At 53.8% G+C, this 113,696-nt stretch carries 106 protein-coding genes, 3 tRNA genes and 2 riboswitches; of the genes, 76 read left to right on the top strand and 33 right to left on the bottom strand.

All coding sequences use genetic code 11. The annotated features are described in order from the left end of the window. Positions 1–53: 53 nt before the first annotated feature. The 18 genes from J7J49_RS08455 to J7J49_RS08370 all read left to right on the top strand — a co-directional run bounded on the left by J7J49_RS08455 (position 54) and on the right by J7J49_RS08370 (position 18,969). Positions 54–527, top strand: coding sequence for an RpiB/LacA/LacB family sugar-phosphate isomerase (locus J7J49_RS08455; RefSeq protein ID WP_215091756.1), 474 nt, complete (start codon positions 54–56; stop codon positions 525–527). A 93-nt stretch (positions 528–620) separates the two neighbouring features. Continuing rightward, entirely contained in the window at positions 621–2,351 is a 1,731-nt protein-coding gene (locus J7J49_RS08450) for a dihydroxyacetone kinase family protein (RefSeq protein ID WP_215091754.1), read from the top strand. Between the two features lie 38 nt (positions 2,352–2,389). After that, on the top strand, positions 2,390–3,370 hold the full coding sequence (locus J7J49_RS08445; protein WP_251048214.1) for a sugar-binding transcriptional regulator: 981 nt from the start codon (positions 2,390–2,392) through the stop codon (positions 3,368–3,370). 421 nt (positions 3,371–3,791) lie between these two features. Beyond that, positions 3,792–4,895 (top strand): MDR/zinc-dependent alcohol dehydrogenase-like family protein, encoded by a 1,104-nt coding sequence (locus J7J49_RS08440; RefSeq protein ID WP_215091750.1) that lies wholly within the window; start codon positions 3,792–3,794, stop codon positions 4,893–4,895. 50 nt (positions 4,896–4,945) lie between these two features. Next, positions 4,946–5,590 (top strand): DUF2291 family protein, encoded by a 645-nt coding sequence (locus J7J49_RS08435; protein WP_251048213.1) that lies wholly within the window; start codon positions 4,946–4,948, stop codon positions 5,588–5,590. 9 nt (positions 5,591–5,599) lie between these two features. Next, positions 5,600–7,141: a sugar ABC transporter ATP-binding protein gene (locus tag J7J49_RS08430; protein WP_215091746.1), complete on the top strand. Its 1,542-nt coding sequence runs from the start codon at positions 5,600–5,602 to the stop codon at positions 7,139–7,141. Between the two features lie 25 nt (positions 7,142–7,166). Then, positions 7,167–8,282 carry an ABC transporter permease gene (locus tag J7J49_RS08425; protein WP_251048212.1) on the top strand — a complete coding sequence of 372 codons (1,116 nt, stop codon included), beginning with the start codon at positions 7,167–7,169 and terminating at the stop codon, positions 8,280–8,282. A 78-nt stretch (positions 8,283–8,360) separates the two neighbouring features. Continuing rightward, entirely contained in the window at positions 8,361–9,317 is a 957-nt protein-coding gene (locus tag J7J49_RS08420) for a D-ribose ABC transporter substrate-binding protein (protein ID WP_215091745.1), read from the top strand. A 117-nt stretch (positions 9,318–9,434) separates the two neighbouring features. Continuing rightward, the gene (locus J7J49_RS08415; RefSeq protein ID WP_064232487.1) at positions 9,435–10,331 is read left to right on the top strand and encodes a ribokinase; all 897 of its coding nucleotides are present in this window, start codon (positions 9,435–9,437) and stop codon (positions 10,329–10,331) included. Between the two features lie 564 nt (positions 10,332–10,895). Beyond that, complete coding sequence (locus J7J49_RS08410; protein WP_064232488.1) at positions 10,896–11,756, top strand: transketolase; 861 nt, start codon at positions 10,896–10,898, stop codon at positions 11,754–11,756. Positions 11,757–11,768: 12 nt separating this feature from the next. Beyond that, entirely contained in the window at positions 11,769–12,764 is a 996-nt protein-coding gene (locus J7J49_RS08405) for a transketolase family protein (RefSeq protein WP_215091743.1), read from the top strand. A gap of 89 nt (positions 12,765–12,853) precedes the next feature. Further along, positions 12,854–13,834 carry a TRAP transporter substrate-binding protein gene (locus J7J49_RS08400; protein WP_064232490.1) on the top strand — a complete coding sequence of 327 codons (981 nt, stop codon included), beginning with the start codon at positions 12,854–12,856 and terminating at the stop codon, positions 13,832–13,834. A gap of 15 nt (positions 13,835–13,849) precedes the next feature. Continuing rightward, entirely contained in the window at positions 13,850–14,419 is a 570-nt protein-coding gene (locus J7J49_RS08395) for a TRAP transporter small permease (RefSeq protein ID WP_215091741.1), read from the top strand. Further along, on the top strand, positions 14,416–15,675 hold the full coding sequence (locus tag J7J49_RS08390; RefSeq protein ID WP_215091739.1) for a TRAP transporter large permease: 1,260 nt from the start codon (positions 14,416–14,418) through the stop codon (positions 15,673–15,675). The genes J7J49_RS08395 and J7J49_RS08390 overlap by 4 nt, the downstream gene beginning before the upstream one ends. 7 nt (positions 15,676–15,682) lie before the next feature. Then, positions 15,683–16,564: an NAD(P)-dependent oxidoreductase gene (locus J7J49_RS08385; protein ID WP_215091737.1), complete on the top strand. Its 882-nt coding sequence runs from the start codon at positions 15,683–15,685 to the stop codon at positions 16,562–16,564. A 9-nt stretch (positions 16,565–16,573) separates the two neighbouring features. After that, positions 16,574–17,425: a sugar phosphate isomerase/epimerase family protein gene (locus J7J49_RS08380; RefSeq protein WP_215091735.1), complete on the top strand. Its 852-nt coding sequence runs from the start codon at positions 16,574–16,576 to the stop codon at positions 17,423–17,425. Between the two features lie 12 nt (positions 17,426–17,437). Next, positions 17,438–18,190, top strand: coding sequence for an SDR family NAD(P)-dependent oxidoreductase (locus J7J49_RS08375; protein WP_064232495.1), 753 nt, complete (start codon positions 17,438–17,440; stop codon positions 18,188–18,190). Between the two features lie 59 nt (positions 18,191–18,249). After that, on the top strand, positions 18,250–18,969 hold the full coding sequence (locus J7J49_RS08370; protein WP_064232496.1) for a FadR/GntR family transcriptional regulator: 720 nt from the start codon (positions 18,250–18,252) through the stop codon (positions 18,967–18,969). A gap of 125 nt (positions 18,970–19,094) precedes the next feature. Here J7J49_RS08370 and J7J49_RS08365 read toward each other — a convergent pair whose 3' ends face one another. Beyond that, complete coding sequence (locus J7J49_RS08365; protein ID WP_064232497.1) at positions 19,095–19,571, bottom strand: 6,7-dimethyl-8-ribityllumazine synthase; 477 nt, start codon at positions 19,569–19,571, stop codon at positions 19,095–19,097. A 99-nt stretch (positions 19,572–19,670) separates the two neighbouring features. Continuing rightward, a riboswitch (FMN riboswitch) is annotated at positions 19,671–19,835 on the bottom strand. Positions 19,836–20,065: 230 nt separating this feature from the next. Between J7J49_RS08365 and J7J49_RS08360 the strand changes: the two genes are divergently transcribed. The 4 genes from J7J49_RS08360 (at position 20,066) to J7J49_RS08345 (ending at position 24,772) form a co-directional block, all read left to right on the top strand. After that, complete coding sequence (locus J7J49_RS08360) at positions 20,066–21,076, top strand: AbrB family transcriptional regulator (RefSeq protein WP_251048211.1); 1,011 nt, start codon at positions 20,066–20,068, stop codon at positions 21,074–21,076. Positions 21,077–21,156: 80 nt separating this feature from the next. Continuing rightward, entirely contained in the window at positions 21,157–23,052 is a 1,896-nt protein-coding gene (locus J7J49_RS08355; RefSeq protein WP_215091733.1) for an ABC transporter ATP-binding protein, read from the top strand. Between the two features lie 44 nt (positions 23,053–23,096). Then, the gene (locus J7J49_RS08350) at positions 23,097–24,104 is read left to right on the top strand and encodes a zinc-dependent alcohol dehydrogenase family protein (RefSeq protein WP_215091732.1); all 1,008 of its coding nucleotides are present in this window, start codon (positions 23,097–23,099) and stop codon (positions 24,102–24,104) included. A gap of 116 nt (positions 24,105–24,220) precedes the next feature. Then, complete coding sequence (locus J7J49_RS08345; RefSeq protein ID WP_215091729.1) at positions 24,221–24,772, top strand: NUDIX hydrolase; 552 nt, start codon at positions 24,221–24,223, stop codon at positions 24,770–24,772. Positions 24,773–24,821: 49 nt separating this feature from the next. Here the strand turns inward: J7J49_RS08345 and J7J49_RS08340 are convergent, their stop codons facing one another. Next, a complete protein-coding gene (locus J7J49_RS08340) occupies positions 24,822–25,088 on the bottom strand; it encodes a hypothetical protein (protein ID WP_064232501.1) in 267 nt (88 codons plus the stop codon). 213 nt (positions 25,089–25,301) lie between these two features. Between J7J49_RS08340 and J7J49_RS08335 the strand changes: the two genes are divergently transcribed. Further along, positions 25,302–26,468 carry a hypothetical protein gene (locus J7J49_RS08335; protein ID WP_215091727.1) on the top strand — a complete coding sequence of 389 codons (1,167 nt, stop codon included), beginning with the start codon at positions 25,302–25,304 and terminating at the stop codon, positions 26,466–26,468. A gap of 42 nt (positions 26,469–26,510) precedes the next feature. Then, complete coding sequence (locus tag J7J49_RS08330; protein ID WP_215091725.1) at positions 26,511–27,347, top strand: mechanosensitive ion channel family protein; 837 nt, start codon at positions 26,511–26,513, stop codon at positions 27,345–27,347. A gap of 6 nt (positions 27,348–27,353) precedes the next feature. Here J7J49_RS08330 and J7J49_RS08325 read toward each other — a convergent pair whose 3' ends face one another. Continuing rightward, positions 27,354–28,088: a YebC/PmpR family DNA-binding transcriptional regulator gene (locus J7J49_RS08325; protein ID WP_215091724.1), complete on the bottom strand. Its 735-nt coding sequence runs from the start codon at positions 28,086–28,088 to the stop codon at positions 27,354–27,356. A gap of 223 nt (positions 28,089–28,311) precedes the next feature. Here J7J49_RS08325 and J7J49_RS08320 point away from each other — a divergent pair, with 223 nt between their 5' ends. Both J7J49_RS08320 and J7J49_RS08315 read left to right on the top strand, forming a co-directional pair. Next, positions 28,312–28,929: a LysE family translocator gene (locus J7J49_RS08320; protein WP_205634122.1), complete on the top strand. Its 618-nt coding sequence runs from the start codon at positions 28,312–28,314 to the stop codon at positions 28,927–28,929. A gap of 58 nt (positions 28,930–28,987) precedes the next feature. Continuing rightward, positions 28,988–29,479, top strand: a complete 492-nt coding sequence (locus tag J7J49_RS08315) for a glutathione peroxidase (RefSeq protein ID WP_064232506.1) — start codon at positions 28,988–28,990, stop codon at positions 29,477–29,479. A gap of 6 nt (positions 29,480–29,485) precedes the next feature. On the opposite strand, the gene J7J49_RS08310 is transcribed toward J7J49_RS08315, so the two are convergent. Further along, positions 29,486–29,872 (bottom strand): DUF7079 family protein, encoded by a 387-nt coding sequence (locus J7J49_RS08310; protein WP_064232507.1) that lies wholly within the window; start codon positions 29,870–29,872, stop codon positions 29,486–29,488. A gap of 323 nt (positions 29,873–30,195) precedes the next feature. Here J7J49_RS08310 and fabV point away from each other — a divergent pair, with 323 nt between their 5' ends. The 8 genes from fabV (at position 30,196) to astB (ending at position 39,159) form a co-directional block, all read left to right on the top strand. Continuing rightward, positions 30,196–31,407 (top strand): enoyl-ACP reductase FabV, encoded by a 1,212-nt coding sequence (gene fabV, locus J7J49_RS08305; protein WP_064232508.1) that lies wholly within the window; start codon positions 30,196–30,198, stop codon positions 31,405–31,407. 57 nt (positions 31,408–31,464) lie between these two features. After that, on the top strand, positions 31,465–31,680 hold the full coding sequence (locus J7J49_RS08300) for a hypothetical protein (protein ID WP_040480793.1): 216 nt from the start codon (positions 31,465–31,467) through the stop codon (positions 31,678–31,680). Between the two features lie 187 nt (positions 31,681–31,867). After that, positions 31,868–32,845 carry a GlxA family transcriptional regulator gene (locus J7J49_RS08295; RefSeq protein ID WP_215091722.1) on the top strand — a complete coding sequence of 326 codons (978 nt, stop codon included), beginning with the start codon at positions 31,868–31,870 and terminating at the stop codon, positions 32,843–32,845. A 101-nt stretch (positions 32,846–32,946) separates the two neighbouring features. After that, positions 32,947–34,161: an aspartate aminotransferase family protein gene (locus J7J49_RS08290; RefSeq protein WP_215091719.1), complete on the top strand. Its 1,215-nt coding sequence runs from the start codon at positions 32,947–32,949 to the stop codon at positions 34,159–34,161. Positions 34,162–34,211: 50 nt separating this feature from the next. Further along, on the top strand, positions 34,212–35,276 hold the full coding sequence (locus tag J7J49_RS08285; protein ID WP_215091717.1) for an arginine N-succinyltransferase: 1,065 nt from the start codon (positions 34,212–34,214) through the stop codon (positions 35,274–35,276). Continuing rightward, positions 35,276–36,307 carry an arginine N-succinyltransferase gene (gene astA, locus J7J49_RS08280; RefSeq protein WP_215091715.1) on the top strand — a complete coding sequence of 344 codons (1,032 nt, stop codon included), beginning with the start codon at positions 35,276–35,278 and terminating at the stop codon, positions 36,305–36,307. Before J7J49_RS08285 ends, astA begins: the two co-directional genes overlap by 1 nt. A gap of 24 nt (positions 36,308–36,331) precedes the next feature. Continuing rightward, positions 36,332–37,804: a succinylglutamate-semialdehyde dehydrogenase gene (gene astD, locus J7J49_RS08275; protein ID WP_215091714.1), complete on the top strand. Its 1,473-nt coding sequence runs from the start codon at positions 36,332–36,334 to the stop codon at positions 37,802–37,804. Beyond that, the gene (gene astB / locus J7J49_RS08270) at positions 37,801–39,159 is read left to right on the top strand and encodes an N-succinylarginine dihydrolase (protein WP_215091712.1); all 1,359 of its coding nucleotides are present in this window, start codon (positions 37,801–37,803) and stop codon (positions 39,157–39,159) included. The genes astD and astB overlap by 4 nt, the downstream gene beginning before the upstream one ends. 116 nt (positions 39,160–39,275) lie before the next feature. Here the strand turns inward: astB and J7J49_RS08265 are convergent, their stop codons facing one another. Continuing rightward, complete coding sequence (locus tag J7J49_RS08265) at positions 39,276–39,545, bottom strand: hypothetical protein (RefSeq protein WP_215091710.1); 270 nt, start codon at positions 39,543–39,545, stop codon at positions 39,276–39,278. A 239-nt stretch (positions 39,546–39,784) separates the two neighbouring features. Here J7J49_RS08265 and J7J49_RS08260 point away from each other — a divergent pair, with 239 nt between their 5' ends. The 3 genes from J7J49_RS08260 to J7J49_RS08250 all read left to right on the top strand — a co-directional run bounded on the left by J7J49_RS08260 (position 39,785) and on the right by J7J49_RS08250 (position 41,753). Next, entirely contained in the window at positions 39,785–40,684 is a 900-nt protein-coding gene (locus J7J49_RS08260) for an alpha/beta hydrolase (RefSeq protein ID WP_215091708.1), read from the top strand. A 114-nt stretch (positions 40,685–40,798) separates the two neighbouring features. Further along, positions 40,799–41,305 (top strand): 2-thiouracil desulfurase family protein, encoded by a 507-nt coding sequence (locus J7J49_RS08255; RefSeq protein WP_502793511.1) that lies wholly within the window; start codon positions 40,799–40,801, stop codon positions 41,303–41,305. 22 nt (positions 41,306–41,327) lie between these two features. Continuing rightward, entirely contained in the window at positions 41,328–41,753 is a 426-nt protein-coding gene (locus J7J49_RS08250) for a GNAT family N-acetyltransferase (protein WP_251048210.1), read from the top strand. A gap of 111 nt (positions 41,754–41,864) precedes the next feature. On the opposite strand, the gene J7J49_RS08245 is transcribed toward J7J49_RS08250, so the two are convergent. After that, positions 41,865–42,788 (bottom strand): DMT family transporter, encoded by a 924-nt coding sequence (locus tag J7J49_RS08245; protein ID WP_215091704.1) that lies wholly within the window; start codon positions 42,786–42,788, stop codon positions 41,865–41,867. A 99-nt stretch (positions 42,789–42,887) separates the two neighbouring features. Between J7J49_RS08245 and J7J49_RS08240 the strand changes: the two genes are divergently transcribed. Both J7J49_RS08240 and J7J49_RS08235 read left to right on the top strand, forming a co-directional pair. Beyond that, a complete protein-coding gene (locus J7J49_RS08240; RefSeq protein ID WP_215091702.1) occupies positions 42,888–43,370 on the top strand; it encodes a MarR family winged helix-turn-helix transcriptional regulator in 483 nt (160 codons plus the stop codon). Further along, the gene (locus tag J7J49_RS08235; RefSeq protein WP_215091700.1) at positions 43,367–43,960 is read left to right on the top strand and encodes a class I SAM-dependent methyltransferase; all 594 of its coding nucleotides are present in this window, start codon (positions 43,367–43,369) and stop codon (positions 43,958–43,960) included. The genes J7J49_RS08240 and J7J49_RS08235 overlap by 4 nt, the downstream gene beginning before the upstream one ends. Before the next feature lie 50 nt (positions 43,961–44,010). On the opposite strand, the gene J7J49_RS08230 is transcribed toward J7J49_RS08235, so the two are convergent. After that, positions 44,011–44,847 carry a PhzF family phenazine biosynthesis protein gene (locus J7J49_RS08230; protein ID WP_215091698.1) on the bottom strand — a complete coding sequence of 279 codons (837 nt, stop codon included), beginning with the start codon at positions 44,845–44,847 and terminating at the stop codon, positions 44,011–44,013. A 107-nt stretch (positions 44,848–44,954) separates the two neighbouring features. Between J7J49_RS08230 and J7J49_RS08225 the strand changes: the two genes are divergently transcribed. Beyond that, the gene (locus tag J7J49_RS08225; protein WP_215091696.1) at positions 44,955–45,869 is read left to right on the top strand and encodes a LysR substrate-binding domain-containing protein; all 915 of its coding nucleotides are present in this window, start codon (positions 44,955–44,957) and stop codon (positions 45,867–45,869) included. Positions 45,870–45,946: 77 nt separating this feature from the next. On the opposite strand, the gene J7J49_RS08220 is transcribed toward J7J49_RS08225, so the two are convergent. Then, positions 45,947–46,825, bottom strand: coding sequence for a LysR family transcriptional regulator (locus J7J49_RS08220; RefSeq protein ID WP_215091694.1), 879 nt, complete (start codon positions 46,823–46,825; stop codon positions 45,947–45,949). An 88-nt stretch (positions 46,826–46,913) separates the two neighbouring features. Here J7J49_RS08220 and J7J49_RS08215 point away from each other — a divergent pair, with 88 nt between their 5' ends. Together J7J49_RS08215 and bluB are read left to right on the top strand one after the other, a co-directional pair. Then, positions 46,914–47,669: an NAD(P)H-dependent oxidoreductase gene (locus J7J49_RS08215; protein WP_215091692.1), complete on the top strand. Its 756-nt coding sequence runs from the start codon at positions 46,914–46,916 to the stop codon at positions 47,667–47,669. Positions 47,670–47,727: 58 nt separating this feature from the next. Next, complete coding sequence (bluB, locus tag J7J49_RS08210) at positions 47,728–48,405, top strand: 5,6-dimethylbenzimidazole synthase (protein ID WP_215091691.1); 678 nt, start codon at positions 47,728–47,730, stop codon at positions 48,403–48,405. A gap of 8 nt (positions 48,406–48,413) precedes the next feature. On the opposite strand, the gene J7J49_RS08205 is transcribed toward bluB, so the two are convergent. Continuing rightward, positions 48,414–49,934 (bottom strand): sensor domain-containing diguanylate cyclase, encoded by a 1,521-nt coding sequence (locus J7J49_RS08205; RefSeq protein WP_215091689.1) that lies wholly within the window; start codon positions 49,932–49,934, stop codon positions 48,414–48,416. A 115-nt stretch (positions 49,935–50,049) separates the two neighbouring features. Continuing rightward, a complete protein-coding gene (locus J7J49_RS08200) occupies positions 50,050–51,033 on the bottom strand; it encodes a helix-turn-helix transcriptional regulator (RefSeq protein ID WP_215091687.1) in 984 nt (327 codons plus the stop codon). Between the two features lie 149 nt (positions 51,034–51,182). Here J7J49_RS08200 and J7J49_RS08195 point away from each other — a divergent pair, with 149 nt between their 5' ends. Further along, positions 51,183–51,818 carry a glutathione S-transferase family protein gene (locus J7J49_RS08195; protein ID WP_215091684.1) on the top strand — a complete coding sequence of 212 codons (636 nt, stop codon included), beginning with the start codon at positions 51,183–51,185 and terminating at the stop codon, positions 51,816–51,818. 89 nt (positions 51,819–51,907) lie between these two features. Here J7J49_RS08195 and J7J49_RS08190 read toward each other — a convergent pair whose 3' ends face one another. Next, positions 51,908–52,975: a class I SAM-dependent methyltransferase gene (locus J7J49_RS08190; RefSeq protein ID WP_215091682.1), complete on the bottom strand. Its 1,068-nt coding sequence runs from the start codon at positions 52,973–52,975 to the stop codon at positions 51,908–51,910. Between the two features lie 157 nt (positions 52,976–53,132). On the opposite strand from J7J49_RS08190, the gene J7J49_RS08185 reads away from it, so the two are divergent. The 7 genes from J7J49_RS08185 (at position 53,133) to J7J49_RS08155 (ending at position 60,587) form a co-directional block, all read left to right on the top strand. After that, positions 53,133–54,164 (top strand): GlxA family transcriptional regulator, encoded by a 1,032-nt coding sequence (locus J7J49_RS08185; RefSeq protein ID WP_215091681.1) that lies wholly within the window; start codon positions 53,133–53,135, stop codon positions 54,162–54,164. Positions 54,165–54,350: 186 nt separating this feature from the next. Then, positions 54,351–54,836 carry a GNAT family N-acetyltransferase gene (locus tag J7J49_RS08180; RefSeq protein ID WP_215091679.1) on the top strand — a complete coding sequence of 162 codons (486 nt, stop codon included), beginning with the start codon at positions 54,351–54,353 and terminating at the stop codon, positions 54,834–54,836. A gap of 9 nt (positions 54,837–54,845) precedes the next feature. Then, a complete protein-coding gene (locus tag J7J49_RS08175) occupies positions 54,846–55,757 on the top strand; it encodes a LysR family transcriptional regulator (RefSeq protein WP_215091677.1) in 912 nt (303 codons plus the stop codon). Positions 55,758–55,910: 153 nt separating this feature from the next. Next, entirely contained in the window at positions 55,911–57,320 is a 1,410-nt protein-coding gene (locus tag J7J49_RS08170) for an amidase (RefSeq protein WP_215091675.1), read from the top strand. A gap of 124 nt (positions 57,321–57,444) precedes the next feature. Then, positions 57,445–57,672: a hypothetical protein gene (locus J7J49_RS08165; RefSeq protein ID WP_215091673.1), complete on the top strand. Its 228-nt coding sequence runs from the start codon at positions 57,445–57,447 to the stop codon at positions 57,670–57,672. Further along, complete coding sequence (locus tag J7J49_RS08160) at positions 57,665–59,146, top strand: sodium:solute symporter family protein (protein WP_064234857.1); 1,482 nt, start codon at positions 57,665–57,667, stop codon at positions 59,144–59,146. The genes J7J49_RS08165 and J7J49_RS08160 overlap by 8 nt, the downstream gene beginning before the upstream one ends. A 103-nt stretch (positions 59,147–59,249) precedes the next feature. Continuing rightward, the gene (locus J7J49_RS08155; RefSeq protein WP_215091671.1) at positions 59,250–60,587 is read left to right on the top strand and encodes a DUF2252 domain-containing protein; all 1,338 of its coding nucleotides are present in this window, start codon (positions 59,250–59,252) and stop codon (positions 60,585–60,587) included. A 4-nt stretch (positions 60,588–60,591) separates the two neighbouring features. Here the strand turns inward: J7J49_RS08155 and J7J49_RS08150 are convergent, their stop codons facing one another. The 3 genes from J7J49_RS08150 to J7J49_RS08140 all read right to left on the bottom strand — a co-directional run bounded on the left by J7J49_RS08150 (position 60,592) and on the right by J7J49_RS08140 (position 64,177). Next, positions 60,592–62,391 carry a GGDEF domain-containing protein gene (locus J7J49_RS08150; RefSeq protein ID WP_215091669.1) on the bottom strand — a complete coding sequence of 600 codons (1,800 nt, stop codon included), beginning with the start codon at positions 62,389–62,391 and terminating at the stop codon, positions 60,592–60,594. 242 nt (positions 62,392–62,633) lie between these two features. Further along, positions 62,634–63,680 carry an SPFH domain-containing protein gene (locus J7J49_RS08145; RefSeq protein ID WP_064234854.1) on the bottom strand — a complete coding sequence of 349 codons (1,047 nt, stop codon included), beginning with the start codon at positions 63,678–63,680 and terminating at the stop codon, positions 62,634–62,636. 2 nt (positions 63,681–63,682) lie between these two features. Continuing rightward, positions 63,683–64,177 carry a nodulation efficiency, NfeD-like protein gene (locus J7J49_RS08140; RefSeq protein WP_215091667.1) on the bottom strand — a complete coding sequence of 165 codons (495 nt, stop codon included), beginning with the start codon at positions 64,175–64,177 and terminating at the stop codon, positions 63,683–63,685. A 120-nt stretch (positions 64,178–64,297) separates the two neighbouring features. Here J7J49_RS08140 and copM point away from each other — a divergent pair, with 120 nt between their 5' ends. Further along, a complete protein-coding gene (gene copM / locus J7J49_RS08135; protein ID WP_215091665.1) occupies positions 64,298–64,732 on the top strand; it encodes a CopM family metallochaperone in 435 nt (144 codons plus the stop codon). A gap of 89 nt (positions 64,733–64,821) precedes the next feature. Next, on the top strand, positions 64,822–65,538 hold the full coding sequence (locus tag J7J49_RS08130) for a trimeric intracellular cation channel family protein (RefSeq protein ID WP_064234852.1): 717 nt from the start codon (positions 64,822–64,824) through the stop codon (positions 65,536–65,538). On the opposite strand, the gene J7J49_RS08125 is transcribed toward J7J49_RS08130, so the two are convergent. Further along, complete coding sequence (locus J7J49_RS08125; RefSeq protein ID WP_215091663.1) at positions 65,535–68,525, bottom strand: translocation/assembly module TamB domain-containing protein; 2,991 nt, start codon at positions 68,523–68,525, stop codon at positions 65,535–65,537. The genes J7J49_RS08130 and J7J49_RS08125 overlap by 4 nt on opposite strands. Before the next feature lie 109 nt (positions 68,526–68,634). Here J7J49_RS08125 and J7J49_RS08120 point away from each other — a divergent pair, with 109 nt between their 5' ends. Further along, entirely contained in the window at positions 68,635–69,342 is a 708-nt protein-coding gene (locus J7J49_RS08120; protein WP_064234850.1) for a DUF3581 family protein, read from the top strand. On the opposite strand, the gene J7J49_RS08115 is transcribed toward J7J49_RS08120, so the two are convergent. The 3 genes from J7J49_RS08115 to J7J49_RS08105 all read right to left on the bottom strand — a co-directional run bounded on the left by J7J49_RS08115 (position 69,339) and on the right by J7J49_RS08105 (position 76,088). Further along, on the bottom strand, positions 69,339–70,232 hold the full coding sequence (locus tag J7J49_RS08115) for a transglutaminase family protein (protein WP_064234849.1): 894 nt from the start codon (positions 70,230–70,232) through the stop codon (positions 69,339–69,341). The two genes, J7J49_RS08120 and J7J49_RS08115, sit on opposite strands and share 4 nt — an antisense overlap. After that, a complete protein-coding gene (locus J7J49_RS08110; protein WP_064234848.1) occupies positions 70,229–72,655 on the bottom strand; it encodes a circularly permuted type 2 ATP-grasp protein in 2,427 nt (808 codons plus the stop codon). The genes J7J49_RS08115 and J7J49_RS08110 overlap by 4 nt, the downstream gene beginning before the upstream one ends. Positions 72,656–72,737: 82 nt before the next feature. Continuing rightward, entirely contained in the window at positions 72,738–76,088 is a 3,351-nt protein-coding gene (locus J7J49_RS08105; protein WP_215091661.1) for a transglutaminase family protein, read from the bottom strand. Between the two features lie 364 nt (positions 76,089–76,452). Between J7J49_RS08105 and J7J49_RS08100 the strand changes: the two genes are divergently transcribed. Continuing rightward, positions 76,453–77,934 carry a circularly permuted type 2 ATP-grasp protein gene (locus J7J49_RS08100; RefSeq protein WP_064234846.1) on the top strand — a complete coding sequence of 494 codons (1,482 nt, stop codon included), beginning with the start codon at positions 76,453–76,455 and terminating at the stop codon, positions 77,932–77,934. 4 nt (positions 77,935–77,938) lie between these two features. Continuing rightward, a complete protein-coding gene (locus tag J7J49_RS08095; protein ID WP_215091659.1) occupies positions 77,939–78,949 on the top strand; it encodes an alpha-E domain-containing protein in 1,011 nt (336 codons plus the stop codon). A gap of 7 nt (positions 78,950–78,956) precedes the next feature. Here the strand turns inward: J7J49_RS08095 and J7J49_RS08090 are convergent, their stop codons facing one another. After that, positions 78,957–80,015 carry a zinc-binding metallopeptidase family protein gene (locus J7J49_RS08090; protein ID WP_215091656.1) on the bottom strand — a complete coding sequence of 353 codons (1,059 nt, stop codon included), beginning with the start codon at positions 80,013–80,015 and terminating at the stop codon, positions 78,957–78,959. Positions 80,016–80,368: 353 nt separating this feature from the next. Here J7J49_RS08090 and J7J49_RS08085 point away from each other — a divergent pair, with 353 nt between their 5' ends. After that, on the top strand, positions 80,369–81,868 hold the full coding sequence (locus tag J7J49_RS08085) for a CoA-acylating methylmalonate-semialdehyde dehydrogenase (RefSeq protein WP_215091654.1): 1,500 nt from the start codon (positions 80,369–80,371) through the stop codon (positions 81,866–81,868). A 78-nt stretch (positions 81,869–81,946) separates the two neighbouring features. Here J7J49_RS08085 and J7J49_RS08080 read toward each other — a convergent pair whose 3' ends face one another. Continuing rightward, positions 81,947–82,639 carry a hypothetical protein gene (locus J7J49_RS08080; protein ID WP_064234842.1) on the bottom strand — a complete coding sequence of 231 codons (693 nt, stop codon included), beginning with the start codon at positions 82,637–82,639 and terminating at the stop codon, positions 81,947–81,949. A gap of 179 nt (positions 82,640–82,818) precedes the next feature. On the opposite strand from J7J49_RS08080, the gene J7J49_RS08075 reads away from it, so the two are divergent. The 7 genes from J7J49_RS08075 (at position 82,819) to J7J49_RS08045 (ending at position 90,573) form a co-directional block, all read left to right on the top strand. After that, positions 82,819–83,421 carry a peroxidase-related enzyme gene (locus J7J49_RS08075; RefSeq protein ID WP_215091652.1) on the top strand — a complete coding sequence of 201 codons (603 nt, stop codon included), beginning with the start codon at positions 82,819–82,821 and terminating at the stop codon, positions 83,419–83,421. Positions 83,422–83,535: 114 nt separating this feature from the next. Then, positions 83,536–83,643, top strand: a riboswitch (TPP riboswitch). After that, a complete protein-coding gene (locus J7J49_RS08070) occupies positions 83,633–85,006 on the top strand; it encodes a sodium:solute symporter family transporter (RefSeq protein WP_215091650.1) in 1,374 nt (457 codons plus the stop codon). (Overlaps the previous riboswitch by 11 nt.) Before the next feature lie 80 nt (positions 85,007–85,086). Beyond that, entirely contained in the window at positions 85,087–86,511 is a 1,425-nt protein-coding gene (locus J7J49_RS08065; RefSeq protein WP_064234839.1) for a diguanylate cyclase domain-containing protein, read from the top strand. Between the two features lie 37 nt (positions 86,512–86,548). Further along, a complete protein-coding gene (gene corA, locus J7J49_RS08060; protein WP_215091648.1) occupies positions 86,549–87,517 on the top strand; it encodes a magnesium/cobalt transporter CorA in 969 nt (322 codons plus the stop codon). A 178-nt stretch (positions 87,518–87,695) separates the two neighbouring features. Continuing rightward, positions 87,696–88,274 (top strand): NnrU family protein, encoded by a 579-nt coding sequence (locus J7J49_RS08055; protein WP_215091646.1) that lies wholly within the window; start codon positions 87,696–87,698, stop codon positions 88,272–88,274. Positions 88,275–88,318: 44 nt separating this feature from the next. Then, the gene (locus tag J7J49_RS08050) at positions 88,319–89,509 is read left to right on the top strand and encodes a zinc-binding dehydrogenase (RefSeq protein WP_215091644.1); all 1,191 of its coding nucleotides are present in this window, start codon (positions 88,319–88,321) and stop codon (positions 89,507–89,509) included. After that, positions 89,509–90,573, top strand: coding sequence for a proline racemase family protein (locus J7J49_RS08045; protein ID WP_215091641.1), 1,065 nt, complete (start codon positions 89,509–89,511; stop codon positions 90,571–90,573). The genes J7J49_RS08050 and J7J49_RS08045 overlap by 1 nt, the downstream gene beginning before the upstream one ends. Here J7J49_RS08045 and J7J49_RS08040 read toward each other — a convergent pair. The 3 genes from J7J49_RS08040 to J7J49_RS08030 form a co-directional block, all read right to left on the bottom strand. Next, entirely contained in the window at positions 90,540–90,785 is a 246-nt protein-coding gene (locus J7J49_RS08040) for a DUF1289 domain-containing protein (RefSeq protein WP_215091639.1), read from the bottom strand. The two genes, J7J49_RS08045 and J7J49_RS08040, sit on opposite strands and share 34 nt — an antisense overlap. Further along, positions 90,785–91,201, bottom strand: coding sequence for an alternative ribosome rescue aminoacyl-tRNA hydrolase ArfB (gene arfB, locus J7J49_RS08035; protein ID WP_215091637.1), 417 nt, complete (start codon positions 91,199–91,201; stop codon positions 90,785–90,787). Before arfB ends, J7J49_RS08040 begins: the two co-directional genes overlap by 1 nt. An 86-nt stretch (positions 91,202–91,287) precedes the next feature. Then, positions 91,288–92,235, bottom strand: a complete 948-nt coding sequence (locus tag J7J49_RS08030) for a D-2-hydroxyacid dehydrogenase family protein (RefSeq protein WP_215091635.1) — start codon at positions 92,233–92,235, stop codon at positions 91,288–91,290. A gap of 108 nt (positions 92,236–92,343) precedes the next feature. On the opposite strand from J7J49_RS08030, the gene J7J49_RS08025 reads away from it, so the two are divergent. The 5 genes from J7J49_RS08025 to J7J49_RS08005 all read left to right on the top strand — a co-directional run bounded on the left by J7J49_RS08025 (position 92,344) and on the right by J7J49_RS08005 (position 97,758). Further along, a complete protein-coding gene (locus J7J49_RS08025) occupies positions 92,344–92,958 on the top strand; it encodes a flavin reductase family protein (RefSeq protein ID WP_064234832.1) in 615 nt (204 codons plus the stop codon). A 253-nt stretch (positions 92,959–93,211) separates the two neighbouring features. Beyond that, complete coding sequence (locus J7J49_RS08020) at positions 93,212–94,426, top strand: ABC transporter substrate-binding protein (RefSeq protein WP_064234831.1); 1,215 nt, start codon at positions 93,212–93,214, stop codon at positions 94,424–94,426. Between the two features lie 59 nt (positions 94,427–94,485). Continuing rightward, positions 94,486–96,585, top strand: a complete 2,100-nt coding sequence (locus tag J7J49_RS08015) for a methyl-accepting chemotaxis protein (protein ID WP_215091632.1) — start codon at positions 94,486–94,488, stop codon at positions 96,583–96,585. 115 nt (positions 96,586–96,700) lie between these two features. Continuing rightward, positions 96,701–97,270, top strand: a complete 570-nt coding sequence (locus tag J7J49_RS08010; RefSeq protein ID WP_215091630.1) for a DJ-1/PfpI family protein — start codon at positions 96,701–96,703, stop codon at positions 97,268–97,270. 125 nt (positions 97,271–97,395) lie between these two features. Beyond that, positions 97,396–97,758 (top strand): ribbon-helix-helix domain-containing protein, encoded by a 363-nt coding sequence (locus tag J7J49_RS08005; RefSeq protein WP_064234828.1) that lies wholly within the window; start codon positions 97,396–97,398, stop codon positions 97,756–97,758. A gap of 21 nt (positions 97,759–97,779) precedes the next feature. On the opposite strand, the gene J7J49_RS08000 is transcribed toward J7J49_RS08005, so the two are convergent. Next, a complete protein-coding gene (locus tag J7J49_RS08000) occupies positions 97,780–98,547 on the bottom strand; it encodes a DUF1499 domain-containing protein (protein ID WP_215091629.1) in 768 nt (255 codons plus the stop codon). A 176-nt stretch (positions 98,548–98,723) separates the two neighbouring features. Here J7J49_RS08000 and J7J49_RS07995 point away from each other — a divergent pair, with 176 nt between their 5' ends. Further along, positions 98,724–99,083 carry a hypothetical protein gene (locus J7J49_RS07995; protein WP_215091628.1) on the top strand — a complete coding sequence of 120 codons (360 nt, stop codon included), beginning with the start codon at positions 98,724–98,726 and terminating at the stop codon, positions 99,081–99,083. On the opposite strand, the gene J7J49_RS07990 is transcribed toward J7J49_RS07995, so the two are convergent. After that, positions 99,080–99,313 carry a DUF3820 family protein gene (locus tag J7J49_RS07990; protein WP_064234825.1) on the bottom strand — a complete coding sequence of 78 codons (234 nt, stop codon included), beginning with the start codon at positions 99,311–99,313 and terminating at the stop codon, positions 99,080–99,082. The two genes, J7J49_RS07995 and J7J49_RS07990, sit on opposite strands and share 4 nt — an antisense overlap. Before the next feature lie 47 nt (positions 99,314–99,360). Next, on the bottom strand, positions 99,361–100,245 hold the full coding sequence (locus J7J49_RS07985; RefSeq protein ID WP_215091627.1) for a LysR family transcriptional regulator: 885 nt from the start codon (positions 100,243–100,245) through the stop codon (positions 99,361–99,363). A 133-nt stretch (positions 100,246–100,378) separates the two neighbouring features. Between J7J49_RS07985 and J7J49_RS07980 the strand changes: the two genes are divergently transcribed. Then, complete coding sequence (locus J7J49_RS07980) at positions 100,379–100,804, top strand: VOC family protein (protein WP_064234823.1); 426 nt, start codon at positions 100,379–100,381, stop codon at positions 100,802–100,804. A 4-nt stretch (positions 100,805–100,808) separates the two neighbouring features. On the opposite strand, the gene J7J49_RS07975 is transcribed toward J7J49_RS07980, so the two are convergent. Continuing rightward, entirely contained in the window at positions 100,809–101,702 is an 894-nt protein-coding gene (locus tag J7J49_RS07975; RefSeq protein ID WP_064234822.1) for an AraC family transcriptional regulator, read from the bottom strand. 247 nt (positions 101,703–101,949) lie between these two features. On the opposite strand from J7J49_RS07975, the gene J7J49_RS07970 reads away from it, so the two are divergent. Further along, entirely contained in the window at positions 101,950–103,011 is a 1,062-nt protein-coding gene (locus J7J49_RS07970) for an NAD(P)-dependent alcohol dehydrogenase (RefSeq protein ID WP_215091626.1), read from the top strand. 155 nt (positions 103,012–103,166) lie between these two features. Here the strand turns inward: J7J49_RS07970 and lnt are convergent, their stop codons facing one another. From lnt to miaB, 5 genes are all read right to left on the bottom strand, one after another. Continuing rightward, the gene (gene lnt, locus J7J49_RS07965) at positions 103,167–104,648 is read right to left on the bottom strand and encodes an apolipoprotein N-acyltransferase (protein ID WP_215091625.1); all 1,482 of its coding nucleotides are present in this window, start codon (positions 104,646–104,648) and stop codon (positions 103,167–103,169) included. A gap of 64 nt (positions 104,649–104,712) precedes the next feature. Beyond that, positions 104,713–105,612, bottom strand: coding sequence for a CorC family transporter (locus J7J49_RS07960; RefSeq protein WP_064234819.1), 900 nt, complete (start codon positions 105,610–105,612; stop codon positions 104,713–104,715). Between the two features lie 122 nt (positions 105,613–105,734). Next, positions 105,735–106,262, bottom strand: coding sequence for an rRNA maturation RNase YbeY (gene ybeY, locus J7J49_RS07955; protein WP_215091624.1), 528 nt, complete (start codon positions 106,260–106,262; stop codon positions 105,735–105,737). Then, positions 106,259–107,344 (bottom strand): PhoH family protein, encoded by a 1,086-nt coding sequence (locus J7J49_RS07950; RefSeq protein ID WP_215091621.1) that lies wholly within the window; start codon positions 107,342–107,344, stop codon positions 106,259–106,261. The genes ybeY and J7J49_RS07950 overlap by 4 nt, the downstream gene beginning before the upstream one ends. A gap of 99 nt (positions 107,345–107,443) precedes the next feature. Further along, a complete protein-coding gene (gene miaB, locus J7J49_RS07945; RefSeq protein ID WP_064234816.1) occupies positions 107,444–108,787 on the bottom strand; it encodes a tRNA (N6-isopentenyl adenosine(37)-C2)-methylthiotransferase MiaB in 1,344 nt (447 codons plus the stop codon). 198 nt (positions 108,788–108,985) lie between these two features. Here miaB and J7J49_RS07940 point away from each other — a divergent pair. From J7J49_RS07940 to J7J49_RS07925, 4 genes are all read left to right on the top strand, one after another. Then, positions 108,986–109,061: transfer RNA gene (locus J7J49_RS07940), tRNA-Asn, on the top strand. A gap of 53 nt (positions 109,062–109,114) precedes the next feature. Next, positions 109,115–109,190: transfer RNA gene (locus tag J7J49_RS07935), tRNA-Asn, on the top strand. Between the two features lie 151 nt (positions 109,191–109,341). Next, a tRNA-Asn gene (locus J7J49_RS07930) sits at positions 109,342–109,417 on the top strand. 193 nt (positions 109,418–109,610) lie between these two features. Continuing rightward, a complete protein-coding gene (locus J7J49_RS07925; RefSeq protein WP_215091619.1) occupies positions 109,611–109,976 on the top strand; it encodes a metalloregulator ArsR/SmtB family transcription factor in 366 nt (121 codons plus the stop codon). 88 nt (positions 109,977–110,064) lie between these two features. Here the strand turns inward: J7J49_RS07925 and J7J49_RS07920 are convergent, their stop codons facing one another. Continuing rightward, positions 110,065–112,152: a carboxy terminal-processing peptidase gene (locus J7J49_RS07920; RefSeq protein ID WP_215091617.1), complete on the bottom strand. Its 2,088-nt coding sequence runs from the start codon at positions 112,150–112,152 to the stop codon at positions 110,065–110,067. A 138-nt stretch (positions 112,153–112,290) separates the two neighbouring features. Between J7J49_RS07920 and J7J49_RS07915 the strand changes: the two genes are divergently transcribed. Next, positions 112,291–113,616, top strand: coding sequence for a M18 family aminopeptidase (locus J7J49_RS07915; protein ID WP_215091615.1), 1,326 nt, complete (start codon positions 112,291–112,293; stop codon positions 113,614–113,616). Positions 113,617–113,696 lie beyond the last annotated feature (80 nt).

Here is a 113,696-nt window from a genome sequence, read left to right as displayed (position 1 = left end):
ATTCCTCGTTGTCAGTCGTCCATGTGTCTATTTTTTGGAAAGGGAGAGCATGAATGTCTAATGCGACGCCTCCTCTCAGAGTCGCTATTGGCGGTGATGAAGCCGCTTACGACTTGAAAGAGATTCTCATTGGTTATATCCGGGAGTTGGGCTACGTAGTCGAAGATTTTGGCACTTTCAATGCGCAGCCCGTGCTGTACCCCGATATTGCCTTTGAGGTGGCTACGGCTATTAAGGAGGGGCGCTTCGATCGTGCTGTACTGGTTTGTGGTACGGGAATCGGAGTGGCTATTTCTGCCAATAAAGTGCCTGGAATCCGCGCTGCGCAGGCCCACGATACATACTCAGCGGCAAAGGCGCGCACCAGTAATAATGCCCAAATTGTCGCGCTGGGGGCCCGAGTGATTGGGCCAGAGTTGGCGAAATCAATAGTGGCCACCTTTTTGGGTAGTAACTTTGCGGGTGGTAATTCCGAATTAAAAATAGCAAAAATTGACGAATATGAGTCCCGGCAGAATACTCAGTAATCGTGGGATCGCTTATATTCGTCGACGCTGATTAATAACAACAGCATGCAAACTGTGATCACGCAGTTAGGCCTCACTCCAGAGGATATAATAATGACACGCCTATTTAATGACCCCAGTGATTTTCCAGAAGAAGCCCGTTTAGGCTTAGTAGCCGCGCATCGCGATAAGTTGATGGCTGTGCCAGGAGGTGTTGTGCGCAGTACTCGCAGCCAGCCAGGCACTGTTGCGGTCGTGGTTGGCGGCGGTAGCGGCCATTACCCCACCTTTGCGGGACTGGTTGGGCAGGGCTTAGCCCATGGGGCGGTCATGGGGAATCTGTTTTGTTCGCCCTCTGCGCAACAAGTCTACTCCGTTGCCAAAGCCGCTAACAACGGCGGTGGTGTGCTGCTCTCTTTTGGCAATTATGCCGGGGATGTTCTGCATTTTGGCGAGGCGCGCGAGCGTTTGATCGCGGACGGTATTGCTTGTGAAATCGTGTTGGTCACTGATGATGTCGCCAGTGCACCCTTGGCGGAGCTTGATAAGCGCCGGGGCATCGCCGGCGATTTAACCGTTTTCAAAGCTGCTGCCGCTGCCGCAGAGAATGGATTGTCACTGGAAGAAGTAGTTCAAGTGGCGAAAGAAGCCAATCGCTGCACGCGCTCTTTTGGGGTGGCGTTCGAGGGATGCACGTTACCGGGCGCAGCTGATTCGCTCTTTCATGTGCCCGAAGGCAGGATGGCCATCGGGTTGGGGATTCACGGTGAGCCGGGCATTAGCGAGACGGATATCCCTTCCGCAGACGGCTTGGCCAAGATTCTCGTCGACCGATTATTGGAAGAAGTACCTGAAGGTATCAGTATCAAAGGGGCTCGCGTGGCACCGATACTCAATGGTTTGGGTACCGTTAAGTATGAAGAGCTGTTCGTTATTTATCGCAAGGTTGACGAATTGCTGCAGGAGGCTGGGGTTACCATCATAGAGCCGGATGTGGGCGAGCTGGTAACCAGTCTGGATATGGCCGGGGTTTCACTGACGCTATTCTGGCTTGATAAACACATGGAGTCGTTGTGGACTGCGGCGGCGGATGCGCCGGGCTATCGAAAAGGCAGTGTGACGCCAGCACAGGCGCTGGATCCGGCCGAAGTCGAGGTGGTAACTCAAGATGAGATTCCCGAGGCTAGCGATGCCTCGCGGCAATTAGCGCTCGGCGTTGTCGAGGCGCTCGAAGTACTGGCAGATACAGTCAATGCAAACTGCGAGATGCTGGGCCAGATTGATGCGGTGGCTGGCGATGGTGATCACGGCATTGGCATGCAACGGGGCAGCAAGGCTGCGCTTGAGGCGGCCAAAGAGGCTTGCGATAGAGGGGCGGGCGCGGAGACCGTGCTGCAGTGGGCTGGACAGCGCTGGTCCGATAAAGCGGGCGGCACCTCTGGCGCTATCTGGCGGGTTATCTTAAAAGCGATGGGTGAGTCGCTTGGTAATCAGCAGCCGCTCTCAGGGCAGCGGCTTGCTGCTGGTGTAGTCAATGCTCGCCAGCAAGTGATGGCATTTGGAAAGGCCGAGTTGGGCGATAAAACGCTTGTCGATGTGCTGGTGCCTTTTGCCGACGCCCTCTCTTTGCAGGCTGAGAAAGGCCAGGGAGCTGTGGCTTGCTGGGAGTCGGCCGCACCCATAGCGAGTGAGGCGGCTGAGGCTACCAGGCAGTTAATTCCCCGAGTGGGCCGCGCACGCCCATTGGCTGAGAAAAGCGTGGGTACACCCGATGCTGGGTCGGTTTCATTGGCACTGATTGTTCAGGCGCTGATTCCTGTGTTGAAAAAGTGTCAAGCAAGCTGACATGATACATGCCCTTCAACAACTCCTGGATGCCGAGGATGAATGGTCAAGACGCTGCAGATATAGACTTAATGACAGAGATTTCAACGCTCTACTATGTGCAGGGGGAGACGCAGGAGGCGATCGCTAATAGGCTCGGGCATTCGCGTGTGCGCATAGGGCGGCTGCTCAAGCGAGCACAGGCAGAAGGGATAGTGGATGTTCGCGTGCGCCTGCATCCCGCCGTTAGTATCGAGATTGAGCAGGAGCTCAAGCGGCGCTTTGGCCTGAAGCGAGCATTGATTGCTCTGGATAATTCCGACCCCGATGTGCAGCGCTCGTCGGTCGCGAGTCTAGTGGCCGACCATCTGTCGCGTAGTTTGACCGATGGCCAGATCGTGGCCGTTGGCATGGGGCGTAACGTCGCCGCAGTGGCGGATAATGTTTTTCTCTCCGAGTCGTTAAAGGTTTCATTTGTGTGCGCAATCGGCGGTTCGCTGCGCGCAGGCGAGCATATGAATCCTGACCATATTTGTCGGCGCCTGGCGAGTCGGTTTGGCGGTGACAGCGAGACGCTTTATGCCCCTGCGCTGGTACAAAACGGCGAGCTTAGGGATGCGCTGTATGAAAATTCCACCGTGCGCCAGACGCTGGATCGTGCTCGACGCGCAGATACCGCTTTGATTGGTGTTGGTGACGTGAGTGAGGACAGTAATATGGTGCGTATGGGGTGGTTTTCCGCCCAGGAGATTGCTGAGGCGCGGCTCTCTGGGACGGTGGGCGATATGATGGGCTACGACTTTATTGATATCCATGGGCAGCCTTCTGCGTCGCAGATGCAGGGGCGTGTGGTTGGGCTCAATATCCAGGATCTCTCCCGTATTCCAGACGTTATCGCTATCGCCAGTGAGAATACTAAAGCGGTCGGCATACTGGGGGCGCTGCGTACCGGGGTCATCGATACGTTGGCCACTAGTGTCACAAATGCCCACACCATTCTGCGTCTTGATGAGGCGACTCAAGGAGAGGCGCGTGCTTAATTTGTATCCAAGCTTCGCTGCCTTTTAAGGACCCTTGGGCGCATTGCGCCCAATCGCTCCCAGCCGCCCCCTGCCATGCTCCTTGAGGTGTGTGCCCCTTTTGGCATGCCTGGCTTGCCCCTCCTCTTGCTACGATGCCAGTAACGACTGTCTGTAAAATGTACATTTGAACGATGTAAGAACATATAGCATGGCTTAAAGAGTCATTGCTACATGGCTGAAATAACAAACAGTTTCCATTTTTTAAATTTAAATATAAAAATCAATGAATTGAATTATTGGCCTAAAGTATAAGATCAGAAAATTCCATTATGGATTGACTGGGCTACGCTTAAGGCAGTTAATTCATATGTACACAATAAGATCTTTTGTAATGAGAGCATCGCTAGCTAGGCCCTACAAGACACATTAGGAGTGAGTAATGCATAACGCCGATAACAACAATCAAGCCGAACTGCCATTGACCATGCAAGCCGTCGTTGCCTACGCGCCTGGTGATTATCGCCTTGAAGAGGTGGACGTGCCTAAGGCGGGAGAAGGTGAAGTTCTGATTAAGGTCGAAGCATGCGGAATCTGCGCAGGCGATCTCAAAGCCTATGAAGGCGCCCCTAGTTTCTGGGGAGATGAAACCCAGCCCGCTTATATCAAAGCACCGATGATTCCAGGTCATGAGTTTATTGGTCACGTGATGGCCTTAGGGGAAGGCGTTAAAAACCTGGAGATCGGTGACCGCGTTATTTCTGAGCAAATTGTGCCTTGTTGGGAGTGTCGCTTCTGTAAACGTGGGCAGTATTGGATGTGCGAAAAGCACGATGTCTACGGGTTTCAGCATAACGTGAATGGCGGTATGGCCGAATATATGGTCTTTCCCAAAGAAGCCATTAATCACAAGTTGCCCGATGAGATTCCGATGGAAAAAGCGGTTCTTATTGAACCCTATGCCTGTTCATTGCATGCCGTTAAGCGTGCGCAGATTGAACTGGGGGATGTGGTTGTACTCTCCGGTGCGGGAACCTTAGGGCTAGGGATGATAGGCGCGATCAAAAAGTCCGGCCCTGCCAAGCTGGTCGTGCTGGATCTCAATAACAAGCGGTTAGATCTGGCCAAACAGTTTGGTGCCGACATTGTCCTAAATCCTGCTGAAGTCGATGTTGTTGACTACGTGAAAAGTATAACGGAAGGCTATGGCTGCGATATCTATATTGAGGCCACCGGCGCCGTTAAGTCGGTAGAGCAAGGCCTTTATATGATTCGTAAACTGGGCCGTTTTGTCGAGTTCAGCGTATTCAAAGAGCCTGTTACGGTTGATTGGAGCATTATTAGCGATCGTAAAGAGCTCGATATCCTGGGGGCGCATCTAGGCCCTTATTGCTACCCACTTGTTATCGAAGGCATCGGTAATGGTGATTTTCCAACGGACAATGTAGTGACTCACAAGCTGCCATTGGCAGAATTCCATCAAGGGCTAGATTTAATGCGTAATGACCCTGACGCGTTAAAGGTTGTGTTAATACCTGGTTCGTAGGGAATAGCCGAAGCTTTTTATTTATAACTACAATGATAACCGGAGTGATTATGTCGGCGACATTAAATTCGGTGCCCGGTGATAAGCGTATAAAAGTCTATGTAGCAGCGGCTTGTGGTTTAGTGCTAGTTGCACTCATGGCGTTTGATACCAAAGTCATTAGCCTTACTGAACTTGAGAGTGAGGTAGGGTTTTCACCCCAGCAATTTGCTCAGGACACATTTCCCGAGATCCAGGCATATGTCGAGAATAACGCCGTAGAGGCAGCGGTATTAGCGCCAGAAGTGCTTCAAGATGCCGGCGCGGCAGGTGAGAAATACGGTGTCGCTGCTGGCATTGGTCATATCGTGCCAGTCTCTTTCTCAGGTGTTGTTGTAGAAGGGCGAGGGGGTGTTTACACCCTAGATGTTGCCGATGTGCCTTCAGATATCGTTATTCGCCTGCAAACGGGCCCAGCCATTAATGGCACTACGCTAAGAGATACAACCGGCAGTATCCAATTTGGTGACTTCACCAATCAGATCGAATACCAAGACGTTGGCGCAGCACTTAATGACGAAATGAAGCGTCAAGTGCTTGTCGATATTTCCGGACAAGACTTAGCCGGTAAGACGCTAGAAGTCGTCGGCTCCTTTACCATGATAAATCCCAAAAACTGGCTAATTACTCCCGTGAGTATGGCGATCATTGAGTGAGGGGCGGCTATGAGTATCGATAGATCAACAGGGGAAGTGGCGCCGGTGATTCTTTCTGCACGCAATATCGAAAAACGTTTCGGTGCCGTGCAAGCCCTTAAAGAGGTGAACTTCGATATATATCGAGGTCAAGTGACAACACTCTTTGGTGAAAATGGAGCGGGTAAATCCACGCTGATGAAAATCCTGTCTGGCGTCATTACCCAGACGGCTGGCGAGATTGTGTTGGAAGGCGAGAGTGTTAGCTTTTCTTCGCCGTCGGATGCCGAAGCGTTGGGGATTACCATTATTCATCAGGAGTTGAGCTTGGCCTCTAACCTGAACGTGCGCGACAACATTTTTATGGGCCGTGAACTGACTAAAGGGAGGGGCAGCGTCGATTATAAAGCGGAAGCGCGTCAGGCGGAATTATTAATGGAGGAGCTTGGCGAACCGATTCATCCTCTCACCCTAGTCGAAGATCTACGTGTGGGGCAGCAGCAAATCGTTGAAATCGCTAGAGCGTTGTCCAAGAACTCACGCATTTTGATTATGGATGAACCGACCTCCGCATTGAGTGCAACGGAGGTCGAGACGTTATTCAGTGTCGTCGAGGATCTCAAAAACAAGGGTGTGTCGATCGTTTATATTTCTCACCATTTGGAGGAGGCGCTACAGATTACCGATCATGCCGTTGTTCTACGTGATGGCGTTATGACGGCTTATGCCCCGCGTTGCGACATCGATCTGCAGTGGATTGTTAGGCACATGGTGGGGGAGAGCTTCGATCTAGGTTCACCGCCAACAGGGTATGAGCAGGGCGACACCGCGCTCTCTATCCAGAACCTTTATGTAAGCGACGATAAAGTGGCAGGTCGTTATGTGGTTGAGAACCTTTCGCTGGATGTGCGCGCAGGTGAGATTGTTTGCATTTATGGGCTGATGGGGGCTGGCAGAACTGAGTTATTGGAGTGTGTGGCAGGGCGAACCCGGCAATCCAAGGGAGATATCCTGCTCAATTCAACTGGTGTATCGCATTACAACATTGCGCAGCGAATCGAGAGAGGTTTGGTGTTAGTACCTGAGGATCGCCAGCGGGATGGTTTAGTACCCACCCTGTCAGTTGGTAGAAATCTGTCGCTGGCCAGTATCCAGGCGTTTACCCGCAAGGGGCTTACTTCATCCCGCCTGGAGGCAGAAATGATTAATTCAGCTATTGGCAATGTGCATATCAAAACAGACGGTGGCGAGGCTAGCATTGGTTCATTGTCTGGCGGTAACCAGCAGAAGGTGGTGATCGGTAAGATGTTGGCGACTAATCCCGACGTCATCATGCTCGATGAGCCGAGCCGTGGCATTGATGTGGGTGCGAAGGCCGAAGTGTTCAAGTTGTTAAGCCAAGGGGCCCGGCGGGGGTTGGCGGTTGTCTTTACCACGTCTGAAGTAAGCGAGTGCTTAAGTATCCCGCACAGAGTGGTGGTGATGAGCAAGGGGCGGATTTCTGCTGAATTCAAACCGGGTGTTACGAAAGATGAAATTATGGCTGCTTCGGGCGAATCAGTTGCTGCGTGATTATTCAATCGGATAGGTAATGACCATGTCTTATCAAAAAATGTCTCATCATAACAATAACGCGTTACAGGTTGATAAAGACAGTATCGATATCGTCAAGGTTTTGCTGGAAGGTCGGGCTTTCTTCGCATTAATCGGGATCATTATTGTCTTTTCCATACTCTCGCCTGTTTATTTCTCCACGGGTAATTTTTTAACCATGTCTTCGCATGTGGCTGTTTTTGGCTTGCTAGGCATCGGTATGCTGTTTGTTATTCTGACCGGCGGCATAGATCTGTCAGTTGGCTCTACGCTGGCACTTTGCGGGGTGTTCGCGGGTATGCTGCTAGAAGGGATAGAAATTGAGGCACTTGATTTAGCCTTCTTCCCTTCAGTGTGGGTTGTCGTGGTACTTACCTGCTTACTAGGCGGGCTAGTGGGAGCTATCAATGGTGTATTAGTTGCCTACTTCAAAGTGCCTGCTTTTGTGGCCACGCTTGGAATGCTGTATGTCGCCCGCGGAGCCGCTTTGCTACTCACAGATGGTTTAACTTTTAATAGCTTAAGTGGCGATCCTGCGCTAGGTAACACCGGGTTTGAATGGCTTGGGTTTAATAAGCTATTGGGTATTCCGGTAGGGGTTTTAATTCTCTTTTGTGTCGCTATTGTTTGCATGCTGGCTCTTGGCCGCACGCCTTTTGGCCGGTGGATTTACTCTACGGGTGGCAATGCGCGCGCAGCAGAGCTGTCCGGGGTGCCGGTCAATAGAGTTAAGCTCTCTGTCTATATCATTTCCGGCGTGTGCGCTGCCATGGCGGGGATTGTGCTGGCCTCACAGTTGACATCTGCGGGGCCTACGGCAGGCACTACGTATGAGCTGACAGCGATTGCTGCAGTCGTTATTGGTGGTGCCTCGCTTATGGGAGGACGTGGCACTATTCGCAATACTTTATTGGGTGCATTTGTGATTGGTTTTCTCGCCGATGGTCTTGTCATCATCGGTGTGTCTGCCTACTGGCAGATGGTATTCACGGGCAGTGTTATCGTCTTCGCTGTCATGTTAAATAATGTCCAATACAGTGCTAAAAACAAGTCCTCGAAAAAAGCCGATAAAAAAACCACTGAAGTTAAGCGCGAAGATTCTAGAGCAAAAGCTACTTAACGTAGCATTGCTTAGAAGTGTGACCTGATAAGGTCTATTGAACCAAGAGATAACAATCATAACTATGAGGTAATAATCATGCTTCCAAAAAGTAAAAAAATGCTTTTTACAGCACTCGCCAGTGTCTCGATGCTCTTTAGCGGCTCTATAGCTGCTCAGGATAAGGGGCTGATCTCAATTATTGTTAATGATATGTCAAATCCCTATTGGCAAACGGAAGGAAAAATTGCTGAACGCACAGCAAAAGAGTTGGGCTATGAAGCAAATGTCAGTTCCCATGTGGGGGATACCAACACGGAAAGCAATCAGGTCGATACGGCGATTACCAATGGGGCTAAAGCGATCATTCTGGATCCTGCGAATGTGGACGGCTCCATTGGTGCCGTGAGACGTGCCGTAGAGGCAGATATTCCTGTATTCATTATTAACGCCGAAATTAACCAGCAAGGGTTGGCTAAGGTGCAGCTGGTTTCCAATAATGCGCAAGGTGCCGCGTTAGGGGCCCAGGAGTGGGCGACGCAGCTGGGTGGAGAAGGTTCTTATATAGAATTAGAGGGGCCGCCATCTGATAACAATGCCGCGACAAGATCCAATGGCTACGAGACAGTGCTGAGCCAGTATCCCGACCTTAATCTGGTGGCATCAGATATCGCCAATTGGAGCCGGACTGAAGGGCGCAATAAGATGCAGAGCATGCTCCGTTCTCATCCTGATATTCGAGGCGTAATAAGCGGTAATGATGAAATGGCCTTAGGCGCTATTGTTGCTCTAAAGCAGGAGGGGCGGTTAGACGATGTGCTGGTCGGTGGGTTTGACGGTTCACCCGATGCCGTTGATGCGGTTCGCTCGGGGGAATTGGCTTATACCGTTCTGCAGCCGGTGGCCGTTTTTGCAGAAGATGCTGTAAAAATCGCTGATCATTACATCAATACTGGAGAAACGGGGCTGGATAGTGAAAAGCAGCTTTATGACTGTATCCTTATCACCCCAGATAATGTAGATAACTATACTTCTCCCTTTGTTTTGGAAGAATAGGTTTTGGAAGAATAGGTTTTTGAAGAGTAAGTATTAGAAGGGTGAGTGTTAGATAATCTTTCTTAGAGACCAGCCAGCTTTATAGTTGGCTGGTTTTTTGAATAAGAGGGCGTGTCAATGATATTTAACTTTGGTTCCATCAATATTGATCATACTTACCGCGTTCCCTATTTTGTTCGCCCTGGCGAAACGCTGGAAAGCAATCAATACAGTGTCGGCTTGGGTGGGAAGGGAGTTAATCAATCGCTGGCGATAGCGCGTGCCAAAGGATCGGTGAGCCACTGGGGACGAGTGTCATCGATAGATGCCTGGGTGGCCCGCGAGCTTGAGGCTGCGGGTGTTGGTGTGAAAGATGTTGAATTGACCACAGGGCCTAGTGGGCATGCGGTTATTCAAATTGATTCACTGGGTGAAAACGCTATTCTTTTATTCGCTGGCGCCAATCATGGTTTTACGCAGGAGAGGATTGCGGCACTGATTGCGCAAACCGCGCCTGGCGACACAATACTTCTTCAGAACGAATGTAATGGGCTTGATCAGCTTATTCCACTGGCAGTGAGTCATGGCTGCAAGGTGATATTTAACCCTGCGCCAATGACCTCGAAGGTAGCATCACTACCCCTCGACCAATGTGACCTGCTTTTTTTTAACCGGACAGAGGCCGCCGCTTTATTAGATATGCCAGTAGAGTCGAGTGCTGCAGATTTGCTAAGGCGTTGTAAAGAAGCCCTTGGCGATGTCGAAGTAGTGCTTACCCTAGGTAGCGAGGGCGCTTGGTATCAGCGTAGCAGCGAAACCCTTTTCCAAGAGGCGTTAAAAGTAAAGGCCATTGATACAACGGCCGCAGGCGATACCTTTGTGGGTTACTTCCTTGCCGCTAGGCAAGCTGGCCTAACGCCCTCACAGAGCTTGCAACGGGCGACAGCTGCAGCTGCCCTAGCGGTTCAAAAACACGGTGCTGCCAATAGCATTCCAATGGCTGAGGAGGTTGATAGGTTTATGTGTCACCAATAGCAAGAGCTGTAAAGCTGGTTTTTTGTAGCTTGTATGATGCATTGATGGCTACCGCTCCCAATGGCTGACATCGCATGGTCAGCATCTGACGGAGTCCGTGTTGTTCGTATGTGGATATATGCCTTTCCCTTTCATTTAAGCCCCCTCCTTTCAAATAGCAGTGATTGACCGCCCAGTTTGGCCTTTCTCCTCGTTCGCTGCCTCACATCCTGACCAGTCTGCATTATTCCCTAGGTCTACGCCGTTATCGCTGCATGGTGGATAGGTACGCTATTTATTCTGAAAAATCTTAAATTGGTCAACCATTGTGTCTTTTGAAGAACTTTTAGTACCAGATTTTCCTGAATATAGATTCTTGAAATGTTATTTATTGATCTTTGATTCGTGTGCCTTGTGTTTTATAAGTATTTGTAATTTATCGATTATTTATTAATTTTTGTGTGTTCTTAGATTTGTACATATGCCGTTTTGAAGCCGATCATTTTTCCTTTAGACTAAAGTCACGTTTATAAAATAGAAAATTATCTCTATCTTAAAATGGTCAACCATTTGGAGGTGACTGAAATGTGTCAAACAGCTACCGCAGCGAAGGCTAGTGATATCGAGGCACTTCGGCAGCGGGCTTACAAAATTCGTCGCCACGCCCTGCGGATGGGCGAAGTGCAAGGGCAGGGCTACGTTGGTCAGGCCTTAGGGGTTGCCGATGTTCTAGCAGTTGCTTACTTCCGAGCGCTAAAACTGGATCCCAAAAATCCTGAATGGGAAGAACGGGATCGTTTTCTGCTGTCCATTGGGCACTACGCCATCGCTCTCTATGCTGCCCTAATTGAGGCGGGTGTCATCGCCGAAGAAGAGATCGAAGACTACGGTAGCGATGACAGCATCCTGCCTATGTCGGGTATGGCAGATTACACCCCGGGTATGGAGATCACCGGTGGTTCTTTGGGTCACGGTTTGGGTATCGGCGTAGGTATGGCGCTGGGCCTCAAGCGCAAAGAGAGTGCTTCACGTATTTTCAACCTGCTTTCGGATGGCGAGCTAAATGAAGGCTCGACCTGGGAAGCCGCAGCCTCGGCGGCACATTGGAAGCTGGATAACCTGATTGCCATCGTCGATGTTAACGATCAGCAAGCTGACGATAAATCCTCCACTGTACTCAACTATGAACCGATCGCTGATAAGTGGGTTGCGTTTGGGTGGGAAACCTACCGTGTCGATGGCAATGACCTCGACGCGCTAGTCGAAGCCTTCGACAGTGCGCTAGCCAGTGACTCTAACAAGCCCCGAGTGATTATCTGCGACACCCTGATGGGGCGCGGTGTGCCTTTCCTCGAGGAACGTGACAAAAACCACTTTATTCGTGTTGATGAGAATGAGTGGAGTGTGGCGCTCAAACAGCTCGATGAAGTTTACGGTGTCCAGTAAGGAGGAGATGAAATGAGCGCCAAGAAGAAGCTAAAGACCTCGGCAATGATTGCGTCCATCGCCGGCGAAGACCAGCCCACAACCGCCGCGCCCTTCGGCCATGCGTTGGTAGAGGCTGCTGCGAAAAACCCCAAAATTTTGGGTATGACGGCAGATTTGGGCAAATATACCGACCTACACATCTTCGCTCAGGCCTACCCGGAGCGCTACTACCAGATGGGCATGGCTGAGCAGTTGCTGATGATGGCCAGCGCAGGGATGGCCCGTGAAGGCTTTATCCCTTTCGTGACGACCTATAGCGTCTTCGCCTCACGTCGCGCTTACGACTTTATCTGCCTGGCGATTGCTGAAGAGAAGCTGAACGTCAAGATAGTCTGCGCGCTTCCTGGGTTAACCACAGGCTATGGGCCGAGCCACCAAGCGACTGAAGATATTGCAATTTTCCGTGGCATGCCGAACCTGACCATCATCGACCCCTGTGATGCGGTTGATATTGAGCAGTCAGTTCAGGCGATGGTCGATTTTGATGGTCCGGTCTACCTACGCCTACTGCGTGGCAAGGTGCCTCGCGTTCTGGATCGTTTCGAAGGCTATAAATTCGAGATCGGCAAAGCCAAGCGTTTGCTGGATGGAGAGGATGCTCTGATCATCTCCTCTGGACTTATGACCATGCGCGCGATTGAGGCTGCCGATGAGCTAAGAGATAAAGGCACCAACGTGGCGGTTTTACACTGCGCCACAATTAAGCCGCTCGATACCGATACCATTCTGAAGGAGGTTCGTCGCTATCCTGAACGTCCCGTCTTCGTGGCCGAAAACCACTCAATCATTGGTGGTCTGGGCGAAAGCATCGCATCGCTGCTGATGAAAGAGGGTGTGTCCGTCAAATTTAATCAGATCGGCCTTCCCGATGAGTTTCTGGATGCCGGTGCTTTACCTACCCTGCATGATCGTTACGGTATTTCAACCAAGGAGGTGATCAAAACACTAAAGCAGCACGTTGCCTGAAAGTACTAAGTAGATCATCACGCTAAGACTCCAGCTACGTTAAGTAGCCGCTATTTCTAACAACAAATATTTTAATAGAGAGAAACGTCATGAAAAAAACAGTCCTTGCTTCTGTCATTGCCAGTGCCTTTTTCATTAGTGGTAATGCCGCCGCTCAGCAAACCCTGCAACTCGCCCACAATGCGGCGGAAGGTAACCCCAAGTGGGATGCTTCCGAGCTCTTCGCAGAGCTCGTCGAAGAAGGAACCAATGGGGAATTAATAGTAGATGTGGGTGGTAATGCGCAGTATGGCGACGATATGGAAGCCATCACCCAGATGAGAATGGGAACCTTGGCTTTTAGCACCAATAGTCAGGGCTCGACATCCAGCGTTGTGCCGCAGTTCTCGGTTCTGGGGCTACCGTTTCTGTTTAACTCTCTCCCCAGTGCATGGAAGGTCATGGACGGCGAAGTCGGTGATGAGCTGAAAAGGCTTTCGGAAGAAAAGGGACTTGTTCTTTTGGCGCTGTGGGATAACGGCATTCGTCACGTTAGCAACAATGTTCGCCCTATCGAGACCCCTGCTGACCTGGAAGGTCTTAAGATTCGAACCCCTCCCGATGAGATGACGGTTGATATTTTTGAGGCGCTAAGCGCAAACCCTACCCCAATGAACTTCTCTGAGCTTTATATCGCCCTTGAGCAGGGAGTCGTTGATGGTCAGGAAAATCCATTAATGAATATTTACTCATCCAAGCTTCACGAGGTGCAGGACTATATTTCCTTAACCGGCCACAAGTATGAGTCAACCCCTCTGCTTATGAGCAAGATGGTCTGGGATACGCTTTCTCCCGAATATCAAGAAGTAATTCAGCAAGCGGCCATTGAGGCGGGCGAATTTAATCGCCAAGCATCACTTGAAGCCGACGATGAGCTGAGAAGCAAAATGGAAGAGGCAGGTGTCGCTTTTAACGAAGTGAATCCTGAGCCTTTCATTGAAGCCACTTCATCCGTTTATGACCAGTGGGCAGAAGAGTACCCCGAACTGGTCGATATGGTCGTCAATGCGGCTCAGCGCGAGTCGCAATAACGGAAGGGGCTTTTCATGTCGCTCTCAATGGAGAGCCGCGGCGGTGAAGTGGGCGGGCCCACTTCACTGTTAGCGAGCTCAAAACGTTTGATTTATCACACCTTCAAATGGGTATCCATCGTCGCCGTTGTGACTATCTTTGTGTCGCTATTGCTGGGTGTGGTGGTTCGGTACCTGTTTTCTACCAATTTGGGCTGGGTGTCGGAAGTGCCTAACCTGGTTTTCCCCTGGTTAACGATGTGCGCCATCGTCGCTGCGGCGGCAAGGAACGAGCACATTGGCGTCGAGCTGGTAGTCGAAAAGCTGCCAAGACTACCCAAGAAGGTAGTGGTGTTGGCCGTTAACCTAATAGCAATGATCGCTTTTAGCTTTATGGCAGTCCACGGGTTGGATGTCGTCGAAATTGCAGGCTCCCAGCGATTGCCGATCACCCGGATTGGAATGTCTTGGGCTTATTGGTCAGTCGTCGTTGGTTTTATGGGGTTAGCTGTTATTTCGTTCATCAACATCGCAATGGTGCTCAGCGGAGGAGATCTGAATCAATCCTCTGAACCTCAAGTCGCGCACGGGGAGGAAGGGATATGACGGCCCAGATGCTCATTGGCTTTGTCTTGTTGCTATTAATGGCGATGCCGGTTGGTTACTCGCTGGTTATAAGCGGTTGGGCGGCGCTATCCGTTTTTGGCCCTATGCCATCCAGTATGGCGGTTATGAAGATCTTTCAGCCGACACAAAGTTTTCCTTTGCTGGCGATACCCTTCTTCATTCTTTCTGGTGGGCTGATGATGTCCGGCAAGCTAGGACAGAAGTTAGTGGCTTTAGCCTCCATGTTGGTGGGTAAATATCACGGCGGGCTAGGTCAGGTCACCGTGGTGGGTTCAACGGTCTTCGGTGGGGTCTCAGGGTCTTCGGTAGCAGAGGCGTCCGCACTCGGTTCCATGCTTATCCCTTGGCAAAAGAGGGAGGGTTACCCTGGCGCTTTCGGCGCTGCCGTTACCTCAGCCTCCTCTGTGATTGCTGGCCTGATGCCGCCTTCTATCCCACTTATCCTGTTTGCTACTGTCTCGAACACTTCCATAGCCTCACTGTTCATTGCCGCAGTGATACCGGCACTGATGCTCGCGGGTGGCATGATGCTGGCCTGCAATATCATTGGCAGACGTCGTGGTTTCCCTCGTCTTACGCTCAAGTATACGGGCGCCGAAATAAGAAACACGCTGTTCACCGCGCTACCCGCGTTGCTGATGCCGGTATTTATCGTCGTGCTGCTGCGCGCGGGGATTGCCACACCCACAGAGGTAAGTGTCATCGCCGTTGCCTATGCCCTGGTAGTCAGTAGTGTTATCTACCGTGACCTGACGGCTGATCGTGTCATGAGTGCACTGGTAAACACAGTGATCACCACAGGCATTGTGATGTTAATTATCGCGGCGGCAAACATCATTGCTTACATTCTGACGTCTGGCGGTGTCCCGCAGGCCGTCGCTCAATGGGCTGTCGAGTATCTAAAACACCCTATCTTGATCATTTTGGCGATCAACTTGCTGATGCTATTTATCGGTATGTTCCTCGATTTGCCCGCTGCCATCTTGCTGTTAGGGCCAACGCTGGTCTCCATCGCCAACGCGATTGGGCTAGATCTGGTGCAACTCGGCATCATCATGTGCGTGAACCTAAGCATTGGCCTGTTCACGCCCCCCATCGGCACCACTCTGTTTGTCTCTTCTGCCATTGCCCGTGAACGTATTGGCGCCGTGGTAAAGGAGCTGGGGCCTTTCTATTTGGTGGCCATTGTCGTGTTGTTGCTGGTGTCCTACGTGCCAGCTCTGATTATTTACTGAGGTGGTTATGCAAACTATCGCATTTGCAGGGCTGGGCGCCATGGGGTGGCCTATGGCAACCCGGCTGAAAGAAGGTGGTTTCCAGGTGCTGGGTATGGATGCCGTTGAGTCAACGGAAACGGCTTTCAACGACCAGGTGATGTCACCAGAGCAAAAACAGCGCGGGCTGACCCGTTGCGAAGCACTTTTTATCATGGTGGTAAATGCTGATCAGGTGCGTTCTGTGCTGTTTGGTATCAACGGTATCGAGTCGCTTAGGCAAGGTGCTTGTGTTGTCCAAATGTCGACCATTGCCCCCGACGATGCGGCGGCTATCTCACAAGAAGTCGAGGCGATTAGGCCAGACCTGCACTTCATTGATGCTCCGGTGTCAGGCGGAGTGGTGGGTGCCGAGACGGGTGAACTCACGATTATGGCAGCAGGTACCCAAGATGCTTTGTCGAAATGCCGTCAAGCGTTTGAAATATTAAGCAAAGTTGTCTTTGAAGCCGGGGAACGGCCGGGGCAGGGCGCGGCGATGAAAGCGGTTAATCAACTGCTATGTGGCGTGCACATTGCCGCTGCTGCAGAAGCGCTAGCGCTTGCAGAGAAGAGCGGTATTGATGCCTCAACAATGCTGTCGCTGTTGCAGGGTTCGGCAGCGTCAAGCTGGATGCTGAAAGATCGTGGCCCCAGGATGATCGCTGAGCCAAACGAGATTACCAGTGTGATCGATATTTTCTGCAAAGATATGGGCATCGTCTGTGATTCAGCCAAGGCCTCCAAGGCGTTTACGCCACTGGCAGAAACCGCGCGTCAGCTTTTTATAGCCAGTGCTGAGCGTGGGGAGGGCAAGTTAGATGACAGCCAGCTGATTCGTACCTACCGAATGCTCAACGGAACGGCCTAAGGAGACACAATGCCGAGTTTTATATCTGTCAGCACGGCGGCTTACGACGGCTACGGGTTTGATGTGATTCTGCCATCGCTAGCGCGGTGTGGTGTAAAAAATGTGGAAATTGCCTTTATCGATGGCTATGTAGAAGCCTTTACCGACAGCGACTTTACTGAAGCTTTCGCCAGCGAGCTGAAAAGTGAAATGCAGCGCCATGGCCAGCAGTGCCGCTATTTTTCCGGCCATATTGATTTGGGCATTGAAAACGCCGCTGCCAGGCTTGAAGCACGCTGTCGTTTTGCTGCGTCTTTAGGGGCCACCTGTGTAATTACTAACGCCGCTACGCGTGATCGTGCAGGTACTTTCTTTGCACAGGCCGATACCCTGGCTGCGATTGCTCACCACTACGGTGTGCGCATTCTGCTTGAGAATCCCGGCAATGGCGTTCCTAACTTACTCGACTACGCCGGTGACGCAACGGGCTTGCTTAAACAGCTGGGCGCTCAGGCTTTCGGTATTAATTACGATATCGGCAACCTGTTAGCCCACTGCCCAGCTCGAGATCCGCTTGAAGATGCACGTACGGCAATGAATTTTGCCGACCATTTCCATCTTAAACCCTGCGTGCGCCGTGAAGGCGGCATCGATTTCGTTCCATTGGGAGCAGGGGATGTGAATGACACTGCGCTGGCGTCGCAGCTTCTTCGTCAAAATAAGCCGTTTTCACTCGAGCTTCCATTTCGCCTTCATCGTGATGCCAATGCTCAACCTTGGCGCGATGAACAACCACTGCCACTTGATGTAATCGAGTCGCACATTTCCCGCTCGCTTATGGAGCTGGAGTTACTTCAAAAACAATCGACTACAAATCAATAAAAGGAAAACGTTATGCTACTTAAAGACAAGGTATGTATCGTTACAGGCGCTGCAGGTGAGAAAGGCATTGGCTTGAGAACCGCTAAGCTCTTCTATGAGCATGGGGCTTCGGTCGTTATTTCTGATATCAATCAGCAGGCCTGCGATAAGGTGAGCAGCGAGTTTGACCCAGAGCGCTCGCTAGTAGTGGTTGGAAACGTAGCGAATCGTGATGATTGCTTCAATTTAGCGAAGGCGATCATGGATAAATTCGGCCGCATTGATGTGCTCATCAATAACGCTGGTATTACTCAGCCGGTGAAGTTCGAAGAGATCTTGCCCGAAGACTATGATCGCATTCTGGACGTTAACCTCCGGGGCATGCTGTATATGTCGCAGGCTGTTGTGCCACATATGAAAGCGGCGAAGTCAGGCTCAATTATTAATACCTCTTCGGTTTCTGCGCAGCGGGGTGGCGGTATCTTTGGGGGGCCGCACTACAGTGCCGCTAAGGCAGGCATGTTAGGGCTGGGTAAGGCCATGGCGCGCGAGCTTGGTGCTTTTGGTATTCGCATTAACTCCGTCACGCCGGGATTAATCGCTACCGATATTACCGCTGGCAAGCTGGACGATCAGATGAAAGCCAAGATTTTAGAGGGCATCCCGCTGGCACGAATGGGCACTCCTGAAGATGTAGCCAAGGCCTTCCTGTTCTTGGCCAGCGACCTTTCCAGCTACATTACAGGGGCCACCCTGGATGTTAACGGCGGTATGCACATTCATTGATTATGCTAAGCTGCCCCTATGCTTACGATACGGTATAGGGGTGGCGCTTGGATGATGTTATGAGTCAGATCGATCCGAATCTTTTGGATAGACTTAAGGAGTTTGTGTCGGTCTCCGAGCTGTCTAAAGATGGCCGGTTAAAGCTACCGGCAGAAAGAGCGTTGTGTGAGCATTTTGATATGCATCGTTCGTCGGTTAGGAACGTCCTTTCTTTATTGCAAAGTCTTGGCTTCATCGAACGCAAGCAGGGGAGTGGTACTTTTCTTAAGATGCCCGAACCTGTTTTTATCCAGCTCTATTTTGAGCTAGCGCTAAAGCTCAATTACGTCTCCGTCGATCATCTTGAGACGGCTAGGGAGATGTTTGAAAAAGAGATCGTGCAGGCCGCAGCGGTTAATCATCAGGCTCATGAGCTGAAAAGGCTAGAGTTACTTTGCGAAAAAATCGTGACGTCATCTGATGTTCTTGAGGGCATTCAGGCGGATTATGAATTCCATGAGCTGCTGGCCATTATGGCCAAAAACCCTGCCATATTGATTATTTTTCAAGGGCTATCATCGGTACTTAAAAAAGTACTTCACCAGCGCAGGATTTTGGCAAGGCAATCAAAAGAAGCACAAAAGAAAACTAACGAGACACATATAGCAATTGTCGCTGCCATTAAAACTCGTGACCGGGAGCTTGCGCGTCAAGCAATGCACGATCACTTTGAGACGTGGAATCAGCAGACGATGCGTAGTTTCCCAAAAGCAGAGGGTTTAGGCGTGTTTGCCGAGTAGATGCTGCTCCTCGGCAATAATCCTAAACGGCATTTAGGCTGTAAAAAACCTCTAGATTGACTAGGTTAGCGAGCAGAGATTCAGACTGCTCGCTACCTAAGCATATTCAGAGGGTTGGCAGTGGCCTATTTTAGCCCTTGAATCCTTTTATGGTTTTCCAGGGTCATGACCAACGCTTCTGCGGCTTCCTTGCCTTTGGCGCGGAAATGATCATGGAAAAACGCGTGGTGCGTGCTGTGTTCATGAAAATGATGAGGCGTCAGCACAACTGAAAGGATGGGGATTTCGGTGTCCAGTTGCGCTTGCATCATGCCTTCAATGACCGCTTGGGCAACGAATTCGTGCCGATAGATGCCGCCATCAATGACAAAGCCGGCCCCCACAATGGCGCTGTAACGGCCAGTTTTAGCGAGCAGTTTAGCCTGAAGCGGGATTTCGTAAGCTCCCGCGACTTGGAATATCTCTACTTGATCAGCAGAAAAGCCATGCTCGCTGGCAAGCTGAGCAATAAATGCCTCTCTGGCTTGAGTGACAATATCGTGATGCCAAGATGCTTCGATAAAGGCAACGCGCACTGATGAAGAGTGTTGGGTCTGATTCATGGTCATCCTATGGGGGGATTGTTTACCAGAACCAGGGCATGAGGCATCCAATAGCACAGCACCCGTATGCGTTGGAACGCTACGGGCAATATCACTAGGAAACCTTCTCTTTTATCCGGACTATTACCGTCGGCTCCGGGATCTCACCGAATCTGCTGTCCTCAACCGTCAAGCTTTAGCCATTGGTTGAGCGCTCGTGGGCTTGTCCGCATCGACTGCAGCATCACCACCGGTGGGGACTTGCACCCCGCCCTGAGAAAGTTCGCCATTAATGGCGAAGGCTATTATACGCTGGCTGGATAGTAGATGCAGACTTCGAAACAACTATTTTTGATCAGGAGCCATCGCTTGAAAAGACGCGACGTCAACCCTGAAAGACGACTAATAGTGATAAACTGGCCATGACGCTTAGCAGGATAAGTATCCTGGCGCTTAGCCAAAGGTTGATCATGGGGGGCAGTTTGAAGGGCTACCGTTTCAGTGCAGAGAGTTTAATGTCACTTGCGATTTCGCTGGGTCTAGGTGCCTTGGGCGGCACGTTGTTTCAACTGACCGGTTTGCCCCTTGCCTGGATGCTGGGCCCGCTGATTGCTAACCTGCTGGCTTCTTCACAAGGTGTTAAGGTGTCAGTGCCTGAGCCGCTGCGTAATATGTTTTTAGCGGTAATGGGTATGGTGCTGGGTAGCCAGGTCACCCCACAGTTGGCGCATCGCGTAGTGGATTGGCCTGTTTCCGCCGCACTACTGCTGTTGGGGGTGGCCGCTTCCACCGCCGTGGCCGCTGCCTGGTATCGTCGTTGCGGGTTTGACCCAGTCAGCGCCTGGTTCGGTGCCTCGCCTGGCGCGATGACGGCGATGATCCTGCTGGGTGAAAAGTGCGGTGGCGACCCGCAGCGTATTGCAGTGGCGCAGTCGCTGCGGATCATTTTAGTGATTCTTTTTTTACCGCCGCTATTTTGGGCCTACGAGGGTGGCGGTGAAGGCATTGATCCTGTTCATAGCGGTTTGGAACATGGCTGGATGCTGTTGCTGATTCCGCTGTTATTGCCGCTTGGCCGCTGGCTACGAATTCCCAGCCCCGCACTGCTGGCACCGCTGCTAGTCGCTGCTCTATTATCCGGTGTTGATATTGCTAGCCTTGCTCTACCGGAGTGGGGCATGAACCTTATGTTGTGGGTGCTGGGCAGTGCCATTGGTTCGCGTTTTCAGGGCATGACGCGACAGCTTTTTGGGCGCTATTTATGGCAGTCTGGCGTGGCGACACTGTTAGCGTTGCTGGTACTGGCGCTATTTGCCGAGCTGATTCACCAACTGCTCGGGGTAGGGCGCGATGTAGCGCTGCTGGCGCTGGCACCAGGTGGCATTGGCGAGATGGCAATTTTGGCTGTGGCGTTAAACATCGACCCGGTATTTGTCGCTTTTCATCACCTACTGCGTATGGTGACGCTGATGATTATTGCACCGTTCTGGGCGCGTTGGCTGCTGCGTCATTCGCATTCTTCATGACCTTTTAACGACATCTACACCCTCACACACAACAAATTAAAGACCGTCAATACCAACGCCAGTAACGTAAAGGAACCCTCATGCTATCGCGTGTTTTACAGCCGTTATTTCGTTACTTCGAAACGCGGGTTAATCCCTACCCGGAAGGCGAGGTAAAAACGCCGCCTAAGGGCTTAATGCCGTTTATTGTCCACTTTTCCCGTCCTATGTTGCCGCTATTGCTTCTCATGACGCTGTTCACCGCGCTAGTGTCGGCGGCGGAAGTGGTCTTCTTCAGCTATATGGGCCAGCTAGTGGATTGGTTGGGCAACGTCGAGCGGGCAGGCTTTTGGGCTGAAAACGGGCTGTGGCTGACAGGTCTGGGGCTATTGCTGCTGATCGGTTTGCCGCTGCTGGTGCTGCTGCAGTCGTTGGTTACCCATCAGAGTATTTTCGGTAACTATCCGATGATCGGCCGCTGGCTATCCCACCGCCATATGCTTAGCCAGAGCCTGGCATTCTATCAGGACGAATTTGCCGGGCGGGTGTCGCAAAAGGTCATGCAAACGGCACTAGCGATCCGCGAAACCGTCACCAAGGTGATGGGGCTGCTGGTCTACGCCATTGTCTATTTCACCGGGGCGGCTTTTTTATTGGGACGGGCAGATCTACTGCTACTGATACCGCTGGGGCTGTGGTTAGTAGGCTATCTTGCGATTATGCGTTTCTTCGTGCCGCGTCTGCGTGATGTCTCCATGGCTCAGGCGGACGCTCGGGCGCAAATGACCGGCCGCGTGGTAGATAGCTACAGCAATATTCAGACCATCAAGCTGTTTGCCGACACCGAACGTGAGCAGCGCTATGCTCGCGATGCCATGGAAGGCTTTATGGTGACTGTTCACCGCCAAATGCGGCTGGTGACCATCATGAGCGTGGGCCTCACGATGTTAAACACTGCGTTGTTGGTGGGGACAGCGGCGATGGCTATTAGCGCTTGGTATATGGAGGCAATTTCACTGGGCGTGCTGACGATTGCCATTGCACTGGTCATGCGTATTCGCTTTATGTCTGATTGGATCTTATGGGAAGTCGCCGGGCTGTTTGAGAATATTGGTACCGTTCAAGATGGTATGAATACCATCGCCCAGACGCCAACGATCAACGATGCGCCCAATGCAAAAGCGCTTCAGGTTCCCAATGGCGAAATTGTGTTTGACGCGCTTCGCTTTCAATACGAGCAGGCGAAAGGCGAGAGTAAAAACGTCTTTGATGGGCTAAGCCTGGCCATTAAGCCCGGCGAGAAGATCGGCTTGATTGGCCGTTCGGGGGCGGGTAAATCCACCCTGGCCAATCTGCTGCTGCGCTTTTATGACCTGCAAGGCGGGCAGATTTTGATTGATGGGCAGAATATTGCCGAAGTGACCCAGACCTCCTTGCGCCACCAGATTGGCATGGTCACCCAGGATACCTCGCTGCTGCACCGCTCGCTACGCGACAACATCCGTTACGGCAGCCCTCATGCCAGTGACGAGGACGTTTGGAACGCGGTGTGCCGCGCCCATGCGGATACCTTTATTAATGACTTGGTCGATCCGAAGGGGCGTCGTGGGTTGGATGCCCATGTAGGCGAGCGCGGCGTTAAGCTGTCAGGCGGCCAGCGCCAGCGGATCGCCATTGCACGGGTGTTGCTTAAAAATGCGCCGATTCTGGTTTTGGATGAGGCGACCTCGGCGCTTGACTCTGAGGTCGAAGCGGCTATTCAAGAGCAGCTGGATACGCTGATGGAGGGCAAAACGGTCATCGCCATTGCCCACCGTCTTTCGACCATTGCTATGCTCGACCGGCTGATTGTGGTGGATGAGGGGCGCATGGTGGAAAGTGGTACGCATCAGGAGTTGCTTGCACACAACGGCATTTATGCCAGCCTATGGCAGCGACAGTCGGGAGGATTTTTAGGTCACGACCTTGATCTCGAAGATAACGCCCTCATCTCATAATAGACCAGTCGTTTTTAACGACACACGTTTAATAGGAGGTAGTGATGCAAGCCATTCAGCTGCGAGAGCCCGGCGGTTTAGACAAGCTAGAGGTCGTTGAACTAGCGGCCCCAGGAGAGCCTGGCCCTGGTGAAATTAAAGTACGCCTGCACGCCAGCTCGCTGAATTTCCACGACTACGCCGTGGTCGCCGGGATGATCCCGACGCAAGACCAGCGTATTCCCATGTCGGACGGCGCGGGGGTGGTTGAAGCGGTCGGTGAAGGTGTCAGCGAGTTCGCCGTTGGCGACCACGTGGTCTCAACCTTCTTCCCGCACTGGTTGGAAGGCCCAGCTCGCGTGGGCGATTTTCGCACTACCCCCGGCGACGGCGTGGATGGCTACGCTCGTGAGCAGGTTGTGCGCCCCTTTGAGTGGTTTACTCATCAGCCTAAGGGTTACAGCCATGCAGAGTCCGCTACGTTAACCACCGCTGGTTTAACCGCTTGGCGCGCACTCGTCGTCGATGGAGGCATTAAAGCAGGCGATAGCGTCCTGGTGCTGGGCACCGGTGGGGTATCCATTTTTGCCCTGCAGTTTGCCCGCCTGATGGGCGCGCGGGTAATCGCTACTTCTTCCTCTAACGAAAAGCTGGCGCGGCTGCGCGAGATGGGCGCCGAGCACACCATCAACTACAAAGAGACGCCTGATTGGGGTAAGCGGGTAAAAGAGCTGACCAACGGCGAAGGCGTTGATCACGTTGTTGAAGTAGGCGGTTCTGGCACGTTGCCGCAGTCCATCGATGCGGTGAAAATCGGTGGGCATATCGCGTTGATTGGTATCCTCACCGGCCGTGAAGGTGAAGTGCCAACGGCTAAGCTAATGGCTAAACAGGCGAGCTTAAAAGGTTTGATTGTGGGCAGCCGTCGCCATCAGATCGAGATGATCCGCGCGCTGGAAACCTTCGACATGCATCCGATCATAGATCGTGAATTCCCACTCGCCGACATCGCCGACGCTTTCCGCCATCAGGAATCCGGACAGCACTTCGGCAAAATTTGCCTGACCATGTAAGCTTGTCGTGCAATCAGCAGCCTGACGTTAAGCGGCCATTCGGGTAGAATGGCCGCTTTTCTGTCTAGTCATTAATTAACGCAAGAACTAACACCAAGAACTAACACAAGGTACCTATGCAGCGTTTAGCCCATTTAGTGCATGAATCATTAGCCCAGCCGCTTGAAGTCGAGCAGCTACGGGTCTTAAAGCGTGAGGCGGCCCGAGCTATTGTCACCCGTGACGATAAAATCTTGCTGCTCTACACCGAGCGCTACGATGATTTTAGCTTTCCTGGTGGCGGCATTGATCCGGGCGAAAGTCCTGAGGCGGGCTTGCACCGTGAACTGCATGAGGAGACAGGCGCTAACCAAATCGAAATCGTTTCCCACTTCGGCTATGTGACCGAATATGCGCCTACCTTCAAAAAAGACTGGGATGTGATGTATCAAACCTCGCACTGGTTTAACTGTGAAATCGGCCAGACGCTTGGCGATACGCGCTTTGAGGATTATGAAATCGCTAATGGTATGTCCGCTGCTTGGGTGAGTCTTGAAGATGCGCTAGCCCACAACCGTGGTGTGATTCAGCGTCGCCCTAGCAAGATGGGTATCTCTATTCACCGGGAAACCCTGGTGCTTGAGCGTGTGGCTAAGGCATTGGTGGAAAGCCCGCAAGTGCCTGCATAAGGGTGGCGTCAGTCGTAGTGAAGAAAGAGGGGAAAGCCAGTTTTGACGACTAATCTGGCAAGCGGCTGTAGACCACACCTTTTATTTCCAGCTCCAATATTTCATCGTAGGGAACCGTAACGCCTTCAACGTCACCCGGCGTGCGATGGCTGTTTTTAATCTCGGTTTCAGGTATCACCTTTACGCCAACCAGCCCTACGTGCTGGATTCTTGCGCTAAAGCGATTGCCCTCATGCTCGATCAGTAACCGCTCACCGGCAATGCACTTCTCAAGCTTGGCGTGCAGCTCTTCTTCGCTAACGTGGACAACACTCATCGCTTTCTCCTTTAGCTTTTGCCATTGCTTGACCATAAAATGCTTGGCAATAAAAAAATAGTCCGTTAAGTGCCCTAATGACCGTCTATAAAGACTGTCTATAAAAACTGCCTATAAAGACTTTATTCTAGACCATAAGTTCGGATTTGAGGTTAGTAACAGTGAGCGCCGTGCTAAAGTGAGTGCTTAACGCCAGCCATAAGGACAAGAGTCATGGGGGAGTCATCATCATCGGCCGACACGCCGTTGTGGGCGGTCGTTGAGCTAGATCACTTTCGCACCCCTGAGCAGACCCAGGCGAGCCAGTGGCGACGCTCGTTGCGTTCGGCTTCGACGTGGCTGGTAGGTAAAAATAGCGCTGAACAACAGGTAAAGGAAGAAAATGAACTGCGTGCGTTACCTGAGGTTAAGCTAGCACATATAGTGCCGCCCATTGATTGGGCACCCGCAGCAAAGGCTTTGGCGCAGCAGCTAAACGGTCTGGAAGCGCCGGTTGCATTTTTTATTACCCCGCCGCACTGCGGCCATGTCTCAGTGGTTCGTCAGTGGGCGGAGCAGCAACATTTTACCTGTCTGCCGCCACCCACGCTTAGCGAGCTTACCGAAGGCGATGCTCAGTGGGTTGAGCGCTTTGCAAATCAGCGAGAATGGGCTGTAACCGCGCTAGAGCGTTATTTTTTACGCCACACCCAGGGTATTCAGGGCGTTCGTGAGTTTCTTGAGCGCGCCTTAAGTGGCCGCTTGGGGCAGGGTGTGATTGGCTGCAATAGCTGGACGTATGCCTACCTACAAGAAGTGATCGGTATCGAAGGGGCACCGGTGTTTACTCTTCAATCCATGGAGGGCGAACAGCTGTCGCACTACTTTGCCAAGATTGCGGCCTATGAGGGGCAGTCTCCGTTGGTCTACAGCACGCGAACCGGCAAGCCGGTATTGGCTGAATCAGCAACCCAGTCTAACGATAAAGCCCCTAACAACGATAAAACCCCTAACAAAGAGCTACAGCGCTTAGCCGCTCACTGTCGTGGTCATATCGGCCTTGCTTGGCACTACTGGCGGGAGCGACTGCGCGAGCCAACATCAGACGGTGAAGAGGCGCTGTGGCTGGTAGATGCCCTCGCCGAGGCGGAACTTTCCACTGATACCGGAGATATCGCCACGCTGGTACTGCATGCGCTCTTGATTCATGGCGGGTTGGATGACCACTCGCTCGGGCAGGTGTTGCCATTTTCGCACCATGAAGCACTCAATGCCCGGTTAGCGTTGCAGCGCAAAGGGATTGTTTCAAGCAACGATGGGCGTTGGCAGATCACACCCTTGAGCTACGCGAGCGTTCGCCAGCTATTGGAATCGCGCAATTATCTGGTTGATCCCCTTTAAGTCGCCGCGCTAAAAGCGACAGGCCTGCGGAGAGCACCATCCATGGACGAACAACAAAAGTACGCACGACTGTTTAACGATATTGATAGCCAAACGCTGATTACCCTAGGGGTGGTGCTGTTATCGACCATTGTGCTGATTATTGTCAGTCAACGAGGTCTCAACTGGTTGGCCACACGGTTACATGGGCAAGTGCGTTTCCGCATTTTTGCACTCGTGCCGTTGACGCGTTTATTGATTTTGATTACCGCGCTGGCCATCATCGTACCGATTGTTATCGAGCCGTCGCTACGCAATATGGTTACGCTGCTGGGAGCGCTTGGCTTAGCCATTGGTTTTGCCATGAAGGACTACGTAAGCAGCTTGATCGCGGGAGTTGTTTCGGCGATTGAGTTGCCTTATCGTCCTGGGGACTGGGTGAATATTGAAGGCACTTACGGCGAGGTTAAGCACGTCGGTTTGCGCACGGTAGACATTCAGACACCCGACGATGATTTAGTCGCCGTGCCACACTTAAAGTTGTGGGATCACGCCGTTTACAACGCCAATAATGGTGGTACCAGCCTGCAGTGCGTGGCGAGTTTTTACCTTCACCCCGACCACGAAGCAGGCTGGGTACGTAAAGCGCTGCGCGATGTGGCGCTGACCAGCGCCTATCTGAAGTTCGATAAGCCGGTCATTGTGGTGGCCGAAGAGAAACCCTGGGGCACTCACTACCGCATCCGTGCCTACCCGGTGGATCCTCGCCAGCAGTTTCTGTTTATTACCGACCTAACCGTACGTGGTAAAACAGTGCTGAATGCCGCGGGCGTTCAGTCAGCGATGTTGCCACCGGATGCCGCCCTGGATGCGCGCAACGCGGCAGAATCTTCTTACTAACGGGTGTTAAGCATCGGTAGACTCAGGTAGCTCACCGCTGTGGTAGACATTTTGTACGTCGTCCAGCTCGTTGAGCATGCCAAGAAATTTTTCAAACATGGCCACGTCGTCGCCTTCCACCGGGGTGGTGGTTTGCGGCAGGAATTGAATCTCGTCAGCTTCAAAGTCAATGTCACCGAAGGCATCCAGCAGCGTCTGTTTGGCTTTGGCGTAGTCGGTATGCGGTGCAAAAACGGTGATCCGCTCACCCTCTTGCTCAATGTCAGTGACATCCACATCGGCTTCCATTAATGCTTCGAGCACGGCGTCTTCATCGCTTCCGGCGAAGGAGAAGATGGCACAGTGGTCAAACATATGGCTGACGCTACCGGGGGTGCCGATTTTGCTCTTGGTTTTGGTGAAGCAGCCGCGAACATCACCAAAGGTGCGGTTGGGGTTGTCGGTAAGGCAGTCGACAATCACCATTACATTGCCAGGGCCGAAGCCTTCATAACGGGCGGCGGAAAAATCTTCGCCACCGGCGCCGCTGGCTTTGTCGAGTGCTTTATCAATAACGTGAGAAGGCACCTGATCTTTTTTGGCCCGCTCCATTAAACCGCGCAGCGCCAAGTTGCCATTGGGATCGGTGCCACCAGCTTTAGCGCAAACGTAAATCTCGCGTCCATACTTGCTGTAGACCTTGGTCTTTGCATCGGCCGTTTTGGCCATGGATTCCTTACGGTTCTGAAAAGCCCTACCCATGTTGCCGTCCTATGTTTTCTATACGCCCCGCGCATTGGGCGGCGGGGCGGTTGTTTTAAAAAAGACAAAAAGTGCAAAGAAAAAAGTGAGAGCGCAAATTTTACCCAACAGCGTACCATGCTAACAGCGTTATTTAAGACGCTTACCGAAGTGTTGCTTGGCTTGGCGTATACTGGCTGCAACCCCCCATACTGTGATATCGACCCTTCAAGGAGGAACAAGCATGCCGTTGACACTTTGGCTATCACTCGCCGCGGTTTGTGCCATGGGGGCTATGTCGCCGGGGCCGAGTTTGGCACTGGTGCTGCGCCATACGTTGGGCGGCGGGCGTTTCACTGGGGTGACCGCTGCTATCTTCCATGCCTTTGGTGTGGGCTTTTATGCGTTACTCACTGTTTGGGGATTAGGTGCAGTAATTGCCGGCTTTCCGCTGCTGTTCCAAATGATTACCTGGTGCGGCGCGGCGTATTTGGCATGGCTAGGGGTGAAAGCACTGCGCGCTGGCAAAGCGGGTGCCTTAGAGCCTGATGCGATTGTGACGAGCCGGGGCCAGGCCGCCAAAGAGGGCGTACTGGTGGCGTTAGGTAACCCGAAGCTGATTCTATTTTTTGTCGCACTGCTGAGTCAGTTTGTGACCCCGGAAATGAGCGATCTGGCTAAAGCGATCATTGTGTTAACGGCGATGTTGATTGACGGAGGGTGGTACGTGCTGGTCGCAGTGGTGCTTTCTCATTCACACATTCTGCCCTGGCTGCAGCAGCGTGCCCACTGGATTAACCGTATCACCGGCGTATTATTAATCGCACTGGCGCTAAGAGTCGTCGCTGGGCCGCTGGTGTAAAAAGCATAGCCGTGGCATGGTGATACCCATGCCGTTTGTGGTTTTGTGGGGCTGATTGATGCAAATTTACGACCAAGATTGCTTTACCCACCAAGGGCTGCCGTTCAATCTGCGCGTGCTGCGCGGTCAAGTGTTGCTGGTGGTGAATGTCGCCAGCCAGTGTGGTTTTACCCCGCAGTTAAGCGAGTTAGAATCGCTCTATCAGCGCTACCGGGATCGTGGCTTCACTGTGCTCGGTTTCCCGTGCAACCAATTTGGCCGCCAGTCACCGGAAAGTGCCCAAGCGTTTTGTCAATTTGGCGAGCAGCAATTTGGCGTCAGTTTTCCGTTACTGGAGAAGGTTAATGTCAATGGCCGTGATGCCCACCCTCTGTTTGTACTGCTCAAGCGTGAAGCACCTGGCGTGCTGGGCACACAACTAATCAAATGGAATTTTACCAAGTTTCTGGTGGGCCGTGACGGCAAGGTGATTGCCCGTTTTGGGCCGCGGGATCACGGGCGCCCACTTCGTCTGGCATTGGAAGAAGCGCTAGACCAGAGCTACCCCTAACGCTATCTAAATCTGCTCGCCCCGGGCAACGGCCACGCGGCTAATGAGCGTGTTTAAGCGGTGACGCACCATCATGGTGGTTAGGCCTGAAAACAACGCCCAGCTTTTGCGCCGCCAACCTTTCAACCGCAGGTTGTGGCTTACCAACTGTTTCATCAACTTATAGTCATCGAATTGCCGCCACTCGCTGGCGATCGAGAGCTGGTGGCGGGACATCACCGGGGCCATTTCCAAGCGAAACATCCACTCAAGCTCGTTAAGGGTCATATCATAGCGCTCTATGACCTCGACCATACGCGCGTAATCGCGTTCGCTGGGTTCACGATCCAGCCACAGCGGGGCTAGCACCAGCCATAAATCGCCGCGTTCATCTACTAGCTGCTGTGCATTCATGATTGCCTCATGGTAAGTCGTTGCTGACACAAGTGCTGATACAAGTACTGACACAAATACTGGGGCAGCTATCGTGACGCGAAAGTGTTTCTAGCTCAAGGGCAGACTACCGCTTAAGCATGGACAATAGCTCAAGGGCGGACAGGGCGCCGGTAGACCGCTAGAATACCCCCACTGAATCATGACATTGCTCATGAAATTGCTCTTGAAATTGCTACGGCAAACGCTATTGCAAAAACTAACGCTGTGGCAAAACTATGGCATAACGATGTTGCTAGTTATGATGTCAAAAAAGCAAAATCAATCCGATAACGAGGTTCGATGTGATTATTAAACCCAAAGTGCGCGGCTTTATTTGTACTACCACTCATCCCATCGGCTGCGAGCAGAATGTTCGCGAACAGATTGAAGCGACCCGTGCTCGTAGCTTGGATAAGCAGGCGGGCCCGAAAAAAGTGCTCGTCATTGGGGCCTCAAGTGGCTATGGGTTGGCCGCACGTATTACCGCAGCGTTTGGCTATGGCGCCGACACGCTTGGCGTGTTCTTTGAAAAGCCCGCCACCGATAAAAAACCGGGCACCGCAGGTTGGTACAACAGCGCTGCTTTCGATAAGTTTGCCAAGCAGGAAGGCCTGTATAGCAATTCGATTAACGGCGATGCGTTCTCCCATGAAGCGCGGGAAAAAGCCATCGAATTGATCAAGCAAGACATGGGTGAGATTGATCTGGTGGTTTACTCGCTGGCGTCCCCTGTGCGCAAGCTGCCGGATAGCGGCGAACTGAAGCGCTCAAGCCTTAAGCCGATTGGCGAGACCTACCGCGCCACCGCTATCGACACCAATAAAGACGCGATTATCGAAGCGGAAGTAGAGCCAGCTACCCAGCAAGAGATCGATGACACCATCACCGTGATGGGTGGCGAAGATTGGGAGCTGTGGATGGAAGCCCTTGACCAGGCGGGTGTGCTGGCCAAAGGCGCGCGCAGCGTAGCGTTTAGCTATATCGGTACCGAAATCACCTGGCCGATTTACTGGCACGGTGCGCTGGGTAAAGCCAAAGAAGACCTGGATCGCGCCGCAGCGGCTATCGATGCCAAATTGAAACAGAGCGGTGGCGGTGCCAATGTGGCAGTGCTCAAGTCGGTTGTCACCCAGGCTAGCGCGGCCATTCCAGTTATGCCGCTGTATATCGCCATGGTCTATCGCATCATGAAAGAGCAGGGTCTGCACGAAGGCACTATCGATCAGTTGAACCGTCTATTTGGCGAGCAGCTCTATTCGGCCGAAGGCCTTCGCGGTGAGTTCTCCACCGACGACGTTGGACGTTTGCGTCTGGATGACTGGGAATTGCGCGATGACGTACAGCAAGCTTGCCAGGATCTTTGGCCGGAAGTGACGACGGAAAACTTATTCGAAATTACCGACTATGCTGGGTATAAGCACGAATTTTTGAAACTGTTTGGTTTCGAGCGTGACGATGTTGATTACGATGCCGACGTCAATCCAGAGGTTAAGTTTGATGTCGTGAATCTGTAAGCTATTCACTGGGGCGGGGGAGCGCCGCCCAATTCGACCGGAACGCGGGAGGTGTTTATGGATACTAGGGAAAGCAAAACCCCGGAAGAAGAGAAGCAGCACATTATCAATGAGCGGATACCAGAGGATTATGAAACCTCCAAACCGCATCTACAGCCTGAAGCCAAGAAGCGACCAGACGGGTTATACAAGCTGCTACCGTTGGTGGTGATCATTCTCGGCGTAATTGTGGTTAGCATCATCGTGTTAGGCATTATTAATCGGGGAAATTAGTGCTTAACTAGGCTTTAAATTGCCGGGCTTTGGCCCGGCAATTTGCATTCATGCGTCACGTTTTTGCTGCAGTGGTCATAACGCTGCCATCCTCTACGCAATTGGGTAAGATGGTCGCTTCTCTAGGCCGATGGCGGTTTTTCATGCGGTTTTTTATACAATTTTTTATACAAGCCAGTCAGTTATCATGCTGCCCAACCCGTTAACCTCCCACACAGGTATCACTCGTCGGCGGGTGGCTTTTCTGTTGTTGCCGGGGTTTTCGTTATTGACCCACGCCAGTGCGCTAGAACCGCTGCAAATGGCCAACCAACTAAGTGGGCAAATGCTTTACCAAACCGTCACGCTAAGCCTCAATGACGAGCCAGTGCGGAGTGGCGCCCAGCTTTCGCTCATAGCGCAGCATGAGCTAACTACTGCTCTAGGCCCACTAGACCTGCTGTTTTTATGTGCACCGACACCATTGCCCTATACGCTGCCCGCCAAGCTCAATGAGTGGCTGCGGGGGCACCAGGGCCATGGTGTAGCGCTGGGGGGCTTGGCAGGGGGCACCGAGGTATTGGCGCGCTGTGGTTTGCTAGAAGGTTATCGGGCGACGCTGCCCTGGCAGCGTTTTGAGGCCTTTTCCCAGGCTTATCCGCAGGTGACGCTTTCTCAACAGCTGTTTGAAATTGACCGCGATAGACTCACCTGCGCGGGCGGTACTGCCGCCATGGACTTAATGCTGACGCTGATTGGTCAGCATCACGGTGCGCGCTTAGCGGAACAGGTGTCGGAACAGTTTGCCTGCGACCGCATTCGCTTGGCAGATGAGCGCCAACACGTGCCGCTGCGTAGCCGCTTGGGCCACGCGCCGCAGAGCTTGGTGGATGCCGTGACGCTGATGGAAGCCAATATTGAGGAGCCGCTCTCGACCCTGGAACTGGCCGAGCACTTGGGGATCTCCCGGCGTCAGTTGGAGCGACTATTTAAGAAGTATCTGCAGGCGGTGCCCAGCCGCTACTATCTCGATTTGCGCCTGCAGGAAGCCCGCAAACAGCTGCGCGAAAGTGACCGGCCAGTCGGGGATATTGCCTTTGCCACGGGATTTTCCTCTGGCGCCCACTTCTCTACCGCCTACCGTCACCATTTCGGCATGACACCTCGGGAAGAGCGCCTGGGTTAAGCGCCGCTATTCATAACTTACCGTCCCATTACTGAAAGCGGTTACCCTTATTACCCCTTTATACTGTTTTCATTCTATTCCTCCATTGGAGCTAGCGTGCCATGAGCCATACCCCAAGCCGTCAAGATTACGACCACTACATGACGCCCAACTACTCACCGCAGCAGGTCATTCCCGTGCGTGGTGAAGGTAGCCGCTTGTGGGATCAGCAGGGGCGAGAATATATCGACTTCGCCGGGGGGATCGCGGTTAACTCCCTTGGCCATTGTCATCCGGTGCTGGTTAACGCGCTTAAAGAGCAGGGCGAAAAGCTGTGGCACCTCTCCAACGTATTCACCAACGAGCCAGCGCTTGCCCTCGCCAAAACGCTGGTCGAGCGCACCTTTGCCGATAAGGTGTTCTTGTGCTCCTCCGGCGGTGAAGCCAACGAAGCCGCGCTCAAGCTGGCGCGCCGCTGGGCAGTGGATAACCACGGTGAGCATAAAGATAAAATCATCTCGTTTTATCAGTCGTTCCATGGGCGTACCTTCTTCACCGTCAGCGTCGGCGGCCAGCCCAAGTACTCCCAGGGCTTTGGCCCGGTGCCCGGCGGCATTCTGCACGCCAACTACAATGACCTGGAAAGTGTGCGCGCGCTAATGGGCGACGATACCTGCGCGGTTATGGTCGAGCCCATGCAGGGCGAGGGCGGCATCGTGCCCGGAACGCAGGCGTTCCTCCAGGGGTTGCGCGACCTGTGCGATGAACATAACGCGCTGCTGATTTTTGACGAAGTGCAAACCGGCGTTGGCCGCAGCGGCGAGCTCTACGCCTATAAAAATTACGGCATCACCCCGGATATCCTCACCAGTGCTAAATCCCTGGGCGGCGGTTTCCCCATTGGCGCCATGCTGGCAATCGACTCGGTGGCTAAATCATTAGTTGTCGGTACCCACGGCTCTACCTATGGCGGTAACGCGCTGGCATCCGCCGTTGCTCTGGCTGCGGTAGAGTTTATCGATACCCCCGAAGTGCTCCAGGGCGTTAAGCATCGCCACGATCTGTTCCGTGAGCATCTGGAAACCATCAACCGCAAGTACGGCGTATTCAAAGAGATTCGTGGTATGGGCCTGCTGATGGGCGCCCAGATGTCGGATGCCTATGAGGGCCGTGCCAAAGATATCCTGCCGCTGGCGATTGAAGAGGGCCTGATGGCGCTGATCGCCGGGCCGAACGTACTGCGCATGGCGCCTTCGCTCGTTATTCCAGAGGCGGATATTGCCGAGGGCATGGCCCGCTTGGAGCGCGCGATTGAGCGGTTAGTTGCGACCGCATGAGTGAACAACAGGCTGCGTCACTCGTGTTAACGGAAGGAGAGGCGTCGAGAATGCTGGTAGTTCGACCCGTTAAAGCGTCGGATCTCATGTCGCTGGAGCAGTTGGCTGAACACGCGGTGCCGAGGCTGACCAACTTGCCCGCCAACCGTGAGCGCCTTCAGGAGCGCATCGCGCGCTCTCAAGACGCCTTTAACGGTGACGTTGAGTTTCCAGAAGACGAGCACTATACGTTTGTTCTGGCGGACGATACGCGCGAGGAAGTGCTGGGCACGGCGACTATCCGTGCCCAAGCGGGCGCCAACGAGGCCTATTACACCTACCGCCAGGAAACGCTGATTCACGCTTCCCAGCAGCTCAACGTGCGCCGCGAAGTGCAGACGCTGGCGCTCTCCCATGAAGTCTCGGATGCCACTCTGCTGTGCGCCTTCTCGCTTAATCCCCGCTATAAAGGCACCAGCGCGGAGAGCCTGTTACGCCGGGCGCGGTTAATGTTTATCGCCCAGTATCCAGAACGGTTTTCGCGCATTCTGGCGGTGGCCTTCCCCGGCTATCTGGATACGCGCAGCGAATCGCCTTTCTGGGAAAGCGTAGGACGGCACTTTTTCGCCCGCAGTTTCCAGGATATGAATCACATTGCCGGAGTGCGCTCGAAGAGCTTTATTGCCGAAGTCATGCCCCAGTTTCCGCTCTATTTGCCGCTGCTGACGCCCCAGGCGCGAGCCGCGATAGGTCGTGAGCACCCGGCCCACGAAGAGGCGTTGGAAGAGATGCTGGCCGAGGGCTTTGTGCGTTCGCGGCATGTGGATATTTTCGACGCGGGGCCGATTGTCAAAGCCGAGCGCGAACGGTTGCAAACCTTTCGCAGTGCCGCTTGGCACCCCGTGCGCATACGCCCGGAGCACACCTTGCCTGACGCTGAACCGGCGCTGGTTGCCAATCAAAAGCTGGGCGAGTTCCGTTGCATCGTCGCGCGCTACGCGCTCTCGCCCACCGGTCAGTTGATGTTATCTCCTGAGCACGCCGAGCGGTTGGGCGTCACGGAAGGGCGGGCGGTGCTTGCCGCGCCGCTGACGCTACCCTCTGTGGTAGATGCACTCGATGAAGGAGAGATGTAATGCGCATTCGACCCATTGCCCGTGATGATTTGGATGGGCTTCAGGCGCTTGCGCAGCAGGCGGGCGTTGGCTTTACCTCGCTGCCGGATAACCGCGAGTTTCTGGCCGGTAAGATTGAAGCCGCCGCCAGTGCCTTTGAAGAGCGCACCCCGGTGGATGACCGACTCTACTTCTTTGTGCTGGAAGACGAAGCAAGCGGCGAACTCGCTGGCTGCTGCGCCATTGAGGGCCAGGTGGGCCGGGAAGTGCCGTTCTACAACTATCGGTTGGGCACCTTGGCACACTCTTCGGTGCAACTGGATCTACACCGCACCATCGATACGCTGTTTTTAAGCTCCGATCACACCGGTGACGCCGAAGTGTGCTCGCTGTTTCTGCGCCCGGAATACCGCGGCGAAGCCAACAAACATTTGCGCAACGGCGCGCTGCTCTCTAAAGCACGCTGGCTGTTTATCGCCCAGTTCCGCGACCGTTTCCCCGATAAAGTGCTGGCGGAGATGCGCGGTGTGTTTGACGACAACAACACCAGTCCTTTCTGGGAGAGCCTGGGTAAACACTTCTTCCCCATGGATTTCAGCGAAGCGGATCGATTAACCGGTCTAGGGCAGAAAAGCTTTATCGGCGAACTGATGCCCAAGTTTCCCATTTACACCACCTTTATGGCCGAAGAGGCACGGGCCTGTATTGGTCAGGTGCATCGCCACACTCGCCCAGCGTTGGAAATGCTTAAAAAAGAGGGGCTGCGCTGGGAAGGCTATATCGACATTTTCGACGGTGGCCCGACGGTGGAGGCTTATATTGACGACGTGCGCGCCATCCGTAACTCACGGCTCTGCCACGTGGAGATATCCAATAGCGCAGCGGAAGAGAGCGTTAGCCGCTGGCTGGCCGCCACCACCCACATGCTGAACTTCACCGCCAGCTGGGTAGGTCGTGCGCCTAACGATGACAACACCATCGTGCTTAGCGAACAAGAAGCGCAGCGTTTAGGCGTTTCCACCGGCGATACCTTACGGCTACTCGAAACCTAGGCGACGTTTTCAGGAGAGTTTTTTATGCACGCCCAACAGCAACAACTCATCAATGGCGCCTGGGTCGCGGGCGACGCAGAGCCGTTGAGCAAGTACGACCCCATTTCCGGTCAGCCGCTATGGCAAGCCGCGACCGCCAGCGCTGAGCAAGTCGCCGCCGCAGTAAAAGCCGCCCGCGGTGCCTTCCCCAACTGGGCACGCACCCCCTTTGCCGAGCGTCAGGCGCTGGTCGAACGGTTTGCCGAGGTGCTCAAAAACCGCGGTGAAGAGTTAGCCGTGGCGATAGCCTCTGAAACCGGTAAACCACTCTGGGAAGCGCGCACCGAAGCGGGTGCCATGGTGGGAAAGGTGGCTTTGTCGGTTAAGGCGTATAACGAGCGTACCGGCGAACGGGAAAAAACCGTTGGTAGTGCACAAGCCGTGTTGCGCCATCGCCCCCACGGCGTGATGGCGGTATTTGGCCCTTATAATTTCCCTGGTCATCTGCCCAACGGCCATATGGTGCCTGCGCTATTGGCGGGTAACTGTGTGGTCTTCAAGCCCAGCGACCAAACCCCGCTGACGGCAGATTTAACCCTGCAGTGCTGGCTGGAAGCCGGTCTGCCCGCAGGCGTTATCAACCTGGTGCAGGGCGGTGTGCCGGTGGGCCAAGCGCTGGCAGGTAATCCCGATATTGATGGGCTGCTGTTTACCGGCAGCGCCAAAGTGGGCGGTATGCTGCACCAGCAGTTTGCCGGCCAACTGGATAAGATTTTGGCGCTGGAGCTGGGCGGCAATAACCCTCTGGTGGTGAAAGATGTCGACGACGAGCGGGCCGCTGTGCTGGCGATTCTGCAGTCAGCGTTTCTTTCCGGCGGCCAACGCTGCACCTGCGCACGGCGTTTGATGGTGCCTGAAGGCGCAGTCGGTGATCGTTTGATCGATGCGCTTTCAGAGGCGATCACAAAGCTACACGTGGCGGGCCAGTTCGAAGACAATCCTGCGCCGTTCTATGGTGGCTTGGTCAGCGTGGTGGCGGCAGATGGCTTGCTTAAGGCCCAGGATGAATTGGAGTCCATGGGCGGCACGGTGATCAACCGCATGCAGCGTCTGCAAGAAAGCACCAGCCTGTTAAGCCCTGCGCTAATCGACGTGACGGGATTGGATGTGCCCGACGAGGAGCATTTCGGCCCGCTGCTGAAAATCCATCGTTATAGCGATTGGAATGAAGCGCTCGCGCTTGCCAACAACACCCGCTACGGGCTTTCCGCCGGATTGATTGGCGGTGAGCAAGCCGATTGGGACGACTTCCTGCTGCGTATTCGCGCCGGGATCGTCAACTGGAACCGCCAAACCACCGGCGCCTCCGGTGACGCACCTTTCGGTGGCGTAGGTGACAGCGGCAACCACCGCCCCAGCGCGTTTTATGCGGCAGACTACTGCGCCTATCCGGTCGCCTCCATGGAAGCCGATAGCCTGGAGATGCCCGAGACCCTGCCGCCGGGAGTTAGTCTATGAGCGCCCTCGACGTCAGGGAAGTCAATTTCGATGGGCTCGTCGGGCCGACCCATAACTACTCAGGTTTGGCAGTAGGTAACGTCGCTTCCATGAGCCATGGCGGATTAGTGTCCAACCCCAAAGAGGGTGCGCTGCAGGGGCTCTTAAAGATGAAGTCGCTGATGGACGCGGGCTACGCCCAAGGCGTGCTGCCCCCCCAGCAGCGGCCGGATATTGGCGCATTGCGCGATTTGGGCTTTAGCGGTAGCAATAGCGAAGTGCTGGCCCGTGCCGCTCGTGAGGCTCCACAACTACTGCGGGCGGTCTGCTCGGCGTCCAGTATGTGGACGGCGAATGCGTGCACGATCACTCCCAGCATGGATGTACCGGACAGTCGGGTACATTTCACCCCCGCAAATCTACAGTCCAGCTTTCACCGCTATTTAGAGCCGCAAACGACTGGCCGGGTGCTGCAAGCAATTTTCCGCGACGAGCAGCACTTCGCCCACCATCCGGTACTGCCCGCAACGCCCGCCTTTTCCGATGAAGGCGCGGCCAATCACACCCGTCTATGCGGCGAGCACGGGGAACCCGGCGTTCATCTGTTTGTGTATGGCCGCCAGGCGTTTGGTGACGTGCGTAGCGGCGAGCGCGAACCCAAGCGCTATCCCGCCAGACAAACGCTGGAAGCCAGTCAAGCGGTGGCTCGCCAACATGGACTAACGGAGGCGCAAACGGTGTTTGCCCAGCAGCATCCGGACGCCATCGATGCAGGCGTGTTCCACAACGATGTGATTGCCGTGGGCAACGGCCCCGTCCTGCTCTACCACGAAATGGCCTTTCTGGACGAAGAGGGCACCCTGGATGAGCTGCGCGCTAAAATGGCCACGCCGCTGATTCCCGTGCGCGTACCCTTGGAAGCGGTGAGCATGGAAGATGCGGTGGCCTCGTATCTGTTTAACTCGCAGCTACTCTCCAATCTGGATGGCACCATGACGCTTGTGGTACCCGGCGAATGCCAAGAGCGCGAAGCGGTCTGGCGCACCATCCAGGATTACCTACTGGCGGGCAATAACCCCATCAGCGAAGTGATCGTTAAAGACGTCAAGCAGAGCATGCGCAACGGTGGCGGCCCCGCCTGCCTGCGCCTACGGGTGGTACTAACGGAAACCGAACGCGCCGCGCTCACCGGCCGTGTGCTGCTCACCGATGGGCTATACGATGATCTCACCGCTTGGGTAAATCGCCACTATCGCGACCGACTTGCCCCTGATGATCTCGCTGATCCACAGCTCGCGGAAGAGTCCCTCACTGCGCTGGATGAGTTAACCCAGCTGTTAAAGATTGGGGCTGTTTATCCGTTTCAGTTGGGGTAAGGGGTACGTCAGCCAGTAAAATAAAACGCCAAGTCAAACATGGCTTTGGCGTTTTCAATATAGGCAAAAATTGCACTGCTTCATCAATAGTTTGCAGCCTATAATTGAGCATAAGCTCATTTTTTCAATTGATCGAGCCATGCTTGCTGCTGTAATTGAGAATACAATTTTTCAGCTTTAGCGTAGTCTGAAATCTGTGTGTCTGAGCCATTACTATTGTCTTTCGCGCTTGTTTTTTGAGAGTTGACTGAGTCTGTGGTTTCTGAACTATGGACTGGCATCTGAAATGAAGGCGTATGCCCAACCGATCCATTGTTTTCCTTTCTGCTTTTCATAAACTCAGAAAGGCTGACGGTAGGTACGTTTTCTAATGAAATGCTATACATAATATTTTTCCTGTCAGTCTAGGTTGCCATCAATATCTCATGCATTAAAAATGGCTGATATGCCAATGAGGTTGACGGTACCATCAATTTTAAATCATTAACCTAGTGGTAAGAGCAGAGTTACACCTCTATATTTCACAGCCTTGAGGACACCTTGCATCTCCTGTCGAGTTCTCCATTAATGGTAAGCAGCAATGAGACAATACATTTTGACCTTAATGATGGGAGTATTGTTAGCAATGTCTACAGAAAAAAGTGCTAACGGCTTAGATTTCAAGATGTTAGTTTCAGAGCAGGGCACAGCGAGCCAATTACCAGCACTTCAGCGCTTTGAAGCGCGTGATGGAACAGCACTGGCGTATCGGCATTATCCCAGTGAATCTCCCACTGCACTGATTGTTCTTCATGGGTCAGGCACGGACAGCAAATATTTAGCCACTTTTGCCCAGGCGTTAGCTGATGCAGGCGCTGCCGTGGTGTATACCCCCGATGTACGGGGCCATGGGCCTTCTCCGCAACGGCGCGGCGATATCGACTATATCGATCAGCTTGAGGATGATCTGGCTGATTTTATATACCACATCAAAACGGAAAACTCTGTGGTATCCCAGGTAGTAGTGGGGGGCCATTCGTCAGGGGGAGGGCTTGCGGTGCGTTTTGCGGGTGGGGAATATGGGCACCTTGCTTCCGCATACCTCCTGCTGGCGCCCTATCTTGGGCACGATGCCCCCACTGTGCGTAATAACTCCGGGGGATGGGCCGAGCCCAGTGTGGCTAAAATTATTGCGCTATCTCTTCTCAATAAGCTGGGCGTGACAAGTTTGAATGGCTTGACCGTGCTGCGGTTTAATTTACCGCCTGAGTACCGCAATGGCTCGGAGACCTTGGCTTATTCCTATCGTCTGATGACAGGATTTAATCCTTCTAACTACCGAGATGAGCTGCGTTCTATAAACGTGCCGAGCCTCTTCCTGAGCGGCGCCGAGGATGAGGCCTTGTTCGCCGATCGCTTTGAGTCTACCGTTCGACCGCATATCCCGGACGCAGAAATAGTTACCGTCCCAGGTACATCGCACTTGGGGCTTTTAGTGAGTGAAGAAGGCATTGAAGTGGTACGTCATTGGCTTCAAGGGGTTTAGCAAGTTTTAGTAGAGCGTACTTTTGAAAGTAGTAGTGAAGGCTTGATGATTGATAGGAAGAGCTCGCTCAGTTAGGGGGGCATTTTAAGCATCAATTTTACGTTAACCACCGGGCTGGAGAGAGGCGATTTGAAGAAAGTATTAATCAGCGCCTGCTTGTTGGGGAAAAAGGTTCGCTATGATGGTGGCGCCCTTGCGATAGGTGATCAGATCGTTGAGCGGTGGCGCTCTGAAGGTCGGATCGTTTCTGTCTGCCCTGAAGTTGAGGCGGGGATGAGTATTCCCAGGCCACCCGCAGAGATTCTCAACGGCAGCGGTGAGAGCGTATTAAATGGCGAGGTCGATGTTATCGAAAAAGATGGAGGCAAGGTAACCAGTGAGTTTTTAGCAGGTGCCTCTATTGCTTTGAACTTGTGCCGTAAATTTGATATCAGCGTCGCAATACTTGCTGAATTCAGCCCTTCCTGCGGAAGCTCTGCTATTTATGACGGCAGTTTCTCTGATAAAAAAGTAGCCGGTATGGGAGTGACAGCTGCACTGCTCCGCGAACATGGCGTTCAGGTGTTTAATCAGTATGAAATAGTGGAAGCCCATAAAGCGCTTATGGGAGAAAGTGACTGAACGCAGCACTGAGAGTATGTATATGATGCCTATTATTAAGCCTGCTAACGATAAGGCGTTTGCGGAAAACATAATTCTTCGGAATATGTCAGCCTATTACAAACAGCTGGATATGCGCTGGGATACTGACCTATTTGATAAACAGTGGCGTGAGTTAGACAGCTACGAGCTGTTCATAAACGCGTCACGAGTGGGGCTGCTGTGCGTAAATCACGATGAAAGCGCTTACTATATTCGGGAACTACAAATTGATCAAAAATGGCAGCGCAATGGCTTCGGTACAGCGGCAATTCGATACACGGAAGAAATTGCTCAACAAGCGGGCATTCACTTACTTCGGCTACGTGTATTTTATATAAACCCGGCGGTAGCGCTTTACGAACGTATGGGATTTCGTACCCGTAAAACGGAAGATAATACTCACTATATGGAACGATGTATTCTTTAACCTTGAATTCAATCAATAATGAAAGCAGGTTCGGTTAAAGGCTTCTTTTGAACGCCTCTAAACGGTGCATTACCTTGATTGGTACCCTCTTATTTAGGCTGGTGCATTTGGCTACTGCTTGGCTTTACCAATATTAAGTAAGGCAATACCGGCACCAATGAATAGGGTGCCTAGCAGTAAGCCCTCGGGGGCGGTCTCTCCCTGTAGCAGTATGGCGACGGGTACGCCCACCACGGCGCCGACGGAACCCAGTAGACTCAGAAATACCGGGCCGCCACTTTTTTGCAGTAGGAAAAGCAGCAAGAACTGGCCTGCAAAGACCATTGCTTGAACGGCAATCAGCATGATCGGCAGAGAGCGGTCTGTTGGAACGTTCAAAGAGAAGCCCGGTAGGAAGCCCACGCTGAGTAGAATAACGGCAGCGGCGATGAGCATGCCGGGTGCCAGCGCATCGCTGGATACGCCTTCTGGCCAACGCAAGGTTCTGTAAAGATTACCGATGGCCAGCAGTACAGGGCCGATTAAAGCGAGGAGAATCCAGAGATAATCGGCATCCGGCGCGGAAAGCTTATGGAAAGCCAAGGTGATGGCTCCTGACAGGGCCGATATTACCCCCGCTGCGCGCATCACCTGAAACCGCTCCATTTTTAACGCTAGGGCGCCGACGTAGGTGAGTAGCGGTGGCAGGGTGATGATCAATGCCACGAACCCAGCACCTACATGGGGGACGGCTGAGAAAAACAGTAGGTTGGCCCCCGCCACACCCAGCAGACCTGAAATAGCGTAATACTCAACGGTGCGGCGGTTAACTGGCGGTAAATTGCGACGGAAGGCGGCAAGAGCCAGCAAAATGAGCGATGCCCCTGAAATCGACCAGAACAGAAACGCGAGCGCTGACAGCTGAATGTCACCGGCAAGTTTCGCTAAATTAGTCGATAGGCCCAGCAAGGCGCCACCGGCTAGCAGGTATACCAGCGGGGCAAGCCAAGCTCTTTTGGGTGAGTGTATTGTGCGGTCAGTGCTTGATAACGTCATTGGCGAAGTTCTCATTGGTACCGTTTTTTGAAAGTATCTTGATATCAAGATATGTGTGATTAATCTTGACGTCAAGCTAATTAGGCGCAAAATACGCTCATGGATCATGTAGACAACATTCTCAAACAATGGCGGCAGGAGAGGCCTGACCTTGACGTTGCGCCGATGGGCACCATCGGGCGGGTCAAACGGCTGAATCACACTTTAATGCGCGTAATGGAGAAGACCTGGGCGGAATACGGCCTGACTGACGCCAGCTTTGACGTTCTGGCCACCCTGCGTAGAGAGGGGGAACCCTATGCGCTATCGCCGGGGGATTTGATGGCATCCACGATGGTGACGTCAGGCACCATGACTCACCGCATCAATCAACTAGAAAAGGCGGGGTTGATTGAGCGGGTTAAAAACCCCAATGATGGTCGCGGCTTTTTAATCTCTCTTTCCCAACGTGGGTTCGATTTAATCGACGAAGCGGTGGCCGCCCACGTGGAAACCCAGGCGCAGCTGGTGAGGGGTCTGACTGACGAGCAACGGGCGCAACTTGATAATCTGCTTAAGCAGTTTTTGGCGGGGGTAGAGTGAGTGAGCAAAAGTACCTTGAAAAATCACTAAGCGTTGACGTATACCCGCCGCTAAAACGAGCGCTTGAGTTAGTGGGAAACACCTTGCCAAAGGTAGCCGTTGATGCGGGCTGTGGGGCAGGGCGTGATGCCATGTACATGGTGGAGCGTGGTTATACGGTATATGCCTACGATAAAAGCGATGCTGCGATAGCGCGCTTAAAAGAGGTAGGTGGGCGACACATTGATAACACGCTATTTCCGCAAGTATGCAGCTTTGAACAGTTTACATACCCAGAAACGGCAATTATTAATGCATGCTCTAGCTTGTTCTTTTGTGAACCCTCGCATTTTCCGGTCGCTTGGCAATACTTAACGCAATCGCTGCAGCATGGAGGTGTATTTTGTGGCCATTTTATGGGGCCAAATGACGCCTGGGCAAAAATGAATCGAGGTGATTTATCGATACATTCCTATGCTGATATCCAAGCGTTGTTTAATGATCAGTTTAAGCTCATGGATATTGTTGAACACAATACAGAAGGTAAGACCCTGCTAGGGAAGACCAAACATTGGCATGTTTACGCAGTTGTTGCTCAGAAGGTTATTTAACCCATCAAGGCAGAGTTTACATCACTGCCTCTGAGCAACATGTTAGGCAATTAAATAATCTCTACAGCTGTGCCGGCCACTACTATTCCTCCTTGCTCGGGGACTTCAACCTGCAGCAGGCTTAATCGACCCATCGTTTCACCCTGCTTTATCAGAAATTTTCCAGGTACATCCATTAACTTGGCATCGCGTAAATAACCGCCTAGCGCGGCCGCTGCAGCGCCAGTGGCAGGGTCTTCCACAACACCGCCCACAGGGAAAGGATTGCGTGAATGGAAAAGGTCATCACTTTCGCGGAATATAAGCTGGAGCGTTGTTACTCCCTCCCGCGACATCCAAGATGTCAGTTTTTCAAAATCGTAGTCTAGTTGGTTCAGTCGATACTGGGAGTTGACCGCCAAAATAAGGTGCCAGACTCCGCCGTAGGCCAGGGCTGGAGGAATAGTGCGATCCAGTGCATCAGATGGCCACTGCAGTAGCGCGAGTACTTCATCGACAAGTTGTTCAGTAACAGGTTTATGGGCCGGCTCAACCGAGGTGAGTGCAGCCTGCATCTGACCATCAACCGAGTGAACCTTCACGGGTATGCGGCCTACTAATGTATCCAACTGATAAGTGCCAATACCACTTAAGCGCCCCACCATGACGGCACTTGCAATCGTGGCATGACCACAAAAATTGACCTCTGCTAGCGGGCTATAGTAACGAATAGTTCTGATTTCACCGCTCGATGGGGCGATAAATGCGGTTTCCGAGTAACCCACTTCTGCGGCGATACTCTGCATTATCTTATTATCTGGCAACGCATCGCCAATCCATACGCCCGCTGGGTTGCCCTTGGTTGGATCTGTCGAAAATGCCGCTAGTCGATATAAATGCTCACTCATGATGCTCTGCTCCTAAAGGGATCATTTAAAAGAAAGCATTATTGTGACCTTAAAAATAATAATGGAAACTGCTTTATTGTCACCCATAGGGTTACTAGAATTTAGCCATGAGCAAAATCACTTTTCCTCCTTTAAACACCCTTCGTGCCTTTGAGACTGCTGCACGATTAGGCAGCTTTGCCGCTGCTGCCCAGGAGCTTAGCCTGACGCCAGCAGCCGTCAGCCATCGTATAAAAGAACTGGAGGGTAGGCTCGATATTGCGTTGTTTATACGCCAGCCACGTGGCGTAATCCTGACGGAGTCTGGCCGTCGCTACCATGGTCGTTTAGCTACTGTTTTTACCCAAATCGAACAAGCAACTAAAGAGCTTAGGCAACAGGGGGTAGATGGCCCGCTGACGCTATCTGCCCCCCACTCATTTATCCACTATTGGCTAATCCCTCGGCTAGCTAATTTAAAAGCTCTTTACCCGGGCCTGCAGATAAAGCTGCGTGGTGAAAGTGAGTTATTGAGCTTTCGCGATAACCAAGCTGATATAGGCATCCGTTTTGGCACTGGTGACTACCCAAACCTTCATACTGAGCAATTGATGGGCGATGCGGTGGCTGTCCTTGCTCCTACCATGTTGATAAGTAGTCTCAGCGACGTTCGCTCTGAAAGTTTATTGCAAACTCAACTTTTACTGGAAGACAGCACTATTCAACCGTCAGAGCCATGGAATACATGGCAGCCCTGGTTTCGTGAAGCGGGGGTTGAATGGCATTCATCACTACAGAAATTACAGTTCTCTGACAGCAGCCTTACCTTAGCGGCCTGCGCTGAAGGGTTAGGACTCTATATTGGCCGATACTCTATCGCTCGTCGGCTACTTCAGAATAGGAAAGTCCAGGCAATCATGCCCTGGCGTAGCCATGAATTTGCCTATTACTTGGTATCGCATCCCGCTGAAGTTGAAAATCCGCGTGTTAGGGCATTTAAACAGTGGTTAAGTGAAGAGATTAGAAATTTTCAAATGCCTTGAGTACATTGAGCAGCCAGGCAAGTACGTTTATTAGTTAGTGAAATAACAGTGGTGGAAGGCATTTTCCATGTGTTGAGCTAGATTCTTTGGCCTTGAACCCCCACCGTCATCGCCTCCATAAACGCACGTACTCTGGCCACATGGCGCAGATCCGGGTGGGTGAGCAGCCAGAGTTGGGTGGTGAGTGCTTCTATGTGTTCGCTTAACCTGAGTAGCTCTTTATCGGCATCGCCAAGATAGCAGGGCAGTACCGCAATACCCGCCCCGTGGCGTACCGCTGATTGCATACCCAGCATACTATCCAGCCGGTAGGTGGCGTTTTTATTCATCATCCACTTTTCAAGCGTGGCGTCGCCTAGATGAACATCCGGGCCGATCCAGCTTTCTGTTGGCAGTGACGCGGGCTCTAATGGCAGGCAGGCGTTTTGCCAAAGCGCCTTTTGACCATAAATAGCCTGAGTGATATCGCTTATCTTGCGACCTACCAGGGTTTCGGGTGGCTTTCGAGTAGGCCGGATCGCAATATCGGCCTCACGTCGCGACAAGCTTTGCAACTGATTGGAGATAACCACTTCCAGCGTGATATCAGGGTAGCGCTGGCGAAAGCTAGCAAGTAGCGGCGAAAGCAGCCCCGCGAAAAGCGTATCAGTGGTGGTGATGCGCAGATTACCGGTGAGGGTTAAGTCCTGCCCGATAATTCGCCGCTCAGCGCTATTGATTTCGCTCTGTACGCGCTTGGCCGAAGCCGCCAGATCATCCCCTGCCAAGGTTGGTGTATAGCCTGTGCGGCTGCGCTCAAAAAGGGTAACGCCAAGCCCTCGCTCCATCTCACTTAAACGTCTAAATACCGTGGCATGGCTGATACGCAACGCTCGGCTGGCACCGGATAGCGAGCCCGCCTGGGCAATCGCTAGCACAATTTGTAGATCGTCCCATCTTATTTGCTGTTCATTCATGCAAGATTAGTTCTCATTTTTAGCCAATGTTATGGCATATATGAACAGGTTAGCCTGTCGTCAAACCAATCGATAGGGGAGGCGCAGTATGAATGTGTTGATCGTCTTGGCTCATCCTGAGCGCAAGTCATTTAATGGCGGCCTGGTGGATGTGGCGGTAAAACAGCTGGTGGGCGCGGGTCATACCGTCGAGGTAGACAATCTCTATGCTGAGCAGTTTGACCCGGTGGAGCGTGCTGAGCACTATCCACATCAAGCCGTTGACGTGGACTACTTTTATCCCCTCAATGAACAGCGCGCTCACTACCAGCAAAACGCATTACCGCAAGACGTTCAGCGGGAGTTAGCGCGGCTGGAATGGGCTGACTTGGTGATCTTCCAGTTCCCGTTATGGTGGCACGCCCAGCCCGCTATCTTGAAAGGCTGGTTTGATCGCGTACTGGTATATGGCGGGCGCTACACAAGCCGCATGCGTTACGACCGGGGCTACTATCGCGGTAAGCAGGCGATGCTGTCCGTCACCACGGGCTCGCCGGAGAAAGCGTTTCAGCCCTTTGGGCGTGCTGGCAATATGGTTCACTGGCTATGGCCTATACATGCTTCGCTGTATTACGTTGGCTTTGACGTGCTGGCCCCTCAGCTAAGCTACGGCATTCAGGGCGGCGGTATTCGCTATCAAGAGGAGGCTGATATCGCTGGCCATCTAGAGGCCTGCAAGGCAGCCTGGGCAACTCGCCTGGTGAGCTTGAGTAGTGAACGTCCCATCCCCTTTGCAGGCTGGGACGACTGGGACGATGAGGGCGTTTTAGGTCAAACAAACCCGCTACGCTGGCGGCTGGGCTAAGCTCGTGTAGACTCTGCACTGACTCTACAACCGATCAGCAAAAGGCCAGAGCAGCGCAATGACCATCTCGAACCACCGTTTTTCCGATGCTGAGCGGCGTGGGCTCTACCGCGCCATACATGAACGGCGCGATGTGCGTTCGCAGTTTCTGCCTGACCGGATTCCCCCTGAAGTGCTGAACCGTCTGTTGGAGGCCGCGCATCATGCGCCATCGGTGGGGTTTATGCAGCCCTGGGATTTCATCGTGATTGAAAGTCGCGACGTCAGGGAAACGGTGTTGGCGCTGTTCGAGCAAGAGAATCAGAAGGCCGCCGAGCGCTTTGAAGGCGAGCGTAAAGCGCATTATCGCAGCCTTAAGCTGCAAGGGATTATGGAAAGTCCGCTTAATCTTTGCATTACCTGCGACCGAAGCCGGGGCGGCCCCCATGTGCTGGGCCGTAATAGCATTGTAGAAACCGACCTGTTTAGCACATGTTTGGCGGTGCAAAACCTCTGGCTGGCAGCGCGAGTGGAAGGCATCGGCGTTGGCTGGGTGAGTATTCTTGACCAAGAGCAGCTAAGCGCTGCCTTGAATCTGCCTGAACACGTTTATCCGCTGGCGTATCTTTGCCTTGGCTATGTCAGCGAGTTTTTAGACCAGCCGGAGCTCGAAGCCAAAGGCTGGCGCTCCCGTCTATCATTAAGCGAACTTGTGCATGGTGATAAGTGGGGGCAACCGCTGGACAGTAGTTTATGAGGAAACTTCTATAAGGATGGCCTGCTCGTTGTGCCTAGCGCACTGGCCTTTGGTTTGCGGCGCTGACTTTTGTCTTCATACATGCGCTCATCTGCGAGAGTAAACACCTGTAAGGCAGGCGCTTCGCTGGAGCTGGCGAACCCCAAGCTCACATGAAGCGTCAGCTCTTCGCGTTCGCCGTTAGCGGTGTCGATGGTGCAACGTTGGTTGGGCAGATTTTCCCTGAGCAGACTTGCCATACGCTTGGCTGCTGCCAGGTCGGCAGAGGGGAATAGAATGACGAATTCGTCGCCACCGTAGCGTGCCAGTACGTCACTATCTCTGCAGTGAAGTTGCAGATACTTGGCAACGCCAGCAATCAATTGATCGCCTGCGACATGGCCATATTGGTCGTTCACTTCCTTGAGTCTGTCGACATCCATCATCAGAACAGCAAAATCCAGGCTTGGCGTCTGTGCTTTGCCCTGAATGCTCAACTGCAGCGCCGATTCCAAGAAACCTCGGTTATAAAGGCCGGTGAGCCCGTCACGCTCAGCGGTTTTTTTCAGCTCCAAATGCAACAATTTATTTTCGGTAGCGGTCGCCAGTTGGTCGGCAAATAGCGACAGTATTTGCTCCAAGCCATCGTCCCGTTTGGGAGCTTTTACGAACAACCAACCTTCGTACAAGCTTAAACGGCCCCCCATGGATGTAATGTATAAATTCTCATCTTGCTCTGTTGGTGGCAGTTTGACTGGATACTCTCTTTGCTCATGGACACTGGCCAATAGGCGCTTTAGGCGTTCTTCATCCTTTGGGCTTAGCCCCGCAATAGCCGCGTAGCGTGTCACTTCTGAGCGTTGCCGTTCTTGTAGAAAAACGGCAAAGCCGTAGTCGGGAAAATGGCTATGTAGGTGGTTTAACGAGTCATCCAGCAGAGAATGGATATTGATCGCACGATTGGCGACCGCCCCGAGATCCAATAGGGCGTGAAAAACCCGGTTCTGAAACTTAATCTCGCCAATGCTACGGCCGATCTGACGATTCTGGCTGTACGTTACACGACCTATGGTTAGAAAATAGACCACAGCCCCGGCCCATTGGTAGATGTCTAAATTGTTGCTCACATAGGGACGAAAAGTGAACCCTGTCAGGGTACTTCCGACCATCGCAGCGACAGCAAAAAGTGCAGCTGAAACAATCATTTTCCGCACTCCGCCGACCACTAAGTTATTCATCAAACAGGCAAGCCCGATAGTAATGGTGGCTAAAAGGTAAAAATCCAGCACGCTACACCAAAAGCCAAACAGCAGGCTGTCGAAGAGGAGATTCCTAAATTCGGCACGCTTGGAATTCCGAGCACTTGCCGCAAGCGCATAGGCGACGCCGGGCCATAGCAGCAGTAAAACTCCAGGCAGAATAAGCGTCCAGCCGCTGTTTTCTACTATGGAGATCCATACGGTTAGCCCGAAGGTATGGCAAAAGGCAAAAGTGCGCGGGGCAATTGTCGCCAATGCAAGACGGTGTGTTCGTCTTAATGAATGTTGCATTTGTGAGTCTTTATTTAACGTTATTTGAATAACAGACTAGCACCTAAGAGGCTGGAAAGTCCTATCCTGACGTCAGACAGATAGAGCCTTCCTTTCTACCCGATTTTAGACAGTGTTAGGGCTTATCTATTGGATACGATGAAGAGTGCTCGCAACTGGCTAGTAAGTGTTTGGCGTGCTCACGTAGGGCTTCTTTTAGGCCATCCGGCTTGAGGACGGTAAATCGAAACGGGAGCTGAGCCAACCAATAGGCAAACCACTCGAAGCTGTCGGTTCGGGTGTTGAGTAGTAATCCACCTTCAACCTCTTCGAACGGATCTGTACAGAAAAATTGGTTCTCAAAGTAAGCGTACGCGGCACGATCAATGTGTAGCACAAGTGTTACTTCATAAGTTGGGCCCCAGGACATAAGGCTTTCGCTTAAAAAATCGGCTGCATTGAAGTGAGCGGGGCGTGTGAAGGTATCATCAAGTAGGCGCACACCGCTGATACGATCCAGCCTAAACGAGCGCATGGCACCCCTCAGATGGCAAAAACCAACGGCATACCACCGACCTTGTTGGAAAACTAACCCGTAGGGGTCGATCTGACGTTCAATCGGTTCATGTTGCGGAGAGTGGTAGATAAGCCCGACGGTTCGCATGGCTTCAGCGGCTTTAGTCAGTGTCTCAAGTGCGCAGTCATCACGGCTGGGTTCACGCCGGGGTAAGAACACCTGAGTGGTCTCACTGATACTACGCACTCGTCTTTTTAAATTCGCAGGCATCACCCGCTCGAGCTTCGCTTGTACGCTGGCGATGGCAGGCGTTGCGTTCGTCAGTCCCAGTTGGCTGGCGGCCAATAAGCCTAGAGAAACGGCGAAAGTCTCTTCATCAGTAAACATCATGGGGGGCAGCTTGAAGCCAGCCACCAGTCGATAGCCGCCGTAGCGCCCCTGCTCGGTCACTATCGGCACACCTATATCTTCCAGCGCCGTAATGTAACGCCGGATAGTGCGTCGATCTACGCCCAGGCGTTCGGCCAACTCGGCTCCGCCTATCTGGCCATTAGCCTGCAGCAACTCAAGTACAGCAAGCACGCGCGTTGTGGGTCCTGCCATCGCCACCTTCCTCTCGAGGTTATTTTTGAAGTCTTGCAGAAAAAGTGCATTGTTGCGTTTATTTAGGACGCATTTTCGCCTATTAACCCACTAATCTGGCCTGGCAATACCTTGTGTCACCGAAAAATTGACTAAAAAAGGAGCTCAGCATGTCAGAACTTACGTTTTACACTCATCCGATGTCTCGCGGGCGCGTGGTGCGCTGGATGCTGGAAGAAGTAGGCATACCCTATTCGGTAAAGGCGATGGAGTACGGCTCAGAGATGAAAGCCAAGGACTACTTGGCTATAAACCCAATGGGGAAGGTGCCTGCCATCAAGCATGGCAATATTGTTGTGACGGAAGTGGCGGCTATTTGTGCGTACCTGGCGGATCAGTTTCCGGATAAAAAGCTGTCACCGCCCCCGCAATCTCCCGCACGCGGAGCCTACTATCGCTGGCTGTTTTTTATGGCGGGTCCGTTCGAGATGGCCACCAGTGCCATGGCCTATGATTGGAAAATTGACAGCAGCAACGCACAGGCCGTTGGGTGTGGCCAAGTGGCAGACAGTATCAATACGCTTGAAAAAGCACTCAGTGAGAGCGCTTATATCTGCGGCGATCAGTTTACTGCGGCAGATATATTGGTTAGCAGTTACCTCTGGTGGGAGACAATGCAGAAGAATATCCTGCCGAACGAGGTGTTCAAACACTACATAGCGCGCACGGAAAGTAGACCAGCAGCCAAGCGGGCCAATGAGTTGGACGATGAGCTAGCTGAGAAAATGAAGCCCGTATCCATCTGATAGCCAATTTGTGTCGCTTGTAAAAATAGGGCGCTCCTAATGGAGCGCCCTATGTAACGTTTTACGCAGCTAATTTATCTTCTCTACCCTTAAAGGCGCGCCTCAAGGATCAAATTAAACGGTGTCTCCGCTGCGCGCCTGAAGTGACTGAACCCCGCCTTGCGAAATACCGCTGCTAAGCGTGCTTCTCCTGCTTGCGCGCCGAGAACCTGCTTGCCACCTTCCGATATCGCATGGGCGCAGCAAATAGTCGTGGACGCGGCGTAATACATTCTCGCTACCAACGACAGATTGTGTTCAAGATGATCCTGCGCATAGGGTTCAACTAACAATACAGTGCCGCCTGGTGCTAGCACTTTGGCGGCATAGTTTGCGGCTGCCACTGGATCGCCCATATCGTGCAGGCAGTCGAAGAAGCAAATCAGCCCGTACTGCCTGTCCGAATAATTGTCCGCCTTTGCCACTTCAAAGTGTGCGCGCTCGGCGATGCCAGCGTAGGTGGCATTTTGGCCCGCCTCGCCAACAGAAGGCTCGTGGGCATCAAACCCGTAAAAGCGAGATTTCGGAAAAGCCTTAGCCATCAGTACCGTAGAGTGGCCAAACCCACAGCCAACATCGGCAACCGTGATACCGGCTTCAAGCTTGTCAATGACGCCTTCTAGTGCGGGCAACCATTCAGGCACCAGACTGCTGCGATAACCGTTACGGTAAAAGGCCGCGACACCACACTGTAGGCGGCTGTCATGGTCGCCCCATGCCACGCCTGTGCCAGTGCGAAATGCCTCAAGGGCTTTCTCTTCGTCAAACCACATTGAGGCGGGAACCTGCCATGCCGGTGGAATAAATACTGGGCTATCTTCGTTTGCCAGCACCATCGCCTGTTCAGGGGGAAGTTCGTAGGTATCGCTGATAGCATGGTAGGCAACATAGCCGCCGGCCGCCTGGGAATTTAACCACTCCCGGACATAGCGTTCAGCGCAGTGGGTACGCTGGGCAAGTTCTATCGCGCTAATGGGGCCTGCACTCTCCATTGCTTTGTAAAGCCCAAGCTTGTTGCCCAGGCTGACCATAACACCGCCATAAGCAGAGGACAGATCGCCCACCGCCTGCATGACAAAGGTTTCTAACTTGTTTTGATCGATAGCCGTTACGCACATGGTCTACGCTTCTCTTGTGTGGTGTGAGGGTGTCAGTTGAAGGTAACAACTGAACGCACTCATAATCTCAGCGGTGCCCTCTCGGTATAAGAGTCAGAATCACCCTAAATCGGTTCGTTTGTGACACGACGTTTTTGTGCGCTGGGAAACCTAAGCCATGCCTCAATCATTCGTTAGCTTTGGCGCTACTCCCTATCATGTCAGTCTGCTGGCGTTGCCTGATGCGGTAATCTCTACGCTGGCAGGTATCTACGATGTGATGAACGCTGCCTCATTGATGAACCTTGTGCCAGAGGGGGCGCCTGCACCTTTTCATGTTGAGATTGTCGGCGAGGCCGAGGGCTCCCTTGCACTGGCGAGTGGCGTACCTATCAACGTGCAGCGGGCAATCGAGAGCATTACCAACACTGATATTGTGATCGTTCCTTCAGTATTGCTGAGCGAGTCTGGTTGGGAGAAGGGGCGTTATCCACACCTGGTTGAATGGTTACAAGAAATGCACAATACGGGCGCCGTGTTGTGCTCAGCCTGCTCTGGGGTTTTCCTGATAGCCGAGACCGGCCTTTTCGACGGTCGTGATGCCACGGTGCATTTTGGCTACGCTCAGGCGTTTACGACTTGCTATCCTGAGGTGGTTGCACACCCTGAACGTGTCTTGGTTATTGCTGGCTTGCGTGACGAATTGATCAGCTCTGGTGCCTCCACCAGCTGGCACGATTTAGCGTTATACCTTATTGCGCGCTACGCCGGTGCCACCACTGCGCAGGAAATCGCACGTCTATACGCGCTGCAGTGGCATCAGGACGGCCTTACTCCCTACATGATCTTCGAAGGTAAAACAGACCACGGCGATGCCGATATTCAGGCCGCGCAACAATGGCTGTGCACCCATTTTTCGGTCGCTAACCCTGTGGAGGAGATGATCAAGCGCTCCTCACTCGCTGAACGCACTTTCAAACGTCGATTTGCTAGCAGTACCGGTCTGACGCCTATCGTTTACATCCAACGTTTACGCATTGAGGACGCCAAACGCCGCCTGGAACGAACCGATGCCACTATCGATGACATCAGTTGGCAGGTGGGTTATGAGGATGCGGCTTTCTTTCGGCGTTTGTTTAAACGCACGACCGGTCTTGCGCCAGGCGCTTACCGTAAGCGATTCAGGATGCCAGATTTTACGCTGAGCTAGTCAGTATTCGTAGGGAGCCTCGCTTGATCGCTGCCTTGCCGCTGACCGAATTCGTGGCTGACCCTTATTGGTGGATTTAGGTGTTGGAGCGCAATAGCATTGTCGAGGCTGGTCAAGCTTCTATAGCGAGGCATGCCGTTTGTCGCTACTGTATTCGCTTGTGCTAAACAAGGCTGGGAGCCATTCATGCAAAGCGATATTATCCTTCAGCGGCTAAGAGCCGACGACCCTAATGCTGACGCAGTTGCAGCCTGGACATTTGAAGCATGGGGTCATTTACACCCAGGGCTCACCCTAGAGCAGGCTATTGAACGTTTAAAGGCTGAATGTGGTCAGGGCGGTGTGCCTTCCATTTTTGTGGCGATGCAAGGCGAAACCCCCGTGGGAACCGCCAGCCTGACTGCTGATGATATGAGTATTCGCCGCGAATTTACTCCCTGGCTTGCCTCAGTATTTGTTCTACCCGAATGGCGGGGGCAGGGTATTGCCTCTGCGTTGGTACGCCGGGTAGAAGCCGAAGCAGCTGCGCATGGCTTTGAGCGCTTCTATCTCTATACCCCTGATCAACAGGCGCTTTATCGACGGCTGGGTTGGGAGGATAAGGAGGACGTTGAGTATCGGAAAGAGCACGTTACGGTGATGGCGCGGCAGCTAGATAAGCCACAAAACTGAGAGGCGTTTATGATCAGTGGCCGTGCGTTACGCTACTTCGATACTGTGGCTCGGTGCCGTTCACTGCGCCAAGCCGCTGCCCAGCTGCATATTGCCCCCACGGCGATTAGCCGTCAGATTGATCTGCTCGAACACCAGCTTGGCGCACCGCTCATCGAGCGCGGCCCCAATGGTATTAGCCTAACAGCAGCGGGGGAGCTATTAGCCGCCCAGGCCCAGCGCACGCTGCGTGACCTTGAACGGGTGCAGGAGCATATTGCAGACCTTAAAGGTTTGCGCACTGGCCGGGTCAGTCTGCAGGTATCGGAAGGCGTTGTTGCAGGCCTGCTAGCGCCTGCCTTGGCCAAGATGGTGCTGCGCTACCCTCATTTGAGTTTTGATATCGGAATCGCTAGCGCTAGCCAAATGGTGGAGGCGTTGCGCCGAGGCGATGCAGATATTGGCTTGTCGTTCTTTATGCCTCGTCACGATGACATCGTGCCATTTGCCAGCGCCGAGTTGCATCACCATGCTGTGATGGCCCCAGGCCATCCATTGGCCGCGGCTTCTGAGGTGAGTCTTCACACCTTGGCAGAGCACCGGCTGATCTTGCCTGATGAGTCCTATGGCGCTCGTCAAGCGCTAGAGCACGCTGCTCATCAGGCCGGGGTAGTTCTGGTCCCCACCTTCAAAACCGCTTCACTGGAAACCCAAAAAGCACTCGCCCTGAACGGCGCAGGCGTGCTGGTATTACCGCCGATGGCGGTTGCCCGCGAATGTCAGTTAGGCGAACTCGTCAGCATTCCCTTATCTCCTTTAGAGCTCGAGGCAGCGCGGATTGATCTCTGTGTTTATCGTCATCGCCAGCGCAGCTTTGCCACCGACGCGTGCCTTTCGCTGCTGGCAAGTGCTCTGCAAACACTGCAAGACCCGCCATTCTGAAAGAGCTTGAACCTAAAAAAATTTTGAAAAGCAGAGTGCACACAAATTGTGGACACTCTGCGGTCAATATTGAAATAGCAGAGAGCGCTGAGTGGGTTCATGCTGAGCTAATTGATAACGTCAGTCTGACAACAACAGCAAAAAGGTAATGTGATGCCTGAACTACATCAACTCACCGCCACCCAATTAATTGATGGCTACCGAGCCCATAGGTTCTCGCCAAAAGAAGTAGCCAGCGCCCTGGTTGAACATATCGACGCCTGGGAGCCGCACATCAATGCGCTGTATGCCTATCAGCCGGAAGCCTTCATTAAAGCAGCCGAAGCGTCTACACAGCGTTGGGCCAAGGGCGAGACAAGCGGCGTTTTGGACGGTGTCCCGGTCACTCTTAAAGAGTTGATTGCCACTAAAGGGATGCCGGTGCCGGTGGGCACGGGGCTGGGTGAGCAGGCTGCTGCCACTGAGGATGCACCCCCGGCTGCGCGCCTAGCGGAAGACAATGCCCTGCTGTTGGCAAAAACGACCTGCCCTGACTTTGGCATGCTGTCATCGGGGCTTTCTTCTTTTCATGGCTTGACCCGCAACCCTTGGAATTTGACCTGTAATACCGGTGGTTCAAGCGCGGGGGCGGGCGCGGCGGCGGCCGCTGGGCTTGGGCCGCTGCATGTGGGTACCGATATTGGTGGCTCGGTACGCCTGCCAGCGGCGTGGTGTGGGGTCGTCGGTTTTAAGCCTACGCTGGGCCGGGTACCCATAGATCCGTATTATGTGGGCCGCTGTGCCGGGCCCATGACCCGCAGCGTAAACGATGCCGCGTTAATGATGGCATCGCTTGCCCGCACGGATCGACGCGATGCAATGCGCCTGCCGCCGGAAGAGATCGACTGGATGGACTTAGCGTTAGACGTTAAAGGTTTGCGAGTGGGTGTGATGATGGAGGCGGGCTGCGGTCTGCCGTTAGATGATGAGATTCGCCAACATGTCGAGCAGGCTGCCAAGCAGCTAGAAGCCGCCGGGGCAATGCTAGTGCCGTTGGCACCCGTGCTGACCCGCGAAATGCTGGATGGTCTGGATCACTTCTGGCAAGCCCGACAGTGGAGCGAGCTGTTAAAGCTCTCGCCAGAAGAACGTGAGCAGGTATTGCCCGCCATTTTAGCCTGGGCCGACGGTGGCGCGCGCTTAAGTGGCGTAGACGCGGTGCAGGGTTTTCAGCAAACCATGATGATGCGACGCGCCACCGAAGCGGTTTTTGATAAGGTGGACGCTGTCATATCGCCTACTACGCCGAATATTGCCTTTCCCGCAGAATGGCCATCGCCCACCAATGATCCGCGCCAACCCTTTGAGCATATTGCTTACACCGTGCCATGGAACATGGGCGAGCAGCCCGCTATTTCCCTTAATGCTGGGGTCAGTAGCGGTGATATGCCCATTGGTGTGCAGTTGGTTGGCCCACGTTTTGCGGATCATTTTGTACTCAAGCTGGCGCGGCAGCTTGAAGAGCGCTTGGCGCTACCCATGCGCTGGCCAACGCTGCCAACGGATAACGTTGAAGCTAAATAAAGCCGTTTTAAATAACCATTTCTAAAAGCCATCGTAAAAAACGGGTTATTAAAAAACTGTAGTTAAAAAAATGTAGTTAAAAACCGACTTTAAAACTTGGATTCAGAAAATAAGGGGAACACTCATGGGGCGTTTATTGGTTCTGCCTACCTCCCGGGCGGGCTGGGGGCTGTTAATTGCGTTTGTGGTATTGGTGCTGGCAGGCATATGGCCGGTGATTGGGATGGTGAACCGGGCCACCTTGGTGATGGGCTTGCCGCTAATAGTGGTGTGGAGCTATTTGGTAATTTTTGCCTGCGTGGTGGTGATGCTGATCGGTAACTGCATTGTGGAGAGAGACGACCATGAGTAGCCCCTGGCCACTGTTGATTACCTTGACCTATGTCGCCATCGCCATGGTGATTGGCCTGCGCGCCAGGGCAGGGCGCTCCATGAATAGCCTGGAAGAGTGGGGCGTGGCGGGTCGCAGTATGGGGCCGGTGACGCTCTACCTGTTGATTGCCGCTGGTAGTGTGAGTGCTTACACCTTTATGGGAGCTCCCGGTTGGGCTTACTCCAAAGGCGTCGCGGTATTTTATGTGGCGATCTACCTGGCTTATCTGGCATTGGTAGCGTGGTACTTCGGCCCCAAGGTATGGCAGTTCGGTGAACAGTTTGGCCACGTGACTCAGGCAAGCGCCATTTCCGACCGCTATCAGAGTCCCGCGTTGGGCGCATTAGCGGCACTCGTTATGGCAATCGGCTCTATTGCCTACGCGGTACTACAGACTATTGGCTCGGCGTATATTCTGTTCGTGATGAGCGGTGGTTTGATTCCGATTTGGTTGGGGGTTGTGCTGGTGCTGGCCTGCATTGCGGTCTATCTCTACGCCAGCGGCCAGCGCGCAATTGGCCGAACCAATGCATTTCAGGGGGTGTTAATGCTGATTGTGGCTTGGGCGGTTGGCCTGTGGGCTGTTCACAGTGCTACCGGTGGGCTGAGCTTTGCCGGAGTGTTTGAGCGTATTCAGACCGAGCATAGCGAGTTTCTCACTCTACCAGGCGCAGGCGGCGATATGAGCTTTAGCTTCTGGACGACCTCGATCATCGTTTCGATGTTTTCGTTTATGCCGCCGGTATGGACTCAGTGGATGAGTGCCTCTTCGGCGCGCACTATTCGCCGCAGTGCCACGTGGTTGCCGACTTATTATGTCGTCATTCTACCCATGGTTGTCGTTGGTTTTATCGGTATTTTCTCGCTGCCTGAGCTAGCCCGGGCCGATACCGTGGTACTCGAATACGCCATGCAACACTTGCCGGTGGTGCTGGTTGGACTGCTCGGCGCGGGTACCCTGGCGGCCTCAATGTCTTCCAGCGAGCCGTTTATTCATTCGGTATCGCTGTCGCTAAGCAAAGATGTGCTTCAGCCGGTGCTAAAACTTTCTGATGGCGTGACCGGAAAGCTCGCCCGGCTGCTGATACTGCCTATTATGTTCTTGGTGGTTGCGCCACTGGCGATTGCCGAACCCGGCAGTTTGGTAATGATTCTGTTAGTGGGGTTGGGGTTTGCTTCCCAGGTGCTGCCCGCCTTTATCGGCATGTTCTTTTGGCCGCGGGCTTCTCGCTTGGGCGTGATGGCCGGTATCGTGGCGGGCTTTTTGATTACCGTGGCGTTTACTACGCTATGGCCACACCCGCTAGGCATTCATGCGGGGTTCTGGGGGCTGATGCTTAATCTGCCGGTGTTTGTGGCGGTTTCATTGATGACACCTGCTACCCACGTCGAGGTGGTGGAGCGCTTCTTTCGCATCGCTGCCCCCCGTGGGTTTACCCGTTTGAGTCAATAGGTGTATAGGGCGGCCACTGACTTAATCTATTCATGGTTATCGACTACCTTTATAACAAACCGTTTTTCCGCATCAATTTTTCTGCATCAAACAAGGTAATTCGATGAGTCATGCATTGACTGGACATAACCGCCCTCAGCAGGTGATTGAGGCAACCCACCAGGCGAATAACACCTTGCCAACGGCGACCCGTCAAGCCAAGTACGCAAAAATGGCGGCGTCGCCCTACCGCTTTTACCGTGGTAGCAACCATCTGTTTTGGAATGATGTGTGGCACGACTGGCGCTTTGCCCTGTTTGGTGGCTGGCCGGAAACCCAAACTTGGCTGCAGGGGGATACCCATGTCTACAACTTCGGTGCTTATGGCCATCATGATGATCAAGTGCGCTACGGTATGGATGACTTTGATGATGCGCTAATTGGCGACTATCAATATGATCTGTGGCGGCTGGCCATCAGCGTCGTGCTTGATAGCCGTGAAAACGCTGAGTTAGATCCCAAAGCAATTGATAAAGCGCTTAAAAAGTTAATAGAGGGCTATTGCCAAACGCTAGCTGACCACGTCGACGGCAAACCTGTGGAAGCGGTCACGCTTGATAGCGCCAAAGGTCCACTAAAGCCCTTTATGAGTAAAGTGGCGGATAAACAGAGCCGTGCTCGCATGCTCGAAAAGTGGACGGTGCTTGACGAACAGAAAGGCCGCCAGTTTGCCGAACGGCCTGGCAAGCTGGCTAACCTGCCGGCGGATGTGGCGAGCCAACTACGCCGATTAATTGAGCATGAGTATCAACAAACGCTGCAGCACGCCATAAAAGAGAGTGATCCCCACCACTTTAGAGTGAAGGATACGGCGCGACGCTTGGATGCAGGCACCGGCTCGTTGGGGGTAGAGCGCTATTACGTTTTGATTGAGGGGGGAGTTGATCACGAGCACGATGACATCATCCTGGATGTCAAAGAGCAGGTTCCCCCGGAAGCGTTTCGCTTAATGGATAACAACCAGCAGCAGGCGTGGCGTAAATTATTTCCTAACGAAGCTATTCGCCATGCGGCGGCGTTTCATGCGATTGCCGAACACCCAGACGCTTATCTCGGCTGGCTAACCATGAACGGCAAGGTGTTTTCGGTGCGTGAGCGCTCGCCGTTCAAGAAAGACTTTCCGACCCATAAGCTCTCTGGCGCGAAGTCATACCGAAAGCTTGCTCAACAGTGGGGAGAAATTCTCGCCCGAGAACACCTGCGCGGTGCTAAAGCGCTTAACCAAGGTGACTCAACACGCTTTGCCAAGTCCGTTTGCCAACGATTGAAAGGGCGTGAAAACCTGTTTGTTGAAGTGGTGTCGACACTGGCGGTTGCCTACGCCGACTGCACTGAGCAGGACTACGCCGTGTTTATCGATCACTTTCTGGCAGGGGGGCTGCATAACCAGCCGACAGCATGAGCGATTACTGAGGCTGCTGTTTACCGAGCATAAATCCCTGTTCCTCAAGCGTCTCTTCCCATACAACACAGCGGTTACGGCCGCTGTGCTTGGCTTGATAAAGCGCTTCATCGGCAAGTCGTAGCAATCGCTTAGGGTCTTGGGTGTGATCAGGATAGGTTGCCACACCGCAGGAGAGCGTGATTTGCCGCAGCCGGGTGCCTTGATGGATGAATGCTTGATGGGCAATAGAGGTTAACAACGCCTTGGCGCGAGATTCGGCAGCGATTTGGGAGGTGGCGGGCAACAGGGCAACAAACTCTTCACCCCCAAAGCGACAGATCACGTCCATATCCCGTAGGTGATGTCGCAACAGCAGGGCAATTTCAACCAGTACAGTGTCTCCTGCATCGTGGCCAAAGTCGTCGTTAATCTGTTTAAAATGATCCACATCTAGCATTAGCACGGAAAGTTGACTGGCATGCTGCTTAGCTCGCTGACACTGGTGGTCAAATGCCATATCGAAATGGCGTCGGTTATGCAGACCGGTTAACGGATCCTTGCGTGAGAGGCTTTCCAATTCTTGCACTAACCGGTCAAGGTCGGCGGTGCGCGCTGCCACTTGTTGCTCAAGAGTCTCATTGGCCATCGCAAGCTGTTGCTGTGTATGCCGGTAGTGCCACAGAAAAATTGCGGCGTTAGCCAACGAAAAAGCCAGCGTGCCGTAGCTCAAAGGCACACTACGCCAGCCCACAAAACCATGGGCGACCGCCATATCGGCCAAAAGTAGTGGTGCAAAGAAAGTAAAACTAACGACCAGAAGCCGTTGTTCAAGGCTGAGCCGTTTAAAACGCATGAGCGCTAGCGCCAGCATCACGGGAAGCGTAAAGGCTAGCATGACATCAAATACAGGGAAGGTGAGTGAAAGGCTCACTACTCCCAGTCGAACCAGACCAATCGTAAGAATCAGGTACGCTAAGTGGATAACCCACAAGTGAGTTATCCAGCGCTTAGCGGTGCCTTCCAACCAGTAGCTGAGTAGCAATCCTAATGCCACCGGCAAGGCATAGTAGCTGCCTGCGCGTAGTGTGTCCCAGGCCAGTGGGCCATCGGCAATGAATTGACGGGCAGGCGTCTCTGCCAGCAGCATTAGACCTGAGGCGTAGGCAAATAACGCGATCGATCCGAAGCCGCGGCGTTCAGGGCCTATTATCGCGAAAATAGTGGCCAAGATGGCAAGTACCAGTACCAGTGCACTGACGCCAAGATCCTGAGCGGAGTCATGGATAACTTGTTTAAGAACCTCAATGCGCTCCATTACCTGAACTTGGCCCCATAGACCAATGCTGGTGTAGTAGGAGTAGAAGCGGAAGGTGAGCGTCTGACCGGCGGCATTTTCGGGTAGGTCGATCATGTGCCAGGGCCATCCCGCAAAATCACCTTTACCTTGATCGTCAAACTCACCGTATTGATAGATGAGTTCATCGCCTAGGTAAACTTGCCCAATCAAATTGATACTGGTGATAAAGAGGACGGGATCGCTCCAATCACCGGCGGGCACTGTAGTGCGTAGCCAGAGGTGTTCGTGCCCGTCTCGGCCGGGTGGGTTAGAAGGGGTATCTATCGCCTGCCACTCTGTTGAGTTGCTGTGCAACCATAGGGGGTGGTTATCAGCATCAAGAGGAGAGTCGCCCCAGCGATACTCCCAGCTTTGCAGTGGTTGAGAAGAGGTATCGGCTTTAAGGCCAACAGGAAACGCCAACAGCATGGCAAAGGCCACCGTTAGCAGAATGCCGTGGCGTAAGGCTAACCCACAGGGCAGCATGGTGGGAGTCCTCATCTATGGGTAGCGGTCAATCTACTCATCAATGCAGTCACTTGGCTAATTACCTCGCGTGGATACTGTGGAAGGTTTATAAGCTAACAGTTTACCTAAAAACGTCGCGCAGGCGATGACATCCACTTCAACGTTGAGCCGCCCGTTTAGCTGCCATCAGGGCAAAATAAAACCGAGCCACTCAGGTGGCTCGGCTTATTACTTTTTCAGTGTACGCATTGATAACGCGCTTAGTGGCCGCTGGCAGCACCGCCTACGATCCCGCTGCGAAAGTCGCTGTCGCTGCGGTTTTTAAGGTGGTTAGCCACGGTATCCTCAGGTGAGCCCGCCATTTCACGGAACATGCCCATCGAGCCGAGCAGAGCAGAGGACTCGTAAGGTACGAACACGCGCTCCCCATTTTTTGCCATATTGGGTAACACCTTGATATAGCTCTGACCAAGCAGGTAGCCCACAACGGTGCGCTTATTCTCTTCACTATCGCCAATGGCGCTAAGCACCAGCTTAATCGACTCTTGCTCGCCTTGAGCGCGCAGAATCGCTGACTCTTTATCACCTTGGGCATTAAGAATTGAAGACTCACGCTGCCCCTGGGCCATGGCAATCGCCGCTGATTTTTCACCCTCTGCTTCGGTGACGGTGGCCCGGCGCTTACGCTCGGCGGCCATTTGCAGGCGCATAGCGGTTTCCACCTCTTCCGGCATGGCGATATCTTGCACCTCGACCCGAGAGATTTTGACCCCCCATTTGGAAGCAGGCTCTTCCATCGCGGCCTGGATCTCGTTATTCACTTCTGCTCGAGACTCAAACAATTTATCCAGCTCCATTTTGCCGACCACCGAGCGCAAGGTGGTTTTTGCGAGAACTTCCACCGCTTGGCTCATATTCTCCACTTCATACACTGCCCGCTTGGGGTCGATGATTTGGTAGTAGAGCGCGCCGTTGATGCGCACGGTGACGTTGTCGGTGGTGACCACCGGCTGGCCGGGAAAGTCCATCACCGTTTCGCGGCGGTCGATACGGGTTTCGTCTGTGGTGATAGCGGTGTAATCCTCACCCATTTTGCGATAACGCAGCATGGTGATTGCACGGGGTTGTTCAATGAAGGGGATGATGATGTTAATACCGCTTTCTAACACACGGTGAAACGAACCAAGCCGCTCAACCACCATCACTTCGGATTGGCGAATAATGATCAGGCCTTTAGAGATGATCACTACCGCGATCACAACAATAATAAGGCTTATTAATAAACCGGGACTAATCGGTAAATCCATTGTTAGGGCTCCTTGCGTTGGGAATTGTCATCTTGAGAGTCGACATCTGCGGGCTGATGTAGCGTGACCAGCGCAGTAGTGCCCTCAAAACGTTTAAAGACGACCGGGGTACCGTTGGGTAACGCGGTTTCACCGCTTTCAAGTACACGTAAACGGTAGAAATCGCCGTTCACTTTAATGCCTGTGGCATCATCAAAATCGCGGCGTAGAGTAATGTAGTGATTGCCTTTCTCCACGCCCGTGCCCGTTGTGCCATAAGCCACTCCACGCGGGGAAAAGTGCGGACGGATCACCATGATGGATAACGGCAACAATATGCCGGTAAAAATGGCCATGCTGAGCAGTTGCCAGGGAAGCGTTAATCCCAATGCCGTCACCGCTGCTGTGAGCGCAGCGGCAATACCCAGTGCAAGCAGCACCATCGCGCCAGAAGTCAGCTCTGCCAAACTCAGCAACAAGGCGAGTACTAGCCAGCTATAAGCCGGATTCCAGTCCATGTGCTCTCCAATGCAATATGTCGATGATCCTCTTAGGGTAACCCACTTAAGCAGTCTTGACCTGTGGGCTGCCTGTAGGTTTTAAACTTTAATGACCAATATTGCCGATAGGAACGTGCCATGCCCTTTTACGGTATTAAAAGCCAAATGCCTACTTTCCGACCACTTCTCGCATTGAACATGGTGGTAGGTTTGTGTGTGGTAGCCGGAGTGCTGGTAGCGACGCCTGTCATTGCCCAGGAAAATGACCACCATGGCAGCCATGGCGAGCACTCAGCCGCTGCTGAGTCGCACGTTGATAACCCTGCCGTAGCTGCCTACCAAGCCGCCAGTGATCGTATGCATGAAGATATGGCAATGGCGTTTACTGGAAACCCAGATGTGGATTTCGCACAAGGCATGATTCCTCATCACGAGGGTGCGATTGCCATGGCTGAAGTAGTCCTTGAGTACGGTGAAGACGAGCAGATTCGCCAGTTAGCAGAAGAGATTATTGCCGCCCAGGAAAGCGAAATCGCATTCTTGAAAGGGTGGCTGAAGCGTCAAGACCACTAAGTGAGGCGTGGCCATCAGGTTGTGCCAATAATGACTAAGAGAGTGCTATCCTGCCTGCCTGCATAGATGCGAGCATAAAGGAGAAGGGCGTGTCGGGCGTTGTTTACTGGCTGGATATGGCGGGGGTCATCGTGTTCGCGCTATCGGGGGTGATTTTGGCGTGCCGGTCACGTATGGATCCGATAGGCATGCTGGTGTTGGCGGCGGTCACCGGCATTGGTGGGGGCACACTGCGGGATTTAGTGCTGGGCGTCAGGCCGGTGTTTTGGGTGACGGACCCGACTTACCTATGGGTGATCTTAGCTACCGTCGGCGTGTCGTTGATGGGGTTTCACTATATCCATCGCCTTTCGCGGGGCTTTTTGCCCATCGCCGATGCGTTTGGGTTGGCGCTGTTTACGGTGATTGGTACGCATAAAGCCCTGCTGCTGGGGAGCTCGGGCACGGTGGCCGTGTTAATGGGCATGATGACCGGGGTGGCTGGCGGCATGATCCGTGATGTGTTGGCCCAGCGAGTACCCATGGTGCTGCGCGAAGAGGTGTACGCCACGGCTGCAATGGCCGGAGGCGTCGTTTACGTGGTGCTGCATGCGCTGGAGGCGCCACTTACTATAGCGATTGCCGCCTCACTAAGCGTCACTCTTGGGCTGCGTTTGGCGGCGATCCATTGGCACTTGGCGTTGCCGGTGTTTGCCTGGGTCACGGTGCCGCCGAAAACCCATGATGAGACGGCAGCCCCACTCTCCACGCCGCAAAAAGCCAAAGAACGGGTCAAAATGATTCGCCGCGAGCGTAAACGCCGTTAGGGCCTGGGTACCTGATTGGCTACCCGCCAGCGATCAAACCAGCGGCGCGGTTGGATGACACGCAAGGTTGGCTCGCTGTCGTTAAGTACCACCCCCAATCCAAGCACGCCAAGGCGGGCATAGAGTGCCCCGTTGGCACTGCGATCGGCTAATGTGACATCCGAAAGGAGCAACAGCGGGCCGCCGGTGAGTGTTAAGTCACTCAGACGAATTTGCTCGCCGCTGATCGCTAGTTGTGCCGTGCCCTCGATATGGTGAACATTCAACAGTCGCCCGAGCCAGTCGCTATCTCTTGCCCGGGCGAGAAACAGCCGGGCGAGTAAGCCGGTATCGCGCATCTCAAGGCGCAGCTGGCTGGCGAGTCGAATAGGGTCTTCCCAGGCCAGCTGCGCATCCAGCATGGAGAGCGTTACCCACCAGCCAGCGTCTGAAGCGCCATTTTCACTCTGGCGATTGACGTTTTCCAGGCGTAAAAATGAGTCGTTGGCGGTAAATCGACGTGTTTCCAGATTACCGTCGGTTAGCTGTAGATAGAGTTGTAAGTCGCCTCGAAGCCGCTGATCCAGCAACGCTAGCTCTGCGCCAAAGGCGCGCAGGGTGATTTCGCCCTGGGCGTTTAAACCCTCCAGCAACCACTCGCTTTCCAGGCTGGCTTGCCCATCCAGCAAGGTAATCCCCGCACCTTCTGGCAGGTAGCGGTTGTAGCGGGTGAAGTCGGGCACTTCGGTAATCGGCAGCGCAATGCGGGTAGTGAAATGCTCGGGCAGGGGGGATTCGAGCACATCGCTAAAGCGCTCGGTTTGGGTGGTAAGGGCAAAATGGCGACCTTCCAAATGAGGGCTGTCATCGTCTTGGCGTCTTAGCGCAAAGCGGGGGATGCCAAGCGAGAGTTGGGCCTGCTCGGGGCTATCCAGTTGGGCGGTAAGTTCACCACGCCCGGTGGCGAGATAGTCTAAAAACGAGACCTCAAGTTGGTCAGCGTTGACGCGCAGCCGAGTGGGTGCCAACAAGCGGTTATCACGAAAGGCGCCTTGGAAGAAAAGCTGGCCTTCTCCAGCGATAGTTAAGCCGTGGGCATCCGGTAAAAAAGCATTTAAAAAACTGAGTCGTTGCACGCTGCCTTCAAGCGCAAACTGCCCGCTGGGAACGCTGTCGCGGCGTTGAAAGCGGCCATCGGTTAACACTAATACGCTCTCTAGGCGCTCACTCGGTTGGTCGACATCACCCACTTGCCAGCTCAGCCGGGTGCCACTGATATTCAGTGTTGAGCCATCTATTGCCGCCTGTTTAATGGGCAGTAAAAGCTGCATATCGCTGGTTAAAGTGCCGCTTTCGTCGCCGTGCTGCCAGCGAGTATTCAGCGCTTCTCCGGCCAAGCTAATCTCGCCGCGGAGCTGTTCTGATGCGATGGTGAGCTGGCCGTGACTGACCGCTTGGCCGCTAAGCAATTGCAACGGCGCAGGGTCTGGCAGCAGGGTGTTCAAGTAAGTTTGTAGCACGCTGATATCAGGCAGGCGCGCGGCTTGCCAACTGAGTGCCACGGATGCGTCTTCACGCGCACGTTGTGCATCAATGGGACTTGTGACGTCGACACTGATATCGGCATCGTCAAGCAGCAGGCGGGCTTGGTGATGCAGCGTGGCCTGGCTAAAACTTAGCGTTGCCTCAATCATTTCTTGGGGGGTTAGCTGGGCGTCCAGTGAGCCACTGCCCTGGGCAGTAAAACCAAGCGTGTCAGCCGCTAGCTCTGGCGCTTGAACCCTTAGTTGGGCAACAAAAGGTCGCGACTCGCGAATGCTCGCGTTGGCCTCGATTTGACCATGGCCGGAAAGGCGCACGCCCTGTCCGTCAAAGCTCGTTTCCAGGTAGCGGTTAAGCATATCCAAACGGGTAATATCGCCCTGGAGTGAAAGTGTCGCTGCTGAGGGAAGATCGAGTTGATCCAGGCGCTGATTGGCAGTTTGGCTGGCCAGGCGTAGCTCAGCGTGCTGTGCATAGGTGTGTGATTCGAGGTGCGAATCGAGGTGTGAGTCGGCTAGCTCTTCTTCCGCTAATACGACATCAATCAGCTGCGTCGAAAAATGCAGTTGATCGTTCTCGACCGCCAGGCGAACTTGGCCTTCGCCGGTAGCCGTATGGTGTGGTGACGGGTTATCCGCCACTATCCAGCGCGGCGAGTCACTCGGTGCACGTAAACGCTGCTCATCCACCGCTAAGCGCAACTCAGGCGCGTCCAGCATAAGTTCGCTACCAGGTTGTAACTTGCCAGCGGTTATCGCCAGTTCCCCCGTCAGTGCCCCGCGGCCCTCCAGGGTTAGCCAGGGCAGGGCGTCTAGGTAGGGCATAAAGACATCCCAGGCATCAGCCTGGGCATCCAACTGAAGCTGTGCCGAGAGCGCTGCCAGTAGGTTGGCGTTCAGCTCGCCGCTCTCGGCGTTGACAGGGTTTATCGTTTTGAGTGTGGCATCTGCGTTAAGATTGATAGCGCGCACTAAGGTGGCTTGGTCACTGAGGCGAACTAAGCGACCATGAGTGATGTCGAGGGAAATGTTAGGGATAGCTAAGGTATCGCGACTCAGGGTGGTCTCCGCTACTTGTAGCTGGCCCTCCGCTTCGAGGGCGATGTCGCCAACGGTCAGGCGGCGTATACCCTCAGCATCCAGTGCATTGATATGCAGCTCGCCGCGCAGCAGGGCCAGTAGCGACAGCGAAAGGGTGGCGCGTTCGGCTTCAATCGAAATGGGCAGCGTTTCATCTTCACGGGCTAGATAAAGCCCCTCGACTTCCCAGCGGCCCGGATGTCGGCTGGCGCCTTTTTCCCAGCGGATATCGACACCTTCGAATTGCGAAATGCGTGCCGGAAGCCACTGGCTGTTAAGCAGCCAATAGCTGCCCACCACCCAGATAAGGATGAGAAACAGTAGGCCAATCAATACCCTCAGCAGTAGGCGGGGTAGGCGATTTTTAGCAGTGTTCGCGTCTGACATAGTGGCTTCCCTAGCAGATAACTCCTGTTGGGGCGTGTTTTATGGCATTATGCGCGGCGTTGGGCAGTGACGGGTTTTCGATTTCAACGCTAGGCAGGCAACAAACGCCATGTTCAAGGATTTTTACGCGCAGCGCGGAGACTATGTAGTGATCTCTGCAGAGCAGGCCAGCCGCTTCGCCAAAGGCGTGGCGGGTGACTACAACCCTATTCATAACCCGGATGCACGGCGCTTTTGTGTGCCCGGTGATCTACTGTTTGTGCTGATACTCACAAAGTTTGGGTTGTCGCGGCAAATGGAATTTCGTTTCACCAACATGGTGGGCGCTGACACACCGCTAAAGTTTAGCGAAGCAGACGACGGTGCTCTTCACGTTTGCGATGAGAGCGGCAAATGTTACTTGCAGGTGGTGCGTAGTGGTGACATTACCCATGATCCCGCGGTAGTGGAAGCCTTTGCGCGTTGCTATGTGGCGTTTTCAGGCAAGAATTTTCCACACTATCTCAAACCGCTAATGGAGCAGCATGGGGTCATGTTTAACCCCAAACGCCCCCTGGTGATCTACGATAGCATGGGATTTTCGCTTAAGCGTTTAGATGGCTTTTCGCCGGGACTAATGCTGAATCACTCTTCGTTAGAGGTTCATGGGAAACGCGCCGATGCGCTGCTGGAATTCTCGATTGAATCCGCCGGGGAAGCGGTGGGTGTCGGTTCCAAGAAGCTTGTGGTGAGTGGCCTGTGTGATTACGACGCCGATGAAATGGCCGCCATAGTAGAAGAGTTTTACCGCTTAAAGGCTGCCTACGAGTCGGCCTAGCGTCCAGTCGAGGCCATCGGCGGCATCATAGCCTGTGGCATTACATCGACTTCAACTTCCAAACGATGTTCGCCACCGCCATTCATAACGCCTTTTAGCGGGGCGACATCGGCATAATCACGCCCCCAGGCCAACACCGGATGCTGCTCGCCAGCCACGGTGCCGTTGGTGGGGTCGAGAGCAAGCCAGCCCCAATCAGGAATCCAGGTTGCCAGCCACGCATGGGAAGCATCTGCGCCGATAAGGCGTGGTTGCCCTGGTGGTGGCTGGGTTTCTAGGTAGCCGCTGACATAACGGGCGGCGAGACCCACTGAGCGCAAGGCGCCAATCGCCAGATGGGCGAAGTCTTGGCACACGCCGCGGCGGCTGGCGAGCACTTCGCTTAGCGGTGTCGCCAGTGTGGTAAAGCTGGGGTCGTACTCAAAGGTTTGGTGAATCAGTTGATTAAGCGCCAGTGCCGCTTCAACGATCGGTCTGCCTGGGGTAAAGCAGCTGCGGGCAAAGCTGGCTAGCTCATCGTTACGGCGGATAAACGGTGAGTCGAGGCGGTAAAGCTGAATATCAAAGCTGTTGTTCTGGCTAAGCTGCTGAGCAACCTGTTCCCACGTAGTTGAAGTGGTTGGTAGCGCCGCTAAGGGTTGTGTGCTCAGTGGCGTTACTACCGTGACATCCAGCGTTTGATGGACATCCTCCATCGCGAAATAGAGTACTCGATTGCCAAATACGTCGCGGCGCTCCATTTGCACCTGGGGCGCGGGGCTGATCTGAAGCTCCGATGCGCCACACTGCTGGTGCGGGGTTTTACGCGGTAGCACCCGCGCTTCGCTATGGCACAGGGTCACTGGGGCGCTGTAGTGGTAGCGTGTGGTATGGCGCAATGTGTAGTTCATGCATCGAGCTCCATACTGACTAACTGGCGCGGCCGCTCCACGTGGCTGAAATGGCTCTGGCTAATGGCTTCACATAGCGCGCTTAAGGGCTCAATCAAGGCATCCAGCAGTTGTGCTAAGGCATCCTGCGCTTCAGGCGTCTCGGCCAAGTGGCTCAAGCGATCAATATCGGCTAGGTGCAGCGCCGCATTGGCTTGAATCAGCAGCCGCCGCTCAGCGTTACGGTAGGGCGATGTGCTGCCCGGAAGGCGATCCATCTGGCGCTCAATGCGTTTGAGCATATAGCCCACCGAGCGGGGATTGGTTTCGTCGAACAACAGTAGATCGAGAATCGCCGCTGGATGAAGCTCGCTGCGGTAGCGCCGCCGGTAGGCGGTAAAGTTGTCGGTGGTGGCAAGCACCACTTCCCATAGCGCTAAGCCCGGCGTATGGGGCGCATTGAGGGTGAGCTTGAGCAGTGAAAGCAAGCCCAGCACACGATCCAAAAAGCGGCCGATATCCATAAACCGCCAGCCGTAGTGATGCGGCATGGTTTCGTTGCATAGCCCAAAGAAGGCGGCTAGCTGTGCCGACAGTCCTTCGCAGGCGCGCCTTGCAGCGCTAGCCCCTAAACTGGGGTTAAAGGTGGCTATGCGCTGGCGCAACTGGTGGACTACCCGCCAGGAGTCGTCGCCTAAATGGTCGCGCACGCTGCGCGCATTGCGCATTAGCTGGGCAAACAGCGGCTGCAGTGCTTGGGGATCCACATCATCAAATTGGGCCAGCAGTGCGGCGCGTTTGAGTTCGAAGCCAATCAGCGGCGCCTGAAGCCGCTGTTCGTCCTCTTCGTTTAGCGTGGTGATATCCAGCGCTAGCAGCAGTTCATCGAGTAGCTGGTCGGCGATTTCATCCTGGTCGTACTCCATCAGCCTCATCAGCGCTTCACGCAGCAGGCGCGCGCGGGTGTCTAAGCGCTCACCGTAGCGACCTAGCCAAAATAGGCTTTCGGCTACCCGGCTGGGTAGGTCAGTGCCGTCACGGGTCGCCACCACCGGGCCGCGGGCCTGGCGTAACTGGCTAACATGGGGCTGGGGTGCAGCGGCGGTGACCCACACATCCTTAACGATAGTGCTGCTTAATGACGGCGAGCCAGGTTCACCCACCCAGGCTAAACCGCCGGGCATCACTTGGTACTCACTTGCTTCGCTGCTTTTGCCTTTGGCGTTGTTTTGGATGGCGCTGGCTGGCGTGCGGGTCACAAAGCAGCGCAGGTTGAGGGTGGTGGGCTCTAGGCGCTGTAGGTAGCTATCAAAAATTGGTGCAGTGGCGGATTCCGTCGAGGCATCGGCGTTGGGCAACAGCAGGGTTTCGCCCAGCAGATGTTCGCACAGCATCGGTAAGTAATCGGCTAATACAGGAGCTTCCAAAATGCCCACCCCCAAGGCGTTGGATAGCGCCACGCCGCCTGCGCGCATGGCCTGCAGCAGCCCGGGTACGCCAAGCTGCGAATCACCACGCAGTTCCAGCGGGTCACAGTAAGCATCGTCGCAGTGGCGCAGCACTACATCCACTGGCTGCAAACCGCCTAGCGTACGCAGCCATACCTGGGTATCGCGTACGACTAAGTCCTGGCCTTCTACCAGCGCGATATTGAGATAGTTGGCAAGGTAAGCGTGCTCAAAGTAGCGTGGGCTTCCCGGTCCCGGCGTTAATAAGATAAGCGTGGGGTTGTCGCGATGCTGATAGGCCATGGCGATCAGCGTGCGGTGGTGCAGGTCAAGAAACCCCGCCAGCCGCTTCAACGGCGCATTGCGGTACATATCCGGCAGGGCACGGGCCATCAGTATGCGGTTTTCAAGCGCAAAACCTGTACCTGATGGCGCCTGTAGGCGATCTGCCATCACCCGCCACTGGCCTTTTGTATCCACAATGACATCTACACCGTGGAAGTTGATCGCAGCGCGGTCATTGGGTAGTGACTGGTGGCAAGGCAACAGTAAGTGCGGGGATGCAAGCAACGCTTGGCTGGGTAAGAGACCCGCCTCAAAGAGCGTTTTGGGCCCATAAATATCAGCATAAAGGGCGCTCAACAGACGACTGCGCTGGATTAGCCCCACTTCTAATGTCTGCCACTGTGCTTGATCAATTACCCAGGGCAGAGGATCAAGCCGCCACGAACGCCCCTGGGTGTCATCGTGCATATTAAAAATCACGCCGTTTTCAGCCAGCAGGCGCTGTATTTCTTCATGCTGCTGCAAGCGACCCGTAGGGCCCATACCTTCTAGGGAGCCGAGTAAGCTCTGCCAACCGGGGCGCAACTGCCCCTGACCATCGAGCATGGCGTCAAAGGTGCCGGGCTGTCCCTTGCCTAGCTGATGTAAGTAATCCTCGACGAGCCCGTTAGCCACGGGCGCGAGGAGGGAGGGAGAGACAGGGGCCGTCATTATCCTTGTAATCCTGAGAGGTAAGGGGCGGATTATCCTGTACTGGGCGCTAAGAGAAAAGCGTTAGCTTTGTTAAAAAACATTAACTGGGCGTCCAACGCAGGTCGAGGGTTTGTGGCAGTTCCAGGCTAGGCGTTTCCAGCTTGGGCACCTGATGTCCGTGGCGATGGCCGCTGTCACTAAAACGCCCCAGTCGGCGCGCTTCGGCTTCAAACGCATTGACCGGGAAGGTGTCGAAGTTACGCCCTGTGGGGTGCACCACGTAATAGGTACAGCCCGCCACTGAGCGCTGATTCCAGGTATCGATGACATCAAATACCAACGGTGCGTGAATGGGAATTTGCGGATGCAGCGCAGACGGTGGCTGCCAAGCGCGATAGCGCACCCCGGCCACCGCTTCGCCGTTTCTGCCGGTGGCAGAAAGCGGTACCCGACGACCGTTGCAGGTCACCACGTAGCGGTCGCCGCTCATGCCGCTGACTTTGACTTCCAGGCGTTCCACTGAGGAATCCACATAGCGGGCGGTGCCGCCTGCGGAGGCTTCTTCACCCAGCACGTGCCAGGGCTCGATAGCCTGGCGCAGCTCAATATCCAGCATCGGGGTGTGCAAGCGCCCGTGTAGCGGGAAGCGGAACTCCAGGAAGGGGGCGAACCACTGCAGGTCAAAGTCGAAGCCGTGGTGGCGCAAGTCACTTAACACATCGTCAAGGTCATTCCACAGGTAGTGAGGCAGCATCCAGCGATCCTGTAACGCGCTACCCCAACGCACCGGTTTGGCCCGGTAGGGGGTTTTCCAGCAGCGCGCGACAAGGGCGCGGATCAGCAGCATCTGCATTAACCCCATGCGGGCGTGGGGCGGCATCTCAAAGCCGCGTAGTTCCAGTAATCCTAATCGCCCACTGTCGCTATCCGGCGAATAGAGTTTGTCGATACAGAACTCGGCGCGGTGGGTGTTGCCGGTCAAGTCGGTTAGCAGGTGACGCAGTAAGCGATCCACCAGCCAGGGTTGTACGACCTCACCTTCGGGCATTTGCTGCAGGGCAATTTCCAGCTCATAGAGCGCTTCATGGCGTGCTTCATCCACTCGTGGCGCTTGGCTGGTAGGGCCAATAAACAGGCCTGAAAACAGGTAAGAGAGGCTGGGGTGATGCTGCCAATAAGTGACCAGGCTAGCCAGCAAATCTGGTCGGCGTAAAAACGGCGAGTCGTCAGGCGTGATGCCGCCCAGTGTGACATGGTTACCACCGCCGGTGCCGGTGTGGCGGCCATCCAGCATGAATTTCTCAGTGCCCAGGCGGGTTTCACGTGCCTCGGCATACAGCCGTTCAGTTTGCGCGACCAGGGTTTGCCAACTGGCAGCGGGCATAATGTTCACTTCGATCACGCCCGGGTCGGGGGTGATCATAAAGTTTTCCAGGCGCGGATCCCTAGGCGGCGAATAGCCCTCTACCATCACCGGGCAGGCGAGCTCCTTGGCGCACTCTTCAACGGTGCTCAGCAGGTCGAGGTAGTGCTCTAAGCTGGTCAGCGGCGGCAGGAAAATATGCAGGCGGCCTTCCCGTGGCTCCACACATAGGCTGGTGTGAATAACGCCACTCTCAGTGTCGATTTCCGCCCGGGGCTGCTGCTGAACCGCTTCGCCCTCAGGATGAGAAGGGCTTGGGTGGCTGGTTCTACCCAAGCGTTCGGCCTCGCTGAGGTGGGGCTGTTCGGCGTTGCGGCGAGCAACTTCACCGTGAATATCGCCCAATTCAGGGCGGGGCGCGAATAGCGACTCCGGTTGGGGCTGCTCTTCTGGGTCAGCCCAAGGCAGCGCCGAAAGCGGTAAACGCAGGCCCATGGGCGAGTCGCCGGGCACCAGGAACAGGTGTTCACGCTTGAGCGGCCAGCGACCGCTTTCCCAGCGGTGGGCCTGGCTAATCGAGTGGCGCAACGGTAGGGCATAACCAACCACTTCGCCTAAGCCTTGTTCTAATAAGCGCGCTAACCGGTGGCGTTCGGCGTCATCTTTGAGATTGGCTTCACGTGGGTCAACGTTGACCGGTAGTGACTGCTCTTTCCATAGATAGTAGTAGGTGTCCTCGAACGCCGGAATCCAGTAGCGCTCGGCTACGCCCAGGCGTTCGCTAAGCGCTTTAGTAAAGCGCTGAGCCATTGCATCATCTGCATTGATCTCTGGTGAGCCGTCTAGGCAGGCTAGCCATTGCGGGTCGCGCCATAGGGGCACGCCATCTTTACGCCAGTAACAGGCTAGCGCCCAGCGGGGCAGCGGTTCGCCGGGGTACCACTTGCCTTGCTGTTGCTGGATAGCGCTGCCGGGGGCGTAAGCGGCCTGCAGCCGGGTTAGCAGTGCCTCAGCGCGTTCGCGCTTGTGTTCGCCCAGGGCTTCGGTATTCCACTGCGGGCTCTCCACATCGTCGATCGAGACAAAGGTGGGTTCGCCGCCCATGGTGAGGCGTACGTCCTGGTGGAGCAGCTCGGCATCTACTTCGTCACCCAATGCGCAGATACGCTGCCACTGCTCATCGCTATAGGGCTTGGTGACCCGCGGGTCTTCGTGGATGCGTTCCACTTCCATGGTGACATCGAAAGTGACTTCACACTTATCCGAAAACCCGGTAATCGCGGCCGCACTACCAGTCGTCGGGGTGGCGGCGAGGGGGATGTGGCCTTCGCCAGCGAACAGCCCTGAAGTGGGATCGAGCCCCACCCAGCCTGCGCCGGGCAGGAAGACTTCGGTCCAGGCGTGTAGGTCGGTGAAATCCACTTCGCTGCCGCTGGGGCCATCCAGCGCTTTGACGTCGGACTTGAGCTGAATGAGGTAGCCTGACACAAAGCGTGCGGCAAGGCCCAAATGGCGGAAAATTTGTACCAGCAGCCAGGCGCTGTCGCGGCAGGATCCGCTGGCGAACGTTAAGGTTTCTTCGCAGCTCTGAACACCGGGCTCCATGCGTACCAGATAACCAATATCCTCCTGCAGGCGTTGATTAAGCGCTACCAGGAAATCGACGGTGGTGGTGGGTTCGCGGGGAACGGCCTTGAGCCACTCCATCAACCGTGGCCCTGACTCGGTTATTTCCAGATAGGGGCTTAGCTCCTGGCGCAGTGCTTCGGGGTAGGCAAAGGGAATCGTTTGCGCAATGTCGTCCAAGAAGAAATCGAACGGGTTGATCACCGTCATTGGCGCGATGAGCTCGACGGCAATGGTTAACTCTTTACGCGGTTCGGGGAACACCACACGGGCATTGAAGTTGCCAAACGGATCCTGTTGCCAGTTTAAAAAGTGGTCGTCGCCGGAGAGCTTGAGCGAGTAGGCCTCAATATGGGTGCGGCAGTGGGGCGCGGGACGCAGCCGAATAACATGGGGCGAAAGACGCACCGGGCGGTCAAAGTGGTAGGTCGTACGATGATACAAGGCAACGCGAATGGTCATGGGCCACCCTCAAAAGAACCGTTATCAACCGGTGGGTCGGTTGGGTTAAAGAATAACCGAACGTTTCGCAAGTATCGTTCCACTTTTACTTTTTTGCAGCCGCTATCTTAACTAAGGCGTTTAACTAAAGTGGAAATCACTTAATGCACCAAAATAGCACTGCTTTACTGCACCGATGTGGGGCAGAAAGTCGCTTTAATTGGCTCGTGCTCCCTGTCAAGAAGCGTTTAAGTAAGCGAACGTTGAAATATCGCAAAAGATGGTACGTATTTTGCTCTCAATTGTTTGATTGTTTTGCGCGCGGCAGGCCTACACTGTGCATTGAGGAAGTTGCCGCTTCCACCCCAGCGCCAGGAGAGCGCCCATGAGCCAAGTGAATTGGAATAACTATGCGTGTCGTGATTACTACGATGAGCTGATGGCCGCACCCGGTCAGCCTCGCGATTCAGCGGGTGAATTGTGCAACATGTTGGCAAGGTTTAGCGCAGAAGAGTTAGCCGAGCGGAAAACCGCGGCGGAAATCGCCATTCGTACCATGGGGATTACCTTCACTGTCTACTCTGAAGGCGCGATGATTGACCGCGCTTGGCCCTTTGATATTGTGCCGCGGATTATTCCCGCCAGCGAGTGGCGTAAAACCGAGGCAGGCCTCAAACAGCGCGTGCAGGCGCTAAACCTATTTATTGATGATCTCTACCACGACCAAAAAGTTATTAAGGACAAAGTATTGCCCGCCGAGGTGCTAGCGCAGTCGGTTAATTTCCGCCCCCAGTGCGTCGGTATTAATCCCCCTCACGGGGTGTGGGCCCATGTATGCGGTTCAGATCTAGTGCGCGATGGGGATGGCACGCTGTACGTGTTGGAGGATAACTTACGCATTCCTTCCGGCGTCTCCTACATGTTGGAAAACCGTAATGTCACCAAGCGGGTGCTGCCGGAGCTGTTTGCCACTGGCAAAATCCTCCCCGTTGATGACTATGTGGCCAATCTTTACGACATGCTCGCCGCAATGTCACCCCGCCCTGGAGATGATCCTCAGGTGGTGGTGCTGACCCCTGGAATCTATAACTCCGCTTACTTTGAGCATGCCTACCTTGCCCAGCAAATGGGCGTCGAGCTGGTGCAAGGCAGCGACTTGCTAGTGGATGACAATGATGTGGTGTACATGCGCACCGTAGAAGGCCTGCGCCGAGTCGACGTTATCTATCGTCGCGTGGATGACGAGTTTCTCGACCCGGAAGCGTTTAACCCTGACTCCATGCTGGGGGTGGCGGGCCTGATGCGCGCTTGGCGTGCTGGCAAAGTAGCGCTGGCCAATGCACCCGGTGCTGGCGTGGCAGATGACAAGGTTGTTTATGCGTTCGTGCCTGCGCTGATCCGCTACTATCTTGACCAGGAGCCGCTGCTGCCGAACGTGCCCAGTTACCTGTGCATGTTCGAAGATGATCGCCGCTATGTGCTTGATCATCTCGATGAGCTGGTGGTGAAGCCGGCCAATGAGTCGGGGGGCTACGGCATGCTGATTGGCCCGCGCTCAACCAAAGAGACCCGCGAAGAGTTTGCCCGCTTGATTAAGGCGAACCCGCGCAACTACATGGCGCAGCCCACCCTGGCGCTGTCGACCACACCGACGTTGGCGAATGGTATACCTCAGCCGCGCCATGTGGATTTACGCCCTTTCATACTCTCTGGGCCTGAAATCCACGTCACCACCGGTGGCCTCACCCGCGTGGCATTGATAGAGGGGTCGCTGGTGGTGAACTCCTCTCAAGGTGGTGGCAGTAAAGATACCTGGATTGTAGAAACCGACGATAAGGCGGCAGTGGCCGCGGTGAAAGGAGCCTAACGCCATGCTGTCACGCGTTGCAGAGAACCTCTACTGGATGGCGCGCTATATTGAACGTGCGGAAGATACCGCACGCCTACTGAGCGTCAATAGTCACCTTATGCTCGATTTGCCGGGGCGCTTGCCGCTGGGTTGGGCGCCGCTTATCGAAATGACCGGCAGCCTGGAAGCTTTCACCGCACGCCATGACGATTTTGATGAGCGCAACGTGGTGCATTTTTTATGCGCTGATCCCGACAATGATATTTCGATTATTTCCGCGCTTGCCAGTGCCCGTGAGAACCTGAGAACCACCCGGGATGTGGTGCCCCGGGAGATTTGGGAGGAGGTTAACCAGCTCTATCTGAGTGTCGCCGACCATGCCGAAAACGGCGTTAGTCCACGACGTCGCGATAGCTTTCTCAAAAGTGTTATTCGTGGCTGCCAGGCGCTGACGGGCCTGATTGAAGGCACGTTAAGCCATGGCCCTGCGCGCACCTTTATTGAGCTGGGGCGTCAGTTAGAGCGGGCCGATATGACTACCCGTATTGTCGATGTGCGCTCCGCCAGCCTGCTGCCGCAAAACCCTGAAGAGCTGCTGCCGTTTGAAAACCTGCAGTGGATGAGCGTACTCAAGTCGCTCACCGCCTATCAAATGTACCGCCAGCAGGTGCGCTTGCGCGTTCGCGGCCCCGATGTATTGCGTTTTTTACTGCAAGACCCCAACCTGCCGCGTTCGATTGCCTGCAGTCTCGAAACCCTGGGTCATGAGCTGACGCTACTGCCACGTCAGGATCGTCCGGCGGCGACCGTTTCACTGGTGCGCGCCGATGTGGTGGATGCCGATATCCAAGCGTTAGCCCATTCACCCAGTAAGCTGCACCTGTTTATCGATGAACTGCAGATCGGCTTTGCCGCCATCCACGATACGCTTAGCGCCACCTACTTTGTGAATGACGACAGCGTCCCCCGTGTGACCCAAACCCAGAGTCAGAGCCAAAGTCAGAGCCACGCGGGGGATAACGACAACGACTAAGTGTTAATTACTGATTCTCTAATGGGCTGGCGGCCTGAATGATGTGGTGCAGGTACGCCAGTTTCTCGCGCACCGCCGGGGCAAGTACCCCAGGCGCTAAATCGAGCAGGCCCATATCCCGGTTGAGCTCATTTACTGCCATGCCTACCTGATGAAAAGCAATCAGCATGCTCTCTAGGCTGCCGTCGTATTCCACGTGGGTGATGCCCATGTGCAGCGCCGTATCCAGCACGGCGACCATGTCCAAGTAATAGGCGAAGGTTTCGGCAAAATCTTCCCAGGGGTGCATGGTGGCGTAGGCGGAGATAAAGCGGTTGGGCCAGTCGCCGGGGGCACCCTGCTGGTAGTAACGCTCTAACGCTTCGGTATAGCTTGGCCGATGGTGGTTGCCAAATACAGCGCGACACGCCTCTTCATCGCGATCCTTAACCAAAACATCCCAGTAATAGTGACCGATCTCGTGGCGGAAGTGGCCAATCAAGGTGCGGTGTGACTCGTTCATATCGACCCGCAAACGCTCGCGCTCAACGTCGTCAGCCTCTTTGACATTAATGGTGATATGTCCTGATGCATGGCCGGTATACACTTTCTTCTGGTTCGCAGTGGAGCGCCATAACCCTTGGTCGGGCAGGGCATCCGCCATAAACGAGAAACTTAATGGCACCGCAATAGCATCCTCTTGGGTGCCGTGGGGCAGTTTGAGTAGATCGAGGGTGTGAAACAGGCGCCTTTTGGCAGCTTCAAGCGCTGCCCACCGCTCGCGGTTTCCATCGATGGTTAAGTCGGGAATCATGGCGTTATATCGGCAGCAGTCGCATAGCGCGTCAGCTTGGCCGTTTTCCATCACCACCATGCGATTGCAGACGTTCTCAACAGCGTAGTTGTGACACTTCATCAGCGCCGTATCACAACCTGGATAGGTGCAGTGATAGCCGCCGTAAGCCAGGGGCTCAATGGCAACGATATTGCTGCAAGCCGGGCACCAGCCGACCTCTGACTGGCAGCCAAGGCAGTGGGTGTTTTCGTAGAACAGCGGATTGCCACAGCGGCAGCTAAAAGTCTGCATAGATAATTCCCTGTGTTAAAACACGTGCGTTCGCCGTGTGCGATCCGCGAAACTGCGGCACACTGAGTAGCCGAAGCATAGCCAGCCTGACGACACAATGGAAAGGCTAATTGACGTCCCGCTGTAGATTTTGTTTACTCATACGATACTTGATTGACGTTTACGTCAACTTGCTGCTATACCCTGTGTTCTTACTTTAACGCGATAGACTTTTTACAAACCGATTTCTTACAACCATCACGACCATAACCACCATTGTCATTACAATCAGAGCCATAACAACCAGAACCATTTCAACCAGAGCCATTACAACCAGAGCCATAACAACCACAATCATAAACAGGAGCAACGCTATGTCCGTTCGCGAAATCCCCATGTATATCGATGGTCAGCCCATGCAGTCGCAAAGCCAGGAGTGGCGCGATGTGGTTAACCCCGCCACGCAAGAGGTAGTCGCCCGGGTACCGTTCTGTACCGCTGATGAAGTAGAACGCGCTATCAGCAGCTCTAAAGAAGCGTTTAAGGAGTGGCGTAAAGTCCCGCTGGGAAAACGCATGCGCATCATGCTCAAGCTGCAGGCGCTGATTCGCGACAATACCGCTGAACTGGCGGCACTGATTACCGAGGAGCATGGTAAAACCCTGCCCGATGCGGAAGGCGAAGTGGGCCGTGGCTTGGAAGTGGTGGAACACGCCTGCTCGATTACTTCGCTGCAGTTGGGTGAATTAGCTGAAAACGCTGCCAACGAGGTAGACGTTTACACCATGCACCAACCGCTAGGGGTGGGGGCGGGAATTACCGCCTTTAACTTCCCGATTATGCTGCCCTGTTTTATGTTCCCGCTGGCGATTGCCACCGGTAATACCTTTGTTCTCAAACCATCGGAGCAAGACCCTAGCTCTACCATGCGCTTAGTGGAATTAGCTCATGAAGCCGGTGTCCCTGCGGGCGTGCTCAATGTGGTGCACGGTGGCCCGGATGTGGCCAACCAAATTGCTGACCATCAGGATATCAAAGCGCTCTCGTTCATCGGCTCTACCCATGTGGGGTCGCTGCTGTATAACCGTGCGGCGGCGGCAGGCAAGCGGATGCAAGCGATGATGGGGGCCAAGAACCACTGCGTGGTGATGCCCGATGCTAACCGTAGCCAAGCGATTAACAACCTGCTGGGCTCAGCCTTTGGCGCGGCGGGCCAACGCTGCATGGCAAACTCGGTAGTGGTGCTGGTGGGTGAGGCGCGTGAGTGGCTGAGTGATATCGTCGATGCGGCGCGAGCAATGAAAGTCGGTCCTGGCACTCAGCTTGATGCGGATTTGGGCCCACTGGTGTCACCCGCTGCCCGTGATCGTGTCCTGCGTTTAATCGATGCGGGGGAGAAAGAGGGCGCCAAACTGATGGTCGATGGGCGCAATGTTCAGGTGGAGGGTTATCCAAACGGCAACTTTGTGGGGCCGACCCTGTTTGCTGACGTAACGGCGGATATGACCATTTACCGAGAGGAGATTTTTGGTCCTGTTCTGTGTGTGGTGAGTGTTGAAACACTTGATGAGGCGATTGCCTTTATTAATGCCAACCCTAACGGCAACGGCACCTCTATCTTTACCAACTCCGGTTGGGTCGCGCGCCGTTTTGAAACCGATATCGACGTTGGTCAAATTGGTATTAACGTGCCGATTCCAGTGCCGGTTGCTTACTTCAGCTTCACTGGTTCAAGGGCTTCAAAGCTAGGCGATTTAGGCCCTAATGGTAAGCAAGCGATTGCTTTCTGGACACAAACAAAAACCGTGACAGCGCGTTGGTTTGAACCAGAAAATGTTTCCAGTGGTATTAACAGCACGATTTCACTGGGCTAAGGAGCGTTTGCTGGGTTAACGAACATTGGCCCTGCAGAAAACAGGGCCAATTGACGGGCGTGTAACGGCTGTCCTGGCTTAGAAATTATCGAATAAAGGCAGGCTTTCTTCGAGTAATTGTTCGATGGGGCCGAGCTGGCTTTCATGTAACACTAAAAGTGATTCTTCATGCATAAACTGAGCCGCTGTTGGAACGAGTAGCGCAAATTCACCCTCTTCAAGATGAAATTCATGTATTTCGCGCATGCCTAATGGCGTCATGCACTGGGAGCAGCGGTAGTTGTCATCTTCACCGTAAATGAGACGGTGGTACATTTTGAACAGCGTGTAGAGGGCTAAACCGCCTTCAAACGCTGGCCATCGTGCTGGGGTATCGCGAATGTCGTTAGTGAGTTCTTGGCCCTCTGCTTTGGCATCTGCAATCGCATCGGCGAGTGGGGCGGCAAGAATGGCGGTCTTGTCGGCAGGTAGCGGTGTGTTCTGCTTCGAGGCTCGTTCAAAATCCTGTACTGCGCGCTTAAAGTCCACCACACCACTGAGAGAGTAGTCGACATGCTGTAGGTCTTCGGGCTCAAAGCCACCGTTTTCCCAGCCATGGATAACGCGGAGTGTCATTTGACCGCGTGTCATTGGGCGGGCCAGCAACATATGTAACATGATACGAATATGCAACTGACGCTCATCGGTATCATTTTCAAACGCTCGATAGGGGTCAGCAAACAGCTCGTTTAGGCGACCGGGGGTATGTTCCTTGGCTTCGTTTTGGTTCATGACAGTGTCCCTTTGAACGAACTGTTTATTAAGAGAGTAGTGCGCGGTTTTTATCACAGATCGATACATCAGTATGGCGAGCAGGTGTGCTGATTAAAAGCGTCTTAATTTAGTTTTTTGTTACTCATCAGCTAACCCTTTTTTACCAGATGTTTAAATTTAACAATAAAGAGGTGAGTATGTCTGCATCATTAAGTCGTTTTAACGTGCCTGAAACATTGGATGATCTGCCGGAAGATATTCGTAGTACCATTTTGGCCGTTCAGGAGAAGGCGGGGTTTGTGCCCAATGTCTTTCTGATGCTGGCCCATCGCCCCGCTGAGTTTCGTGCTTTCTTTGCCTATCACGATGCGTTAATGGAACGCGAATCGGACACGCTCACCAAAGCCGAAAAAGAGATGATTGTGGTCGCTACCAGCGCGCGTAACCGCTGCTTGTATTGTGTGGTCGCTCACGGTGCTCTGGTGCGCATTTACAGTAAAGATCCGCTGCTCGCTGACCAAGTGGCGATCAACCATCGCGTGGCGCCGATTAGTGAGCGCCACAGAGTAATGCTCGATTTTGCTATGCACTGCGCTATCGATGTCGGCGAAATGACCGACGAGTGGCTCACCCGCTTGCTTGACGTTGGTTTTAGCCAAGAGGATTGCTGGGATATAGGTGCCATCTCGGCGTTTTTTGGCCTGTCAAATCGATTAGTTACGCTGGCGGGTACACCGCCGAATGAAGAGTTTTACTTAATGGGACGCGTGCCTCGTTCGGATACGACCACCACACCTTAAACTTTACTAAGTTGTGGTTCTGATTGAGAATAGTTCCTGAATCTGTTTTGACATCGTTCTTAACGACGTTTTTGACACCGTTTTTAACATTGTTCTTAACGGCGTACCTACATTCACTGTCGCCAGGGGAGCCCCTGTTGAAAAGGGCTGAGATGCGCAGCGCGCAGACCCTGGAACCTGATCCGGTTCGTACCGGCGGAGGAAGCGCGACATGCTTTACCTGACGTCAGCCGTGCTTGGCGCGGCGCTGTGCTGCTTTGCTTATTTAGGCCTACGGGCTCGCTGGGTGGACGGCCCACTTGATGACTATGTCACCGCCCGCAACTCGCAAACAGCTTCTACCCTGGGGCTCTCCTTCCTTGCTTCCGGTATGGGCGCATGGATTCTCTTTGCGCCCCCCGAAATAGGCGCCTTTGTCGGCCCACTCGCCCTTGCAGGCTATGCGCTTGGCTCTGCGCTGCCGTTTATCGTCTTAGGGCTGTATGGGCCGAAGATTCGCCGTGCGTTGCCAGAGGGGCGCAGTATCGCCGAGTTTGCTGAGGCGTGCTATGGCCCTGGTGTACGGCGCTGGGTAACGCTGGTCTCCATCGCCTATATGTCTTGCTTTCTAGCCGCTGAGCTCACCGCTATAGGGGCTATCACCGCGCTGCTTTCCGATGTGCCGCCCGCGCTGGTGATTATTGGGGTGGCGCTTACCACGCTGATTTATACTGCGGCGGGCGGGCTGCGTGCCAGCCTTGCCACCGACCGTTGGCAGGCGTGGTTGCTGCTGATATTGCTGTGTGTGGTGGGTGGCATGGCCCTATGGCGGTTGCCCTCCATACCCAGTGAGGCTGCGCTCCCGTCTATTCCTGTATCGAGTGCGCTAAGCGTAGCGTTAACGCTAGTGATCGCGGTCACCGCCGCGAACCTTTTCCACCAAGGCTATTGGCAGCGAGTATGGGCCGCTCAAGATAATCAAAGCTTAGGACGTGGCGCCTGGTTAGGTGGCGCGATGACAGTCCTGGTAGTGATGGTGATTGGCGGTCTTGGCGTGTTGGCAGCAATGAGTGGTGTGCCGCTCGGCGAGCCGCCAATACCGTTCTTTGCCCTGTTAAGCGACGCTCCCGTTTGGCTGACGTTACCTGCCTTGGTGCTGGCGGTGACCTTGGTGGCCTCCAGCGTTGATACACTTCAAAACGGGATTGCTTCACTAGTGGTAGCGCGCAGCGAGCAGCAGGGCGTTTCACTGGTGGCTGCCCGCTGGGTGACGGTAATCGTGATGATCCCAGTGGTAATGATTGCCCTGCAGGGCCTGTCGGTGCTGCGGCTTTTTTTGATTGCTGACTTGCTGTGTGCCGCTATTGTGGTGCCTGTACTGCTTGGCTTATGGCAACGCATGACGCCGATTGCGGCCATTGCGGGGGGCATCGCGGGACTGCTGGGGGCTATTCTCCCGGGTTGGTTGAGCCAAGGTAGCCTGGTAGCTGGGGTCATGGCGGCAAGTTTTCCGGGCAGTATTCCCACCTTGGGGCCATTCCTCGGGGCGTTAATCGCCTCAACGCTCACGAGCTTACTACTCGCGGGTTTAATTAAGAAAAAGTGAGTATAAAGTGAGTATTAAGCAGTAAAGGGCTGATCGCGTTATGCTGGTAGAATAACAGCTACCCCATGGGTGATATGACCATGAGCTATCCCATAGCACCTGACGAAGATGCGCGGTTAGCCGCCCTTTACGAGCTTGAACTGCTAGACAGCCCCGATGAACCTGCTTTTGATCGTGTCACCAGACTGGTGACCAAGCTGCTAAACGTACCTATCTCAACGGTCACGTTAATTGATGCTAAACGCCAATGGCTAAAATCACGTGTCGGCGTTGATACTCGCGAGACTTCTCGTGATGTGGCTTTCTGTGCTTATACAATTATGGGCACAGAGCCACTGATCATAAATGATGCTAGCCAAGACCCACGTTTTGCACACAATCCGTTTGTCACGGCTGTCGACGGTATCCGCTTTTATGCGGGTATTCCGCTTAGTACGACCAAAGGCCTAATGCTAGGCTCACTCTGCGCGATTGATACGAAACCGCGCGCCATTAGTGAGAGTGAGCTAGCGGCCCTGCAAGATTTGGCGGCGATTGTCACTGATGAAATTCATTTGCGTGAGCGGCTAGTATTAGAAAAGAAAAATGCCCAGCTATCCCAGCAAGCACTGAATGAATTACACCACAGTATGGAGTGCCAAATCGAGCGGCGTACCAACGAGCTTAAGCTCGTTATCGAGTCTGCCTATGACGCTTATATCAGTATCGATGCCAAAGACGTGATTTTGGACTGGAACCGAGCGGCCGAAGCTATGTTCGGTTGGCCGCGAAAAAAAGCACTGGCAAGGACGATAACGCAGCTGATTTTCCCCGCCGGATTGCCCTCCAGCAATAACCGTGCTGCCATCATATCTATGGCACGGCGCCAGGATGGCACTGAACTACCTGTTGAGGTTCGGATTAAGGCACTCATGATTGATGGGCGCGAGCGGCGAAGTCTTTTTATTCACGATATAACCGAACGTCAGCAGCTTGAGCGACTTCGCGATCAGCAGGCCCGTGAAGATGTATTAACCAAGTTGCCTAACCGGCGAGCCCTAGATGAACGTTTGCCTGAAGCAATGGCTCGCACACGGCGCAGCCAACAACCGTTAGCCGTTCTGTTTATGGACTTGGATGGTTTTAAGGCGATTAACGACGCTTATGGGCATGCCAAGGGCGACGATCTGCTGCGTGTGATCGCTAAAAAATTAGTCAGCACGATACGTGAAACCGACTACATAGCCCGCTGGGCCGGAGATGAGTTTGTTGTACTACTGGAGGGCAGTGAACCCACGGCAATCGAGCAGTTGGCTAATAAACTAGTCAAGGTGGTGGAAGAGCCGATGATCGCTGGAACGGCGGCGTTAAACGTCAGTGTGAGTATTGGTGTAGCGCTATATCTACCGGCCAGCGCCGAGACAGCCAACGAGCTGCTTAAGCGTGCTGATGTGGCTATGTATGAAGCCAAACGCTCTGGAAAAGCCCAGGTCAGCATTGCCCAGCCGGCTGATAACTCTGGTTAAGGCCGGCAAATAATCAAGGACGACAATTAGGACGATCATGATACGAACTATTCTGACCACGCCTGAAGGCGAGACCCGCGAGGGCGATGAACGCTTAATGGCAGTGTGGCAATCCACGCCAGGCAGCCATATCTGGATCGATATGCAAGGTGAAACCCAGGAGAGTGAACGCGCTATTTTAGAGGCCTTCGAGTTTCATCCGATGGCGATTCAAGATGCCCACAAAGAGCGCCATCCACCAAAAATTGAAGAGTTTGACAATCACACGCTAATTATTTATCGCGGTATCTCCTCCTTCGATGCCGAACTGAACTACCTGCCTCAGCAGGTTTGCTTTTTTGTGGGTGAGCGTTTTTTGGTCACCCTCCACCCCGGCCAGGCGCTCTCTATTGAGAACCTTTTCAATGAGCAGGGTAAAGCACTACTGGCCCACTCGCCTGAGCATGTCGCGCTGCGGGTAATGTATATTTCAGCAGGCTTTTACATTGACAGTTTGCTCGAATTTGAAACGGCGTTAAGCGATCTTGAAGACGAACTGCTGGAAAATGGTAATGATGTGGTAATGCGCAAGATCATTACTTACCGTTCCCGGTTGGTTAAAATGCGCCGCATCTTTAGCTACCACCAGGGGATAACCCAGGAACTCACTGCCTACGACTATGATCACTTACCGCGGGAAGAGAGTGAAACCCTGCACGCGATCAACGATGTAGCGGATCGTTTCGAGCGACTCTACACCTTGACCCAAATGTACTACGACATTTGCGGTGACTTGGTCGATGGCTATATCTCTATTTCTTCCCACCAGTTAAATATCACCATGCGGGTGCTCACGGTCATTACTGCGATCTTTGTGCCTCTTACGTTTATCGCCGGCATTTATGGCATGAACTTCGAAAATATGCCCGAACTGCGCTATCAGTACGGCTACTTTTTTGTATGGGGCGCAATGCTGGGTATCGCGGGTGTCATGGTTTGGTTGTTTAAGCGCAAGGACTGGTTTTAAGGACTGGTTTTAAGGACTGGTTTTAAAGACTGGTTTTAGCCTTGCTATAGAACGACTCATCAGGAAACGAAAAGTTGACGTATACGTAGGTGGTCAGCGGTTGAGTGTGGCATCCTCTGCAGCGACCAAAACTATAAGGCATAAAGCCTAGACTAGCGTTTTAACTGGGAGTTGTTCCATGACCATTATGATTATCGGGCTGCTGATTTTTTTAGGCAGCCACTCTGTACGTATTTTTGCTGAAGACTGGCGTCAGCGGCAGATTGCTCAACGCGGCGAAACCACTTGGAAAGTCGCCTATTCAGCCGTATCCATCGTTGGCCTGGCCATTGCTATTTACGGTTTTGGACAGATGCGCCTCGACCCCATCTATATCTGGTATCCGCCCATGGGCATGCGTCATGCGGTGGCGCTACTGATGGTACCTGCTTTTATCATGCTGGCGGCGGCGTATGTACCGGGCAACGCCATTAAAGCCAAACTTGGCCATCCGATGATGCTGGCGGTAAAAATCTGGGCGTTTGCTCACCTGCTGGCCAACGGGCGCTTGGGTGATATTATCTTTTTTGCTGCCTTTCTTATCTGGGCTATCCTGGCGTTTAAAACCGCTAAAAAGCGCAACCGTCTTACACCGTCTGCGCCGGTTAGCACCTCTAAAATGGCAACGATTGCCGCCGTGCTAGTGGGCTTGATAGCGTATGTTGTGTTTGCCTTTTATCTACATACAGCGCTGATTGGCGTTCCCGTCTTTAGCTAATCTGTATTTGATAAGCCTGTCTTTATCAATTTAGGAGCCAGCCCATGGCCGAAACTTCACATACCGTGCCGACTACCATGGCCGCTATGCTATTAACCGGGCATGGTGGTATCGAGAAGTTGGAATACCATCAGGATGTCGCCACGCCGCAGCCCAAGGCGGGCGAAGTACTAGTGCAGGTGACGGCGACGGCGAAGAACAACACTGACCGCAAAGCCCGTGAAGGGCTTTATCCCACCAAGGACAAGGGCGATGTGACTTCCTTCGCTATGGGGGGAACGCCAACCTTAACCTTCCCGCGGATTCAAGGCGCCGACGTGGCGGGACGCATAGTAGCGGTCGGCGAGGGCGTTGACGTTGAGCGCATTGGTCAGCGCGGGCTGCTGGATTTTAATATCTACGCCAACGAGCGCCGCGATATTAATCTAACCCCGGATTACTACGGGCATGGGGCCGACGGTGGCTTTGCTGAATACATCGCCGTACCTGCTGATCAGTTTTATCATGTGCCCAACACAGAGCTCCACGATGCCGAACTGGCCGCAATGGGCATGTGTTCTTATCAAACCGCTTACCATATGATGACTGCCGCCAAGGTGAGCACTGGCGAGCGTGTGTTGGTCAGCGGTGCCAGCGGCGGCGTGGGCACCGCGCTGATTCAGCTGTGCCGCATTGTGGGGGCTATCCCGTATGCGGTCAGCCAGCTAGACAAGATAGAGGCGCTCAAAGCACTCGGCGCAGAGGCTGTGATTGACCGTGGCGACCTGCCGACGTTTGTTGAGCGGGTGCTGGAAACGACTGGCGGCAAGCCGATTGATGTCGTGATGGACTTGGTCGGCGGTGAGATGACCAACCTGTTTATCGATACCATGATTGTCGATATGCAGGGGCGTAAGAGCTACCCGCGCCTCTCCATTGCTGGTGCCAGCGGTGGCAATCTTAGCGAAATGATGTGGACTCGTGTGTATCTGTATCAAGTGCAAATATTTGGCGTCTCCCACGGTACCCGTGAAGAGGCCGAACAGTTGGTGGCATGGATCCGCAGCGGTGAATTAAAGCCGGTGCTCCACGCTGCTTTTAAGCTGTCTGATCTGCATGACGCCGAGCGCTATTTTGTAAACCGAGGCAGCAACTACCTGGGCAAAATTGTGCTTGTTCCCGATGCCCAGTGGGCTACTCACGGTGCGCCGTTTGCCCTTGAGAATCCCTCTTCTGCTGCCCAGGAGCGCCGCTAGTGCATAAGCTTCATACCATCCAGCTAATGGATACCCATGCCGGGGGCGATGTTAGCCGTATCGTCACGGGGGGGATTGATAGTCTGCCTGGCGCCACTGTGCGCGAGCAGATGGAGTACCTACGCGATGACGCCGATGGTTTGCGCCGCCTGCTGCTTGAAGAGCCCTACGGCATTCCGGAAATGTCGGTCGACTTACTAGTGCCGGCAACCCATCCTGAGGCGGTGGCGGGTTACATCATTATGGAAGTAATGGGCTACCCCATTTACTCCGGCTCCAATACGCTGTGTACCGCCACAGCGGTGCTGGAGAGCGGTATTGTACCCAAGCAGGAGGGCATTCAGCGCTTTAAGCTGGAAGCGCCAGCGGGGCTAGTGCAAATCGAGGCCAAGGTGCATAACGGGGTGGTGGAATCAGTTACCTGTGGCGGCCTGCCCAGCTATATCGATACCTATCGCGATACGATTCAAGTACCGGGGATTGGCGACGTCACCTACTCAATTGCCTATAGCGGCGGTTTTTACGCCTTAGTTGACGCCACTGAGCTGGGCTTTAGGCTTTCCCGTGATGAAGAGCGTGCTCTCTCAGAGTGTGCTTACAAAATTGTCGAAGCAATAAAAGCGCAGCGGGGCTTTTCCCACTACACCCTGGGCGATGTAGGGCCGCTGCCATTTTTGCACTTTATGGGCCCTGAAGAGCAGGTTGGCGAAGGTTACATACGCTCACGGTCAACGACCTACGTTCATCCTGGCGTTATTTGCCGCAGTACTACGGGCACCGGTACCTCGGCACGTCTAGCGCTAATGAATTACGAAGGGCGTTTGAATGTAGGTGATAAGCTAGAGACGGTATCACTGCGTGAGACGGGGTTTATCGGCACTTTCATTGGCACCCATCAGGAAGGGGCTTACCAGGTAGTGGAAAATACCATTACCGGCCGCAGCTATGTACTGGCCCACTCGGATATCGTTATTAACTGTGATGACCCGATGGTGGCCTGCGGTGAGTTACACCATATATTGCGCGACCGTCACTCGCCGGAAGCACCGCCTTTAGAAACGTAGCCTTTGGAAACATAGCCCTTAGAAACATAACCTTCGGCTATTAAGCGATCCCATACCGGGGTCTTTTCGGCCTCAGTCATGCTGCCCCAAACCGCAATTTCATCCAGCGTGCGGCCACACCCTTCACACACCGATGTTGTTGGTTCAATCTGACAGATCTGTATGCAGGGCGAAAGGGGGCGCTGAGCGGGAGGTGCGGCGTCTTTAGTCATTAAGAGGCCGATACCTTACCGCGCAGCGATTTAATTTTACCCTTACGGGTTTTGTGATCAACGCGACGGCGCTGTGAGCCTTTGGTGGGCTTGGTGGCACGGCGTACTTTTTGCTGTTTAGTGGCACTCTGTATCAGCTCTTTTAAACGCGCCAGCGCATCCTCTTTATTCAGCTCAAGCTTGCGGTGGCTCTGGGCCTTAATGATCACCACACCTTCTTTGCTGATGCGCTGATCGGACAGCGCCATTAAGCGCTCTTTGTACAGCGGTGGTAGCGTGGAGCTAAGGATATCAAAGCGCAGGTGTACCGCTGAGGCGACTTTGTTGACGTTCTGGCCACCCGCGCCTTGGGCGCGAATCTGACTTATGTCAATCTCCCAATCAGCCAAGCTAACGTTACTAGAAATGGTGAGCATTAATGGCCTCTGTGTTACTCGTGAACCTGTAAGGCTAGCACAATTGGCACAGAGGCGGTGTTCGCTAAGGTATTTAGCGCGCCCTGTTAGCCCGCTAGATTGTTGATGGGTTGACCATTCATGTAAGCCAATAGGTTGCTAAAGGCATCGCCAAAGTAGAGCTCGTAGCTATCTTTTTCCACGTAGCCAAGGTGTGGCGTGGCGACGAGGTTGGGCTGCTCCAGTAGCGAGTCAGCTAAGAGCGGTTCTGTGTCAAAAACATCGACGGCAGCTTGGCCGGGGCGCCCGGCTTTTAGAGCCTGCTCAAGTGCTCCTGGCGCGATTAATTGAGAACGACTGGTGTTCACCAGCAGAGATGTGGGCTTCATCTGGGCGAGGGTCTCAGCGCTGACAATACCCCGAGTGTCGTCGTTTAGGCGCAGGTGAAGGCTAAGCACATCCGCACGCTGGAACAAATCGGCCTGGCTTTTGGCTACTTCTATTCCGGCATCATCGGCGCGCTGGCGGGTGCCTTCTCGTCCCCACACCAACACTTTCATTTCAAATGCCTCACCATAGCGCGCTACCAAGCTGCCGATTTTTCCGTAGCCAAAAATGCCTAGAGTGCGGCCTTTGAGACCCGTGCCTAGTGTACGTTGCCAACGGCCCGCTTTAAGGTTCTCAACTTCTGCAGGTATATGGCGCATTGCCGCAAGCACCAATCCCCAGGTTAACTCTGCCGCGGCGTAGGGCGAGCCAGTGCCCGTCATTACGGTGATGCCATGACGGCGGCAGGCCTCTATATCCACATGCGCCGCGCCGCCACCGGTTTGGCTAATGACTTTTAGGTTAGGCAAACGCTCAAGTAGAGCTGCCGTTATCGGCGTGCGTTCGCGAATAAGTACGAGCGCCTCGGCTTCCTGGAAACGCGTACTCAACGCGTCCAGATCGGTAAGGGTGTCTTGATAAACCGTCACATCATGACCTTCGAGCTGTTTGAAGGCGTCCAGATGGCGCACACAATCCTGGTAATCATCGGCAATGACAATCTTCATAAAAGGACTCCTCAAGCTGGCCGCGTCGATGATGGCAAAACACGGCGTGGTAGGCTTTGCTGTTATAGAGTGATACTAACCTGAAAAACCGTTATCAAGGAGCCATCCATGAGTGATTACCTATTAGACGAGTCGTTGCTAAGCCCTGGCGTGATTTACCGCTTGTTATCCGGCACCGTTTGCCCCCGGCCTATTGCTTGGGTGTCTACCCAGGATAAGCAGGGCAACGCAAATTTAGCGCCGTTCTCTTTCTTCAATGTAGCCAGCGTGAATCCTCCGGTGTTGGCGTTTTCCCCTCTGCTTAATGGCAGCGGAGAGCTTAAGGATACGGTGCGCAATTTAAACGAAGTGCCTGAATGCGTGGTGCATGTGGGCAGTGAAGCATTAATTGAAGCGCTGAATACCACCAGTGCCAGCTTGCCGCCCGGAGAGGATGAGTTCGTCCTGGCCGAGCTTGAAAAAGCGGTGATGTCTGGCGTTAGCGTGCCGCGGATTGCCAATGCCCCCGTGGCGTTTGGTTGCAAACTGTTCGATATGATCCGGTTTGGCGACCAGCCCTTGGCAGGCACGTTAGTGTTGGCTCAAGTCGTCTCTATCCATATCGACGATTCGCTTTGGGATGGTCGCCATGTAGATATGGATTTGCTCAAACCTGTAGGGCGCTTAGCGGGCAGTGATTACCTTCGGATTAGCGATCGTTTCGCCATTGAACGGCCCGCTTAATAACCGCTTAATTTTTTAACAGCATGATTTTTTAAAATGATTCAGTATTTTTTGCCAGCTGGTGATGGATTGTTACAATTGGGCAATAATTGTTACTTTTTAATTAACGATAATTAATCTTTAGTCGTATATTCTCCTGCCGATAGTAATAAACAAAAGTTCGTTAATGTGGCGAAGGTGTGAGGGGGAACACTACTCACCTTTGCCATGCTATTTACGTGGGGAAGTGATCTAGCCAGAAAGGAGCAGATCCATGCAACGATTGGGAACTTGGTTGTTAAGAAAAACTTTATTAAAAAAGTCTGTATTAAAAAAATCTGTATTAAAAATAGCTTTATTAGCTGGGTTGTTTACGCCACTGCTGGCGCAGGCAGAACTGACCTTTGGTATTGTTGCCCCTTCCAGCGGTGGCGCTGCGCCGCTTGGGTTGGGCATGCAAAAAGGTATCGAGACCTACTTTGCCGAGGTCAATGCGGCGGGTGGGGTAAATGGCGAAACATTAGCCCTTATCACCCGCGACGATCAGTATAATCCGCTGCAAGCCGCGACTAATACCCGGCAAATCATTCAAGAAGATGAAGTTCTAGCGGCGATTGGTAATGTCGGTACTCCGACAGCTACCGTTACCATTCCAATCTACAATGAATATAAAACGCTGCTTTATGGCGCGTTTACTGGCGCGGGAGTGTTGCGCAAGTCACCGCCTGACCGCTATGTGATTAACTACCGAGCCAGCTATGTACAGGAAACCGCTGCCATGGTGGATGGGCTGCTGGAAGCAGGTGTGTTGCCCGAAGAAATAGCCTTCTTTACCCAAAACGATAGCTTTGGCGATGCGGGATATAATGGCGCCACAAAAGCGCTAACCGCCCATGGCGTCGATAATATCGCGGCGCTGGCTCACGGTCGCTTTACCCGCGGTACGCGTAATGTTCACCAGGGGCTGGCGACTATTCTGGAAGCGCCGGTGACGCCGCGGGCGATTATTATTGTCGGTACTTACGGCCCCGCTGCTGATTTTATTCGTGAGGCGAAGAATGACCTGCCCGACGCGGTATTTCTGAACGTCTCTTTTGTGGGCAGCCAAGCGCTTATGGATGAGCTTGGTGATCAGGCCGAAGGCGTCATTATTACTCAGGTAGTACCCCCATTGGATGCCGACTTACCGGCCGTAGAAGCCTACCGTGAGGCGTTGGATGCCCATTCCAGTGGTAGTGAGCCTGACTTTATCTCATTGGAAGGTTATCTGGCCGCGAAGCTCTTTGTGGAGGGTGTGAAAGCCGCTGGCGCTAATCCAGATCGTGACGCCATTGTGGATGGTTTACTCGGTCTGGGCTCGATTGATATTGGACTAGAAGAGCCGGTTAGCTTGGGGCCGAACGACCACCAAGCCAGCGATGCGGTGTGGCCCACTATCATCACAAACGGCCGTTTTGAGTCGGTGGTGTGGGCAAACCTGCTGCCCTAACGCTTACACCACTGAAGCTTACGTTATTTGTAAGACCCTGACACAAGTGAAAACAGATAATGAAAAAAACCTTAAGTATTAGAGCGATGTTGATCAGCCTGTTCTTAGCTGCCGTGCTGGGCGCCATAGTGCTGGCGGCTACGGGCTGGGTGACCAATCAACGGCTTATTGACTCGCAGCGTTATATTATCGGTGAGGTGCTACCGCTTGAAGATGCCAGCCGTGGCATGGTGCTCACTATGGGAGGGTTTGGCCAACGTCACGCGGATTTGCTTGCGGCAGAAAGCGTAACAGCCCTTGATGAGGCCACCGCTCAAAGTGAACTAGATGAACGCTTTCGCACTGCCCAGCAGGCATTGAGTGGGATTGTTGTAGCAGGAGGCCTAAGTGAACTAGATAGCCACTATCAAGCATTGCTGGAAGGCGATACAGCGCTTGAAAGGGTACGTCGTGAGGAACTGAGTCTACAAGTACAGATGGCTGAACGGATTAGCGCTATGCAAGCGCTAGTCTCTCAAGTAATGCTAAGTGCGGAAAATATTGCCGGGCGAGCTGCCTTGGCGCAAGTACGCAGCCGCCAGGAGCAGCGCGAATTGATGGGGGCTTGGCGTGAAGATGGCATGACCACGCTACCAACCCAGTTGTTGGATAACATGTTTACTACGCAAGCAGATATCGGTCGCTTAAGCGGTAACGCGCGAATGGCGTTGGCGCAGCTATCCGATCTTGGCCGCCAGATGATGCAAACCGGCAGTGCCGATGCTCTGGTCAACCTTCGTTATAATGAAATTGCCCAACAGGTGGGGCTTGCCCGCCAGTCATTAGCGGCGATCGCCGAGGCGCCCAGTACCGGAGTAGAGCAGCGCGCGCTAATTCTTGCCTTAGATGATGTCATCGTTGAACTTGAAGGGTTGATGGTGTCCGATGACAACGCTGTGTATGAACTTCGCTTGCAACAGCTAGCGCAACATGAACTGGTGAAAGCTGCGCTCACCAGTGTGGCCCAAGCGACGAATCAAATGCGTGATGCTTTGAGTGATGTTGAAGCATATACCGTTGGGCAGGCGGATAGCGCCGCGACGCAAGCAGAGACCCTGGCCAATGCTGGTCGCACGTTACTGATTATGGTCACTTTGGCGGTTATCGCACTGCTGGCGATTTTTGGCTGGCGTACCATGGTGCGTGTGCTGGGGCCGCTAGTGGCAATGCGTCAGCAAATGGAAAGCATCAGCGGCGCCGCAGGGGAAAATGCCGACCTCTCTAAGCGTCTTGAGCTTAAGCGCAACGATGAAGTGGGCCAAACTGCTCATGCGTTTAATAATATGATGGAGACCTTTGAAGGCATGGTGGCGCAAATTCGTGAAAGCTCCGAAGCTATTGCGGCCAGCAGCCGACAAATTGCTGCAGGTAATGAGAACCTCTCCCAGCGTACTGACCAGCAGGCGGCATCGTTGGCGGAAACGGCTTCAAGCCTTGAACAGATTACTGCCACGGTGAAACAAACCGCTGAGTACGCTGATCAGGCCAAAGACGCTAGCGGCAATGTTGATCAGCGCGCCCGTGCGGCAGGCGATGTGTCAACGCGCACGACAGCGGCGATGGGCGATATTCGCGAGGCGAGCGAAAAGATTACCTCTATTATTAAAGCCATTGACGATATTGCCTTTCAAACCAACTTACTGGCGCTCAACGCTTCTGTTGAAGCCGCGCGAGCGGGCGAGCAGGGGCGTGGGTTTGCTGTGGTGGCCCAGGAAGTGCGTAAATTAGCCGGACGCAGCGCCGAAGAAGCAGCCCAAATTCGCCATTTGGTAGACGACAGTGTCGCCAAAGTGAGTGAAGGCGAGCAGCTCGTGAACGCCTCTAGTAAGCACCTGCAGGAAATCATTGATAGCCTGAGTGAGGTAACGCGTTATGTTACCGAGATTGCGGGGGCGACCCATGAGCAATCGGCTGGGATCGATCAGATCAATCAGGCAATTTCGCAGTTGGACCAGGTGACCCACCAGAATGCCCGGTTGGTGCAGGAAGCGACCACTGCCAGCCATACGCTGGATGATCGTGCCGGTGATATGCATTCTCTGGTAGGGCGCTTTCACGTAAGTGACGCGGCAGGACAGCGGCATCTAGCTCTTCCGCAGCAGCAGGAAGTTACTCAGTAGTAGGCAATTACTACCCATTGCCGGAAAGCGCTTGCTAGTCTCTCTCTACACGCCCCGCGTGTGCTCAAACACTCGATCAATAACCATAAGATCAATAAAGAAGAGGAGCACTGAGATGAGCAGCAAGCGCATTTTAATGATCACCGGCGATTTCACTGAAGATTATGAAACCATGGTGCCATTTCAGGCACTCATGGCCGTCGGACACCATGTTGACGCTGTCTGCCCCGGGAAAGCCTCGGGCGATACCGTGGCGACCGCGATCCATGACTTTGAAGGCGATCAGACCTACTCTGAAAAGCCTGGCCATCGCTTTGCCCTGAATGCCGATTTTGCCAGCATCAACCCCGCCGATTACGATGCCTTGGTGGTGCCTGGTGGACGTGCACCTGAATATCTTCGCTTGAACAAAGAGGTGCTAACCATGGTTCAGCACTTTTTTGAGACCAACAAGCCCGTGGCGGCGATTTGTCATGGCGCTCAGCTATTAGCCGCTGCCAAAGTGCTGGAAGGTCGGCAGTGTTCTGCGTACCCGGCCTGCCAACCGGAGGTAGAGCTCGCAGGTGGCCGCTTTGCCGACCTGGAAGTGACCGATGCGGTAACCGATGGCAACTTGGTTACTGCCCCGGCGTGGCCTGCCCACCCAGCCTGGCTTGCGCAGTTTATGGCGCTACTGAATAAGTGATCTTGATCGCGGTAACCTGCTGATATTTGCGCCTAGCTTCCGCTGGGCGCTCTTGTTTGCTGCATCAATAATTATCGCTATGCTAATAATTCGAGTGAATACGAATACGCCGAGAGACAATGCTCATGTGTAAACTGTTTATTCAAGCCGACCCAGAGCTGTGGCGCAGCGCGACACACTCGCTGCGCATTGATGGCATGGTTACCAGTGTGCGAATGGAAAATTACTTTTGGCACATTCTGGAAGAGATTGCCCAACGAGATGGAATGAACACTGCCCAAATGATTACCCGGCTTTATCATGAGTCAATAGACGCTGGGCACGATTTGGGGAACTTCACCTCTTTTTTGCGCGTTTGCGCCCTGCGTTACCAGGCGCTTCAGTTGACGGGTGATATTCCCACCCAGCACCAAGTACCTATCGCCACCCTAGACGCTGAGCAAATTTTAGCTCGTGAGGGCGGCAATGGCTGCGACCCACTGCATTAAGAAAAAGGGTTACCACTACGGTCACTTAAGTCGCGCTTCTAAAGCAGTTAAAAACTGTTTGATACGTGCCGCATTGGTGCCCACATCGCTGGCACCCAAACGTGACGCCGAGCGCATATCCACCTGCACACCGTTTTCAATCTCGGTTAAGCGAATGACCACATCATCCTCAAAGCCAAACCAGCGCGTAGTCGCGGTGGCTTCTATGTGAGTGTCGGTAATTCGAGCGATGCGCCAGCCAGCCTCTTCGGCCTCAGCTTGAGCGGCAGCCAGCACCATTTGCGGGGCTTCGTCTAGGATCAATGGCTTGATATAGGGGTAGGCTCCTTGCTGTTGCTGGGCGGTGGCTTCGCCGGGGTAGTCGACGGCGTTAGGAGCGGCTTCCCGTGCGGCAGCTAAGGCTTCAAAGGCAGGCGGGTTCTGCGTGTCTGTGGTGATATCGTGAATCGCGGGCACTTGTTGGGCACGCTGCCAATGCTGCCAGGGTACGTAAAGCAGTGCTGCAGCGGCGATGATAACCAGAGTGGCCATTAACGCGGGCTTAGAACGGCGAGTCAGCATGCTAAACAGCAGCGCGACAATACTCATCGCTATCGCCCCTCCAGCGACATAGACGCCGTTGCGCAGTAAGCTAAACGCCTCGCTTAAACTGATAAGTTCGCCACGATAAGCAGGCCCTGCACCTGCCATCATCAGTGCCGCTGCTGCTATCATCAGCATAGCCAAGCCAGCCAGCACGCTTGGCCAGTGGCTGCCTTGAGGGGCTGCCTTGGTTAGTCGCGTTACCATGTTCACTCCTTAATAAAGCGTATTTCGCTACTCTTAGTACTTCGCTACTCTTAGTACAACGTCTGCTTAGCACAGAGACTTATTCGCACAAACGCTTCTCAGCAAAAACACTTCTTAGCACAAACACTGCGTTAATGGGCAATGTGAACGTGTTAAAACCTGACGATAGGATGTATATGACCGATAACGTCGCCGCTCTCCGCCAGCTACTGCTTAGTGTTCCGCGTGAAGCCCTGCCAATGACGTATCAGCAGGTGGCGAGCGCACTGGCACTCACTCCACCGCGCACCATCGCTCAAGTCACCCAGACATTAGAGCAGTTAATGCGCGAAGACGCCGCACACCATAAGCCTTTCATTGCAGCGCTGGTCGTCAGCCGCCGGGGCGAGGGTTTACCTGCGGCTGGCTTTTTTGAACTGGCGGTCGCCTTAGGCCGCTTTCCTGCGGATACTGCACAGCACAAGGCGGCTTACTACGCTGAGTTTCAGCGCGCCCTAACAGAGCGTGTCAACGATGATAAAAGCGATCAGCCCTAACTTTCGCCACGTTGGCTAGGCGTTTTTCGCAGCGGATCAAGCAGCGGGCCAAGACCATTGTGGTCAATTTCGTGCATCAAATGCAGCAACTGGCCAATTTCCCCTGAGGGAAACCCTTCCCTAGCAAACCAGTTTAAATAGGGGCCGGGTAGGTCGGCGATAAGGCGGCCCTCATATTTGCCGAAGGGCATGGTGCGAGTCACTAATTTTTCCAGATCCTCTGGTTTCATGCATTGCCTCTTTAGAAATTGAACGAAACACCTTAGAACGAAACACCTTAGACGCCATTATCAGGCTGCTGGGCTATTTCGCCAATCAATTGGGCCAGCGCCCGGGCGGGTTCACTCAAGTGGCCACTGGTGGGATGAATCAGCCCTATATCGCGGTGAAACGTTCGCTCGCCTAAATCAATCGCCCGCACTCCCGCTGGCCAACGCTGCTGCGCAATCGCCTGGGGCACCAGCGCAACGCCGACGCCTTTGGCGACCAGTTTCACGATGGCCTCTAGTTCATCGACTTCGCAGACCTCACACACGTTGCAGTGGTTGTTACGTAGGAAGCGGTCTACCTGCCGGCCACCAAAGGAAGCGCGGTCGTAGCGCACAAACGGCTGGCGAGTGATCAGCTCCCGCCACTGGTCGCCATCAATATGGTGCGGCACAATCAGCCGAAATGGCTCGTGTGCAAGGGGCGTCCAGCGCAAATCGCTATGCAGCGTAAAGGGGGGACGAATAATCACCGCCATATCCAGCTCGCCAGCGTCGACTTGATTCACCAATTCCATGGAGAGCCCAGGCACCACACGGGTGCGGCAGTCGCGATAGGTGTTATGAAAGCGCGCCAGCGCATTGGGTAGTAGCGAGCGCTGTATCGATGCAATGGCGCCAATATTAACCCTTTGTGTTGCTGGCTGGCCCGCAGTAGTTTCACCCAGCGTGCTGTAGAGGGTGAGCAGGGCGTGGGCTTGCTTTAATGTCTCTTGCCCCCGTGGGGTCAATATAGCGGCGCGCCCTTTACGCTCAAACAGGGCGATACCCAGTTCTTCCTCAAGGCGCTTCATTTGTGCGCTAACCGCCGCTTGGGTGAGGCCAATTTTGTTGCCCGCTGAGGCAAAGGTGCCTTCCTGTGCGACCGCAATCAGCGTTTTTAGCTCGCGGATCATTGATCAATCCCTTTTGTGAATCAGCCAAATAGTTATTGATTTTATTTTCCCATGCGCCGCCCTAGGATGAACACAGCGAGGCCGCATAAAGTGCCCGCGAACTTCATAAAACCCAATAATGTGGAGAATGATCATGAGCCTTTCACCCTTCCATCTGGCGATTCCTGTTTACGATGTAGCGCTGGCGAGGACGTTTTATAACGATGTGTTTGGTTTGGAAGAAGGGCGTTCCAGTGAACAGTGGGTCGACTTTAATTTTTTCGGCCACCAGTTGGTTATTCATGAGCAGCCCAAAACGCCAGGGCAAGAGAGTGCGCACACCAATCCGGTCGATGGGCATAACGTACCGGTACCGCACTTTGGCGTTATCTTAGCGTGGGACGAGTGGGAAGCCTTGGCCGAGCGCCTGAAAGCGCGGGATACACAGTTTGTGATTGAACCGTATATTCGTTTTAAAGGTGAAGTCGGCGAGCAAGCCACTATGTTCCTGCTCGACCCGTGTGGAAATGCTCTGGAGTTTAAGGCGTTTAAGGATATGAGCCAGGTCTTTGCCAAATAATAGCTCAGGCCCTTAATGCTTGCTCTTGACGGCGGTGCTGCAGCGGCGGTTCGCCAAAGTAGCGCTTATAGTCGCGGCTAAACTGAGGCACGCTGCGGTAACCTACCGCCGCAGCGGCCTGATTAACGTTGTGGTTATCTTGCAACAGCAACTGCTGCGCTTTGATTAAGCGCAGCCGTTTTAAGTATTGAGCCGGGGATGAGCGGGTAATCTGCTTAAAGTGATGGTGAAACGTCGACGGACTCATATTGGCCTGGGCGGCCAACTGTTCCACGCTAAAGTCGTCGGCAAAATGTCGGTGTAGCTTAGATAGCACCTGCACGATGCGTGAATAGTTGCCATGCCCCATTACCAGCGCCCGTAAAGCGGGGCCCTGTGCGCCCTTTAGCGCTTCAAACACCACATCGCGAATGCGTGCTGTGCCCATGGTGCTACACTCCACCGCTTCATTTAGCGTGCGCGCCAAGCGCAGTACGGCCTCCTGCATGCCTTCTGTCATCGCCACCGAGGCCATCGGCAACGGTGCCTGGGCGTGTCCACCGTTATCACCCATCGCCGTTACCATCTCGCTTAAAAGTGCGGGATCCAGGCGTACCGATATGCCCAGCAATGGCGCTTCTGGTGAACCATAGGTTTCGCACTCAAAGGGCAGTGGTAACGTTTGGACTAAGTAGTGGCCGGGGTCGTAATAGATTTCGCGATCACCGAGATAGCCCATTTTGCGCCCCTGGGCAATGATGGTCAGGCTCGGCTCGTAGAGGAGCGGCGTACGCACCTGGTGGCGGCTTAAGCAGAGTAACGAGACGCCGTCTAGCGGGGTGCCATTGATGCCGTCGCTTTTAATCAGTGGCGCGATAACGGCAGCCAGCGCATTGCCAGCCTGGGCGGAAGAGGCCATGGTTGTTTCTCTCTGGTTTCTGGTGGCTTTTGTATAATCATAACGATTTATAGCTTTTTTTTGTTATTTTATTACGTGGTATCGGAGTAATGGGCAAAAATGACGTAGCTTCGTTCATCGCTATCCGCATGGATTAGGCCAATACTGTCGACATGCCTCGCACGCGGGGAAATATTGCTGACATTGAAAGCTGATTTTTAAGTCAGCCTTTTAACGTCTAGTTTTGAAGACATATGGAGCCCTACCGATGAGCCAAGCATTATCCTATGCGGCATTTGCTAACGATAAGCCCTTAGCACCGTTTACGTTTGATCGTCGTCAGCCACGTCCGGATGACGTAGCGATTGAAATTCTCTATTGCGGCGTCTGTCACAGCGATCTGCACTTTGCCCGCAATGACTGGGGCATGAGCCAATATCCCGTGGTTCCCGGCCATGAAATAGTCGGCCGGGTGACCGCCGTTGGCGATAAAGTCTCTCGTTTTAAAGCCGGTGACTTGGTGGGCGTAGGTTGCATGGTGGATTCGTGCCGTACCTGCGCGGCCTGTAAAGACGGCGTAGAGCAGTACTGTCTGGAAGGTTTCACCATGACCTACGGCAGCGAAGACCGCCAAGATGGCACCATGACCCAGGGGGGCTACTCTGACTCTATCGTGGTGAGCGAGCACTTTGTGCTGCAAATGCCCGATGGCATCGATTTAGCCTCAGCAGCGCCGATTCTGTGTGCCGGTGTGACGACCTATTCACCGCTTAAGCATCACGGCGTAGGTAAAGGCCATAAAGTCGGTGTGATTGGTATGGGCGGCTTAGGCCATATGGGCGTTAAACTGGCGAAAGCACTGGGCGCTGAGGTAACGGTTTTCACCCGCTCCGACGCCAAAGTTGACGAAGCGAAGCGTAACGGTGCTGATCACGTCGTCGTTTCCAGCGATCAGGCGCAGATGGATGCCGTGGCGGAAACCTTCGACTTCATGCTCGACACCGTGCCTGTACAGCACGACCTTAACCCATACTTAACGTCGCTTAAGTATGACGGTACGCATATTATTGTTGGCCTACTGGAGCCCATTGAGCCTGCTATTGAAGCCTTTAATCTGGTCTTTAAGCGTCGTGTGGTTGCCGGTTCGTTGATTGGCGGCATTGCTGAAACCGAAGAGCTGCTCCAATTGTGTGCCGATCAGGGCATTACTTGCGATATTGAAATGCTCGATATCAATAAGATTAATGAGGGCTTTGAGCGGATGGAAAAAGGCGACGTTCGCTATCGCTTTGTGATCGATATGGCGACGCTGAAAAATAGCGCCGCTTAAATCGCCGAATAGCCTGCCTGGTAAAGGCAGGCGTGTTTGGTTGAGCATTGAGTAAAATTAATGGCCCGCGTCCTACCTATGACGTGGGCCATTTTTTAGGCAGATTTCCTAGGCGTCGCGATTCTAGGCACTGTCTTCCTAGAATCGCGGCTTTATCAGCTTCGCGCTTGGCGGGTGCCTCGCGTGGCCACTACGCCCGGTATTAGCATCAGTCCTGCCAGCAACCAAGCAGGCCAACTACCCAAACGGGTGAACGGTGTCAGGCCCTGCATCGCATAGAACTCGCCGGTAAGCGTTGTGGTTTCAAACTGCGGCGCGCGTTCAACAATTTGCCCATTAGGGTCGATAATCGCAGTAATACCGTTACTGGTAGCGCGCACCACATAGCGACCGTTTTCTAACGCACGCAGCCGTGCCATTTGAAGATGCTGGTGGGGGCCGATTGAAGCGCCAAACCAGGTGTCGTTAGAGACCGTCATGATGACTCCGCTATCTTGGGCACGGCGGGCGACCAACTGCGGGTAAATAATCTCATAACAGATCGCGTTGCCAATAGAAATCCCGGCGGCCTGCATCGGCGTTTGCTCTGTTTCACCTTTGGTAAACGTCGACATTGGTAAATCGAAAAAATTAATGGCCCCACGTAGCACGCTCTCCAGCGGTAGGTACTCGCCAAAGGGCACCAGGTGCTCTTTCTGGTAGTTGCCTTCTACGTCGCCTACGCCAATGACACTATTGAAATAGCGTTCTTGTTCGTCGCGCTGAACGATGCCGGTGAGCAGGGCGACGTCAGGCGGCAGGTTAGCTTGCACCCGCTCTAACACCGGGCGGGCCTGGATCTCCATCATCGGTAGGGCAGTCTCTGGCCAGATGATCAGATCGACCTGGTCGGCGACTTCCCGGGTGAGTTCGCTATAGGTATTGGCGGCTTCACGCTGGCCTTCTGGCGTCCATTTCGACAGCTGAGGCAAGTTGCCCTGCAGCAAGGCGACACGGGTGGGTTCGCTGGCTGGCGTGGTCCACTGCTGCGGCAATGCCAGTGGGATTAACCAAATAGCCGCGAGAGGAGCAAGCGCCCACCATCGGCGGCGAAGCAACAGCTCAGCGCCAAGCGCGCCGCTAAGCGCGACCAGCAGTGAAAGCAAGTAGACGCCGCCAACGGGCGCCCAGGCGGCTAGTGGTGAGTCGACATAGCCTGAGCCCAGCAGCAGCCAGGGAAAGCCGGTAAACAGGTAGGTGCGCAGCACCTCGCCCAGTACCCAGGCACCGGCAAAACTGACAAACGCCAGCTGGGCAGAGGTGAAACGCCGATATAGCCAGAAGGTGCCGGCAAAAAACAACGCCAGAACAGTAACGAACAACGCGGTAAGAAATACCGCCAGCGGTACGCCGGTATAGCCATAGTCATGGATAGAGACATACACCCAGGAAGTGCCGCTGGCGAACAGTGCCACACCGTATAACCAGCCTTTTAGGGCCGCCTGGGCGGGAGTTAAGGTGTGCAGGCCAACATACAGCAAACCAATCGCCACCGGGCCTAGCCACCAAAGCTCAAAAGGGGAAGCCGTTAGGGTGGTGAAGCCGCCCGCCACCAGGGCGGCAAGCAGCTGTGACAAAAACGCGGGGGGTAAACCCATAGCGATAACCTATCGTCGGTAAAGTACGAGAGAGTGGGGTAGTGAGCAGCGCGACGGCTTGTGACTAGGCTGGCTTGTTCTCCTGGTCATCATCCTCTTCGTCATCACGGCGGGTGTCGCGGTAGGCTTCGAGCAGACGAATGCGCCGAGTGTCGGCATTGAGAATTATAAACCGCCAGCCGCCAAGCACGGTGTGTTCACCGCGCCGAGGGAGATGGCCGAACTGCTGCATTACCAGGCCGCCAACGGTATCAAACTCTTCGTCAGAGAACTCGGTATCAAAGCGTTCATTGAAGTCTTCGATAGGGGTTAGTGCGCGAATGGCAAAGCGGCCATTTTCAATCTCGCGGATATCGTCCTCTTCATCGGTATCATGCTCATCTTCGATATCGCCGACGATCTGTTCAAGAATATCTTCAATGGTAATAATACCAGCGGTACCGCCGTATTCATCCACCACGACCGCCATATGATTATGGGTGTCACGAAACTCTTTGAGCAGGCTGTTAAGCCGTTTAGATTCGGGGATAAACATCGCCGGGCGCAAAATGTCATCAAGCTTGAAGGCGTCACGCTGGGCCTGGGTTTGCGAGAGCAGTGGTAGCAGGTCTTTGACCAGCAGAATACCTTTAATATCATCCAGGTTTTCGCCAATAACCGGGTAGCGAGAGTGGCCGGTTTCCTGAATCAACGGTAGGTAACCATCGGTGGTTTGATCCAGGGCAATGGCCGATACCTGGGAGCGGGGGATGAGTACTTCACGAACTTGCTGGTCGCTGATTTCTAGCGCGCCTTCGATGATCATGATGGCGTCTTGATCCAGCTTTAATTTCCCTGCGGTATGGCGTAAAAACGTCATCAGCTCATCTCGCGAGCTTGGTTCGTCATTATCTCCGGAAAGGGCGCCAAAGAGTTTCTCGAGCCAGGATTTTTGATTAGGGTTGCTCGATCGGTCTTCGCTCATGCGTCAATTCTCTCGTTTGCGGGCAGACAAGTAGCTGTTTTATCACTGAAGCGGGGGATAGTACCAGATTCATTGTTATCTGATTTAACGCACCCGCTAGCAAATAATAAAGTTGTAGGTGCTTAGACGTCGTCACCCATAGGTGTGTGAGTGTCGTCAGAGTAGGGGTCGGGGATGCTCAGTTCGGCCAACAGCTCACGCTCGAACTGCTCCATCTCTTCGGCTTCTTCATCGTCAATATGATCGTAGCCCATTAAATGCAGGATGCCATGCACGACCATATGGGCGTAGTGATGCTCAATGGGCTTATTTTGCTCGCTGGCTTCTTTGGCTACTACGGCGTGACAAATCACCAGATCGCCAAGTAACGGCAAATCAACTCCCGGTGGGCCTTCAAAGGGGAATGATAGTACGTTGGTCGTGCTATCTTTGCCGCGATAATCTCGGTTGAGCGTTTGGCTTTCACCCTCATCCACAAAGCGAATCGTCACTTCAAGACGCTGATCGTCAGGGTGGTGGGCAAACACACAGCCCACCCAGTGGGTGAGCTGTTTTAGGCTGGGTAGCAGTGGTTCGTCAATCGCTGCCTGGCGATCAACGATGACCTCGGTAGCCTGGTTCACAGGGGCATCGTTCAAAGATACGCTCATCGCGAGCTATCCCAGGCGCCTTCACGTGCCTGCATACGTGCGTCGCGCTCTTGCTGGCGTACCTCGCGGCGGGCGCGCTCTTCCACTTCCTGCTGGGATTCAAACATATCGTAGGCTTCGATAATGCGCTGAACCAGCGGGTGACGTACCACATCCTTGGCGGCAAAGTGGGTAACACCGATGCCTTGAGTATCTTTCAGTACGTCGAGCACTTGAATCAGCCCTGAACGCTGGCCTTTGGGCAGGTCGACCTGGGTCACGTCGCCGGTAATCACCGCGGTGGAGCCAAAGCCAATCCGGGTTAGGAACATTTTCATCTGCTCCGGGGTGGTGTTCTGGCTCTCATCTAAAATGATATAGGAGTTATTGAGCGTACGGCCGCGCATATAAGCCAGTGGGGCGATCTCAATTACCTGGCGCTCAATCAATTTGGCTACCTGCTCAAAACCGATCATTTCATACAAGGCGTCGTAAAGAGGACGCAGGTAGGGGTCGATTTTCTGAGCCAGATCGCCGGGCAGGAAACCCAGCTTTTCACCTGCTTCAACCGCCGGGCGCACGAGCAGGATGCGGCGGACTTCCTGTTGGTTGAGTGCTTCGACCGCGGCGGCAACGGCAAGGTAGGTTTTACCCGTGCCCGCAGGCCCAATACCGAAGTTGATATCGTGCTCGCGGATACTTGAAACGTAGCGTTGCTGGTTAAGCCCGCGTGGTTTGATCATGGTACGTGGTGTACGCATGATCACTTCATCGCTGCTGCCGCTGCCGCTGCCGTCTTCTTCCTCTTCCAGCGCTTCAAGCCCGGACTCTTGCAGGAATAGGTGCACGGTATCAGCCTCAAGCTCGCTCGCCGCTGTTTCGCGATAGAGGTGCTCCAACACGTTCGCCGCTGCCTTAATACGGTTGGCGGGGCCCGCCAGTTGAAACACATTGCCCCGGTTGCGCAGCGTCACATCTAGGCGGCTTTCAATCAGCTTCAAATGCTCGTCCTGCTGGCCGCAAAGGCTAGCAAGGCGCTGCGGATCATTGGGTTCAAGGCTTAAGGTGATGATGCGATTGGCCTGAGGTGTTGGCTGGCTCAAGAGTGGGGAACCCCTCGTTAGTGTGTGTATCGTTCAGCTTACTGCCCCGAGTGGTGTCGGGGCAATTACCTGTGTTAGTTAGCTGTGCTAAGAGAACGATTAATAGCGCTCGGGCGAGGCAAGCTCACCGCGCAGAGAATTGGGGAATGCTTCAGTGATTTCCACATCGACAAAGTAGCCGATCAGCTCAGTGGGGTTGGCGGCGCGGAAGTTGACTACCCGGTTATTCTCGGTGCGCCCTGAGAGCTGGCCGGGGTCGCGTGGCGAAAAGCCGTTGACCAGCACACGCTGCGTGCTACCTACCATGCGACGGCTAATTTGCGCGGTTTGTTGAATAATCCGCTCTTGTAATATTGCCAAGCGCTGCTTTTTGACGCTTTCCGGGGTTTCATCCGGGAGGCCAGAGGCCGGGGTGCCGGGGCGCGCAGAGTAAACGAAGCTAAACGAATGATCGAAACCGATCTGATGAATCAAGTTCATCGTCGCCTCAAAATCTTCTTCTGTTTCGCCAGGGAAGCCGATGATGAAATCAGAAGAGAAGCTGATGTCCGGGCGATTGGCGCGGATACGCTCCATCTTCTCGACATACTCTGCCGCCGTATGGCCACGCTTCATGGCGTTGAGGATCCGGTCTGAGCCCGACTGAACCGGCAGGTGCAGGTGACTGACCAACTCGGGAATATCGGCGAAGGCGTCGACCAGGCTGTCGGTAAATTCTACCGGGTGCGAGGTGGTAAAGCGTATGCGGTCAATACCATCAACCGCCGCCACACAGGCAATCAGCTCAGCAAGATCGATTTCATCGCCAAGCTGGTTCTCACCGCGATAGGCATTCACGTTCTGGCCTAGCAGGTTGATTTCGCGCACGCCCTGGTCGGAGAGGTGGATGACTTCATCCATCACCGCCTCAAAGGGGCGCGAGACCTCTTCACCGCGGGTGTAGGGCACCACGCAGAAGGTGCAATACTTTGAGCAGCCTTCCATGATCGACAAAAACGCCGTTGCACCGTCGGAAGTAGGCTTGGGCAGGTGATCAAACTTCTCGATTTCAGGAAACGTCACATCTACCGCGGCAATCTGGTTATTGCCACGGGCATCCAGCATCGACGGTACGCGGTGCAGGGTTTGCGGCCCGAACACCATGTCCACGTGAGGGGCACGCTTGCGAATCGCTTCGCCTTCCTGGCTTGCTACGCAGCCACCAACGCCAATCACTAAGTTAGGGTTGGCATCTTTGAGTTTTTTCCAGCGTCCCAGCTGATGAAAAACTTTCTCCTGCGCTTTTTCGCGAATCGAGCAGGTGTTTAACAGAATGACATCGGCTTCACGCTCATTATCAGTGAGTTCGAGCTGGTGAGATTCGCCGAGCAGATCCGCCATGCGAGAGGAGTCGTACTCGTTCATTTGGCAGCCGTGCGTTTTGATGAAGAGCTTCTTCGCCATCGGTACCTGTCATCTATGAGTCGTCGGGGGACGAGGATGAATGGAGTGTTGTCGTGCGGCCAGCAGGTTACTAGGCCAAACCGCTATCATGAGTAGGCACATTATACGGATTGAAGAAACCAGCGGCTAGCATTCATCCATAATCGATACTTGACCCTCAGGATTCTATGGGTATACTACGCACCGTGTTTAGGCAGTTCCTCGATAGCTCAGTTGGTAGAGCAAATGACTGTTAATCATTGGGTCGCAGGTTCGAGTCCTGCTCGAGGAGCCAATTACTTGCTGATATTGATCATCAGGTTGGCTTCGCTCTAAACATCACAATGTTCCTCGATAGCTCAGTTGGTAGAGCAAATGACTGTTAATCATTGGGTCGCAGGTTCGAGTCCTGCTCGAGGAGCCAAGTTGTGCTGCTGGTCTTTATTTGAGCTGCTTTTTCCTGTACGCCGTTTTAGGTAGTTCGTGGAAGAGTGCAATTTGTAGATAGTACTTTGCAGAAAGTACTTTGTAGACAGTACTTTGTAGACAGCACCATGTAGTAGATAAAATATTGTTCCTCGATAGCTCAGTTGGTAGAGCAAATGACTGTTAATCATTGGGTCGCAGGTTCGAGTCCTGCTCGAGGAGCCAATCAGTTTGTCCCCCCTTTTTTTGTATCTTCCTCATTGCACCCCCATCTTTCTTTATACTGCCAGTTAGCTATACGCTGACGGTTCTTCTATTTTGCGAGCTAATTTGAGTTGCAAGCTATTTTGCTTGGTGCTTAACGTTAGTCTCTCCAGTGACGTAAACTACACGTATCATCCATTGGTTTGGGAAGTTTATGGTGGGCAACGTCAACGCGCCCAAGGCGCTGCAAGTATTTAAATGTTTAAGCGATGAGACCCGTTTGATGCTGGTGCTCTTGGTTGCCCAAGAGCAAGAGCTCTGCGTATGCGAAATGACCCATGCGTTGCAGGAGTCGCAGCCTAAAGTATCGCGTCATTTGGCTCAGTTGCGTCAATGCGGGCTGCTGAGTGATCAGCGCGAAGGTCAGTGGGTCTATTACCGGCTCGCTCCAAAGTTACCTGCCTGGGCACTTGAGATTATTCACGCGGGTAGTCAGGGTAGTGCCGTTCAGTTGGCAGCGCTCACTAAGCGCTTAACCAAAATGGGCGATCGGCCTGACCGCCTGGCGGCGCTCTGTTAAAACCAAAACGCCGCCCCTTGTGAAAGGGGCGGCGTTTTTGAACTCAGCGTAGTGTTTAGCAGTCAGCTTAGCGTTTAACAGAAAGCCATTAACGCTTTGCGGCTAGTCGCCGAGACTCTTGCAGGTGGGTGTAATCGAGTAGGATTTCAGCAGATTCGAGTACATAGGCACGATCAACGGCCAGAGCCTCATCCTCAGTGCTATCGGTCTCTTCGGTATCGGCAACTTCGTCCATTCGAGCATCCATCCACTCATCCAGTTCCTCTAAACCTAGCGCACGGCGGCGTTGGTTTTCCAGCGAGAGCTGTTCGGCTTCCTGGGCTTCCATTTCGCGTTTACGCTGCTCGCGATTTAAGCTCACGCTGGTGTGCTGCTCACGTAACTGTCGGGCCAGCGTGGACTGGCGCTCTAAATAGCGGAAGTTCGCGTTGTTTTCGGCCCGTGCATTATGCTGAGCTATCAGCTTGTCCAGCATGGTTTCAGGTTCGCCATAGCGACGATACTGCACGTTCTGAACGGTATCCCAGGCTAGCGCATTATCCAGACTGCTTTCACCGATACGCTCGGGGTCAATCAGGCTGGGGAAGTCGATATCTGGCTCAACGCCACGGTTCTGGGTGCTATCGCCAGAGATGCGATAGAACTTGGCGCGGGTTAGCTTAATCTGCCCATGGCTCAATTCGTTAAGCGTCTGCACGGTGCCTTTACCGAAGGTTGACGTACCCAGAACGAGGCCGCGACCGTAGTCTTGAATCGCACCCGCAAAGATTTCTGAAGCGGAGGCGGAGAGGCGATTTACCAGCACGCCTAGGGGGCCGTCATAGAGCGTTCCTGCTTCACTGTCGCCATAGAGCTGAATACGCCCCTGGGCATCGCGGACTTGTACGGTGGGGCCGCGGTCAATAAACAGGCCAATAAGCGAATTGGCTTCCTGCAGCGCGCCGCCGCCGTTGTTGCGCAGGTCAAGCACGATACCTTCCACGCCCTCTTCTTTCAGACGTTCAACTTCTTTGGCGACATCACGCGTGGTGCTGCGATACTCCTCCTCACCCGCTTGCCAGGCGTCAAAGTCGACATAGAAAGTAGGGATATTAATCACCCCTAGGCGGTGTGGTTCGCCGTCTCGCTGCACTTCAATCACTTCGCCGTGGGCGGCTTGATCTTCAAGGCTGACGGTATCACGGGTGATCTGAACGGTTTGCGAACGGGTCATATCAACCGCTTGGGCAGGTACCACATCCAGGCGAACAATAGAGCCTTTGGGGCCGCGAATCAGATCCACCACGTTATCCAGGCGCATGCCAACCACATTGACCATCTCGCCTTCTTCCTGGCCTACGGCGATGATTCGATCAGCGGGTTCCAATACGCCGGCGCGTTCTGCTGGGCCACCGGGTACTAAACTGGAGACTTTTACGTACTCGCCGTCCGATTGAAGCAGGGCGCCAATGCCTTCAAGGGAGAGGCTCATTTGGATATCAAACGATTCGCCCTGGCGGGGGGAGAGATAACCGGTGTGTGGGTCGATGCTGCTAGTGACGGCCGCCATCAGTACGCCAAACACATCCTCAGGTTCGGTTTGTTCCAAACGCGTCAGTTGGCCTTCATAGCGCTGGCGCAGATTTGTTTCAATCTGCTCGTCATCCTGATCGGTCAAGGCAAGTGTTAAAGCGTCGTTTTTGAGCCGCTTGCGCCATAACTCGTCGAGTTCACTTTGCCGGGATGCCCAAGGCGCCTCTTCACGGTCAATTTCTAGGCGCTCGTTGCTATCAAAATCGAAATCAAGGCCTTCGTCAAGCTGCGCAAGCAGTGACTCAAGGCGCGCCCGCTGCCTCTCGCTGAAGGTGTTGTAGAGGCCAAATGCATCCTCTAGATCGCCATTAAAAAGGGCGTCTGCCATGCCTGTCTCTAAGTGGCGATAGGGCTCGATGTCGCTGCGCAAGAGGTAGGCGCGCTGGCCGTCAAGAATATCCAAGTAGCGTTGGAAAGCGTCCTGCGACCACGCTTCATCAAAAGTAATATCAGCATAGTGGCCGTAGCGGAGCGAGTCCGCAATTTCCACTGCCGCCTGGCGTTGTTCGTTGGTCGGCTCAAGTTGCGCGAAGGCAGCTGGGCTGGTAACAACCAGCATGACAGCCAGGGCGACCGAACGCGAAAGCGTTGCAAACAAGCTCATCAGTCAAGCTCTCCCGGATTTGTGTACACTCATTCTTCCCTAGACCCGCATAAGACCCATGAGTTGCGTAGGTCGAGGGGGTATTGTAGCAGGTCGCCTGCGCTATGAGACTCAATCATTACTGTTATGAGGATTTCCATGTCCGAGACTTTCAACGCTGATCGTTTAACGCGTCTATGCGATTTTCTGCGCCAATCACCGACCCCTTGGCACGCCGCAAGCAATATGGGCGTGCGATTGGAGCAAGCCGGTTTTCAGCGGCTGGAAGAAAAGGCCAATTGGCAGCTTACACCGGGCAAGCGTTACTACGTAACCCGTAACGATTCGGCAATTATTGCTTTTCAACTGCCTGAGTCTGGGTTGGCCGCGCTGCGCATGATCGGCGCGCATACTGATAGCCCGGGACTGCATCTAAAGCCTAATGCCACACAATTCTCGGCCGGCTGGCTGCAGTTAGGTGTGCAGGTATACGGCGGTGTTTTATTGGCGCCATGGTTTGACCGTGATCTTGGGTTGGCAGGGCGGGTGCATGTGCGCCATGCCGATGGCCGCTTAGAAAGCGTGTTGCTCAATGTCGACCGTGCGATTGCCATGGTGCCCAGCCTGGCGATACATCTTGATCGTGACGTGAATAGTGGTCGTCCGATTAATCCTCAGACGCAAATGGCGCCCGTGTTGATGCAAAGCGACACGGCTACGCTAGGCGAGCTGGTGGCGCAATGGCTTGAAGAGCAGCACGGCCTGCGAGCTGTAGAAGTGGTTGATTTTGAATTAGGGTTTTACGATGTTCAGCCGCCATCGCTGGTCGGTGTTAAGCAAGAGCTAGTGGCGAGTGCCCGATTGGATAACCTACTTTCCTGCTTTATGGGTTTAGAAGCGCTTTTGGCTTGCGATGGTCGTCAAGGCGCTTTGCTGGTAGCTAACGATCATGAGGAAGTCGGTAGTGCCAGTGCCAGTGGTGCCCAAGGCCCTTTCTTGGCTGATGTGTTAAAGCGCATTAATGCCCACGTCGGGGGAGAGGGAAAAAAGAGTGAAAAGGGAAGTGAAGAATCGCTGATTCAACTGATTCAATCGTCGTTGATGATCTCTTGCGATAACGCCCACGCGCTACACCCTAATTTCCGCGATAAGCACGATGAACACCACGGCCCGGCGATTAATGGTGGCCCGGTCATCAAGGTGAATTCGAGCCAGCGCTACGCCACCAATAGTGTCACCGGCGCGCTGTTTCGCGATGTATGTCGCGAGGCGGACGTACCTGTGCAGTCGTTTGTTACTCGGGCGGATATGGGCTGCGGCAGTACGATTGGCCCAATTACTGCCACCGAGTTGGGGGTACCTACCATTGATGTCGGCGTACCCCAGTGGGCCATGCATTCGATTCGGGAGACGGCGGGCACGAAAGATGTCGAGTATCTGACTCGCGCGTTAACGCTGTTTTTGAATCGTGAAACCCTGAGTTAGCAGTTAGCTTTAGATGAGTTATCGCTAAATGCGTTAGAAACAAAAAAGCCCGCTGACAGGTGAACTGCACCCCAAAAGTT

Origin of the sequence: Halomonas sp. ISL-56 (assembly GCF_018612805.1) — a bacterium.
Lineage (GTDB): Bacteria > Pseudomonadota > Gammaproteobacteria > Pseudomonadales > Halomonadaceae > Vreelandella.
This window is presented reverse-complemented; position numbering and strand designations above follow the sequence as displayed.

Excerpts from the sequence above, each read along its gene's own strand:
- J7J49_RS08455 (WP_215091756.1), top strand. The coding sequence starts at position 54 with ATGTCTAATGCGACGCCTCCTCTCAGAGTCGCTATTGGCGGTGATGAA.
- J7J49_RS08450 (WP_215091754.1), top strand. The coding sequence starts at position 621 with ATGACACGCCTATTTAATGACCCCAGTGATTTTCCAGAAGAAGCCCGT.
- J7J49_RS08445 (WP_251048214.1), top strand. The coding sequence starts at position 2,390 with ATGAATGGTCAAGACGCTGCAGATATAGACTTAATGACAGAGATTTCA.
- J7J49_RS08440 (WP_215091750.1), top strand. The coding sequence starts at position 3,792 with ATGCATAACGCCGATAACAACAATCAAGCCGAACTGCCATTGACCATG.
- J7J49_RS08435 (WP_251048213.1), top strand. The coding sequence starts at position 4,946 with ATGTCGGCGACATTAAATTCGGTGCCCGGTGATAAGCGTATAAAAGTC.
- J7J49_RS08430 (WP_215091746.1), top strand. The coding sequence starts at position 5,600 with ATGAGTATCGATAGATCAACAGGGGAAGTGGCGCCGGTGATTCTTTCT.
- J7J49_RS08425 (WP_251048212.1), top strand. The coding sequence starts at position 7,167 with ATGTCTTATCAAAAAATGTCTCATCATAACAATAACGCGTTACAGGTT.
- J7J49_RS08420 (WP_215091745.1), top strand. The coding sequence starts at position 8,361 with ATGCTTCCAAAAAGTAAAAAAATGCTTTTTACAGCACTCGCCAGTGTC.
- J7J49_RS08415 (WP_064232487.1), top strand. The coding sequence starts at position 9,435 with ATGATATTTAACTTTGGTTCCATCAATATTGATCATACTTACCGCGTT.
- J7J49_RS08410 (WP_064232488.1), top strand. The coding sequence starts at position 10,896 with ATGTGTCAAACAGCTACCGCAGCGAAGGCTAGTGATATCGAGGCACTT.
- J7J49_RS08405 (WP_215091743.1), top strand. The coding sequence starts at position 11,769 with ATGAGCGCCAAGAAGAAGCTAAAGACCTCGGCAATGATTGCGTCCATC.
- J7J49_RS08400 (WP_064232490.1), top strand. The coding sequence starts at position 12,854 with ATGAAAAAAACAGTCCTTGCTTCTGTCATTGCCAGTGCCTTTTTCATT.
- J7J49_RS08395 (WP_215091741.1), top strand. The coding sequence starts at position 13,850 with ATGTCGCTCTCAATGGAGAGCCGCGGCGGTGAAGTGGGCGGGCCCACT.
- J7J49_RS08390 (WP_215091739.1), top strand. The coding sequence starts at position 14,416 with ATGACGGCCCAGATGCTCATTGGCTTTGTCTTGTTGCTATTAATGGCG.
- J7J49_RS08385 (WP_215091737.1), top strand. The coding sequence starts at position 15,683 with ATGCAAACTATCGCATTTGCAGGGCTGGGCGCCATGGGGTGGCCTATG.
- J7J49_RS08380 (WP_215091735.1), top strand. The coding sequence starts at position 16,574 with ATGCCGAGTTTTATATCTGTCAGCACGGCGGCTTACGACGGCTACGGG.
- J7J49_RS08375 (WP_064232495.1), top strand. The coding sequence starts at position 17,438 with ATGCTACTTAAAGACAAGGTATGTATCGTTACAGGCGCTGCAGGTGAG.
- J7J49_RS08370 (WP_064232496.1), top strand. The coding sequence starts at position 18,250 with ATGAGTCAGATCGATCCGAATCTTTTGGATAGACTTAAGGAGTTTGTG.
- J7J49_RS08365 (WP_064232497.1), bottom strand. The coding sequence starts at position 19,571 with ATGAATCAGACCCAACACTCTTCATCAGTGCGCGTTGCCTTTATCGAA.
- J7J49_RS08360 (WP_251048211.1), top strand. The coding sequence starts at position 20,066 with ATGTCACTTGCGATTTCGCTGGGTCTAGGTGCCTTGGGCGGCACGTTG.
- J7J49_RS08355 (WP_215091733.1), top strand. The coding sequence starts at position 21,157 with ATGCTATCGCGTGTTTTACAGCCGTTATTTCGTTACTTCGAAACGCGG.
- J7J49_RS08350 (WP_215091732.1), top strand. The coding sequence starts at position 23,097 with ATGCAAGCCATTCAGCTGCGAGAGCCCGGCGGTTTAGACAAGCTAGAG.
- J7J49_RS08345 (WP_215091729.1), top strand. The coding sequence starts at position 24,221 with ATGCAGCGTTTAGCCCATTTAGTGCATGAATCATTAGCCCAGCCGCTT.
- J7J49_RS08340 (WP_064232501.1), bottom strand. The coding sequence starts at position 25,088 with ATGAGTGTTGTCCACGTTAGCGAAGAAGAGCTGCACGCCAAGCTTGAG.
- J7J49_RS08335 (WP_215091727.1), top strand. The coding sequence starts at position 25,302 with ATGGGGGAGTCATCATCATCGGCCGACACGCCGTTGTGGGCGGTCGTT.
- J7J49_RS08330 (WP_215091725.1), top strand. The coding sequence starts at position 26,511 with ATGGACGAACAACAAAAGTACGCACGACTGTTTAACGATATTGATAGC.
- J7J49_RS08325 (WP_215091724.1), bottom strand. The coding sequence starts at position 28,088 with ATGGGTAGGGCTTTTCAGAACCGTAAGGAATCCATGGCCAAAACGGCC.
- J7J49_RS08320 (WP_205634122.1), top strand. The coding sequence starts at position 28,312 with ATGCCGTTGACACTTTGGCTATCACTCGCCGCGGTTTGTGCCATGGGG.
- J7J49_RS08315 (WP_064232506.1), top strand. The coding sequence starts at position 28,988 with ATGCAAATTTACGACCAAGATTGCTTTACCCACCAAGGGCTGCCGTTC.
- J7J49_RS08310 (WP_064232507.1), bottom strand. The coding sequence starts at position 29,872 with ATGAATGCACAGCAGCTAGTAGATGAACGCGGCGATTTATGGCTGGTG.
- J7J49_RS08300 (WP_040480793.1), top strand. The coding sequence starts at position 31,465 with ATGGATACTAGGGAAAGCAAAACCCCGGAAGAAGAGAAGCAGCACATT.
- J7J49_RS08295 (WP_215091722.1), top strand. The coding sequence starts at position 31,868 with ATGCTGCCCAACCCGTTAACCTCCCACACAGGTATCACTCGTCGGCGG.
- J7J49_RS08290 (WP_215091719.1), top strand. The coding sequence starts at position 32,947 with ATGAGCCATACCCCAAGCCGTCAAGATTACGACCACTACATGACGCCC.
- J7J49_RS08285 (WP_215091717.1), top strand. The coding sequence starts at position 34,212 with ATGCTGGTAGTTCGACCCGTTAAAGCGTCGGATCTCATGTCGCTGGAG.
- astA (WP_215091715.1), top strand. The coding sequence starts at position 35,276 with ATGCGCATTCGACCCATTGCCCGTGATGATTTGGATGGGCTTCAGGCG.
- astD (WP_215091714.1), top strand. The coding sequence starts at position 36,332 with ATGCACGCCCAACAGCAACAACTCATCAATGGCGCCTGGGTCGCGGGC.
- astB (WP_215091712.1), top strand. The coding sequence starts at position 37,801 with ATGAGCGCCCTCGACGTCAGGGAAGTCAATTTCGATGGGCTCGTCGGG.
- J7J49_RS08265 (WP_215091710.1), bottom strand. The coding sequence starts at position 39,545 with ATGTATAGCATTTCATTAGAAAACGTACCTACCGTCAGCCTTTCTGAG.
- J7J49_RS08260 (WP_215091708.1), top strand. The coding sequence starts at position 39,785 with ATGTCTACAGAAAAAAGTGCTAACGGCTTAGATTTCAAGATGTTAGTT.
- J7J49_RS08250 (WP_251048210.1), top strand. The coding sequence starts at position 41,328 with ATGATGCCTATTATTAAGCCTGCTAACGATAAGGCGTTTGCGGAAAAC.
- J7J49_RS08245 (WP_215091704.1), bottom strand. The coding sequence starts at position 42,788 with ATGACGTTATCAAGCACTGACCGCACAATACACTCACCCAAAAGAGCT.
- J7J49_RS08240 (WP_215091702.1), top strand. The coding sequence starts at position 42,888 with ATGGATCATGTAGACAACATTCTCAAACAATGGCGGCAGGAGAGGCCT.
- J7J49_RS08230 (WP_215091698.1), bottom strand. The coding sequence starts at position 44,847 with ATGAGTGAGCATTTATATCGACTAGCGGCATTTTCGACAGATCCAACC.
- J7J49_RS08225 (WP_215091696.1), top strand. The coding sequence starts at position 44,955 with ATGAGCAAAATCACTTTTCCTCCTTTAAACACCCTTCGTGCCTTTGAG.
- J7J49_RS08220 (WP_215091694.1), bottom strand. The coding sequence starts at position 46,825 with ATGAATGAACAGCAAATAAGATGGGACGATCTACAAATTGTGCTAGCG.
- J7J49_RS08215 (WP_215091692.1), top strand. The coding sequence starts at position 46,914 with ATGAATGTGTTGATCGTCTTGGCTCATCCTGAGCGCAAGTCATTTAAT.
- bluB (WP_215091691.1), top strand. The coding sequence starts at position 47,728 with ATGACCATCTCGAACCACCGTTTTTCCGATGCTGAGCGGCGTGGGCTC.
- J7J49_RS08205 (WP_215091689.1), bottom strand. The coding sequence starts at position 49,934 with ATGCAACATTCATTAAGACGAACACACCGTCTTGCATTGGCGACAATT.
- J7J49_RS08200 (WP_215091687.1), bottom strand. The coding sequence starts at position 51,033 with ATGGCAGGACCCACAACGCGCGTGCTTGCTGTACTTGAGTTGCTGCAG.
- J7J49_RS08195 (WP_215091684.1), top strand. The coding sequence starts at position 51,183 with ATGTCAGAACTTACGTTTTACACTCATCCGATGTCTCGCGGGCGCGTG.
- J7J49_RS08190 (WP_215091682.1), bottom strand. The coding sequence starts at position 52,975 with ATGTGCGTAACGGCTATCGATCAAAACAAGTTAGAAACCTTTGTCATG.
- J7J49_RS08185 (WP_215091681.1), top strand. The coding sequence starts at position 53,133 with ATGCCTCAATCATTCGTTAGCTTTGGCGCTACTCCCTATCATGTCAGT.
- J7J49_RS08180 (WP_215091679.1), top strand. The coding sequence starts at position 54,351 with ATGCAAAGCGATATTATCCTTCAGCGGCTAAGAGCCGACGACCCTAAT.
- J7J49_RS08175 (WP_215091677.1), top strand. The coding sequence starts at position 54,846 with ATGATCAGTGGCCGTGCGTTACGCTACTTCGATACTGTGGCTCGGTGC.
- J7J49_RS08170 (WP_215091675.1), top strand. The coding sequence starts at position 55,911 with ATGCCTGAACTACATCAACTCACCGCCACCCAATTAATTGATGGCTAC.
- J7J49_RS08165 (WP_215091673.1), top strand. The coding sequence starts at position 57,445 with ATGGGGCGTTTATTGGTTCTGCCTACCTCCCGGGCGGGCTGGGGGCTG.
- J7J49_RS08160 (WP_064234857.1), top strand. The coding sequence starts at position 57,665 with ATGAGTAGCCCCTGGCCACTGTTGATTACCTTGACCTATGTCGCCATC.
- J7J49_RS08155 (WP_215091671.1), top strand. The coding sequence starts at position 59,250 with ATGAGTCATGCATTGACTGGACATAACCGCCCTCAGCAGGTGATTGAG.
- J7J49_RS08150 (WP_215091669.1), bottom strand. The coding sequence starts at position 62,391 with ATGCTGCCCTGTGGGTTAGCCTTACGCCACGGCATTCTGCTAACGGTG.
- J7J49_RS08145 (WP_064234854.1), bottom strand. The coding sequence starts at position 63,680 with ATGGATTTACCGATTAGTCCCGGTTTATTAATAAGCCTTATTATTGTT.
- J7J49_RS08140 (WP_215091667.1), bottom strand. The coding sequence starts at position 64,177 with ATGGACTGGAATCCGGCTTATAGCTGGCTAGTACTCGCCTTGTTGCTG.
- copM (WP_215091665.1), top strand. The coding sequence starts at position 64,298 with ATGCCCTTTTACGGTATTAAAAGCCAAATGCCTACTTTCCGACCACTT.
- J7J49_RS08125 (WP_215091663.1), bottom strand. The coding sequence starts at position 68,525 with ATGTCAGACGCGAACACTGCTAAAAATCGCCTACCCCGCCTACTGCTG.
- J7J49_RS08120 (WP_064234850.1), top strand. The coding sequence starts at position 68,635 with ATGTTCAAGGATTTTTACGCGCAGCGCGGAGACTATGTAGTGATCTCT.
- J7J49_RS08115 (WP_064234849.1), bottom strand. The coding sequence starts at position 70,232 with ATGAACTACACATTGCGCCATACCACACGCTACCACTACAGCGCCCCA.
- J7J49_RS08110 (WP_064234848.1), bottom strand. The coding sequence starts at position 72,655 with ATGACGGCCCCTGTCTCTCCCTCCCTCCTCGCGCCCGTGGCTAACGGG.
- J7J49_RS08105 (WP_215091661.1), bottom strand. The coding sequence starts at position 76,088 with ATGACCATTCGCGTTGCCTTGTATCATCGTACGACCTACCACTTTGAC.
- J7J49_RS08100 (WP_064234846.1), top strand. The coding sequence starts at position 76,453 with ATGAGCCAAGTGAATTGGAATAACTATGCGTGTCGTGATTACTACGAT.
- J7J49_RS08095 (WP_215091659.1), top strand. The coding sequence starts at position 77,939 with ATGCTGTCACGCGTTGCAGAGAACCTCTACTGGATGGCGCGCTATATT.
- J7J49_RS08090 (WP_215091656.1), bottom strand. The coding sequence starts at position 80,015 with ATGCAGACTTTTAGCTGCCGCTGTGGCAATCCGCTGTTCTACGAAAAC.
- J7J49_RS08085 (WP_215091654.1), top strand. The coding sequence starts at position 80,369 with ATGTCCGTTCGCGAAATCCCCATGTATATCGATGGTCAGCCCATGCAG.
- J7J49_RS08080 (WP_064234842.1), bottom strand. The coding sequence starts at position 82,639 with ATGAACCAAAACGAAGCCAAGGAACATACCCCCGGTCGCCTAAACGAG.
- J7J49_RS08075 (WP_215091652.1), top strand. The coding sequence starts at position 82,819 with ATGTCTGCATCATTAAGTCGTTTTAACGTGCCTGAAACATTGGATGAT.
- J7J49_RS08070 (WP_215091650.1), top strand. The coding sequence starts at position 83,633 with ATGCTTTACCTGACGTCAGCCGTGCTTGGCGCGGCGCTGTGCTGCTTT.
- J7J49_RS08065 (WP_064234839.1), top strand. The coding sequence starts at position 85,087 with ATGAGCTATCCCATAGCACCTGACGAAGATGCGCGGTTAGCCGCCCTT.
- corA (WP_215091648.1), top strand. The coding sequence starts at position 86,549 with ATGATACGAACTATTCTGACCACGCCTGAAGGCGAGACCCGCGAGGGC.
- J7J49_RS08055 (WP_215091646.1), top strand. The coding sequence starts at position 87,696 with ATGACCATTATGATTATCGGGCTGCTGATTTTTTTAGGCAGCCACTCT.
- J7J49_RS08050 (WP_215091644.1), top strand. The coding sequence starts at position 88,319 with ATGGCCGAAACTTCACATACCGTGCCGACTACCATGGCCGCTATGCTA.
- J7J49_RS08040 (WP_215091639.1), bottom strand. The coding sequence starts at position 90,785 with ATGACTAAAGACGCCGCACCTCCCGCTCAGCGCCCCCTTTCGCCCTGC.
- arfB (WP_215091637.1), bottom strand. The coding sequence starts at position 91,201 with ATGCTCACCATTTCTAGTAACGTTAGCTTGGCTGATTGGGAGATTGAC.
- J7J49_RS08030 (WP_215091635.1), bottom strand. The coding sequence starts at position 92,235 with ATGAAGATTGTCATTGCCGATGATTACCAGGATTGTGTGCGCCATCTG.
- J7J49_RS08025 (WP_064234832.1), top strand. The coding sequence starts at position 92,344 with ATGAGTGATTACCTATTAGACGAGTCGTTGCTAAGCCCTGGCGTGATT.
- J7J49_RS08020 (WP_064234831.1), top strand. The coding sequence starts at position 93,212 with ATGCAACGATTGGGAACTTGGTTGTTAAGAAAAACTTTATTAAAAAAG.
- J7J49_RS08015 (WP_215091632.1), top strand. The coding sequence starts at position 94,486 with ATGAAAAAAACCTTAAGTATTAGAGCGATGTTGATCAGCCTGTTCTTA.
- J7J49_RS08010 (WP_215091630.1), top strand. The coding sequence starts at position 96,701 with ATGAGCAGCAAGCGCATTTTAATGATCACCGGCGATTTCACTGAAGAT.
- J7J49_RS08005 (WP_064234828.1), top strand. The coding sequence starts at position 97,396 with ATGTGTAAACTGTTTATTCAAGCCGACCCAGAGCTGTGGCGCAGCGCG.
- J7J49_RS08000 (WP_215091629.1), bottom strand. The coding sequence starts at position 98,547 with ATGGTAACGCGACTAACCAAGGCAGCCCCTCAAGGCAGCCACTGGCCA.
- J7J49_RS07995 (WP_215091628.1), top strand. The coding sequence starts at position 98,724 with ATGACCGATAACGTCGCCGCTCTCCGCCAGCTACTGCTTAGTGTTCCG.
- J7J49_RS07990 (WP_064234825.1), bottom strand. The coding sequence starts at position 99,313 with ATGAAACCAGAGGATCTGGAAAAATTAGTGACTCGCACCATGCCCTTC.
- J7J49_RS07985 (WP_215091627.1), bottom strand. The coding sequence starts at position 100,245 with ATGATCCGCGAGCTAAAAACGCTGATTGCGGTCGCACAGGAAGGCACC.
- J7J49_RS07980 (WP_064234823.1), top strand. The coding sequence starts at position 100,379 with ATGAGCCTTTCACCCTTCCATCTGGCGATTCCTGTTTACGATGTAGCG.
- J7J49_RS07975 (WP_064234822.1), bottom strand. The coding sequence starts at position 101,702 with ATGGCCTCTTCCGCCCAGGCTGGCAATGCGCTGGCTGCCGTTATCGCG.
- J7J49_RS07970 (WP_215091626.1), top strand. The coding sequence starts at position 101,950 with ATGAGCCAAGCATTATCCTATGCGGCATTTGCTAACGATAAGCCCTTA.
- lnt (WP_215091625.1), bottom strand. The coding sequence starts at position 104,648 with ATGGGTTTACCCCCCGCGTTTTTGTCACAGCTGCTTGCCGCCCTGGTG.
- J7J49_RS07960 (WP_064234819.1), bottom strand. The coding sequence starts at position 105,612 with ATGAGCGAAGACCGATCGAGCAACCCTAATCAAAAATCCTGGCTCGAG.
- ybeY (WP_215091624.1), bottom strand. The coding sequence starts at position 106,262 with ATGAGCGTATCTTTGAACGATGCCCCTGTGAACCAGGCTACCGAGGTC.
- miaB (WP_064234816.1), bottom strand. The coding sequence starts at position 108,787 with ATGGCGAAGAAGCTCTTCATCAAAACGCACGGCTGCCAAATGAACGAG.
- J7J49_RS07925 (WP_215091619.1), top strand. The coding sequence starts at position 109,611 with ATGGTGGGCAACGTCAACGCGCCCAAGGCGCTGCAAGTATTTAAATGT.
- J7J49_RS07920 (WP_215091617.1), bottom strand. The coding sequence starts at position 112,152 with ATGAGCTTGTTTGCAACGCTTTCGCGTTCGGTCGCCCTGGCTGTCATG.
- J7J49_RS07915 (WP_215091615.1), top strand. The coding sequence starts at position 112,291 with ATGTCCGAGACTTTCAACGCTGATCGTTTAACGCGTCTATGCGATTTT.